The sequence below is a fragment of the Pelotomaculum propionicicum genome (assembly GCF_048984525.1).
Lineage (GTDB): Bacteria > Bacillota > Desulfotomaculia > Desulfotomaculales > Pelotomaculaceae > Syntrophopropionicum > Syntrophopropionicum propionicicum_A.
Window position 1 is genome coordinate 1 of record NZ_JBMGJC010000004.1, and the last position, 115343, is coordinate 115343.

The 115343-nt window shown below is 49.8% G+C and carries 116 protein-coding genes, 5 tRNA genes, 1 other RNA gene and 1 riboswitch (1 of these 123 running past the window's edge); of the genes, 96 read left to right on the forward strand and 26 right to left on the reverse strand.

Annotated elements, in window-relative coordinates:
• Positions 1 to 197 precede the first annotated feature (197 nt).
• Entirely contained in the window at positions 198 to 473 is a 276-nt protein-coding gene (locus ACOBQJ_RS05160; protein WP_421070669.1) for a hypothetical protein, read from the forward strand.
• Between the two features lie 81 nt (positions 474 to 554).
• On the opposite strand, the gene ACOBQJ_RS05165 is transcribed toward ACOBQJ_RS05160, so the two are convergent.
• The gene (locus tag ACOBQJ_RS05165; RefSeq protein ID WP_421070670.1) at positions 555 to 1019 is read right to left on the reverse strand and encodes a CBO0543 family protein; all 465 of its coding nucleotides are present in this window, start codon (positions 1017 to 1019) and stop codon (positions 555 to 557) included.
• Positions 1020 to 1199: 180 nt separating this feature from the next.
• Positions 1200 to 2024, reverse strand: coding sequence for an amidohydrolase family protein (locus ACOBQJ_RS05170; RefSeq protein ID WP_421070925.1), 825 nt, complete (start codon positions 2022 to 2024; stop codon positions 1200 to 1202).
• A gap of 175 nt (positions 2025 to 2199) precedes the next feature.
• Here ACOBQJ_RS05170 and ACOBQJ_RS05175 point away from each other — a divergent pair, with 175 nt between their 5' ends.
• Both ACOBQJ_RS05175 and ACOBQJ_RS05180 read left to right on the forward strand, forming a co-directional pair.
• A complete protein-coding gene (locus tag ACOBQJ_RS05175; protein ID WP_421070671.1) occupies positions 2200 to 2502 on the forward strand; it encodes a hypothetical protein in 303 nt (100 codons plus the stop codon).
• Between the two features lie 42 nt (positions 2503 to 2544).
• On the forward strand, positions 2545 to 3765 hold the full coding sequence (locus ACOBQJ_RS05180; RefSeq protein ID WP_421070672.1) for a radical SAM protein: 1221 nt from the start codon (positions 2545 to 2547) through the stop codon (positions 3763 to 3765).
• 140 nt (positions 3766 to 3905) lie between these two features.
• Here the strand turns inward: ACOBQJ_RS05180 and ACOBQJ_RS05185 are convergent, their stop codons facing one another.
• A complete protein-coding gene (locus tag ACOBQJ_RS05185) occupies positions 3906 to 4031 on the reverse strand; it encodes a hypothetical protein (protein WP_421070673.1) in 126 nt (41 codons plus the stop codon).
• A gap of 284 nt (positions 4032 to 4315) precedes the next feature.
• Here ACOBQJ_RS05185 and ACOBQJ_RS05190 point away from each other — a divergent pair, with 284 nt between their 5' ends.
• The 7 genes from ACOBQJ_RS05190 (at position 4316) to ACOBQJ_RS05220 (ending at position 8761) form a co-directional block, all read left to right on the forward strand.
• Positions 4316 to 4990, forward strand: coding sequence for an SOS response-associated peptidase (locus ACOBQJ_RS05190; protein WP_421070674.1), 675 nt, complete (start codon positions 4316 to 4318; stop codon positions 4988 to 4990).
• Between the two features lie 114 nt (positions 4991 to 5104).
• Positions 5105 to 5281: a hypothetical protein gene (locus ACOBQJ_RS05195; RefSeq protein WP_421070675.1), complete on the forward strand. Its 177-nt coding sequence runs from the start codon at positions 5105 to 5107 to the stop codon at positions 5279 to 5281.
• A 278-nt stretch (positions 5282 to 5559) separates the two neighbouring features.
• Complete coding sequence (locus ACOBQJ_RS05200) at positions 5560 to 6462, forward strand: DNA adenine methylase (protein WP_421070676.1); 903 nt, start codon at positions 5560 to 5562, stop codon at positions 6460 to 6462.
• A gap of 45 nt (positions 6463 to 6507) precedes the next feature.
• On the forward strand, positions 6508 to 7890 hold the full coding sequence (locus tag ACOBQJ_RS05205; protein ID WP_421070677.1) for an HD domain-containing phosphohydrolase: 1383 nt from the start codon (positions 6508 to 6510) through the stop codon (positions 7888 to 7890).
• A gap of 8 nt (positions 7891 to 7898) precedes the next feature.
• Complete coding sequence (locus ACOBQJ_RS05210; RefSeq protein WP_421070678.1) at positions 7899 to 8180, forward strand: hypothetical protein; 282 nt, start codon at positions 7899 to 7901, stop codon at positions 8178 to 8180.
• 234 nt (positions 8181 to 8414) lie between these two features.
• Entirely contained in the window at positions 8415 to 8624 is a 210-nt protein-coding gene (locus ACOBQJ_RS05215) for a hypothetical protein (RefSeq protein WP_421070679.1), read from the forward strand.
• A 5-nt stretch (positions 8625 to 8629) separates the two neighbouring features.
• Entirely contained in the window at positions 8630 to 8761 is a 132-nt protein-coding gene (locus ACOBQJ_RS05220) for a hypothetical protein (RefSeq protein ID WP_421070680.1), read from the forward strand.
• Between the two features lie 72 nt (positions 8762 to 8833).
• On the opposite strand, the gene ACOBQJ_RS05225 is transcribed toward ACOBQJ_RS05220, so the two are convergent.
• Genes ACOBQJ_RS05225 through ACOBQJ_RS05240 form a run of 4 tightly spaced genes read right to left on the reverse strand, consistent with a single transcriptional unit; the run spans position 8834 to position 13154 of the window.
• The gene (locus tag ACOBQJ_RS05225) at positions 8834 to 9007 is read right to left on the reverse strand and encodes a hypothetical protein (RefSeq protein WP_421070681.1); all 174 of its coding nucleotides are present in this window, start codon (positions 9005 to 9007) and stop codon (positions 8834 to 8836) included.
• Positions 9008 to 9012: 5 nt separating this feature from the next.
• Entirely contained in the window at positions 9013 to 10278 is a 1266-nt protein-coding gene (locus tag ACOBQJ_RS05230) for a Ger(x)C family spore germination protein (RefSeq protein WP_421070682.1), read from the reverse strand.
• The gene (locus ACOBQJ_RS05235) at positions 10265 to 11383 is read right to left on the reverse strand and encodes a GerAB/ArcD/ProY family transporter (RefSeq protein ID WP_421070683.1); all 1119 of its coding nucleotides are present in this window, start codon (positions 11381 to 11383) and stop codon (positions 10265 to 10267) included. The genes ACOBQJ_RS05230 and ACOBQJ_RS05235 overlap by 14 nt, the downstream gene beginning before the upstream one ends.
• Positions 11355 to 13154 carry a spore germination protein gene (locus ACOBQJ_RS05240; protein WP_421070684.1) on the reverse strand — a complete coding sequence of 600 codons (1800 nt, stop codon included), beginning with the start codon at positions 13152 to 13154 and terminating at the stop codon, positions 11355 to 11357. Before ACOBQJ_RS05240 ends, ACOBQJ_RS05235 begins: the two co-directional genes overlap by 29 nt.
• A gap of 208 nt (positions 13155 to 13362) precedes the next feature.
• Between ACOBQJ_RS05240 and ACOBQJ_RS05245 the strand changes: the two genes are divergently transcribed.
• Together ACOBQJ_RS05245 and ACOBQJ_RS05250 are read left to right on the forward strand one after the other, a co-directional pair.
• Entirely contained in the window at positions 13363 to 13857 is a 495-nt protein-coding gene (locus ACOBQJ_RS05245) for an HIT family protein (protein WP_421070685.1), read from the forward strand.
• Between the two features lie 209 nt (positions 13858 to 14066).
• Complete coding sequence (locus tag ACOBQJ_RS05250; RefSeq protein WP_421070686.1) at positions 14067 to 14264, forward strand: hypothetical protein; 198 nt, start codon at positions 14067 to 14069, stop codon at positions 14262 to 14264.
• 141 nt (positions 14265 to 14405) lie between these two features.
• On the opposite strand, the gene ACOBQJ_RS05255 is transcribed toward ACOBQJ_RS05250, so the two are convergent.
• From ACOBQJ_RS05255 to ACOBQJ_RS05275, 5 genes are all read right to left on the reverse strand, one after another.
• On the reverse strand, positions 14406 to 15410 hold the full coding sequence (locus ACOBQJ_RS05255) for a DUF3231 family protein (RefSeq protein ID WP_421070687.1): 1005 nt from the start codon (positions 15408 to 15410) through the stop codon (positions 14406 to 14408).
• 182 nt (positions 15411 to 15592) lie between these two features.
• Positions 15593 to 15678 (reverse strand) — tRNA-Leu (locus ACOBQJ_RS05260).
• Between the two features lie 43 nt (positions 15679 to 15721).
• Positions 15722 to 15797: transfer RNA gene (locus tag ACOBQJ_RS05265), tRNA-Lys, on the reverse strand.
• A gap of 106 nt (positions 15798 to 15903) precedes the next feature.
• Positions 15904 to 15979: transfer RNA gene (locus tag ACOBQJ_RS05270), tRNA-Gln, on the reverse strand.
• 123 nt (positions 15980 to 16102) lie between these two features.
• A tRNA-His gene (locus tag ACOBQJ_RS05275) sits at positions 16103 to 16179 on the reverse strand.
• Between the two features lie 505 nt (positions 16180 to 16684).
• Here ACOBQJ_RS05275 and tig point away from each other — a divergent pair.
• The 3 genes from tig to clpX are packed head-to-tail and all read left to right on the forward strand — an operon-like array spanning position 16685 to position 19972.
• Positions 16685 to 18073, forward strand: coding sequence for a trigger factor (gene tig, locus ACOBQJ_RS05280; RefSeq protein ID WP_421070688.1), 1389 nt, complete (start codon positions 16685 to 16687; stop codon positions 18071 to 18073).
• A 44-nt stretch (positions 18074 to 18117) separates the two neighbouring features.
• Entirely contained in the window at positions 18118 to 18708 is a 591-nt protein-coding gene (clpP, locus tag ACOBQJ_RS05285) for an ATP-dependent Clp endopeptidase proteolytic subunit ClpP (RefSeq protein ID WP_421070689.1), read from the forward strand.
• A gap of 13 nt (positions 18709 to 18721) precedes the next feature.
• Positions 18722 to 19972: an ATP-dependent Clp protease ATP-binding subunit ClpX gene (gene clpX, locus ACOBQJ_RS05290; RefSeq protein WP_421070690.1), complete on the forward strand. Its 1251-nt coding sequence runs from the start codon at positions 18722 to 18724 to the stop codon at positions 19970 to 19972.
• 111 nt (positions 19973 to 20083) lie between these two features.
• On the opposite strand, the gene ACOBQJ_RS05295 is transcribed toward clpX, so the two are convergent.
• On the reverse strand, positions 20084 to 20656 hold the full coding sequence (locus tag ACOBQJ_RS05295; RefSeq protein ID WP_421070691.1) for an acetate uptake transporter: 573 nt from the start codon (positions 20654 to 20656) through the stop codon (positions 20084 to 20086).
• A 353-nt stretch (positions 20657 to 21009) separates the two neighbouring features.
• Between ACOBQJ_RS05295 and lonB the strand changes: the two genes are divergently transcribed.
• The 3 genes from lonB to yihA all read left to right on the forward strand — a co-directional run bounded on the left by lonB (position 21010) and on the right by yihA (position 26010).
• On the forward strand, positions 21010 to 22731 hold the full coding sequence (gene lonB, locus ACOBQJ_RS05300; protein WP_421070692.1) for an ATP-dependent protease LonB: 1722 nt from the start codon (positions 21010 to 21012) through the stop codon (positions 22729 to 22731).
• 229 nt (positions 22732 to 22960) lie between these two features.
• On the forward strand, positions 22961 to 25378 hold the full coding sequence (lon, locus tag ACOBQJ_RS05305; protein ID WP_421070693.1) for an endopeptidase La: 2418 nt from the start codon (positions 22961 to 22963) through the stop codon (positions 25376 to 25378).
• Positions 25375 to 26010 carry a ribosome biogenesis GTP-binding protein YihA/YsxC gene (gene yihA, locus ACOBQJ_RS05310; RefSeq protein ID WP_421070694.1) on the forward strand — a complete coding sequence of 212 codons (636 nt, stop codon included), beginning with the start codon at positions 25375 to 25377 and terminating at the stop codon, positions 26008 to 26010. Before lon ends, yihA begins: the two co-directional genes overlap by 4 nt.
• Before the next feature lie 172 nt (positions 26011 to 26182).
• On the opposite strand, the gene ACOBQJ_RS05315 is transcribed toward yihA, so the two are convergent.
• Positions 26183 to 26815, reverse strand: coding sequence for a hypothetical protein (locus ACOBQJ_RS05315; RefSeq protein ID WP_421070695.1), 633 nt, complete (start codon positions 26813 to 26815; stop codon positions 26183 to 26185).
• 92 nt (positions 26816 to 26907) lie between these two features.
• On the reverse strand, positions 26908 to 27981 hold the full coding sequence (locus ACOBQJ_RS05320; protein ID WP_421070696.1) for an ABC transporter substrate-binding protein: 1074 nt from the start codon (positions 27979 to 27981) through the stop codon (positions 26908 to 26910).
• A gap of 152 nt (positions 27982 to 28133) precedes the next feature.
• Here ACOBQJ_RS05320 and ACOBQJ_RS05325 point away from each other — a divergent pair, with 152 nt between their 5' ends.
• The 30 genes from ACOBQJ_RS05325 (at position 28134) to leuS (ending at position 58745) form a co-directional block, all read left to right on the forward strand.
• Positions 28134 to 28589: a TIGR04086 family membrane protein gene (locus ACOBQJ_RS05325; RefSeq protein WP_421070697.1), complete on the forward strand. Its 456-nt coding sequence runs from the start codon at positions 28134 to 28136 to the stop codon at positions 28587 to 28589.
• Between the two features lie 588 nt (positions 28590 to 29177).
• A complete protein-coding gene (locus ACOBQJ_RS05330; protein ID WP_421070926.1) occupies positions 29178 to 31808 on the forward strand; it encodes a valine--tRNA ligase in 2631 nt (876 codons plus the stop codon).
• A gap of 89 nt (positions 31809 to 31897) precedes the next feature.
• Positions 31898 to 33193, forward strand: coding sequence for a bifunctional folylpolyglutamate synthase/dihydrofolate synthase (locus ACOBQJ_RS05335; RefSeq protein WP_421070698.1), 1296 nt, complete (start codon positions 31898 to 31900; stop codon positions 33191 to 33193).
• Between the two features lie 152 nt (positions 33194 to 33345).
• Positions 33346 to 33603: a DUF4321 domain-containing protein gene (locus ACOBQJ_RS05340; RefSeq protein ID WP_421070699.1), complete on the forward strand. Its 258-nt coding sequence runs from the start codon at positions 33346 to 33348 to the stop codon at positions 33601 to 33603.
• Between the two features lie 4 nt (positions 33604 to 33607).
• A complete protein-coding gene (locus ACOBQJ_RS05345; protein ID WP_421070700.1) occupies positions 33608 to 34183 on the forward strand; it encodes a Maf family protein in 576 nt (191 codons plus the stop codon).
• 73 nt (positions 34184 to 34256) lie between these two features.
• Positions 34257 to 34952, forward strand: a complete 696-nt coding sequence (gene radC, locus ACOBQJ_RS05350; protein WP_421070701.1) for a RadC family protein — start codon at positions 34257 to 34259, stop codon at positions 34950 to 34952.
• Positions 34953 to 34997: 45 nt separating this feature from the next.
• A complete protein-coding gene (locus ACOBQJ_RS05355) occupies positions 34998 to 36029 on the forward strand; it encodes a rod shape-determining protein (protein ID WP_421070927.1) in 1032 nt (343 codons plus the stop codon).
• A gap of 156 nt (positions 36030 to 36185) precedes the next feature.
• Positions 36186 to 37040, forward strand: a complete 855-nt coding sequence (gene mreC / locus ACOBQJ_RS05360) for a rod shape-determining protein MreC (protein ID WP_421070702.1) — start codon at positions 36186 to 36188, stop codon at positions 37038 to 37040.
• 3 nt (positions 37041 to 37043) lie between these two features.
• Positions 37044 to 37535 carry a rod shape-determining protein MreD gene (mreD, locus tag ACOBQJ_RS05365; RefSeq protein WP_421070703.1) on the forward strand — a complete coding sequence of 164 codons (492 nt, stop codon included), beginning with the start codon at positions 37044 to 37046 and terminating at the stop codon, positions 37533 to 37535.
• A 125-nt stretch (positions 37536 to 37660) separates the two neighbouring features.
• The gene (gene mrdA / locus ACOBQJ_RS05370; RefSeq protein ID WP_421070704.1) at positions 37661 to 39616 is read left to right on the forward strand and encodes a penicillin-binding protein 2; all 1956 of its coding nucleotides are present in this window, start codon (positions 37661 to 37663) and stop codon (positions 39614 to 39616) included.
• 133 nt (positions 39617 to 39749) lie between these two features.
• A complete protein-coding gene (gene minC, locus ACOBQJ_RS05375; protein WP_421070705.1) occupies positions 39750 to 40178 on the forward strand; it encodes a septum site-determining protein MinC in 429 nt (142 codons plus the stop codon).
• A 102-nt stretch (positions 40179 to 40280) separates the two neighbouring features.
• Positions 40281 to 41072 (forward strand): septum site-determining protein MinD, encoded by a 792-nt coding sequence (gene minD, locus ACOBQJ_RS05380; RefSeq protein WP_421070706.1) that lies wholly within the window; start codon positions 40281 to 40283, stop codon positions 41070 to 41072.
• 21 nt (positions 41073 to 41093) lie between these two features.
• Positions 41094 to 41363 carry a cell division topological specificity factor MinE gene (minE, locus tag ACOBQJ_RS05385; protein WP_421070707.1) on the forward strand — a complete coding sequence of 90 codons (270 nt, stop codon included), beginning with the start codon at positions 41094 to 41096 and terminating at the stop codon, positions 41361 to 41363.
• A 263-nt stretch (positions 41364 to 41626) separates the two neighbouring features.
• Positions 41627 to 42772, forward strand: a complete 1146-nt coding sequence (gene rodA / locus ACOBQJ_RS05390) for a rod shape-determining protein RodA (protein ID WP_421070708.1) — start codon at positions 41627 to 41629, stop codon at positions 42770 to 42772.
• Between the two features lie 100 nt (positions 42773 to 42872).
• Positions 42873 to 43628: a M23 family metallopeptidase gene (locus ACOBQJ_RS05395; protein WP_421070709.1), complete on the forward strand. Its 756-nt coding sequence runs from the start codon at positions 42873 to 42875 to the stop codon at positions 43626 to 43628.
• Between the two features lie 15 nt (positions 43629 to 43643).
• Positions 43644 to 44522, forward strand: a complete 879-nt coding sequence (locus ACOBQJ_RS05400; RefSeq protein ID WP_421070710.1) for a M50 family metallopeptidase — start codon at positions 43644 to 43646, stop codon at positions 44520 to 44522.
• Positions 44523 to 44788: 266 nt separating this feature from the next.
• Positions 44789 to 46636: a TIGR03960 family B12-binding radical SAM protein gene (locus ACOBQJ_RS05405; protein ID WP_421070711.1), complete on the forward strand. Its 1848-nt coding sequence runs from the start codon at positions 44789 to 44791 to the stop codon at positions 46634 to 46636.
• On the forward strand, positions 46636 to 47325 hold the full coding sequence (locus tag ACOBQJ_RS05410; RefSeq protein ID WP_421070712.1) for a TIGR03936 family radical SAM-associated protein: 690 nt from the start codon (positions 46636 to 46638) through the stop codon (positions 47323 to 47325). The genes ACOBQJ_RS05405 and ACOBQJ_RS05410 overlap by 1 nt, the downstream gene beginning before the upstream one ends.
• Before the next feature lie 57 nt (positions 47326 to 47382).
• A complete protein-coding gene (locus ACOBQJ_RS05415) occupies positions 47383 to 49074 on the forward strand; it encodes an Rne/Rng family ribonuclease (RefSeq protein ID WP_421070713.1) in 1692 nt (563 codons plus the stop codon).
• A 219-nt stretch (positions 49075 to 49293) separates the two neighbouring features.
• Positions 49294 to 49605, forward strand: coding sequence for a 50S ribosomal protein L21 (gene rplU / locus ACOBQJ_RS05420; protein WP_421070714.1), 312 nt, complete (start codon positions 49294 to 49296; stop codon positions 49603 to 49605).
• Between the two features lie 32 nt (positions 49606 to 49637).
• Positions 49638 to 49910, forward strand: coding sequence for a 50S ribosomal protein L27 (rpmA, locus tag ACOBQJ_RS05425; protein ID WP_421070715.1), 273 nt, complete (start codon positions 49638 to 49640; stop codon positions 49908 to 49910).
• A 200-nt stretch (positions 49911 to 50110) separates the two neighbouring features.
• Complete coding sequence (locus ACOBQJ_RS05430; protein WP_421070716.1) at positions 50111 to 50698, forward strand: Spo0B domain-containing protein; 588 nt, start codon at positions 50111 to 50113, stop codon at positions 50696 to 50698.
• A 79-nt stretch (positions 50699 to 50777) separates the two neighbouring features.
• Positions 50778 to 52040: a GTPase ObgE gene (gene obgE, locus ACOBQJ_RS05435; RefSeq protein WP_421070717.1), complete on the forward strand. Its 1263-nt coding sequence runs from the start codon at positions 50778 to 50780 to the stop codon at positions 52038 to 52040.
• A gap of 302 nt (positions 52041 to 52342) precedes the next feature.
• On the forward strand, positions 52343 to 53467 hold the full coding sequence (gene proB / locus ACOBQJ_RS05440) for a glutamate 5-kinase (protein ID WP_421070718.1): 1125 nt from the start codon (positions 52343 to 52345) through the stop codon (positions 53465 to 53467).
• Between the two features lie 64 nt (positions 53468 to 53531).
• Positions 53532 to 54158 carry a nicotinate-nucleotide adenylyltransferase gene (gene nadD / locus ACOBQJ_RS05445; RefSeq protein ID WP_421070719.1) on the forward strand — a complete coding sequence of 209 codons (627 nt, stop codon included), beginning with the start codon at positions 53532 to 53534 and terminating at the stop codon, positions 54156 to 54158.
• Between the two features lie 105 nt (positions 54159 to 54263).
• Positions 54264 to 54533, forward strand: a complete 270-nt coding sequence (locus ACOBQJ_RS05450; protein ID WP_421070720.1) for an RNA recognition motif domain-containing protein — start codon at positions 54264 to 54266, stop codon at positions 54531 to 54533.
• 249 nt (positions 54534 to 54782) lie between these two features.
• Positions 54783 to 55112 (forward strand): PaaI family thioesterase, encoded by a 330-nt coding sequence (locus ACOBQJ_RS05455; protein WP_421070928.1) that lies wholly within the window; start codon positions 54783 to 54785, stop codon positions 55110 to 55112.
• A 126-nt stretch (positions 55113 to 55238) separates the two neighbouring features.
• Positions 55239 to 55595, forward strand: coding sequence for a ribosome silencing factor (rsfS, locus tag ACOBQJ_RS05460; protein WP_421070721.1), 357 nt, complete (start codon positions 55239 to 55241; stop codon positions 55593 to 55595).
• Between the two features lie 278 nt (positions 55596 to 55873).
• Positions 55874 to 55948: transfer RNA gene (locus ACOBQJ_RS05465), tRNA-Ala, on the forward strand.
• A 310-nt stretch (positions 55949 to 56258) separates the two neighbouring features.
• Complete coding sequence (leuS, locus tag ACOBQJ_RS05470) at positions 56259 to 58745, forward strand: leucine--tRNA ligase (protein WP_421070722.1); 2487 nt, start codon at positions 56259 to 56261, stop codon at positions 58743 to 58745.
• Positions 58746 to 59042: 297 nt separating this feature from the next.
• On the opposite strand, the gene ACOBQJ_RS05475 is transcribed toward leuS, so the two are convergent.
• The 5 genes from ACOBQJ_RS05475 to ACOBQJ_RS05495 all read right to left on the reverse strand — a co-directional run bounded on the left by ACOBQJ_RS05475 (position 59043) and on the right by ACOBQJ_RS05495 (position 63775).
• On the reverse strand, positions 59043 to 60833 hold the full coding sequence (locus tag ACOBQJ_RS05475; RefSeq protein WP_421070723.1) for a sigma 54-interacting transcriptional regulator: 1791 nt from the start codon (positions 60831 to 60833) through the stop codon (positions 59043 to 59045).
• A 190-nt stretch (positions 60834 to 61023) separates the two neighbouring features.
• Positions 61024 to 61578, reverse strand: coding sequence for a 2-oxoacid:acceptor oxidoreductase family protein (locus ACOBQJ_RS05480; protein ID WP_421070724.1), 555 nt, complete (start codon positions 61576 to 61578; stop codon positions 61024 to 61026).
• Between the two features lie 6 nt (positions 61579 to 61584).
• Positions 61585 to 62403 (reverse strand): 2-oxoacid:ferredoxin oxidoreductase subunit beta, encoded by an 819-nt coding sequence (locus ACOBQJ_RS05485; RefSeq protein WP_421070725.1) that lies wholly within the window; start codon positions 62401 to 62403, stop codon positions 61585 to 61587.
• Positions 62393 to 63556: a 2-oxoacid:acceptor oxidoreductase subunit alpha gene (locus ACOBQJ_RS05490; RefSeq protein WP_421070726.1), complete on the reverse strand. Its 1164-nt coding sequence runs from the start codon at positions 63554 to 63556 to the stop codon at positions 62393 to 62395. Before ACOBQJ_RS05490 ends, ACOBQJ_RS05485 begins: the two co-directional genes overlap by 11 nt.
• 3 nt (positions 63557 to 63559) lie before the next feature.
• Positions 63560 to 63775, reverse strand: a complete 216-nt coding sequence (locus ACOBQJ_RS05495; protein ID WP_421070929.1) for a 4Fe-4S binding protein — start codon at positions 63773 to 63775, stop codon at positions 63560 to 63562.
• 244 nt (positions 63776 to 64019) lie between these two features.
• On the opposite strand from ACOBQJ_RS05495, the gene ACOBQJ_RS05500 reads away from it, so the two are divergent.
• From ACOBQJ_RS05500 to ACOBQJ_RS05510, 3 genes are all read left to right on the forward strand, one after another.
• Positions 64020 to 64688, forward strand: a complete 669-nt coding sequence (locus ACOBQJ_RS05500) for a DUF421 domain-containing protein (RefSeq protein ID WP_421070727.1) — start codon at positions 64020 to 64022, stop codon at positions 64686 to 64688.
• Positions 64689 to 64807: 119 nt separating this feature from the next.
• On the forward strand, positions 64808 to 65434 hold the full coding sequence (locus ACOBQJ_RS05505; protein WP_421070728.1) for a helix-hairpin-helix domain-containing protein: 627 nt from the start codon (positions 64808 to 64810) through the stop codon (positions 65432 to 65434).
• Positions 65435 to 65510: 76 nt separating this feature from the next.
• A complete protein-coding gene (locus ACOBQJ_RS05510; protein WP_421070729.1) occupies positions 65511 to 65753 on the forward strand; it encodes a YdbC family protein in 243 nt (80 codons plus the stop codon).
• Between the two features lie 67 nt (positions 65754 to 65820).
• On the opposite strand, the gene ACOBQJ_RS05515 is transcribed toward ACOBQJ_RS05510, so the two are convergent.
• A complete protein-coding gene (locus tag ACOBQJ_RS05515; RefSeq protein WP_421070730.1) occupies positions 65821 to 65976 on the reverse strand; it encodes a hypothetical protein in 156 nt (51 codons plus the stop codon).
• Between the two features lie 131 nt (positions 65977 to 66107).
• On the reverse strand, positions 66108 to 66863 hold the full coding sequence (locus ACOBQJ_RS05520; RefSeq protein ID WP_421070930.1) for an alpha/beta hydrolase: 756 nt from the start codon (positions 66861 to 66863) through the stop codon (positions 66108 to 66110).
• A 227-nt stretch (positions 66864 to 67090) separates the two neighbouring features.
• Between ACOBQJ_RS05520 and ACOBQJ_RS05525 the strand changes: the two genes are divergently transcribed.
• From ACOBQJ_RS05525 to ACOBQJ_RS05615, 19 genes are all read left to right on the forward strand, one after another.
• Positions 67091 to 67753, forward strand: a complete 663-nt coding sequence (locus ACOBQJ_RS05525; protein ID WP_421070731.1) for a lytic transglycosylase domain-containing protein — start codon at positions 67091 to 67093, stop codon at positions 67751 to 67753.
• A 39-nt stretch (positions 67754 to 67792) separates the two neighbouring features.
• Positions 67793 to 70234: a DNA internalization-related competence protein ComEC/Rec2 gene (locus ACOBQJ_RS05530; RefSeq protein WP_421070732.1), complete on the forward strand. Its 2442-nt coding sequence runs from the start codon at positions 67793 to 67795 to the stop codon at positions 70232 to 70234.
• A 155-nt stretch (positions 70235 to 70389) separates the two neighbouring features.
• A complete protein-coding gene (locus ACOBQJ_RS05535; protein WP_421070733.1) occupies positions 70390 to 70539 on the forward strand; it encodes a hypothetical protein in 150 nt (49 codons plus the stop codon).
• A 108-nt stretch (positions 70540 to 70647) separates the two neighbouring features.
• Positions 70648 to 71019: a DnaJ family domain-containing protein gene (locus ACOBQJ_RS05540; protein WP_421070734.1), complete on the forward strand. Its 372-nt coding sequence runs from the start codon at positions 70648 to 70650 to the stop codon at positions 71017 to 71019.
• A 245-nt stretch (positions 71020 to 71264) separates the two neighbouring features.
• Positions 71265 to 72035: a prepilin peptidase gene (locus ACOBQJ_RS05545; RefSeq protein WP_421070735.1), complete on the forward strand. Its 771-nt coding sequence runs from the start codon at positions 71265 to 71267 to the stop codon at positions 72033 to 72035.
• A gap of 28 nt (positions 72036 to 72063) precedes the next feature.
• A complete protein-coding gene (locus tag ACOBQJ_RS05550; protein WP_421070736.1) occupies positions 72064 to 73599 on the forward strand; it encodes a GspE/PulE family protein in 1536 nt (511 codons plus the stop codon).
• Positions 73600 to 73618: 19 nt separating this feature from the next.
• A complete protein-coding gene (locus ACOBQJ_RS05555) occupies positions 73619 to 74851 on the forward strand; it encodes a type II secretion system F family protein (RefSeq protein ID WP_421070737.1) in 1233 nt (410 codons plus the stop codon).
• A 27-nt stretch (positions 74852 to 74878) separates the two neighbouring features.
• On the forward strand, positions 74879 to 75370 hold the full coding sequence (locus tag ACOBQJ_RS05560) for a type II secretion system protein GspG (RefSeq protein ID WP_421070738.1): 492 nt from the start codon (positions 74879 to 74881) through the stop codon (positions 75368 to 75370).
• A 350-nt stretch (positions 75371 to 75720) separates the two neighbouring features.
• Positions 75721 to 77139 (forward strand): type I glutamate--ammonia ligase, encoded by a 1419-nt coding sequence (gene glnA / locus ACOBQJ_RS05565; protein ID WP_421070739.1) that lies wholly within the window; start codon positions 75721 to 75723, stop codon positions 77137 to 77139.
• A 101-nt stretch (positions 77140 to 77240) separates the two neighbouring features.
• Positions 77241 to 78071, forward strand: coding sequence for an SMODS domain-containing nucleotidyltransferase (locus ACOBQJ_RS05570; RefSeq protein WP_421070740.1), 831 nt, complete (start codon positions 77241 to 77243; stop codon positions 78069 to 78071).
• Between the two features lie 186 nt (positions 78072 to 78257).
• Positions 78258 to 78947, forward strand: a complete 690-nt coding sequence (locus ACOBQJ_RS05575) for a tRNA (adenine(22)-N(1))-methyltransferase (protein WP_421070741.1) — start codon at positions 78258 to 78260, stop codon at positions 78945 to 78947.
• Complete coding sequence (locus ACOBQJ_RS05580; RefSeq protein WP_421070742.1) at positions 78938 to 80056, forward strand: Nif3-like dinuclear metal center hexameric protein; 1119 nt, start codon at positions 78938 to 78940, stop codon at positions 80054 to 80056. Before ACOBQJ_RS05575 ends, ACOBQJ_RS05580 begins: the two co-directional genes overlap by 10 nt.
• Before the next feature lie 50 nt (positions 80057 to 80106).
• On the forward strand, positions 80107 to 80823 hold the full coding sequence (locus ACOBQJ_RS05585; RefSeq protein WP_421070743.1) for a zinc ribbon domain-containing protein: 717 nt from the start codon (positions 80107 to 80109) through the stop codon (positions 80821 to 80823).
• A gap of 22 nt (positions 80824 to 80845) precedes the next feature.
• Positions 80846 to 81185, forward strand: an RNA gene (gene rnpB, locus ACOBQJ_RS05590) — RNase P RNA component class A.
• A 339-nt stretch (positions 81186 to 81524) separates the two neighbouring features.
• A complete protein-coding gene (locus tag ACOBQJ_RS05595) occupies positions 81525 to 82388 on the forward strand; it encodes an AraC family transcriptional regulator (RefSeq protein WP_421070744.1) in 864 nt (287 codons plus the stop codon).
• Positions 82389 to 82959: 571 nt separating this feature from the next.
• The gene (locus ACOBQJ_RS05600) at positions 82960 to 83220 is read left to right on the forward strand and encodes a small, acid-soluble spore protein, alpha/beta type (RefSeq protein WP_421070745.1); all 261 of its coding nucleotides are present in this window, start codon (positions 82960 to 82962) and stop codon (positions 83218 to 83220) included.
• A 171-nt stretch (positions 83221 to 83391) separates the two neighbouring features.
• Positions 83392 to 83964, forward strand: coding sequence for a hypothetical protein (locus ACOBQJ_RS05605; RefSeq protein WP_421070746.1), 573 nt, complete (start codon positions 83392 to 83394; stop codon positions 83962 to 83964).
• A gap of 17 nt (positions 83965 to 83981) precedes the next feature.
• Entirely contained in the window at positions 83982 to 84428 is a 447-nt protein-coding gene (locus ACOBQJ_RS05610) for an NUDIX domain-containing protein (RefSeq protein WP_421070747.1), read from the forward strand.
• A 249-nt stretch (positions 84429 to 84677) separates the two neighbouring features.
• A complete protein-coding gene (locus ACOBQJ_RS05615) occupies positions 84678 to 85220 on the forward strand; it encodes a hemerythrin domain-containing protein (RefSeq protein ID WP_421070748.1) in 543 nt (180 codons plus the stop codon).
• A gap of 25 nt (positions 85221 to 85245) precedes the next feature.
• On the opposite strand, the gene ACOBQJ_RS05620 is transcribed toward ACOBQJ_RS05615, so the two are convergent.
• Positions 85246 to 85425 carry an asparagine synthase gene (locus tag ACOBQJ_RS05620; RefSeq protein ID WP_421070749.1) on the reverse strand — a complete coding sequence of 60 codons (180 nt, stop codon included), beginning with the start codon at positions 85423 to 85425 and terminating at the stop codon, positions 85246 to 85248.
• 139 nt (positions 85426 to 85564) lie between these two features.
• Here ACOBQJ_RS05620 and rbr point away from each other — a divergent pair, with 139 nt between their 5' ends.
• Positions 85565 to 86098 (forward strand): rubrerythrin, encoded by a 534-nt coding sequence (rbr, locus tag ACOBQJ_RS05625; RefSeq protein WP_421070750.1) that lies wholly within the window; start codon positions 85565 to 85567, stop codon positions 86096 to 86098.
• Positions 86099 to 86129: 31 nt separating this feature from the next.
• Here the strand turns inward: rbr and ACOBQJ_RS05630 are convergent, their stop codons facing one another.
• Positions 86130 to 86672, reverse strand: a complete 543-nt coding sequence (locus ACOBQJ_RS05630) for a hypothetical protein (protein WP_421070751.1) — start codon at positions 86670 to 86672, stop codon at positions 86130 to 86132.
• Between the two features lie 78 nt (positions 86673 to 86750).
• Positions 86751 to 87323, reverse strand: a complete 573-nt coding sequence (locus ACOBQJ_RS05635; RefSeq protein WP_421070752.1) for an aldolase — start codon at positions 87321 to 87323, stop codon at positions 86751 to 86753.
• Between the two features lie 193 nt (positions 87324 to 87516).
• Between ACOBQJ_RS05635 and ACOBQJ_RS05640 the strand changes: the two genes are divergently transcribed.
• The 7 genes from ACOBQJ_RS05640 to cobT all read left to right on the forward strand — a co-directional run bounded on the left by ACOBQJ_RS05640 (position 87517) and on the right by cobT (position 97350).
• Positions 87517 to 88605, forward strand: coding sequence for a Gfo/Idh/MocA family protein (locus ACOBQJ_RS05640; RefSeq protein WP_421070753.1), 1089 nt, complete (start codon positions 87517 to 87519; stop codon positions 88603 to 88605).
• Positions 88606 to 88737: 132 nt separating this feature from the next.
• Complete coding sequence (gene murI / locus ACOBQJ_RS05645) at positions 88738 to 89535, forward strand: glutamate racemase (RefSeq protein ID WP_421070754.1); 798 nt, start codon at positions 88738 to 88740, stop codon at positions 89533 to 89535.
• A 55-nt stretch (positions 89536 to 89590) separates the two neighbouring features.
• A complete protein-coding gene (locus ACOBQJ_RS05650; RefSeq protein WP_421070755.1) occupies positions 89591 to 89761 on the forward strand; it encodes a hypothetical protein in 171 nt (56 codons plus the stop codon).
• A gap of 105 nt (positions 89762 to 89866) precedes the next feature.
• Complete coding sequence (locus ACOBQJ_RS05655) at positions 89867 to 91696, forward strand: hypothetical protein (protein WP_421070756.1); 1830 nt, start codon at positions 89867 to 89869, stop codon at positions 91694 to 91696.
• 48 nt (positions 91697 to 91744) lie between these two features.
• Complete coding sequence (gene ychF, locus ACOBQJ_RS05660) at positions 91745 to 92845, forward strand: redox-regulated ATPase YchF (RefSeq protein ID WP_421070931.1); 1101 nt, start codon at positions 91745 to 91747, stop codon at positions 92843 to 92845.
• Between the two features lie 426 nt (positions 92846 to 93271).
• The gene (locus ACOBQJ_RS05665) at positions 93272 to 95932 is read left to right on the forward strand and encodes an S-layer homology domain-containing protein (RefSeq protein WP_421070757.1); all 2661 of its coding nucleotides are present in this window, start codon (positions 93272 to 93274) and stop codon (positions 95930 to 95932) included.
• A 68-nt stretch (positions 95933 to 96000) separates the two neighbouring features.
• A riboswitch (cobalamin riboswitch) is annotated at positions 96001 to 96182 on the forward strand.
• 100 nt (positions 96183 to 96282) lie between these two features.
• Complete coding sequence (gene cobT, locus ACOBQJ_RS05670) at positions 96283 to 97350, forward strand: nicotinate-nucleotide--dimethylbenzimidazole phosphoribosyltransferase (RefSeq protein WP_421070758.1); 1068 nt, start codon at positions 96283 to 96285, stop codon at positions 97348 to 97350.
• A gap of 314 nt (positions 97351 to 97664) precedes the next feature.
• Here cobT and fbp read toward each other — a convergent pair whose 3' ends face one another.
• Positions 97665 to 98765 carry a fructose-1,6-bisphosphate aldolase/phosphatase gene (gene fbp, locus ACOBQJ_RS05675; RefSeq protein ID WP_421070759.1) on the reverse strand — a complete coding sequence of 367 codons (1101 nt, stop codon included), beginning with the start codon at positions 98763 to 98765 and terminating at the stop codon, positions 97665 to 97667.
• Positions 98766 to 98957: 192 nt separating this feature from the next.
• On the opposite strand from fbp, the gene ACOBQJ_RS05680 reads away from it, so the two are divergent.
• The 18 genes from ACOBQJ_RS05680 to ACOBQJ_RS05765 form a co-directional block, all read left to right on the forward strand.
• On the forward strand, positions 98958 to 99215 hold the full coding sequence (locus tag ACOBQJ_RS05680) for a hypothetical protein (RefSeq protein ID WP_421070760.1): 258 nt from the start codon (positions 98958 to 98960) through the stop codon (positions 99213 to 99215).
• A gap of 29 nt (positions 99216 to 99244) precedes the next feature.
• Positions 99245 to 99859 (forward strand): GyrI-like domain-containing protein, encoded by a 615-nt coding sequence (locus tag ACOBQJ_RS05685; protein WP_421070761.1) that lies wholly within the window; start codon positions 99245 to 99247, stop codon positions 99857 to 99859.
• 425 nt (positions 99860 to 100284) lie between these two features.
• On the forward strand, positions 100285 to 101478 hold the full coding sequence (locus ACOBQJ_RS05690; protein ID WP_421070762.1) for a pyridoxal phosphate-dependent aminotransferase: 1194 nt from the start codon (positions 100285 to 100287) through the stop codon (positions 101476 to 101478).
• Between the two features lie 125 nt (positions 101479 to 101603).
• Positions 101604 to 102482 (forward strand): YicC/YloC family endoribonuclease, encoded by an 879-nt coding sequence (locus tag ACOBQJ_RS05695; protein WP_421070763.1) that lies wholly within the window; start codon positions 101604 to 101606, stop codon positions 102480 to 102482.
• A 23-nt stretch (positions 102483 to 102505) separates the two neighbouring features.
• Positions 102506 to 102781 carry an extracellular matrix/biofilm regulator RemA gene (gene remA / locus ACOBQJ_RS05700; protein WP_421070764.1) on the forward strand — a complete coding sequence of 92 codons (276 nt, stop codon included), beginning with the start codon at positions 102506 to 102508 and terminating at the stop codon, positions 102779 to 102781.
• Between the two features lie 10 nt (positions 102782 to 102791).
• A complete protein-coding gene (gene gmk / locus ACOBQJ_RS05705) occupies positions 102792 to 103400 on the forward strand; it encodes a guanylate kinase (protein ID WP_421070765.1) in 609 nt (202 codons plus the stop codon).
• A 37-nt stretch (positions 103401 to 103437) separates the two neighbouring features.
• Positions 103438 to 103644: a DNA-directed RNA polymerase subunit omega gene (gene rpoZ / locus ACOBQJ_RS05710; RefSeq protein ID WP_421070766.1), complete on the forward strand. Its 207-nt coding sequence runs from the start codon at positions 103438 to 103440 to the stop codon at positions 103642 to 103644.
• Between the two features lie 78 nt (positions 103645 to 103722).
• Entirely contained in the window at positions 103723 to 104922 is a 1200-nt protein-coding gene (coaBC, locus tag ACOBQJ_RS05715; protein WP_421070767.1) for a bifunctional phosphopantothenoylcysteine decarboxylase/phosphopantothenate--cysteine ligase CoaBC, read from the forward strand.
• Between the two features lie 54 nt (positions 104923 to 104976).
• Positions 104977 to 107220, forward strand: a complete 2244-nt coding sequence (gene priA, locus ACOBQJ_RS05720) for a replication restart helicase PriA (RefSeq protein WP_421070768.1) — start codon at positions 104977 to 104979, stop codon at positions 107218 to 107220.
• 15 nt (positions 107221 to 107235) lie between these two features.
• Entirely contained in the window at positions 107236 to 107703 is a 468-nt protein-coding gene (gene def, locus ACOBQJ_RS05725) for a peptide deformylase (RefSeq protein WP_421070769.1), read from the forward strand.
• A gap of 6 nt (positions 107704 to 107709) precedes the next feature.
• The gene (gene fmt, locus ACOBQJ_RS05730; RefSeq protein WP_421070770.1) at positions 107710 to 108648 is read left to right on the forward strand and encodes a methionyl-tRNA formyltransferase; all 939 of its coding nucleotides are present in this window, start codon (positions 107710 to 107712) and stop codon (positions 108646 to 108648) included.
• A gap of 101 nt (positions 108649 to 108749) precedes the next feature.
• On the forward strand, positions 108750 to 109550 hold the full coding sequence (locus ACOBQJ_RS05735) for a DUF116 domain-containing protein (RefSeq protein ID WP_421070771.1): 801 nt from the start codon (positions 108750 to 108752) through the stop codon (positions 109548 to 109550).
• A 36-nt stretch (positions 109551 to 109586) separates the two neighbouring features.
• Entirely contained in the window at positions 109587 to 110963 is a 1377-nt protein-coding gene (rsmB, locus tag ACOBQJ_RS05740) for a 16S rRNA (cytosine(967)-C(5))-methyltransferase RsmB (RefSeq protein WP_421070772.1), read from the forward strand.
• The gene (gene rlmN, locus ACOBQJ_RS05745; RefSeq protein ID WP_421070773.1) at positions 110953 to 112029 is read left to right on the forward strand and encodes a 23S rRNA (adenine(2503)-C(2))-methyltransferase RlmN; all 1077 of its coding nucleotides are present in this window, start codon (positions 110953 to 110955) and stop codon (positions 112027 to 112029) included. The genes rsmB and rlmN overlap by 11 nt, the downstream gene beginning before the upstream one ends.
• A gap of 22 nt (positions 112030 to 112051) precedes the next feature.
• A complete protein-coding gene (locus ACOBQJ_RS05750; RefSeq protein ID WP_421070774.1) occupies positions 112052 to 112813 on the forward strand; it encodes an FhaA domain-containing protein in 762 nt (253 codons plus the stop codon).
• Between the two features lie 2 nt (positions 112814 to 112815).
• The gene (locus ACOBQJ_RS05755; RefSeq protein WP_421070775.1) at positions 112816 to 113307 is read left to right on the forward strand and encodes an FHA domain-containing protein; all 492 of its coding nucleotides are present in this window, start codon (positions 112816 to 112818) and stop codon (positions 113305 to 113307) included.
• Positions 113285 to 113998, forward strand: coding sequence for a Stp1/IreP family PP2C-type Ser/Thr phosphatase (locus tag ACOBQJ_RS05760; protein ID WP_421070776.1), 714 nt, complete (start codon positions 113285 to 113287; stop codon positions 113996 to 113998). Before ACOBQJ_RS05755 ends, ACOBQJ_RS05760 begins: the two co-directional genes overlap by 23 nt.
• Before the next feature lie 67 nt (positions 113999 to 114065).
• A protein-coding gene (locus ACOBQJ_RS05765) for an FtsW/RodA/SpoVE family cell cycle protein (RefSeq protein WP_421070777.1) crosses the window boundary here: on the forward strand, positions 114066 to 115343 show its 5' portion. Its footprint extends 36 nt past the window's final position; 1278 of the gene's 1314 nt are visible here — the first part of the coding sequence; the start codon lies at positions 114066 to 114068; its stop codon lies beyond the right edge, outside the window.

The following is a 115343-nucleotide window of genomic DNA, read 5'->3' on the forward strand; positions in this document are numbered from 1 at the left end:
GGTTCTGCCAAGTAATCAGTGCACATGGCTTGAACGAAGTTTAAGCCAGCGTCTTTTAGGCGCTGGCCTGTAATAAGCCCTTATAGGGCTGGTTCAAACCACCCCATTTTGGGGTGGTGCTGATTTTGCAGCTATTAATTAACTGGCTAAAGTTCATTTTGCAATGTATAATTTAACCAAAAAAGGAGGTCTTAATTATGGAGGGAACTAAATTTTGCCCTGTCATTAAAGCAGATTGCAAAAAAGAACAATGCGCCTGGTGGGATAAATATATAGAGGAATGCTCGGTCCTTTCGATAATGCTCGCATTGTGGGCAGACGTGGATGAAGATGAGGACGAAGAAGACGACGAAGAAGAAAAAGATGAAGAAGAAAAAGATGAGGATGAGGAAGAAATAGACAATGATAAAGATGGCGAATTTGAAGACGGTGAAGTAATAGAGTTCAAAGTCAAAATAAAGAGGTTGGACTAATATAACCCGAAAAATTACGGAATAACAAAGGAGTTTTTCGCAGCCAACCCCCCGCTTAAATGGCGGGTTTTTTTATAGGCGTTAGCCTAAACGGAAGAACCACCGGTAAAAGAGGTTAGACATTATAAAGGTAATGAAAATCGTAACCCATGTCCAGTACCACTTCCATTTTAAATATATAATCAGGTTGGTGTGTTTTTCCAGCAACACTTCAAAAACGGTAATTCCAGTGGTGTAGAAAAAATAATATATTACTTGCGTTGTTACGCTTTCTCCAAAGGGATAATACAGGTTAAAGAAGACGCAAATGACCGGGTAGGCGAAATACTCAAAGGTGAAACTGGTCCTGGTGGCTTTGCTGAATTGGCGCACAGGGTACTGTATCAAATTCAATTCAACAGTTATTAGCCCGAAAAACCATGTTAGAAACTGTTTAAAGAGTAATATTACAATGGCGTCACGTATCTTGTCTGCCGGTACCAGCCAAAAAAGCAGAATAACCAGCATAACATAGGTAATTAATATAATTTTATACTCTCTGGACATTGCCTCATACTCCATGTTAATTGGATATTAAAAGACAAGCTTCATGAAATAGCGTTCCCCGTTGCATGGTAGTTATGCCGCTGAAAAACTGCTTCCATACGGGCAAAAAAATAGAGGCATACCAGAAGTTTATTCGAACTGGGCATCCTCCCGCCTCTCGCTTACTAATCCACAACCTAACTAAATTTTAATTAGTTTTAAAATGTTTTTATAAAAGAGTTTGTCCTTTTGTTCCTGGCTGAAGAGATCGGAGTTACTGAGAAAGTCGACATATTTTTTCTGGTCTCGCCAGGGGCTGTCTGAGCCGAAGATAAAGTAATCTTCATTCTGCCTGTACAGTTCTTTTGCGTTCTCGTCCAGCACCATTTTTTCCAGCACGAATGACGTGTCGTAATAACACTTTTTATCCCCGTATAAATCCAAAATTTTTTCCCACTCGCCGTCTCCGCCCGCGTGGGCCATTATAATTTTCACGCCGTCGCCGGCAAAGTCTCTCAGCACGTTGACAAACCGCTCAATGGAAGCGTAGTCCGTATCAGGCATGCTGAGGTCGAAGCCCGAATGAAAATACAGGATTAAATCATTTTTCAAAGCCTCTTCAAAGACTTTATAAGCTTCTCTTGAATCAGCCGGGAAACCCTGGTAGGCGGGGTGGAATTTGAGACCCTGTATCCCCATTTCTATCATTTCGTGGATAACGCTTTTATTGTTGGGATCATAGGGGTGGACCGAGCCGAAGTAGATCATGCGCGGAGTGCGGTCGACCATCTGCCTCAGCCACCTTAAAATACCGCAGCCCTGTTCCCGCGTGGTGGCCACAGTCAGCACGATGGACAGGTCGACACCGGCTGTCTCCATGGAAGAAAGTAAATTATCAAAAGTACCGTCGGTATGGGCGTCCACCTTACCTTTGGTGTTTCCGAGAATGGTGCTGACCGCTTTTTCCGCCACGCGGTCGGGGTAAATATGGGTGTGGGCGTCAATAATCATGTGCTTTTTCCTCATCACAAAATATTTCTCGCTATTTAATACATATATCACAGCCCCCGGCTCCATGGCAATGGAAGAATCCCGTGCGCATATCGGGCGGGGAGCATTATATGGCATATGCTGGTAACATATCTTCCTGTTCCGGAATATTTTATCACTATACAACTCTTAATTGAAAGGTGAGAAAATCATGTCGCAGAACATGGAAGAACTGAAAAAACAAATCGCGGAAGTCGCAACAGAGGAATTGCAAAAGGTTGTGGAATTTTTAACCCAGAAAATTCACGAATTGGTGACCGGCCCCTCAATGTCAAGGGCACTGGAAGATGAAAAAATATCGGCTAATGTAGCATATCACTGCACCGGCTCAAAATTCGGCTGCGGCGAGTACAAATGTCCGTCTGATTACAATCACAGCTGTAAAGATGTTTTCGATTGCTCAATACGTTTTGGCGTCGGGTTAACGCCCCAGGTCGGCCCTCTCAGGGATTAGCAGCCACCGCTTACGGTATGGTCAGAACAACGGGGTGGGATTATGAATAGCTGTAAGGAAGTTTGCGACAAAGATGTGATCGGAGAAATACATTCAATACTGATGTCGGAAGCGCCTGATCTCACCCTGCTGAAACGCCTGGTTAAGATTAACTTTGGCTTTTCTCCAGATGATACCCGGAGGCTTATCTACCAGGTTACAAAAAATTTAAACGCCGCGTTTTTCCCTCCTGTCACCAAACTTGAGATCGTCCATACGGAAGGATGCAACCTTGCGTGCGCCTACTGTTTTGAAAAAAATATGCGCGGCCGCCATAAGATTAAATTTGACACTGCCAGGAAAGCTGTAGATTTATTATTTGATTATTCTGCAGGTGAGCCTGTGGTCAATATCCTTCATTTCGGCGGCGAACCGACTTTGAATTTTCCGTCTGTGCAAAAAGTAACTGAATACGCGGAGGAAAAGGCCAAGGCTTCCGGCAAATTGGTAGAATTCCACATGACCAGCAATGGTGTTTTAATTAACGAGGAAATGGCCGGTTATTTTTCACGGCATAAAATCATGGTCCTGCTGAGCATTGATGGGTTGGAAGAAGAACACAACAGGTTCCGGGTAGATGCAAAAGGCCGCGGGACGTTTGCAAAAGTTTTGAAGAGTGTGGAAATACTCAAAAAGTCGCAGCAGTGGGTTGGCGTCAAAATGACAGTGATGCCGGAAAACGCCCCCACTTTCTTTGATAGTGTTTTGGGACTTTACGACCTGGGCGTCAACCAGTTCCTGATCAGCCCCGCCACCGGCGTAAGGTGGGCCGAAGATGACATGAATACTTTTGCAAGGCAATACGGCAGGCTGTACCGCTGGTACAGAGAAAAGCCCCGCGGTGACCTGAGGATTGCGGAGTTTGACGAGGTTGATAAATATTCCTGCTTCTATGGATGCCACGCCGGCCGCAATAATATTGCCGTAAACGTAAACGGGGATATAACTTCATGCTCAAAGATTATGGCCATAAACAAGACCCGGCCGCCGGATAAACTGGGCGATGTCAATTACGGCTTAACCCACCTTGAGAACAGGTTTCAATTGGCGGGCTGCTCCCGCCTTCGTAGAGCGTGTGAATCGATGGGTATTTCCGGCGATTACCAGGGAGGCTGTTTTGCTGTTAATTATGAGGAAAACGGGGATCTGTTTTCCCCAAGTTTACAGCATTATGCATTCCATAAACTTATGGTCTCAGCCTGCAGTATGGGACGTGAGACGTGAGTCAAGGTTTCAACACCATGAGACTTTGTTAACAGCAGCCAAAAACGCCACAAGGGATTGTGGCGTTTTTTTCCGTCAATAATAAACCAAATCACCCGTGCGGGTGATTTGGCCAGGAGAGGTTATATCTGGGGGTGAAATTAAACGCCGCAGCCCCCGATCATGAAAAAGCCAAAACCTAAGATAAGCAGGATCAAGATCAGAAACAGGATAAAAGCCCAGTTGTTGCCCCAAGCACCGGCTTGCTCAGCTACATAATCAGCCAAGTAAAACCCTCCTTTCATTTTACAATAAAATATTCCAGAAATACTAAAATGGTTAACATTGAGCTCGAAAAAAGTTGCGGGCAGCCTGTTGACAAAAATTTTGACGGCGGACACAGCTGCCGGTTAAATAAAATGAAGGAAAAACAGATTTCATTAAAGAATGACGTTAAACAGGTTTCTTTAAGGGCAATTATACATTTACCAGGCAAACAAATATTTTTGGTTGATCCGGACGGGCTAATGACACCCGTGGCTGTTTAACCGTAACAGGGAGGGGCAGATAAATGTGCGGGCGCTTCACTTTATATGTTGACAGCAAAAAGCTCAACACGGTTTTTCATCTGACTGATAATATTTTTGATTATGTGCCGCGCTTCAATATCGCCCCGGGACAAAACATCCCGGTAGTTACACAGGGCGCCGGCGGCAGGGTGATCTCATATATGAAATGGGGCCTGGTACCACACTGGTCCAAAGATGTGAAAATTGGGAACCGTTTGATCAACGCGCGTGCGGAGACCATAGATGAAAAGCCTGCTTTTAGAACTTCATTCAGGCACCGCCGCTGCCTGATCCCGGCGGACGGTTTTTATGAATGGAAGAAGAGCAGCGGCAAAAAACAGCCGATGTATATCAGCCGGCCGGACAGGTCTGTTTTTGCGTTTGCCGGGATATGGGCGCAGTGGAGGGCGCCGGAGGGCAATAGTATCAATTCCTGCAGTATTATAACGACTGGCGCGAATGAGTCTGTCCGGGAAATACACGAGAGGATGCCGGTGATATTGGATGATGGCCGGCAGTTCCAGGCATGGCTGGAGCAAGATGACACTCTCGAGTTGAAAAAGCTATTACAGCCTTATAGCGGAGAACTGGCGGCATACCCTGTTTCGCCCGCTGTGAATTCTGTCGGGTACGATCACCCACACTTAATAGAGAGGGTTGATCTGACCGGAATTTAATAAGGTATCAAATAGTATAGCTGCGATTTATACCAAAGTGGTTTTTTGCATTGACATAATTATTGTAAAATAGCATCAGTTATTATTAGGCATGGTTTAAGAGGGTATCCGAATATGAGAAAAAGCCGGGCCATTGATGAATTATTAAGGATAATTCTCTGGTTGGACGTGCAAAAAACAACTGTAAAAGGACAGCATGACGGTTATCTGGATGAAAGGACATTAAAGGATCTGGCCGATAAATTAGTAGGTCTTGTTTCTCTTGTCCAGGCAAACATTCTAAAAAAATAAATCGACCTCATTTGAAAACCCCATACTTTTAGTATGAGGTTTTTTCTTTTTTTTGTTGCAAATATAGTTTTTTGCATAGTATTTATAAGATTATTTTTACTCCCGACAGCAATAATTATAAAAAATGGTAATAATGATCTTAATGCCGATCTAGATCAAGAGCGAAGGAGATGATCACTCTATTTAAGTTAAATTGATCAAAAATGATCGAGTATGATCATTTTTGAAGTTTGTAAACCGAATGCATATGGAATATATTAATATAGGGTGTTTGTATTGTGATTAAATTCCCTGTAAAACCCGTAGTCAAATGGGCTGGCGGGAAAACAAAAATACTTAACCAGCTATCCAAATACTTTCCTCGTGAGTATTTTAATTACCACGAGCCTTTTATGGGTGGCGGCGCGGTATTTTTTTATTTGTTTGAGGAAATCAGGAACAAAAATGCAAAAGCATACTTATCTGATTCGATCGAAGAAATAATTAATTTATATAGAGTGATCAGAGACGATGTGGAAAGGCTTATTACTATATCAAAAAAACATATATATGATCAAAAATATTATTATAATATAAGATCTCAAGACACGGCGGAACTGGACGATATACAAAGGGCGTCCCGTACCCTTTACCTGAATAAAACCTGCTTCAACGGGCTTTACAGGGTAAACAGCAAAGGCCAGTTCAACGTGTCTTTCGGCGATTACACCGACCCGGTCATAGTTAATGAGGAAGCACTGCGAAACGCGAGCCGCACCTTTCAGCAGGCCGAGCTGTACGCCGGTGATTTTGAGATTGTCATGAAAAACGCCAGGGCCGGTGACTTCGTATATTTTGACCCGCCTTATGTCCCCCTGTCGCCGACTTCGAATTTCACAGGCTACACATCCGGCGCCTTCGGCTTTGCCGATCACAGGCGTTTAAGGGAAGTATTCAGCGCCCTTCAGGAAAGGGGTTGTTACGTGATGCTGAGCAACTCGAACACGGAATTTGTAAGGGATCTGTACCGCGGCTGCAATATTAAAACCATCAACGCTATCAGAGCCATAAATTCAGACGCGTCAAAACGCGGTTCTATAAAAGAACTGGTTGTACTGTCGTATCCTGATCATAAGTGTCAGTTCGGTCACCCGCACTTGCAATTTAATCTGAGAAGCGGGGGAATTAAAAGCTGCCTGTAAGGAAAAAACTTAACCCACGAATCAATATGGGGGTTATTGAGTAAAATGGCAAAAATACCAAACGAGGTTGAAGCCGCCCAGAAATACGCCTCAGGAACATTTTTAGAGGATAATAATTTTAGTTTAACCAGGGCTCTGCCGATCGTTATAGGTATTGTTGCCTTTTTTGCACTCTACGAATTTTTAAAAGAAACTTTTTTCCCCAACCTCTCCGGGTGGGTCACCCACACTGCCAGCATTCTGCTGGTAGCATTGTTTTGCTTATCGTTTGTCCTGTGGTTTAACCGTTTATCAAAACAGCGGAACCAGGAATTTAAGTCCATGAACAGCGAGCTGCTGCGTGAGATCATCATCCGCAACCGGACAGAGGAAAGGCTGAAGTATCTAAGTTTCCATGACAACCTTACCGGCCTGTACAACCGGGCCTTTTTTGAAGAGCAGATGCAGCGGCTGTCAGCGCCGCGTTACAGCCCGGTAACCATCATCGTCTGCGACGTGGACGGGCTTAAGTTTATTAACGACACCCTGGGTCACGATATCGGCGATTCACTCCTGGTAGCGGTGGCGGAAGTGATCAAGAACTCTTACCGTGAAGGGGACGTGGTGGCCCGCACCGGGGGTGATGAGTTTGCCCTGCTGATCCCGAACAGCACAGAGGCCATCGTTAAAAAAACCTGTAATAAAATACGTGAATCCGTCGCCTCGTATAACGAGGAGAATTCAAAACTGCCCCTCAGCATATCCCTGGGTTTTGCCACAAGCCACGACGGGCTAAGCCCGGCAGACCTTTTTAAAGAGGCTGACAACAACATGTACAGGGAAAAGCTGCACCGCAGCCAGAGCGCCCGCAGCGCCATAGTCCAGACCCTGAAAAAGGCCCTTGGGGCCAGGGACTTTATTACTGAAGGTCATGCTGACCGGATGCAGGACCTGGTCATAGACCTGGCCAAGTCCATCTCCGTGCCGGAGAGGAAACACGCTGACCTGCGCTTGCTGGCGCAGTTTCACGATATCGGCAAGGTGGGCATCCCGGACAATATCCTCTTCAAGCCAGGTCCCCTTTCCAACGAAGAATACGCTGAAATGAAACGGCACTGCGAAATTGGCTACATTATAGCCATGTCGCCGCCTGACCTGGGCCCGATTGCGGAACTTATACTGAAACACCATGAGTGGTGGAACGGCGAGGGCTATCCGATGGGGCTGAAAGGGGAAGAGATACCGCTGGAGTGCCGGATCCTGGCTGTCGCCGACGCATTTGACGCTATGACCAGCGACCGCCCCTATCGCAAGGCACTGTCCAGTGAAGACGCGCTGAACGAGCTTAAAAAATGTGCGGGCAAACAGTTCGACCCAAAATTGGTCGATGATTTTGTGAAATTAAAAGGCAGAAACAGGATTTCCAACGCGGGCGTGGGACTACATTGACCACGGCTATGGCGGCACTGGTAATTCTTATATTGCTCGGCGTCCTGGTCCTGTGGCTGCTATTTTCTTCTAAGAGCAGCGTTAAGGTTAATAAAACAGTGAGCGGCGCAGATAAAGACAGGGAAGCCCAAAAAGTACAGGAACTGATAAAAAGGCTGGAAAAAGAAAATCCTGAATTGGTCAGTAAAATCAGGAGCCGGTTTATCGCGGACAAAAAACTGGAGTCTGTTAAAGAATCCGGTCAGGATGAAATCAGCAATGTTGTTAAGCACTGGATGTCAGAGAAATAAATAACCCGGCCTGGCCGGGTTATTTCCGCTTTAATAAGCGGCTATGATATGGGTAATTTAATACCCTGATCTATAATATGCGGGGTTCTCTAATTTTTGTTCTTATTTTTATCTATTTTATCAGGCGCCCATCGCACTTAAATTTTTGGGTCTGGTTACCTTTGCCGGTTATGAAACATAACCTATAAAAAAAGGAAAATTAGAGTATTCACCGTAGGAGGGGTGGTAAATAAGATGATACGCCTTCTTTATCCTTTGATTTTCTCAATGGCAATCATACCTGAATCAGATAAGTACCTGGAAAATTTACAGTCGGTGGCCCAGGCAGCTCAGATGACAGTAAAAAATATTAAAGACGGTATGGACGGCTTTCACAGCAACGTCATGAACTTTTACCAGATTATAAATGAAAAAAGCAAGCAGAGCCAGGGGCCCGCATCTTAATACGTTTGAGGTTTATAACCCTCGACGCCACCGGCTGGGTCCTGGCGCTGGCTCTTTTGGCGGTTGGGGAGTGGTTCTTCCACAGGTACCTCGCAGCTTCACCTGTCTGGGTAACGGGCGAACCCGGCGAAAAGTAAAAATTAATACAGGAGTGAAACCAAAAGGCCGTCCCCCTGTTTCATCGGAGGGCGGTCTTTTGGTCTTAATGTTTAGTAAGGCGGCCGGAAAAAGACTGCGTAAACAGATATAACCATGACAAAAGCAGCCAGGATGAAGACCCCGATCCCGCCGCGTTTGTTTCCCTTTTCCAGAGCCCAGCGGCCGTAGGTGTAGGTGTAATAGGTAACGACAAGCGGGGGGAGGAAAATCAGCAATTTCAACAATATGATCACTCCGTCTCCCAAGGTATTATTTTCATAATAAGCCCCGACCTTCTGATATGGCTGTGGACGGTTACGTTTATATCGGCATCCTGGTAACGGTGAAGCCAGTTAAATTCTTCCCATGCCTGGACGGTCCAGAAACGGTGTTTTAAGTGTTGGCCGAAGCCGAAGATATCCGACCTGAACTCCTCCTGGGTGCGCTTAATCAAGGTGTTGCAGCCCTGCTCGATGTATTTTGAGAAGGCTTCTTCATAAATGGGTTTCAGATCAGCTCTTACAAGAGTATTTACGCCGGTATAGGCCGTTACCTCCGGCTCCAGAAAAATATCGACATCGATGCTGACCTTGCCGTCCTCGTCGATATTTACCTTGTACTCGGGGCCGCGTGCCTGCTGCACCCGAAATCCGACAAAAGCCGGTTCTTCTGAAAGGGGGTCCGCCATGCTGATAAGGCCGCTGCCGAAAAGGCCCCTGATCATAAGGTAGTACCTGGTCTCCTGGCCGTTTAGAGTGCCCTGCATCTTGTCATGGAGAAAAACCGCGGTCCCGATGAACTGGGCCTTGTTCCTTCCGGCAACCGGCACTTCGCCTGCCACGTATTTGCCCATGGCGATGTCACCGCCCTTTGCTGCTCCCGGCTTGGCCGATTCAAACTCGCCCAGGTGGACGCCTACCAGGGGGGCTGTTGTTTCTATTGATTCGGACTTCAAATAATCATAAAACTGGGTCAACTGGATGCTTGAATACAGGCCGTGTTCATCGGACAGTTCGTAGATCAGGTCGTATTGTTTGGCCGGGCTTAAGGTAAGAAAAGGATTGTTATTTTCAATAAATTCTCTGGCTTTACCCCTTGAGATAAAGATTTGGGATGTGCCCCGGACTTCACGGTTACGGATCAGGGGAAGGAGCCATTTTCCTATTCCTTCCCTGGCGAGCTCTTCCGAAAATATGAATGCTTTGGCGTGGAGCAGGGACAGCGGTCTGTCGATAGTCGTGTTGAGCAAGTTCGACATGGCCAGCGGGGCATATGTCTCCACGCTGTATACTACAATGTTTTTTTCAGAATCACCTCCGCCGCCACCGCCGCCCCCGGCGAGAGTCCTGGGGTTGGCTATGCCTACGGTCACCACCAGGCTGTCCTTTTCTCCCTTGTCGAGACCCACCGCCAGGACGTAAGCAATTTCGTCGGACTCCCTGCTCCCCCAGCAGCCGGCCAGGGTCAAAGAGGCCAGAATTGTTATAAAGAGTGCGCAAATCCTAACCGTCCGCACGGCCGACCCTCCTTCTCAGCCAGTATGCGGCGATGATCAGCAGAGGCAGCAAATAGTTCGGGACCAGGGATAAAGGCCTCAGGAAGTCTGCATCCAGCTTAACCGCTGTTGACATGTCGGGAGGCAGCAGGCTGAGTATAAATATAACCAGCCCTAAAGGCCAGATTAAGGGGCGGTAGTCAGGGAGCTTTAAGGTCCTGGCCAGGGAAACGGACGCCCCGTAAAGGGTCAGGGCAATTTTCAACCCTCCGATAATGCTCCAGATAATCACGAATACTGCCTCCACCCGCTGAAAAAACCGGCCGAGGAAAATATTTCTGGTCACGGTGTAGAACGGCAGGGTGGACTCTGTGGTGTATTCCCTGCCTAAAGTAAGGACCGTGGCAGCCAGAAGCCCGCTTAATAAAAGGAAGGCGATCAGCATGGAACGGTAGCCGATTTTGCCGATATTATCAGGCCCGCCCATGGCCTGGACCAGGACCGCCGCAAGGATTATTTCGGTAAGAGCGGCTGTGCTGAAGGCGCCCTGGCCGAATACCTGGACAGGCCCGGTGCCGAAAAAGGGAAACAGGTTATCTAGACTCCACTGCGGCGACAAAGAAATTAAGAGGATAACTATTCCGCCGAAAATATAGGGGGCGGTAAGCCTGGCCGCCCGGGCCATCGCTTCTATGCCCAGGTAAGCTCCTAGTATCCCTACACTCAGGTAGGTTGTTGTAATTACGCTGATCGGCGTATAGGGAAGGGTGGAAAGAATCAGCGCTTCGCTGAACTCCCTGGTGAAAAGCATGCTGACAGATAAGAAAAAAGAAATTACTACAAGGTTAACAGCAATTCCCACGACGGGGCCAAAAGCGTCCTCGCTGATCTCGATAATAGTTTTATCCGGGCTTTTTTTCAGCACAGCCGTCATCAAATAAACCCCGGCCAGGGCGACGGCCAGCCCGCCGAGCGGTGTCATCCAGGCGGCCGGACCGCCCAGCTCGGCCAGGAGCCTGGGATAGGGCAGGAATATCCTAGCGATGTTGGATAAGATTAAAAGAATAATTGCTTCCGACAGGCCAAATTTGCCCTCTTTAATCATTTTTGTCACCAGCTTTTTCATCCGCGTTCTTTTTAATCCAGCCCCTGGACACTTTCGGCTGGCGGGTTGTCTCCTGCGGGTTAATGTAGTCCGGCCGCTTCTCGTGGAAAAATACAGGTGCCACGGTCACGACATCGGCCCAGTCCGAGGTCTTTGGCCCGGCCGGCGCCAGGTAGGGCGAACCAAAGGACTTGAGGTTGGCAGTTACAATAACCTGCGCTAAAAGGCCCATGGAGATCCCGAAAAAACCCAGTGTCGTGCCGAGGAAGATATAGAAAAACCGGTAGATCCTCATGGTAAAAGCCAGGGAATAGTAGGGGATGGCAAAGGAAGCCAGGCCGGTGACGGCGACGAGGATTACCAGGATCGGGCTGACTATGTTAGCCTGCACCGCGGCCTGTCCCAAAATCAGGGCTCCCACGATGCCTATGGTCGACCCCATCACGCCAGGTATGCGCAGGCCGGCCTCCCGGATCAGCTCAAAAGAGAACTCCATCAGGAGGACTTCGACAATAGAAGGGAAGGGGACTCTTTCGCGGTTCCCGGCGATGGCCAGCAGCAGCTCGGTCGGGATCATCTCCTGGTGGTACAGTACAACAGCAAGGTAAAAACCGGGCAGCAAAAACGACAGGAGAAAGGCCAGAGCGCGCAGCCACCGGATAAAGCTGCCGTACTGCCAGCGGTTATACAGCTCTTCCCCGGTATGCAGCTGCTCGTACATGGACGTCGGCACCACCAGGACGAAGGGGCTGCCATCAACTATTATGGCTACCCTGCCCTCGGCTACTTTTGAAGCCACCCGGTCAGGGCGCTCGGTGGCCAGGATGGTCGGGTTTAAGCTATAGGGGTTGTCTTCGATGAATTGTTCTATAACGCCGCTGTCCAGTACGTAATCTGTCTTGATGCTCTTGATCCGCCTCTTAACCTCTTTAACAAGGTCTGGGTTGGCCAGGTCGCGCAGGTACATGAAGGCCACGTTTGTCTGGCTCCGCTCGCCGACAACCACGAATTCGGTGGTCAAATTTTCATTTTTAATAATCTTCCTAAGCAGTGCCGTATTGGCCCGGAGGGTTTCAGTGAAGGCTTCCTGCGGCCCCAGGATGATCTGCTCGGCAACAGGCCTTTCCACGCCGCGGTGCTCCCAGCCCTTGGTCTCCACCAGCACTGCCCGGGCGCACCCTTCCAGAAACAGGACCGTGTCCCCCGTGTTAACCGCGGATAAGACGTCCTTGAGGCCGTCAATCACTTTTACCTGGTTGCCGGGAAGGAGCGCTTCCTTTACAAGTTCCGCCAGTTTTCCCCTGTCGTCCGGCGCCGGCCGGTCGGCAAAGAGCATCAGGGCCTGGAAAAGCAGGTCCTGCAAAGTCTTGTCGGTCAAGCCGTCAATAAAGACGGCCATGCCTTTAAGTGACGGGCTTGTTCCCAGGTAAAAATCCCTGAGCACAATGTCCTTGTTTTTGGGCAGGCCGTACAGCCTGTTGATGGCTTCCATGTTTTGATCAAGGGAGGAACTGACGGAATCCTGTTTAAGGGATGGTTCGCTTTTGTGCATCTCCGACGGGCGGCGAGGTTTTTTGAAACATATTCTTTTTGACTGGGGTCTGTCTTTATCCGGGGGTTTGCCGCCATTATCCGGATCACCGGACTTTCCGCTATTATCCGGATTAGCAGGCCTGCCGCTTTTATCCGGGCCGGCTTCTTTATCGTCTTTGGTTTCCTTCAGGATAAAACCTTCACGGTCCAGGTTTTCCTGGTAGGAGATCATTTTATGTAGGTTTTTCAGGATATTCATGGCACACCACCCAGCGATACAGCATTAAAGCATATTGTATCCTGTTGAAATGGAACTATGCACTCGTGAAACAGGTCCATAAAACAATGCCCGGTATAATAAAATTTCTAATAATTTATTTCAAAAGGAGTAATCAGCAATAATGTCGAAAGTCGTAATTAAAATATATTTTTCAAGGGAGAATATCTGCTGTCTGGAGGTTTGAGATATGGAACAGATCTGGGCGCCCTGGCGCATGGTCTATATTGGCGGTGACCACGGCGGTGATAAGTGTGTTTTTTGTGAAAAAGTCCAGTCGGCTGAGGACGAAAAAAACCTGATCCTGCTGAGGGGAGATAAGACATTTGTCATATTGAACCTTTATCCTTATAACAACGGGCACCTCCTGGTCATACCCAAGCGGCATGTGGGTGATATTGAGGAACTGGCCGTTGAGGAAATGACAGAGCTGTTTCAAATGACGCGGAAGATGGTCAGGGTACTCCGCTCTTACAACCCGCAGGGTTTTAACGTGGGGATTAACATGGGCAGGGCTGCCGGAGCCGGCATCCCGGGACATTTTCATATCCATGTGGTCCCCCGGTGGGTCGGGGACACCAATTTTATGCCTGTGTTCGGGGACGTCAGGGTAATATCCGAGTCCCTCGAGGGTACTTATAAGAAGCTGAAAGAAGCCCTGGCAGCCCTTGAAGCCCAAGAATGAGGGACGAATATTTATAAAATAAGAAGCAAGTTATGGCTAACATGCGACCTGAGGCAGCTTTGCTGCCTTAAATTGCATAACCCTTTATAGTCATAATTTTTTCGGTCCGGCGATTTAATTTTTTAAAAAAGCTTAAAAAACTGGTTCGAAAGTGATATATTTGAATTAGAAGCAAGGGTAAAGATATTTACAGGAGAGAGGGATACATTTTGCTGGTTAAAAATAAAAAAGATTTTCGAGCCTGCATGGAAAATAATATACCATGCGTTAAGCTTATTGGCTCAATTGAGGTACTGCCGAGTGATTTTTCGTGCGGGTTGGAACTGAAGTGCGGCAGAAAAGAGTGTACGGAATATGAGCCCGACCGGGAATTCTGGATTGAGGAGATTCAGAGCAGTTTCAAGTAGCCGAAGTTTTGTCGCAGCCATAGCAACTCCCGAATAAATTAGAATAAAGTATTTACTCAGCGATAAATACAATATAATTTAAATTGGAGTGAACCCCGGTACATTTTTACCCTGGTAACATGTCCCGGGGTTTTAACTTGGCTATATCCGAAGCGAACTTACTACCGGCGGGTTTGACAAGACCTGCCTTGCTTTAGCCAGGGCCATTAATTTTTCGAACCCTTTTAGCTCATTGAACAGCAATTTTTCACAGAGTTCTATCAGGTCATCCCGGTAGGCTATTGTTAACGCCCGCGTGTGCAGTGCGATGGCCGCCTGGAAAGCCACAGTCAATATACCCAGTAATTCTTCATCACTTGTCCTGATTTTGTTGACCTGTCCCGGTGAGTATTGATATTGCCTTAAAGGAGGCCGGGGTGGAATGGTAATACCCTCATTCTTAAGAACAGCTTCCAACTGCTCCATTTGCGGTATTACGATCTCATTCAGTCCCCATGTGATCAAATTAATAAGGTCCTTATCTTTTGTACTGGCCAGGTAAATTTCCATGTTTACCTGGCTCAGATACCTTGAGGTCAGTTCCTCCCAAAGAATTCCCACCTCATTCATATTCAAACTGTCTTTTTTGGCAGTAGCCGGTGGAGGCGGAACGAAATGATTTCTTTTTTTCCCAAAGTCGAGTAAAAATTTATAAACTCTTATGTAATCATTCATCAAATCAAGAAAAACATCTCGGACCGATTCCCTGGTGCAGGCCATTATAGCACGGGTATAAAACATAATATAGACTTGTCCAAAACCAACGATGTTTCTGATTACTTCCTTATCTGTCAACTGCACCTCCTGTCCGGTTCCCGGCCCTCCCTGCAAGGTTTTGGAGGAGGGTCTTGGAGGAACGGTAAAGCCCTCATTTTTAAGAATATCCTCCAATTTCTTAATGTGCAGAGCGAATGTTGCGGTGGTCAGTCCCTTTAAATATGTTTGCAATTGAGCATCTTCGGTGTTCATAAGGTTTAGCTCCAGTATTCCGATTAACTTGTAGGCAGATGAAAGCCCTTCCCACAAGTAATATACTTCTCCTGCGTGTATTGGCTTCTCTGCTTCGGTAGTTTGGAAGGGCAACAATTTCTTAAAAATTTTCATCATTATTATTTCCTCCAGTATTAAGATAGTCTCTTATTAATAATGTTCTATGATTTATCCAATTATACAAAAACAAAATCCTCCTTTGCCACTCGCAGACCGAGTAGTACAAAGGAGGAATCCGATATGTCTAATTTAGACTCACTTAATCCGGACATCAATCCGAATCCTTGAGAATATTGACTTGGTGCGGGCGAAAGGACTTGAACCTTCACGGGAATTACCCCACTGGATCCTAAGTCCAGCGCGTCTGCCGTTCCGCCACGCCCGCTTTTTAAAATGGGTTGGAACTTAAACAGCTCCAACCCCAAATTTGGTGAGCCATGCTGGACTCGAACCAGCGACACCCTGATTAAAAGTCAGGTGCTCTACCGACTGAGCTAATGGCCCATAAACTGAGATTGGAAATTAAATATCAGGCGTTGGATACTTGGAATCCGGTTTGCCGGATTGCTATTATCCAACAACTAACCTCCAACTTCCAATCTTATATACATGGCTGGGGCGGCTGGATTCGAACCAACGAAATGCCGGTTCCAAAGACCGGTGCCTTACCACTTGGCGACGCCCCAGTATGAGTAGTGGGTCGTGTGTCATGGGACGTGTGATGTTTTAGTAATCTTCCCGGGTCTTTTGGACCCTTAAGAAAACCCCTGATTTCTAACGTCTCAATTCTCACTTCTCACGTCTTTTTATGGGGTGGATGATGGGACTTGAACCCACGACCCCCAGAGCCACAATCTGGTGCTCTAGCCTACTGAGCTACACCCACCATGTCAGCGGGACACATACGTTGAGAATACCTGATTACCCGCACAAGATATGTTAGCAAATTATCAGAGTGTTGTCAAGGAAAATGCGTGCACTTAAAAGGCCTTGCAAAGGGAGGGACTTTAGTGCAGCCGGGCTGGATACCAGGGTGAATATATCATATAAAGAGGAAATAAATCATCTGATTTTGGTTTTTTTTATTGATAAATGATATCCTTGCAGATATAATTTAATAATACGTTGAACGTAGGGTTAGAAAAAGCATTAGTATAAAAAACATTCAAGCCCACATGTAATAAATCAGGTTTAAAAGAGCCAGGGCTTTTTTAGTCGTGCGATTTTAGTTTTACTTCGGAGGAATTATATCCCTTCCCTACTAGAATAAAAATTTAAAATTGGTTACAATATTAATACTGTGATCTGGTGTTTATTGTTAATATGGAGATTGGTTGTCCTATTTATTAATAAATACCTTATATAATGACACAATTTAAGGGGGAGCATAAATGAAAGCCAACGCCGAAAGAATAGAAAAGAACACTGTTCAATTGGAAATAGAGGTGGAGGCAGAACAGTTTGACCGGGCCATTGACATAGCTTACCGCAGGCTTGTGCAAAGGTATAACGTCCCGGGTTTTCGCAAGGGTAAGACGCCAAGACAGATATTTGAGCGGTATGTCGGTAAAGAAGTCATTCTGGAAGAGGCTATGGAATCGGTAGTGCCTGAAGCTTATTACAAGGCTGTCGCGGAAACCGGCATTGAGCCGGTCGATCAGCCTAAAGTTGATGTTGTGCAGGCCGAGGAAGGCAAACCCGTGGTATTCAAAGCTACGGTCCTGGTTAAGCCGGAAGTCGTACTTGGCCAGTATAAGGAAGTGGAAGCTAAAAAACCGTTAACCGAGGTTCCGGAGGAAGAAGTTGACAAGGCCATGGAACGTCTTCAACAGCGGCACGCCCAACTGCTGACTCTGGAAGAGGGAATAGTCAAAAAAGGTGATATCGCCGTTATAGACTTTCTCGGCAGGGTAGACGGGGAGCCTTTTAAAGGCGGGGAAGGCGCGGACTACTCCCTTGAAATAGGATCCGGTTCTTTTATTGAAGGTTTTGAAGATCAATTAATAGGCGTTTCAATCGATGAGACGAGAGACATCAACGTTACCTTTCCCACCGACTACCAGGCGGCGGAGTTGGCCGGAAAAGACGCTGTTTTCACAGTATCCGTGAGGGGCATTAAACGGAAGGAACTGGCCGAGTTGGACGACGAGTTTGCCAAGGACGTCAGTGAGTTCGATACTCTGGAGGAATTAAGGACTGACATATCGAATAAATTAAAAGAGGCTGCCGAGGAAAGGGCAAAGTTCCAGCTCAGGCAGGAAGTTGTCAGCAAAATTGTAGACGGCACTGATCTTGAAGTGCCCGCGCCCATGGTTGAAAGCCAGCTGAATGACATGATCCGCAACCTGGAAGGCCGCGTCACCAGCCAGGGTATGACCATGGAGAACTACCTTCAGTATGCGAACACCACTATAGAAGAATTGAGAGGGCAGATGCAGCCGGATGCTGTGTGGGCGGCCAAGATGAACTTAATAATGGAAGCCATAGCCAAGGCTGAAAACATTGAAGCCACTGAAGAGGAAATTAAAGAAGAAGCCGCCAAAATAGCCAGGTATTACAATACAGGCGAGGAAGAGCTGCAAAAAATACTGGACAATAAGGGACAGGTAAATTTCCTCACAGACCAGATTGTCAGAGAAAAAACCCTGCAGTTTCTCGCGGATAACGCAAAAATCATCGAGGGCGCCGATGAGCCTGAAACCAAGCAAGCCGGCGAACCTGAAGCCGAGAACACCGGTGAACCCGAAGCAGGGGACACCAACGAACCGGCAGCGGAATAATATTAAGAAGGTCTTTTGAAAAATTTTAATAAGGAGAATTTAAAATGAACCTTGTACCGATTGTAGTTGAACAGACCAACCGCGGCGAACGCTCATACGATATTTATTCCAGGCTTTTAAAAGACCGCATTATTTTTCTTGGCGGGCCGATAGAAGATACAGTGGCAAATTTGATTATTGCCCAGATGCTTTTTCTTGAGGCGGAGGACCCTGAAAAAGATATTCAGTTTTATATTAATTCTCCCGGTGGGGTGGTGACCGCCGGAATGGCTATTTACGATACCATGCAGCATGTCCGCCCCCCTGTTGCCACTATCTGCATCGGTCAGGCCGCCAGCATGGCATCGCTGCTTTTAGCCGCCGGGACAAAAGGAAAACGTTTTTCACTGCCTTATTCCCGGATCTTAATCCACCAGCCTATGGGAGGAGTGCAGGGCCAGGCGACTGATATCGAGATCCACGCCAAGGAAATTCTGCGCATGAGAGGGACTTTAAATGATATTCTGTCCAGGCATTCCGGTCAGCCTCTTGAAAAGATTGCCCTGGACACTGAGCGCGACTATTTCATGTCAGCCCAGGAGGCTAAAGATTACGGCCTCATAGACGAGGTCTATAATGTCAGGAAGCAAAGGTAAAAGAGGTGGAAATATGTTTAGCGACAAAGGGCAGTTGAAGTGTTCCTTCTGTGGCAAGCTTCAGGACCAGGTGAAGAAACTGGTTGCGGGCCCCGGTGTGTACATCTGCGATGAATGCATCGAGCTTTGCAACGAAATTATTGAAGAAGAGCTCAGCGAGGACCTGGGCTTGGATGTTGGTGACATACCAAAGCCCAAGGAAATTAAAGAGATCCTTGACCAGTACGTTATCGGCCAGGAGAGCGCTAAAAAATCCCTGTCCGTTGCCGTATACAACCACTATAAAAGGATAAATCTCGGCGGCAAGATCGACGACGTTGAACTGCAAAAGAGCAACATAGTCATGCTGGGTCCCACCGGCAGCGGTAAAACACTTTTGGCCCAGACTCTGGCCCGCCTTTTGAACGTGCCATTCGCCATTGCGGACGCCACCTCTCTGACCGAGGCTGGTTACGTGGGAGAGGATGTGGAAAACATCCTGCTCAAACTAATCCAGGCGGCTGATTACGATGTGGAGAAAGCTGAAAAAGGCATAGTATACATTGACGAGATCGATAAAATAGCCCGCAAGTCAGAAAACCCATCCATCACCAGGGATGTCTCGGGTGAAGGAGTCCAGCAGGCTCTTTTAAAAATCCTGGAGGGCACAGTAGCCAGTGTGCCGCCGCAGGGCGGGCGCAAACATCCCCACCAGGAATTTATCCAGCTTGATACCACGAACGTGCTTTTTATTTGCGGCGGTGCTTTCGATGGAATTGAAAAGATTATATTAAACCGCATCGGCAAAAAGGCGATGGGTTTCGGGGCGGAAATAAAAGCCAGAAAAGAGCAAAAGATTGGTGAAATACTGAGTAAGATTCTGCCTGAGGACCTTCTCAAATACGGACTCATTCCGGAGTTTGTAGGCAGGCTGCCGATAATTGTAACTCTGGATGCACTGGATGAGGACGCCCTGGTCCGCATTCTCACCGAACCGAGAAACGCGCTGGTCAAACAGTACGAGAAGCTGTTTGAACTGGACGGCGTTACCCTGGAGTTTTCCCAGGACGCCCTGAAAGCGGTCTCGGAAGAGGCCTTGAAGCGGAACACAGGCGCCAGGGGTTTAAGGTCAATTTTGGAAGAAGTCATGCTTGACGTTATGTATGACATCCCGTCCCGCGAGGATATCGCCAAGTGCACGGTAACAGGCGAAACAATAAAGAAAAAAGAACCTCCGCATATAATTGCCATGGACCGCAAGAAGAAAAAAGAAGAAACAGCGTAAATGAGTCGTGAGAAGTGAGACGTGGGCCGTGAGATTCGGGTATTCCTCTCAGTCCATCAAACCAATAAAAAAATCCTGACCGGATCCGGTCAGGATTTTTTACGTGATAATTTACTTTTTGCAGGGGCCTACCGGCAGGACAACCCGCCCGAAAACGGTGTTGTATATTCCGGCGGCGGATGTGTACCAGGCGGCGAGGGCGGTAACGATCCCGCAATAACCGGCCGCTACGTGGTTGCCGAGGTCAAGCAAAATAAATGTAACAAGTAACAAGGTAAATACGACTACCAGTGCCTTATTAGTGCCGAAACTGCCAATCCACATATAAAAAGTGAAAATAGTCCATGCGATCAGGAATAACAAAGCAGCTTGTGGAGGTACCACGAACCACTTTAAAAGGGCTCCTATTTCAAAAAAGCCCCAGGAGACCCAAAACGCGCCGTAGGATGTAAAAGCGGTTGCTCCAAACACGTTGTTTTTCTTGAATTCCCACATGCCGGCCAGGATTTGGGCAGTTCCGCCATAAAACAGGGCGCAAGCGATAATCATGCTTAATGCTTCTCCTGGAACCAGAGCGGCGTTTTTCACGCTCAACACAAACGTGGTCAGGGCAAAACAGGCCAGGCCAAGCGGCCCGGGATCGGCAATGCTGGATTCTTTAATTTCATAAACGTTGTTAGCCATTTTCTCTACTCCCCCCTAAAAATGTAACAAAAAGACCAAAACACACTCTACCAAAAAAATATGTTTTTCGACACCCCCTAATAAGTCTTTTCAATAAGCGCATAAGCATTTTGTAATAATTATATCTATATTTGCCAGGATTGTCTATGCCATAAGTACAATGTAAAGATGCTGACTATGACCAAAGTTATAGTATCAGTCATTATATTAGAACTATAGTACATATTTTGTTTTCATTTAAAGCATGGAATTGTTCTTTTTGTACATATTGGTCTTTTTAAGGCGGGTAAGGTTAGAATGTGAAAAATTTAGCAATACTAAAAGGTAGAACCATCTTTAAGGAGGACTAGTAAATGGAAGGGTTTCCCTCCGGCATAGGAAGTTTTCTGACATTTATCCAGGTTTTTTTCGCGGTAATCATAGGCCTTTATTTTTGGAATTTGCTAAAGGCCCAGAACGGGAATAAGAACGCGGTTGAAAAAGAATCCAGAAAAGAGATTGAGAAGCTTCAGAGGATGCGCTCAATATCGCTGACCGAACCGCTTTCTGAAAAAACACGCCCGGCCAGCTTTGATGAAATTATTGGGCAGATGGAAGGTTTGAAATCCCTGCGGGCAGCCCTCTGCGGTCCCAACCCGCAGCACGTGATCATCTACGGGCCTCCCGGTGTGGGAAAAACCGCCGCGGCCAGGCTGGTGATGGAGGAGGCGAAAAAGAATTCATGCTCGCCTTTTCAAAACGATGCCAGTTTTATAGAAATAGACGCCACTACAGCGCGTTTTGATGAACGCGGCATCGCCGACCCGCTTATCGGCTCCGTGCATGACCCCATCTACCAGGGAGCGGGGCCAATGGGTATGGCAGGAATTCCCCAGCCCAAAGCGGGCGCAGTGACAAAGGCACACGGGGGGATGCTGTTTATCGACGAAATAGGGGAACTTCATCCGATTCAGCTCAATAAGCTGCTCAAAGTGATGGAAGACCGCAAGGTGATCCTGGAAAGCGCTTATTACAGCTCGGAAGACAACAATATCCCGAGCCACATCCACGATATCTTCCAAAACGGGCTGCCGGCAGACTTCCGCATGGTCGGGGCCACAACCAGGGAAGCTGAGCATATATCTCCCGCTATCCGCTCCCGCTGCCTGGAGATATACTTCCGCCAGCTCCTGCCTGACGAGATCGAGAAAATAGCCAGGAACGCGGCTGATAAAATAGACATCCCCCTCCAGGCTGGCGCGCTGGATGTCGTCAAAAAGTATGCCACCAACGGGCGCGAGGCGGTGAATATTATTCAGATTGCCGCCGGTATTGCCATTACGGAAGGCCGGGGAGAAATCCGCGCCGCTGACATTGAGTGGGTTATCCACAGCGGTCAGTACACTCCCAGGCCGGAGAAAAAAATCCCGGCCCGGCCGCAGGTCGGTGTTGTCAACGGCCTTGCCGTATATGGTCCGAACCTGGGAATATTATTAGAAGTGGAAGCTAACGCCATCCCGGCAGAGTGCGGGCAGGGCAGGCTTACGGTAACAGGCATGGTTGACGAGGAAGAAATCGGCGGCGGCGGCCGGACCGTGCGGCGTAAAAGCATGGCCAGAAGTTCGGTGGAAAATGTTTTGACCGTACTCAGGCGGACAATGGAAATTGACCCCCGTGACTTTGACATACATGTGAATTTCCCGGGCGGCGCTCCTGCCGACGGCCCATCCGCGGGTATAACCATAGCGACCGCGATTTATTCGGCGATCACGGGTTTTCCAGTTGACAACAAGGTCGCCATGACCGGAGAAATATCTATCCGCGGCCTGGTCAAGCCGATCGGCGGGGTGGTGGCAAAAGTTGAGGCCGCGCGCCAGGCTGGCGCTTCGAAGGTAGTGGTGCCGGCCGAAAACTACCAGGACCTTTTCAAAAATCTGCCTGGTGTTAAAGTAATTCCGGCTGAAAGGCTGGAGGAGGTATTCCAGGCTGCTTTAATCAGAAAGCCTAAAGGGAGAAAACGGGAATTAAAAGCGCCGGCTGCTCTTGATATACTCAGCGCCACGGGTTTTGGCGCGGGTCAGACACTTTCAAAATAGGGGCGGCTTGGATAAGAACTAAGAAAAAACTATGTATAATAACCAATATCGCGTAAATCTTTGTGCGCCATACGCAACTTCTCCTAATAACCCGGCAGAGGCCGGGTTTGTACTATTCGCGGTAATTATTACTATGGCAGTGTTTTTAACATTTATGATAAAATGAAACTGTAAATTCCTGCCCTAAGAAACACTGATCACAATACAATACAGAAAAGGAGGTGCAGCTTTGAGATCGGAAACTAAAGTCCTTCCCCTGTTGCCTTTAAGGGGTTTACTTGTCTTTCCGTACATGGTTATACACCTGGATGTCGGCCGCACCAAGTCTGTGCAGGCAATTGAAGAGGCTATGATTCAAGACAGGATTATTTATCTTGCTACTCAGAAAGAAGCTCAGACCGATGAACCGGGTGAGGATGATATTTATCAAATAGGGACCGTCGCTGAGGTTAAGCAGCTGTTGAAGCTGCCCGGCGGCACGATAAGGGTCCTGGTTGAAGGGATCGCCAGGGCTAAAATCAACCGTTTTATATCTGAAGACCCGTACTTCCAGGTTGAAGTCGAACAGTATTCAGAGGATTTCAAGAAGAACAGTGAGATTGAGGCTTTGATGCGCAGCCTGGTATACCAGTTTGAACAGTATGTCAAGCTGTCAAAGCGTATTCCTCCTGAAACGGTTGTTTCAGTGGTTAACCTGGAGGAACCGGGGCGGCTGGCTGATATCATAGCTTCCCACCTGGCGCTGCGAATAGAGGATAAGCAGGGTATTCTTGAGGCCGTTGACATCGTCAGAAGGCTTGAAAAGCTTTGTGCTATCGTGGCTAAAGAGCTGGAGATCGTCGAGCTCGAGCGCAAAATAAACATCCGTGTGCGCAAGCAGATGGAAAAAACACAAAAGGAATATTACCTCCGCGAACAGATGAAGGCCATCCAGAAAGAACTGGGCGAAAAAGACGAGCGTATGGCCGAGGGGGAAGAGCTGCGGGAGAAAATTGCCGAGGCTAAATTCCCCAAAGAGGTGGAGGAGAAGGCGCTCAAGGAAGTGGAGCGCCTGGAAAAGATGCCTCCCATGGCCGCTGAGGCCGCAGTTGTGCGCAACTACCTTGACTGGCTGCTCGCGTTACCCTGGAATAAGGGGACGAGAGACCGGCTGGACCTGAAAGCGGCTGAAAATATTCTGGAAGAGGACCATTATGGTTTAAAAACCGTTAAGGAGCGTATCCTGGAGTACCTGGCCATCCGCAAGCTGGCCAAAAAAATGAAGGGGCCGATTATTTGTTTCGTCGGGCCGCCGGGGGTAGGCAAGACTTCCCTGGGCCGCTCGATTGCCCGCGCCCTGGAACGCAAATTTATCCGGATGTCACTCGGCGGTGTCAGGGACGAGGCTGAGATCCGCGGCCACCGGCGCACCTATGTAGGCGCCATGCCGGGCAGGGTCATCCAGGGCATCCGCCAGGCCGGTTCCAGAAACCCGGTATTCCTGCTGGACGAAGTTGATAAAATGAGCATGGACTTTCGCGGGGACCCGTCGGCCGCCCTTCTAGAGGTGCTGGATCCGGAGCAGAACAATACCTTCAGCGACCATTACATTGAGGCTCCTTTTGATCTGTCCAATGTAATGTTCATTACAACCGCCAATGTGCAGCAGAACATACCCCGCCCTCTGCTGGACAGGATGGAAATCATCCAGCTGTCGGGGTACACTGAGGAGGAAAAAGTGCAGATTGCCATCCGGCATCTGCTGCCGAAGCAAATTAAAGAACACGGCCTCAGCAAGGAAATGCTGAGGATATCCGAAAATACCATACGGAAAATAATCCGGGAGTATACCCGTGAATCAGGTGTCCGCAACCTGGAAAGACAGATCGCCACCATCTGCCGCAAGACCGCGAGGCAGGTTGTCACCGACAAGATCAAGAAGCTCCAGGTGACTTCTTCCAACCTGAACCAGTTCCTTGGTACAGCCCGTTTCCGCTATGGAATGGCTGAATTGGACGACCAGGTCGGAGTGGCTACCGGTCTGGCCTGGACGGAAGTAGGCGGCGACACCCTTGCCATCGAAGTGTCAGTTTATAAAGGCACAGGCCGGCTTACTTTAACCGGCAAGCTGGGCGACGTGATGAAAGAATCGGCCCAGGCCGGGTACAGCTATGTCCGCAGCCGCGCCGGCGAATTGAACATTGACGAAGACCTGTATGACAAGCAGGACATCCACATTCATATTCCGGAAGGGGCGATCCCCAAGGACGGTCCCTCTGCCGGAATCACCATGGCGTCAGCCCTGGCTTCGGCTATTACCGGGCGAAAGGTGCGGCATGACGTGGCCATGACTGGAGAGATCACCCTGCGCGGCAGGGTCCTGCCCATCGGGGGGCTCAAGGAAAAAGTGCTGGCCGCACACCGGGCAGGTATAAAAACCGTGATTATGCCCAAGGATAATAAAAAGGATTTGGATGAAATCCCGAAAAAAGTCAAAGATAAAATGAAATTTGTCCTGGTTGACCACATGGACCAGGTGCTTGAAGAGGCACTCGCTGAAAAGGAGTACCTGCCGGTGCCCATGTCAGCTGACGCGCCTGTTATGCCGCAGCCGCCGGCTTACACGCCGGTTGTGGTAAACGAGGGGGGTACCCAGATCCCTTCATGAAAATAAAGTGCGCCGAATTTGTTACCAGTGCGGTGAAGGCCGCTGACTACCCGGCCGGGGAGCTTCCTGAAGTTGCCCTGGCCGGGCGTTCTAATGTGGGGAAGTCTTCGCTTTTAAACAAACTTGTCAACAGGCGTGGACTCGCCCGCACCAGCAACACTCCCGGCCGCACCCGCCTGATAAACTTTTTCAGGGTTAACGGCGATTTCCACCTTGTCGATCTGCCCGGTTACGGTTATGCTAAGGTTCCGCTGCAGGAGAAGGAAGTTTGGCGGAAAATGGTGGAGGGCTACCTGAATAGCAGGAAGAATCTAAAAGGCGTCGTGATGCTGGTAGACAGCCGCCACCCGCCCACCGCCCAGGATATTCAGATGTACGAATGGCTGAAACACCGGGGTGTGGAGGCAGCGGTCGTGGCCACCAAGGCGGATAAAAATTCCCGTTCCAGGCTGCTGCAGTCCTTGAAAACCATCCGCGCCGCCCTGCCGCTGGCGGAGGGGGACCTGCTGCTGCCTTTCTCCAGCGTAACCGGCCAGGGACGAGAAGAACTGCTTGAAATAATCGGCCGCTGGGTGGCAAGTGAGTCGCGGGACGTGAGACATGAGACGTGGGACGTGGGACGTGAGACGTGAGTATATTCTGCATTCCACCAGGGTCTTTTTAAAAGCAATTCCTTAAAATAGTAGGGCGGGTTTTAACCCGCCAACTAAAATATGATGAGGGTGAGAGAGGACTGTTCTCTGTCACCCGGTAAGAATTAATCCCAGGGTTTTTTACCCTGGGATTGTTTTGTCGGCAAGCGGCTTATCTTGAATTTGAGTTTTCCCCGTTGGTTTCGGAGGGCGGTGTTTTCTTAGTCTGCTCAGTAGTCGTCTTGCCCTGCTCGGTTGTTGGCGCCGGTGTGGGCGCTGTTGGTGTTGTTTTTGGCTTCTGGGCGGCCGGGGCCGGAGTTTGCGTCGTTGGAGCCGGTGTTGTCGGCGCAGCCGCCGCTGCCTTGACGATCTCAAATCCGGCTCCGTTTATCGTCCTGTTGGGCGGGTTCAGGCTTATCGCCGTAACCTGGCCGCCTTTTTCGCCCTCCTTGAGATCCACGTATTTGCCCTTGACCTCAATCAATATAAAATCCTGCGCTGGGACCTTTTGAATAACGTCTGTAATCTCAACTTTGTATTTTGTGTTTTCCCCAACACTGGCGAGGATATAGTTGGTACCGTTGACTTGGGCCCAGGTCGCCGCCTCCCTCTTGGAGATGTCTGAGGCGATATTTTTTATCACGTCAGGCGCTTTATTTAAGTCGACCGGGCTAAAACCTAACTTTGATGTCTCGGGGACCACCGAGGGCGTGGGTTCTGGTGCCGGCGCCGGCTGCTGCAAGGCTGAACAGCCGGCGCAGAGGCTGAGACACAGCAGCAGCGTAATAATCAATATTTTTCGCATTTTTGATACCTCCGTTGTTTTTTAATATTGTTTTCTGCCCCGGCTCAATTAATACATAATAAAAAACCCCCGCCTTTTGCGGAGGCTGGCTGTTACCTGCCGAAAATACGTTGGAAAATGTTCTCTTTCTTCTCATCCTCGGGCATGTAAACCACGGTTTGCACAGCGTTCAGGGCAAAATCGTTAATAACGATCGATTCATAGGGGACCGAACCGGCGATTTCCCCGGAATTTTTTGCCGCTCTGTGAAATCTTTCGTATGATTCCTCCGGTATAACCGGGTTGGCGGCCCAAACCCCCAGTGACTGGTAGCGCTGGATCGACTTCAGCAGCACTGTTTGATCAAGGTTTGGGAATGAAACGGCGGCGGCTTCCGCTGCTTCCTCGGCGCTGTGCTTGCTCATCCACAGCTGTGCTTTATAAATTGCGTTGGTGAATTTCTGGAACATTTCGGGGTTTGATTCGATGTTTGAGGGCATGGCGGCGTAGGCCGTGACTGCCATATCCCCGGCGGCGCTGCCGACTGAGGCGACAACCCGGCCATAGCCATTAAATTCGGCAAGAGATGCTTCTGGCTCCAGCATTTGAATGTAGTTGCCTGTACCGGCACGAAAGGCGGCCGTCCGGAGGTTGTCGGGGATATTATAATATATGGTTACTTCCCTGTAGGGAGGCAGGCCGTGATTTTTTAAAACATCTTCAAGGGCTATTTCCGAGCTGTCATCATGTGAACCGCCGATGATGGTTTTGTGCTTCAGGTTCTGCCACTGAAAACCTTCCGTATCCTGCCTGGCCAGGAGCAGGGAGCCGTCCCGGGCTGCCGCCACGGCAAATATCTTCGGTTGGGGGAATTTTGAAGCTGGGTTAAACATTATTTTCTGCAAGCCGCAGATAACTATGTCCGCCCTGCCGTCTGCCAGCGCGTTGCGTATGGCTTCGGGGCTTGTTGCGCTGATTGTCACGTTTAGGTTCTGTTCCTTAAAAAAACCGAGGTTTTGAGCCAGGTACTGGGGCAGGTAATAGGGTGAACGCAGAGATTCCAAAACCCTTACTGTGTGGATTTGTTCTACCACAGCCGGTTTTTTGACGCTGTGAACTACAGCGGCAATAGAAACGGCCCCCAAAAAAATAAGGATTGCAATTATTATTTTAGTCCTGGACTGCAAAGACAACCCCTCCCATTCCCTTATCTTTTTTAAATTACTATTTCAGGCAAAAAGTTTTGATGCTAATGCTTGTATCGAAAAACAAAGGCAATATTTGCATAATATGGCAGACAAAGCATAGTATAAAATATAAGCCAAAAGGAGGTGTCGGTTTGAAGCGGGTTACTTTTGTGCACTGGTCCAAACACCAGGCGCCCGTTTTTAGAAGATTCAGATCCGGGGCGGTGCTGTTTGGCCTGGCCTGGGCCCTGGGGGTGACTTTTGCCGCCTGCGTCTTAATGTTTGCCTGGGTTGTTCTTTCCTCGGGACCGGTGTATAACTTCAGTATTTTTGTCATAGCAGGCTCCATTTTTGGTGCTGTTACCGGCGGCGCCGTCTGCGGCAGGGCGGCGGGGTCAATGGGGCTGGCGCACGGCTTTTTGGTGGGCTTGATATATGGCCTGCTGCTGGCTGTATTATTTTTCACCGGCAGCACTGAAAGCTTCAGCGCAGCCGAACTGATTGCGCGGGCGCTGATGCTGGGAATTGCGGGCTCCATAGGCGGCCTTTTAGGCGTTAATTCGCATATCAGGAAAAGGCTTCCCGCCAGGGAGCGGCCATATCTTTAAATGAGCAAAAAATTAAAACAAATAGACAGGATTAACGGGATTTCAAATTGTTTAAGCATTAACCCCGGGTCTTATTAGAAGGATCTGGGGTTTATTAATTGCCGAGTAACTATAAAGAAGGGTTTAAAAGCAGATATTTATAGTGTTTTCCACGGGTGAAGGGCCCTATTTCGGTTGACACAGCCTCCCAAAATCTTTATTATATTTTGTAAGTTATATTTAACGGCTGTGAAAGGGAGGGGAAGGTTCCCCGGGTATAATTTGGGTTGTTAGAGAGGAAACCCAAGGCTGCAAGGTTTCCTGCCCGCGCCTGTTCCTGTCGCCCCGGAGCTCCAGCGCTGAAAGCACAGTAAGCGCCGGCGGGTTTTGCCCGTTACAGCATGAATAATAGAGCCGCCAGTTAAAATGTTAGAAATGAGACGCGGGACGTAAGGAGCTAAGTAAGCTGCTGAAGATTAGTCCCGGCGGGCATTTTAAAGTTAGCTGGAATCAGGGTGGTACCGCGGACGAATCCCTCGTCCGTCCTTGGAGACGGAGGGGATTTTTTTATTAATTATTGGAGGGGTGGAATCATTGTTTAAATCTGATATGCCTTCTACTTACGACCCCCGGTTGGTCGAGGAGAAAAGGTACAGGCACTGGGAAGAAAGCGGGTTTTTCCATACTGTTGTAAACGCCGGGCAGGAACCGTTTTGTATAGTAATGCCCCCGCCGAATATAACCGGGCAGCTGCACATGGGGCATGCCCTGGACAATACCCTGCAGGATATCCTGACCCGCTGGCGCAGGATGCAGGGATATAACGCGCTGTGGCTGCCGGGTACGGACCACGCCGGTATAGCGACCCAGGCCAAGGTTGAAGAAAACCTGGCCAAAGAAGGCGTTTCCCGTTACGACATCGGCCGCGAGGAGTTTTTGAAAAATGTCTGGTCCTGGAAGGAAAAGTACGGCGACAGGATCACCACCCAGCTGCGCAGGCTGGGCGCCTCCTGCGACTGGCAGCGGGAGCGCTTCACCATGGACGAGGGGTGCTCTGAAGCGGTCCTGGAGGTCTTCATCAAACTTTATGAGCGGGGATTAATATACAGGGACTATTATATTACAAACTGGTGCCCCAAGTGCCATACCACCATTTCCGACATCGAGGTGGAACACCTTGACCAGCCGGGGCATTTTTATCATATCAGGTATCCTTTTAAAGACGGCAGCGGAGATGTGGTCCTGGCAACCACCCGCCCGGAAACAATGCTGGGCGACGTGGCGGTGGCGGTACACCCGGGCGACGAGCGCTACCGGGACCTGGTGGGAAAAATACTGGTCCTGCCCCTGGTGGGACGGGAGATGCCGGTTATAACCGATGAATATGTAGATCCCTCCTTTGGCACCGGGGTTGTGAAGATAACACCCGCCCATGACCCCAACGACTTTGAGGTGGGCAGGAGGCATAACCTGCCCCAGGTTGCTGTAATTGATAAGGAAGGAAAGATGAATAAAGAAGCCGGGCCGCGGTATCAAGGCCTCGACCGCTATGAATGCCGCAAGAAGATCGTGCGGGATTTAAAAGCCGAAGGCTTCCTGGTCAAGACTGAAGATCACTCACACGCGGTCGGCCACTGCTATCGCTGCAGCACTGTCATCGAACCGATGCTTTCCCGCCAGTGGTTTGTCAAGATGAAGCCCCTGGCCAAGCCTGCTATAGACGCCGTAAAAGAGGGACGGATCAGGTTTATTCCTGAGCGTTTCACCAAAATCTACCTGAACTGGATGGAAAACATACGTGACTGGTGCATTTCCCGCCAGCTGTGGTGGGGGCACCGCATTCCGGTTTGGTACTGCCGGGACTGTGAAGAGATGGTCGCCTCCAGGGGACCCGTAGCCAAATGTGCCAGGTGCGGGGGTACAGCCATGGAGCAGGACCCCGATGTGCTGGATACCTGGTTTTCTTCGGCCCTTTGGCCGTTTTCCACGTTGGGCTGGCCGCATAAGACCCTGGACCTGGCCTATTACTACCCGACCACGGTATTGGTGACCGGGAGGGATATTATCTTTTTCTGGGTAGCTCGGATGATTTTTTCCGGACTGGCGTTTATGAACGAGGTCCCGTTCCGCGATGTCTTTATCCACGGGCTGGTTATGGACGCCCTGGGCAGGAAAATGAGCAAATCTCTTGGCAACGGGGTAGACCCCATCGATGTAATCGAGTCTCACGGGGCCGACAGCCTGCGCTTCATGCTGGTCACAGGCAACACTCCCGGCAACGACCTGCGCTTTCATTTTGAAAGGCTTGAAGGGGCCCGCAACTTTGCCAACAAACTGTGGAACGCGTCACGGTTCACCCTGATGAACCTTGAGGATTATAACCCGGAGGAAAAACCAGGCCCTTTAAACCTGGCGGACCGCTGGATCATCAGCCGCTGCCAGTCCGCGATAAAAGAGACGACCCGGTTCCTGGAGGCATACGAGCTGGGCGAAGCGGCCAGGGTGTTGTATGAATTCATCTGGAACGAATTCTGCGACTGGTACATTGAGCTGGCCAAGCCAAGGCTTTATGGAAAAACCACCCCTTCAGACAGGTATACGGCTCAAAGCGTCCTGTCCTCTGTTTTAAAAGGAGTGCTGGAACTGCTGCACCCGTTTATGCCTTTTATTACGGAAGAAATCTGGCAGCACCTGCCCGCCCACGGGATCACCATCATGCGGGCTCCCTGGCCCGCGGCACGTGAGGACCTTGTGGATTTGGAAGCAGAACACGAAATGGAAATACTGATGGAAGTGACCAAGGCTATCCGCCATATCCGCGGAGAGATGAACGTGCCGCCGGGCCGTAAGGCTGACGTATTGTTAACGGCGCCGGATAATACCAGGTCAATAATAGAAAAAAATATGGATTATATAGAAGGCCTGGCCAACGCCAGCGTCAAGGCCTATGCCGGGCTGGACAAAGCGCCGGAGCAGGCGGCTCACGCCGTGACCAAAGGGGTGGAGGTCTTTGTCCCCCTGAAAGGGCTGATCGACGTGGATAAAGAGGTAGCCCGCCAGGAAAAAGAACTGTCGCTAGTGGAGAAGGACCTGGCCCGGGTACGCGGCAAGCTCGGTAACCCCGGGTTTTTGGGGAAAGCCCCGGCTGATGTTATTGAGAAGGAAAGGGCCAAGGAGGAAGAGCTGTCCGGCAAACAGTCGGCCATCAAAGAAAGGCTGGCCATGCTGAAGGGAAAATAAAGCTAAACTGGAATATTCCCATGGAGTGTGCTAGGTTCTGAAGCCTGAAAAATTACTATAGCGGCGTATATTTATAAGGGGCCATAAATATGAACTTCGACGAAGCGATGGATTATCTGAGGGGCTTGACCAAGTTCGGCATTAACCTGGGACTTGGCCGTATCGAAGAGCTTTTGAAAAGGCTGGGCGACCCGCACCGGAGCGGGCTGAATATTGTCCACATAGGCGGGACAAACGGCAAGGGCTCCACCACGGCCATGCTGTCTGAAATCATGAGTGAGGCGGGGTACCGGGTTGGCGCCTTTACCTCGCCCCACCTCCATTCTTACACTGAAAGATACAGGATAAACGGTGCGCGGATAAAACCGGAAAGGGCTGCCGCGCTGCTGACAGAACTCCGTCCTCACCTGGACGCCATGGTGGCGGAAGGACACGAACATCCAACTGAGTTTGAGGTCGGCACAGCCCTGGCTTTTTTGTATTTTTCCAGGGAAAAAGTGGACTGCCTGCTGCTCGAAGTCGGGCTGGGAGGGGCCATCGATTCAACAAACGTGGCCCCTTCAGTACTGTCGGTGATAACAAATGTGGCCATGGACCACATGGACTACCTGGGCCATACGATCAAGGAGATAGCGGCTGTAAAGGCAGGTATTATAAAGCCAGGAACACCGGTAGTGACCGCCGCGGCCGGGGAAGGGCTGCAGGTTATCGAAAAGGTCTGCGGTGAGAAAGGATGCCGGCTGACCAGGGTTGGGCAGGAGCTGACCTGGGAGCCCATATCACATTCACTCAGCGGCCAGAGCTTTTCCGTTACCGGGCAAAAAGGGTTATACGAGAACTTAACAATAAAACTGCTCGGCAGGCACCAGCTGGTAAATGCCGTGACTGCGATTGCGGCGGCGGAAAATCTAAGTGATACAGGCATGCCGGTTAATGCCGGGGCGGTATATAAAGGGTTGGCGTCGGCACTATGGCCAGGCAGGCTTGAGATCTTTAATCGCAAAACTCTTACAATCATCGACGGCGCGCATAACTTTGAAGGAGCCAGGAGCCTTAAGCAGGCGCTGGAGGATTACTTTCCGGACAAAAACATTGTCCTGGTGATGGGTATGCTGGCCGACAAGGAGCGTGCGCGCGTGGTGGGAGAACTTGTTCCCGGCGCCAGGGCTGTAGTTGTGACCAGGCCTGACAGCCCCAGGTCAGGTGACTGGCGGCATCTGGCCGAGTTAGCCGGCCGGTACGCCGCTGATATTTACCTGGAGGAAGACGTAGGTGAGGCTTTAAATAAAGCTGGAACCCTGGCCGGGCCCAAGGACCTGGTATGTGTAACCGGCTCTCTCTATATGGTGGCGGAAGCACGGGAGAGGCTGCTTCAACAGGAATAAGATTATGGCATTATTGGGTTAGTATACGAAATCTGACATAATTTTAAAATTTTCTCCACAGCTTGTCATAAAATGCTTAAGATGATAAACTGTATTAGATATGCGGCGCATTTTTTTTTCAATAGGGAATCCTTTTGATTCAGGTGAAATTTATGGCTAAGGGTTTTAAGAGTTATGGGAGCAGCTGGGTACTGGTTCTGCTGATACTGATAGGGGGACTCACCGGCAGTGCCGTTGGGGACGCGCTGTCGCAGGTGCTGCCCTGGTTGAAGTCAACTTCGTTAATAGGATTAAAGCCCTCTACCCTGGACCTCAGGTTTTTGAACATAACATTTGGCTTTACTTTTGCCCTTGGTCCCCTTACCGCACTAGGCATGATCCTTGGCTATGTCGTTTATCGCAGGATATGATACAGTGAAAAAACTAATTCTTGCCTCCTCGTCGCCCCGCCGGGCGGAACTGCTGAAACAAATAGGTTTAAATTTTGAGATAAGGGTTGGCTGTGTGGACGAGCCCCTGCTGCCTGGCTTGAGCCCGCCGGAACTGGTTGAATGCCTGGCGGAGAGAAAAGCCGCGGCAGTTGCCCGGGATTTGAATGACGGTATAGTTATCGCCGCCGATACTGTGGTGGTATGGCAGGGGCAGGTTTTAGGCAAACCTCTGAACGGGGAAGAAGCGTTTGACATGCTTTCCAGGCTGCAGGGCAGCGCCCACGAGGTGTTAACCGGAGTAGCCCTGATCGACGCCCGCAGCGGGAAAGTCCTGGTGGAGCATGAGAAAACAAGGGTTTTTTTCAGAGCCATGGAGGACGAGGAAATCGGCCGCTACGTGGCTTCCGGAGAACCTTTGGATAAAGCCGGATCATATGGCGTACAAGGTCTGGCGGCAATTTTTATAAAGCGGCTGGAAGGGTGTTACACCAACGTGGTTGGCCTCCCCCTGGCCAGGCTTGCACAAATGCTCAAAGTATTCGGTTATAAGGTTCTTTAGAAATTTTCACAACAAAATATAAGGTCTTTTAACCCTGTAAATCCCGTGAATTTTTTTTTTGGAGCTGGTGATAATGGGTCCCTCGCATTACCGGCCGACCATAAAAGAGCTTCCCGAGGAAACCAGGCCTCGGGAAAGGCTTTTAAAAGAAGGCCCGGAAGCTCTTTCAGATATTGAGCTTCTGGCAATCCTTCTGAGGACAGGCTCCCGGGAGGCAACCGCAATCGACCTCGCCTCACAGATCATGGCTCAATTTAGTAACCTGCGGCTGCTTTTAGGGGCGACTATTGAGGAATTGGGTGAAATCAAGGGTGTGGGCCCGGCAAAGGCATGTCAGGTTAAGGCCGCGCTGGAACTGGCCAGGAGGACTTCAAGTTTTTCCGACCACCGGCGCCCGGTGATTAAGTCGCCTGATGATGCCGCCTCTCTTGTTATGGAAGAGATGAGGCATTTTGACCGGGAGCACTTCAGGGCAATTTTGCTGAACACCAAAAACCAGGTCATAGGTACGGACAAGGTGTCTGTGGGAACCCTGAACTCGTCCGCCGTGCATCCCAGGGAGTTATTCCGCAACGCGATAAAACGGGGCGCGGCCTCAGTTATCCTGGTGCATAACCACCCCAGCGGAGACCCGTCGCCAAGCAGGGAAGACAAGGATATAACCCTCAGGGTTAAAGAAGCCGGAAATATTATAGGTATAGATGTCCTAGATCACATCATTATTGGAGATAATAAATTCACGAGTTTTAAGGCCAATGGTTTAATTTGAATTTTTATAGCAACAAGTATATTTTTTATAGAAAGGGGCCGGATGATGCGCATCGGTCTGTTTTCAAAAGATATGGGGATGGATTTAGGCACTGCCAACTCCCTGGTTTATGTTAAAGGGAAAGGAATTGTAATCCGGGAGCCCTCGGTAGTGGCGATTCAGAAAGACTCGGGCCAGGTCCTGGCCGTTGGAGAAGAGGCTAAAAGGATGATTGGCCGCACCCCCGGAAACATAGTGGCCATAAGGCCTCTTAGAGACGGGGTTATAGCGGACTTTGACGTAACTCAGAGTATGATAAAATATTTTATAAACAAGTCGTTGCGGGGACGTACATTTATGGTCCGCCCCAGGGTAGTGGTTGGTGTGCCCTCAGGCGTTACCGCCGTGGAAGAAAGAGCGGTGCGCGAGGCAGCGCTCCAGGCCGGCGCCAGGGAAGCCTACCTTATTGAAGAACCAATGGCCGCGGCAATCGGTTCCGGGTTGCCGGTCCATGAGCCCACAGGCAATATGATTGTAGATATAGGCGGGGGTACCACCGAGGTGGCGGTTATATCACTGGGCGGTATTGTTACCAGCCGTTCCATTCGTATTGCCAGCGATGAAATGGACGAGTCGATTATTAACCACGTTAAACGCACTTACAACCTGATGATCGGTGAGCGCACGGCTGAACAGATTAAAATACAAATAGGCTCGGCTTATCCTATAGAAACCATCGAAACTGACGAGGTGCGGGGGCGTGACCTGGTCACAGGGCTGCCAAAAACCGTTCAAATAACTTCGGTTGAAATATACAAGGCGCTTTCCGAACCGGTCACCAGCATTATTGACTCGATAAAGAACACGCTTGAACACACACCGCCCGAACTGGCGGCTGATATAATGGACCGCGGCATTGTTATGGCCGGCGGCGGCTCGCTCCTGCGCGGCCTCGACCGCCTGGTCAGCGAAGAGACGGGCATGCCCGTGCACCTCGCGGATGAACCATTGCTGGCAGTTGCATACGGCGCCGGGCGGGTCCTGGAAAATATCGATGTGCTGCGCAAGGTGCTGATACAGCCTAAAAAACTTGCCTAAGGATAAAACAATTTTCACAGGATTAACAAGATACAAAATGATTAACAGGATTTAAAATTTATATTGTTTTTTAAGTAATTTAAAAATCTTGTAAATCCTTAAAATCTGTAAATCATGTGATATATTTATTATTTAAAGTTGGGGAGTGAAGCGGAGTTGCGTTGGGTTACTGCTAAAAGGCTGTTTTTGCTTGCCGTCCTGGTAGCGGTCACCCTGGCGGCCATGCGCTTTACAGTCCCTGAACGGACCAGGCTGACATCCCTGGAGTCCAAATTCCGGGACATGCTTGCGCCGGTGCAGACTGGCCTGACCTGGGTGGGCAGACAGGGGCGGTATATTATTTCCCTGCCGGTCTCCATGGTCGGCGCCGCCGCGCGCAGCCAGGCGCTGGAGCAGGAAGTGGAACGTCTGGAAAGCGAAAAAATTCAATATAATGAATATTTGATTGAAAACCAGCGCCTGTCGGCACTGCTTGACTACAAGAAGGTAGTGGCCAAGGACTATAATTTTGTGATAGCTTCCGTGATAGGCAGGGACCCGGGAAACTGGTTCGGCACTTTGACCCTCAACCGGGGCTCGAGCGAGGGCATAAAAGAGAATATGAGCGTCCTTACGCCGGATGGGCTGGTAGGGCGAGTGATAGCAGTTTCAGATTTTACCTGCGAAGTCCTGTTGATTACTGACCCGCGCAGCGGTGTTGGTTCGCTGGTGCAGGACACGCGCACTCCCGGAATAGTTGAAGGAATCGCAGGCACTTCAGGTATAGCCAGGATGATCCATATTCCCAATAACGCGCCGGTTGAAGCCGGACAGGCGGTGGTTACGTCCGGCCAGGGAAGTGTATTTCCAAAAGGCATACCGGTGGGGAGAATCAACAGTATTCAGAATGAACCCTCGGGGCTATTTTTAAGCGCCGAGATATCTCCGTTCGCAAATTTAAACAGTTTAGAAGAAGTGATGATTGTAACCTTTGTACAGCCCGAAGCCACTACCCCGCGCGTAGGAGGTTAGCATATGCAGTTTACCGTTTACCTGCTCCTGCTCGGGGTAATCCTGATTTTGCAGTCTACAGTCCTGGAAACCGTGGCCATAGCCGGAGTTAAACCAGACCTGGTCATGCTTTTGGTAGTTCTGAACGGCTTCCTCCTTGGCACCAGAGAGGGGGCTTTTTTGGGATTTGCCGGAGGGATTATCGAAGATTTGTTTTCAGGAAGCTACATCGGCTTAAACGCTCTTTCAAAAATGGCCGCGGGTTACCTGGCGGGCGCCGCCGGCGAACGCCTTTACAGGGAAAACATCCCGATTGCGACCATTGTTACCTTTTTCACCTCGCTGGCCGGCCTGGCGGTCAACTACCTGCTCCTGCTTTACCTGGATATCCATGTTTCCCCCTTACACGCCTTATTTAGAGTTGCTCTACCGGGTGCGGCGTATACCGCTCTGCTGGCGCCTTTTGTATTCTGGCGCATCTTTCGTCACATCCAGGTCCGGAGCAGGGACCTGTAGTCTTCATGAAGTCATGGTTGCGTTTTGTGAGTATCCAGGTATTCCTTGCAGGACTTTTACTTATGACCTAAAACTGAAATATATAGCTTTAACTTCTCACGTCTCACACAGGGGAGGGGAGAGACATGGAAAGAAGTTTTATTGAGAAAAAGATGCGGGTTTTCCTGATCATTGTCAGCGCTATATTTGGCATTCTCGTATTGAGGCTGGCCTATATGCAGCTTCTCGAAAACGACAAGTATTCGACCCTGGCTAGCGAGAACCGGATCAGGCTGATTACAATCACCGCGCCTCGCGGCGAGGTTTTTGACCGGAACGGGGTTAAACTGGTCGGCAACCAGCCTGTTTACACAGTGTCTCTGGTAAACCTGGGGCGTAAGGACATGGGTGGAGTGGTGGAAAAGCTCGCCGCAATCCTTGGCATGGATCCCCAGGAAATACAACAAAAAATCGACCAGCAAAAACGCCTCTATGAACCTGTTAAAATAGCGACTATGATCCCGCTGGATGTTGTGACCCGGATCGAGGAGCAGCGTATGGACCTGCCTGGTGTGGCAATTGATATTGAACCGCTGCGGGAATACCCGAACGGAAACCTGCTTGCCCACGTGATGGGCTATGTGCGCCAGATTAACGAGGAACAGCTGGCGGCGAACAAGGATAAAGGCTATAAGATGGGAGACCCTTACGGTCAAACCGGGCTTGAAAATACCTATGAACAATACCTGCGGGGCCAGGACGGCGGGCGGCAGGTGGAAGTGGACTCCATGGCCAGGCCGGTGCGGGACCTGGGGATAAAGGAATCGGTGCCCGGCAATAACCTGGTCCTGACGATAGACCACAAGGTGCAGAAAGTGGCGGAAGAGGCCCTGGTCAGGGCTTCCCAGCAGGCAATTAAAGAAGGATATGGAGAAGCCAGGGCGGGGGCGGCTGTGGCGCTGGACGTGCACAGCGGCCAGGTGCTGGCTCTGGCCAGTTACCCTACTTACGACCCGGTCAAGCTGTCCGGGGTGCTTTCACAAAAGGACTATGACGATATCTTTAACTCACCCCTTAAACCAATGCTGAACCGGGCTTTACTGGCATACGCTCCAGGTTCCACATTTAAGATGATCGTGGCCATGGCGGCCCTGGAGTCAGGCAAGGTAAAAGCTGAAGACGCCATTATGGATCCGGGATATTTTTTCCTCGGCACGACTTTCAACGACTGGAAGGCAGGCGGCCACGGGCGGGTGGACTTACTCAAGGCTATCAAGGTTTCCTGCGACACATATTTTTACCAGCTGGGTTTGAGAATAGGCATAGATGATATCGCCGGCATGGCGCGGCAATTCGGCCTGGGTCAAAAGACAGGCATTGAGCTGCCGGGCGAGGAGGAAGGCGTGATACCCAACCCGGACTCGAAGGTAGAACAAAGATTGTATTACCTGGACGATGAATCCGCGGCAAAAGTAAAAGAAATTGAACGGCGTTACGACGACCTCCTTAGTAAAACCACCGATGAAAACCAGCGCAAGACCTTGTTGAGCAATAAGTCCGATGAACTGAGAGAGATCGAATGGGAATTGGATTGGCATGAGTACGACACAATTATTTCTTCCATCGGGCAGGGGGACAACCGCTATAATATGATTGAACTGGCTAACTATATAGCCACCATTGCCAACGGGGGAACACGCTACAAGCCGTACATCGTGCAGAAGGTAGTTGATTTTAACGGCAAGGTAGTAAAAGAAAACGAGCCGGTTGTTTTGGGGCAAGTTAATGTTTCACCACAGAACATGGCTATAATAAGGCAGGGCATGCTTGAGGTGACCCTGCCGCCTGACGGGACCGCGTACGGATTCTTTAACGGCTTTCCCCGGGTGGCGGCTAAAACGGGCACGGCGGAGGTGTATGGACACAGCCCGCACGCTTTGTTTGTGTGTTTCGCACCCTATGACAGCCCGGATATAGCCATTGCGGCCGTACTGGAGTTTGCCGGCCACGGCGGTACGATAGCGGGGCCGGTGGCGGAGGATATGCTCGCGGCCCACTTAGGCCTGCCCATACCTGGAGAGCCCAAGAAGAGCAATCCTTAATTATGAAATTTATGTCAATTTTTGGTATAAAAATGGGGCGTCTTTTGCCCCTTTTTTTGTTTTGTTTTAGCAGGATTTGGTTGCCGGCCTGTAGAATTTAAAGTAAGCATTTACAGACCAGGAGGGAATAGATTTGGCCAATTTCAAAGGGGTCGGTAACAGCGTTCTCCCGCATGTTACTGCTATAGACCAGGAGGATCTGGTGGATGAAAATACGATTCTGGTTCAGAGGACCCTGCGCTCAGGCCAAACTATCCGTTATAACGGAAACGTTGTGGTCCTGGGCGATGTGAACCCCGGCGCTGAGATATCGGCAGCCGGCAACGTTATAGTGATGGGCGCCCTGAGGGGCGTGGTGCACGCCGGTGCGGGCGGCGACGAAAACGCCGTGGTGCTGGCTTTCAGGCTGCAGCCTACCCAGCTCAGGATATCCGACCACATTACCCGGCCCCCTGATAATGAAGCCGTTGAAGCAGACCACCCTGAAATGGCCCGGATCCGGGACGGGGTTGTGACCATTGAAGCTTTCCAGACTCCCGCTGAACGACAGGCGAAGTCCTAACAGCTGCATCATTCCATATCATTATTTTCATGATGCTGTTATGATTCTATTTTCCCAGTATAACCAGGTGACCAGACTTAATAAGAGGAGGATACATATAGGATGGGTGAAGTAATCGTAGTTACTTCCGGCAAGGGAGGGGTAGGCAAGACCACTACTACTGCCAATCTGGGGGCAGGCCTGGCTTACCTGGGCAAAAAAGTAGTGCTTGTTGATACAGATATAGGACTGAGAAACCTTGACATGGCTCTAGGTCTGGAAAACAGAATTGTGTTCGATATAGTTGATGTAACCAGCGGCAACTGCAGGCTGCGCCAGGCCCTGATTAAGGATAAGCGACTTGACGGGCTGCACCTTTTACCTGCCGCCCAGACCAAGGACAAAACAGCGGTAAGCCCGGAACAAATGCGCTCCCTGTGTGCGGATTTGAAGAAAGAATTTGAACATATCATTATTGATTGTCCGGCTGGTATTGAGCAGGGCTTCCGTAACGCCATCGCAGGGGCGGACAAGGCAATAGTGGTAACAACACCCGAGGTTTCGGCGGTGCGTGACGCCGACCGGATTATCGGCCTGCTGGAAGCCGCCGAACTGCGCGAACCGACATTAATCATTAACCGTATTCGCCCTAAAATGGTCAAGCAGGGAGATATGATGAGCATTGAGGATATTATTGACATCCTTGCCATCGACCTGTTAGGCGTCATCCCTGAAGATGAAATGATTGTCATTACCACCAACCGCGGTGAGCCTGTAGTACTCGACCAGAGTTCGCGATTAGGACAGTCTTACCGCAATATCGTCAGGCGTGTCCTTGGTGAAGACGTGCCGATGATGACTCTGGAGGAAGATGGGTTCTTCAAAAAACTTTTTAAAATGTTCGGCAAAAAATAAAACAGGGAGGGGAGCGCAGCGATGCTGGAATTTATAACAAGGCTTTTTGGTAAGGACAGTGGAAGTAAGAACATCGCCAAGGAGAGACTTCGCCTGGTCCTGGTACATGATCGTACCAGTATATCGCCTCAGCTGCTTGAAACCCTGAAAGCCGAGATGATTCAGGTGATTTCCAACTACATGGAAATCGATGAGTCAGCCCTGGAGGTAAACCTCGATTCAAGCGGCAACACGGTGGCGCTGGTGGCAAATATTCCGGTAAAAGGCATGAGAAGGGTTGCCGGAGCGTAGATTGAGACGTGAGAAATGTGACGTGGGACGTGAGAATATATGCTTAAAAGCCTATGAAGGCATATTTATCATCGAACGCGAAATTAACTGCTCGTTATAAAAATAGCGGGCTTTTTATTTTGCAAATTTTAATTTGTCGTCACTGGCCCTTCATATTTAGTGCCAGCATGTTACATTTTAAGCGGGCTTTTTTTATGTAACCAGTTATAATATAATAGATCACGTGCTTTTAAAATGATTATGGGGAAAGAGTGTATTAAAACGTGTTTAAACAAAGCAGGCTATTAAAAAAACTTGACCATACGCTGCTGGCTGTTGTGGCTTTAATAATTATTTTTAGCCTTGTGACCATATACAGCGCCACCAAAGACGACAGTGTTCTAAAAAATGATTTTGTCAAGCAGATCCTGAATATTGTAATAGGCCTGGTCGGCATGGTAATTGTCCTTAATATTAATTATGAAGATTTGGCCAAGCACATGAAACCGTTATATATAATAAACCTGGTATTATTGGGCGCTGTTATATTTATGGGCGATTCCGCCCTGGGGGCGCAGCGCTGGATCGAAATCGGACCTTTTCGCTTTCAGCCTTCAGAGTTTTCCAAGCTTATTATAATCGTTTGTTTTGCTGTTTTTCTCAATTCGCGCCAGGGCAAGCTTAGAAAATTTAGAGACCTTATACCTTGTTTTGCCTTTATAGGTGTCCCGGTATTATTGATTTTGAAACAGCCTGACCTGGGTACGTCACTGGTGTTCATGGCGATCATGTTTGGCATGCTTTTCGCGGCGGGAGCGCGCCCCTTGCTGCTTGTCTGTCTTATTGCCGGAGGACTGGCCTTTGTTTCGCTGTGGATCTGGGCGCATTTCTGGTTTCAGGCCAATTATGCCTATGACCTCTGGATCCCGTTAAAAGACTACCAGCTGACGCGGCTCACTATTTTTATTAACCCGTGGGTAGACTGGCACGGCGATGGCTACCACGTAATCCAGTCCCAAATTGCCATTGGGCAGGGCGGTCTTTTAGGCAGGGGCCTTTTCCAGGGAAGCCAGACCCATGGTGATTTTCTGCCTATCCAGGATACAGACTTTATATTCTCCGTAGTGGGGGAAGAGCTGGGCTTTATCGGCGCTGTCGGCCTGCTGGTGCTCTTTTTCATTTTAATCTACCGCTGTATTTATATAGCCGTTAACGCCAAGGACAATTTCGGCTTCCTTCTGTCAGCCGGCGTAATTTCCATGATCACTTTCCATGTCCTTGTCAACGTCGGCATGACCACCGGAATTATGCCGGTAACCGGCATACCACTGCCGATGTTCAGCTATGGCGGCAGCAACATGATCACCAACCTGGCGGCGCTTGGCCTGCTGCTCAATATAAACATGAAGAAGCAGAACATACTGTTCTGAACCGGAGCAAACGCTCCGGTTTTTTGTTTGCCCAGTCATATTTCCTAATATAGGAAAATATATTGAAACAAGGTATGTCCACTTAATATGAGAAATTGGGGTGAGCAAGTTGAAAGGTTTTGATAAAACCAACTACAACTTTAAACAGGACGACTGGGGCTCGGCTTATTACCGGCAGCCCAAGTGGAAGAAACCAAAGCAGTACAGCGCCAAAAAGGGTAATTTCTACCGGATTGCCTTTGTCCTGGTGATATTGGCGGCACTTTTCGCCTTAAAGGGGACAAGCAGCCCCTGGGGAGTTCAGGTAAAGGACAATCTAAGGTATGTACTTACCACGGACTGGAACTACCAGCCGGTATTTGAAAGAGTGGTCCAGTACGGACTGCAGCTGGCAGACGCGGACTGGCCTTTTTTCAGCAGCCCCCAGCCAGTTGTTTCAAGGCCTAATAATAATTCCGCCGCCGGTTCGCTGCCGCTACCTGTCTCAGGCAGTGTCGTCCGTAATTTTGGGATGGTTGCTGATCCTATTGACAACCTGGAGCGTTTCCATTCGGGAATAGATATTGCCTCCCCGGTGGGAAGCGAGGTAAGGGCCGTTCAGGACGGAATGGTGAAAAAGCTGGGCGACAGCCCGGAACTGGGTAAATACGTTTTAATCGATCACGGCCAGGGGACCTATACCCTGTATGGAGAGCTAGCCAGGTCGGCTGTTGTTGAAGGCCAGGATATCAAGGCCGGGCAAACACTTGGAGAAGTGGGTAATACGGGTGACGTGACAGGCGGCGGTTTGCATTTTGAGCTAAGGGAAAATGACAAACTGGTTGATCCGCTGAGCAGGCTGCAGTTTAACCAATAGAGAGAGGTCGTTGTTTTGAAAATAGGTACTGTGTCCGGTGTGGAGATCCATCTGAACAATGCGTTCCTGGCCTTGCTGGGGCTGTTTTTCGCAGCCGGAGTGCTGGGAAAAGGGCTGATTGCCTTCTCTGTCGTGCTGCTGCACGAACTGGCCCATGTCGCGGTTGCCCGCCGTTTCGGCGTAAACGTATCGGATGTTGAACTGCTCCCTTTTGGCGGGGTCAGCCGCATCGGCGGCGAAGTAGTTTTGGAGCCTTCCAGGGAAGTATTGGTGGCCGCTGCCGGCCCGGCAGCAAACCTTTTGCTGGCCGGCCTGGGAACAGCCTTAAAAGGTTTCTGGCCGTGGGGCGATGAACTGGTTAATTTCTTTCTTCAGTGCAACCTCCTGGTTGCCGCTTTCAACCTGCTGCCGGCGCTGCCCCTGGACGGCGGGAGGGTTTTTCGCGCTTACCTGGCAAAGAGGGTGGGATTTAGACAGGCTACTTATAAAGCGGCATGGCTGGGTCAGTTCTGGGGCTTGTCGATAATACTCCTGGGGGCCGCGGGCCTGTTACTGGGCTTATCCGGCCTTGATATTCTGATCACAGGGAGTTTTCTTCTTTATGCGGCCACCCGTGAAAAAGGGCTGGCGCCGTTCCACTTTATCAGGCATCTTACCCAAAAAAAGCTTGAGCTCGTCGCGGCTGGGGTGCTGCCGGCCGAGCCCCTGGTTTCTTTTGACTATGTGCGAATAGGAGACATTATCAAGTCTTTTATCCCGCAGAGATTCCATGTGGTAATGCTGCTGGATAAGGACTGGCATTACAAAGGTGTGGTCAGCGAGGCTCAGATAGTTGACGCTCTGCTCAAAGATGGTGTGGACATTAAAATGGGTGATTTGAACAAAATCACATAGGTTTGTTAAATATTTCATCCATCCTGTTTATCTATGCTTCACCCCTTTCCTCATCCTGCTTCTTTACTTCCTGCCGTTTTGCTTCAGGCCGCGCGCTTTCAAAAAGTATACTGTATTTCAGCCGGCACCCCTGTAAAAATAGAAAAATTTAGTATATAATTGCCAGGAACCATGTTAATTGCCATTAATGGTCTGCCTCAGGAATATTTTACCGTTTGTTTTGGGGAATACTACTTTTAATCATTATTTACGGGGAGCATGACACCATGGACAAGCTGGAACAAATTTTACCCCTGGTAAAAAAGCCGGCCCGTTACACGGGCGGAGAATGGAACTCTATACGCAAGGACTGGGACAAAACAGAACTCAAGACTGTCTTCGCCTTTCCTGATGTCTATGAGGTCGGCATGTCCCATTTAGGGATGCAGATTCTGTACAATATTGTCAACAACCGGCCGGATGCTTTAATGGAGAGGGTATTCGCCCCCTGGCCGGATATGGCGGAGAAGATGCGTGATAACGGCCTGGCCCTGTTCGCCCTGGAATCTCAAAGGCCGGTTAAGGATTTTGATATAGCTGCTTTTACCCTGCAGTACGAGATGAGCTATTCAAATATCCTGTATATGCTGGACCTGGCCGGCATCCCAATGCGGGCCGGGCACAGAAATGAAGAAGATCCCCTGGTAATAGCGGGTGGGCCGTGCGCTTTCAATCCTGAGCCGATGGCGGATTTTATTGATATTTTTGTAATTGGCGAAGGCGAAGAAGTTATCAATGAACTGCTTGATGTAGTGCTGGCTGGTAAAAGGAGAAAGCTGGGGAAGAAAGAAATCCTGCTTGAGGCGGCAGGTATTACCGGTATTTATGTGCCATCCCTCTATAACGTTTATTACCGTGAGGACGGGGCTTTTTTAAAGATTTCTCCGGTGCGCGAAGGAGTGCCGGCAAAGATAACCAAAAGGGTGCTTAAGGATTTTGACGCCGCCCCCTTTCCGGTAAAACCTGTTGTGCCTTCCACGGAAGCTGTGCATGACCGCATGATGATAGAAGTCTTAAGGGGATGTACCAGGGGCTGCCGTTTTTGCCAGGCCGGTATCATCTACCGTCCGGTCCGGGAGAAAAAACCTGAAACGGTACTGCGCCAGACTGCCGAACTGGTTAAAAATACCGGCTTCGACGAAATTTCACTGACATCCCTCAGCACCAGCGACTACAGCCCGGTCCTGGGAGTAATCAGGGCGATTGCGGAGGAGCATGCTGGAAAGGGAGTTAATGTATCGCTGCCTTCCCTGCGGGCGGACCATTTTTCGGTGGACTTGGCCAAGGAAGTCCAGCGCGTACGCCGCTCCAGCCTTACATTCGCCCCGGAGGCAGGCACACAGCGGCTCAGGGATGTAATTAACAAAGGCGTAACGGAAGACGACCTGATGGAAGCGGTAGGGGCGGCCTTCAGGGAGGGATGGCAGGCGGTAAAATTATATTTTATGATTGGCCTGCCCACAGAAACTGATGACGATCTGGAGGGAATTGCCCGGCTGGCCAGGGAGGTTCTGGCTCTGGGACGAAAAAGCGGCGTACCCCGCGGGCGTTTGAAAGTGACGGCCAGTGTTTCGTCGTTCGTACCCAAACCGCATACCGTGTTCCAGTGGGAACCACAGGAACCGCTTGGGTCCCTGAAATGGAAACATCATGTCCTTTCATTTAAAGCAAGAGACCGTGGTTTAACGTTTAATTACCATGACGCTGACCTCAGCTTCATTGAAGCTGTATTTGCCAGGGGAGACAGGCGGCTGGGGGATGTGCTGGCCAGGGCTTTTGAATTGGGGTGCCGGTTTGACGGGTGGTCGGAATATTTTAACAAGGAACTGTGGCTGGAGGCCTTCCGCCTGGCCGGGCTTGACCCGGAGACTTATGCTTACCGCCGGTACAGCTATGACGACCCGCTGCCCTGGGACCACATTGACGCCGGAGTATCCAGGCAGTATCTTGTCCTTGAGCATAAACGGGCCATGGAAGGCGCCGTTACCCCGGACTGCCGCGGCGGTCACTGCCCCGGATGCGGATTATGCCCCGCTCTGGAGATTGAACCTTTCTACGCGGGGAGTGATCTGTGATGTACAGGTATAGAATGATGTACGCCAAAGAAGGTCCTGCCAAATATATCTCTCACCTTGACCTGATCAGAGCTTTTGAACGGGCGGCAAGGAGAGCCGGTCTTCCCGTCGCTTTTACGCAGGGATTCAACCCGCACCCAAAACTTTCGTTTGCCGCCCCGCTGGCGGTAGGCACATCCGGAGAAGCGGAATTTGCGGATATTGAACTCACGGAGAATATTCCAGCCGGAGTTGTGGCAAAATCTCTTTCAGAAGTCATGCCGGAAGGGCTGCGGCTGATTGAGGTCAGGATGGTTGCGGAATCCGCGCCGGCCCTGATGGCCATAGTCGACCGGGCTGCCTATACTGCCAGGGCCGTGCTTGAGACTTATCCTGAAAAGGAGGCGCTGGCAGGCGCTGTGGCCGACTTTTGGGCGAAGCCGGAGGTCCTGGTTGAGCGCCGCAGCAAGACGGGTGATAAGAGAAAGTACGACATAAAGCCTGGTATTTTGGCGATGTCGGCCCGGATAAATAATGATATAATAGAAATTGAAGCGGAATTGAAAACTGGCAGCAACGGCAATATCAGATGCGAAGAACTTATTGCCGCTTTTATGGCGGAGAGTGGACTAAAGGCGCGGGGGAATTTTGTATTGCGCCGCAGAGCGCTGTACGCCGCCGGGCAAAGTGAGCGGGAAATGCTGTGGTAGATAAAAAAGAGATATAAATAAAAAATGTTGTTTTATGTATGGAAGGGATAGGGTTGTATGTTGAAGGAAATTGTTGTTAATGTTGGCGAGGAAGAAACCAGGGTAGCTGTTCTTGAAGATAAATTACTTGTGGAAATATATATTGAGCGGTCTATCAACCAGCGCCTCGTCGGCAATATATTTAAAGGCCGGGTTGAGAATGTGCTGCCCGGCATGCAGGCCGCCTTTGTAAATATCGGGTTGGAAAAAAACGCTTTTTTATATGTCGAAGACGCCCTTCCGGCCAATTCACCGGACGGAAGCGGGAATGCCGGGTATACCCTGGGCGCCAATATTTGTGATATTTTAAAGCAGGGACAGGAAATCCTGGTACAGATAGTCAAGGAACCTATCGGCACCAAGGGCCCCAGGGTTACCACCCACATTACCCTGCCCGGCCGTTACCTTGTGTTGATGCCCACGGTGGATTATATAGGCATCTCACGGCGGATCGAGTCAGATAAGGAAAGGGAGCGATTAAAGGACCTTGCCTCAAGGGTCAAACCTGAAGGAATGGGTGTTATTGTCCGCACAGTGGCGGAGGGCGTGGAAGAAGAGGAACTGCGCCAGGACATCTCCCTGTTGACCAAACTGTGGCGTAAAATTTTAAGCAGGGCCGCCCACGGCACTGTCCCAAACGTGGTGCACCGTGACCTGGAGCTGGTCCAGCGGATCCTGCGCGATGTCTTTACTGAGGACGTTGACCGTTTGATCCTGGACTCGCGGTACGAGTATGAAAAAGTACTGGAACTGCAGGATATTTCCAACCCCCGCCTGAAACTCAAAGTATTTTTGGACGAGCGGGAGAATATTTTTGAAGAATACGGTATTGAACAGGAAATAGAAAGGGCTTTAAACCATAAAGTCTGGCTGAAATGCGGCGGCTACCTTGTGATCGACCAGGCCGAAGCCCTCACGGCAATCGATGTGAACACCGGCAAGTACGTGGGGACGACCAACCTGGAAGACACAGTCCTGAAGACCAACCTTGAAGCCGCCTGTGAGATTGCCCACCAGCTTCGCCTGCGAAAAATCGGCGGGATCGTTATTGTCGATTTTATTGATATGACCCAGGAAGCACACCGTAACCAGGTGCTGCAGGCCCTGGAGGAAGAGATCAAGAAGGACAAGACCAAAACAAATATCCTGGGTATTACACAGCTTGGCCTGGTGGAGATGACCCGCAAAAAGGTGCGCCCGAGCCTGGCCGAGGTGCTGCAGAAACCATGTCCATACTGTGAGGGCAGGGGGAAGGTCCTTTCCGAGGAAACGCTGGGTATAAACTTTAAAAACCAGATTTACAACGCCGCCCGCCAGACCACGGCGCAGACCATACTGGTTGAGGCAAACCCGGTGGTGGCGGCGCGCCTGATCGGCAGCGGCGGGGCCAGTCTGCGCGATTTGGAAAACAAGACTGGCAAGAGCCTGTATATCCGTGGCTCTACCGGACACCATATAGAATCTGTCACCATCAGGCCGCTTCACGATAATGATGAAATCAAGGCCAACACGCTGCCTGTCAAACCCGGCGAGGTCCTTGAAGTCAGGGTGGAAGAGCCCCATGTGACAAATTTTCATGACGGCATAGCCAGGGTAAACGGCTTTATCCTGGATATTGAGGGCGCCGCAGCCTTTGTCGGGGAAACTATTCCGGTGGAAGTAAGCAAGGTCTACCGCACATACGCCAAAGCGCGCCCGGTAAGAATATAAACATCCAAAAACGTGTCAAGAGAACCGTCCCCTTGACACGTTCGTGTCAAGGGGACGGTTCTCTTAACACGCTATTGACAAATAAAACTTGTATGTTAAAATGTTGTATTGTAGGTATTTAAAAAGTATTATGGTACCGCGCGGAACTGGTTTTAAAGAGGGTTAGATTTGCGAGCCCCTACCTGTTTCCGGCGTGTCCCGAATGAGGGGGTTAGAGTAATGTATGCGATTATTGAGACTGGCGGCAAACAGTACCGTGTTCAGGAAGGCGACATGCTGAATGTGGAGAAATTGCCCGCCGAAGCCGGCGAAGTAGTGGAAATAGACAAGGTGCTGGCTGTAGTGAACGGTGAAGAAATTAAGATCGGCACTCCCATGGTGCAGGGCGCCAAGGTAATCCTGAAAGTGCTCCGCAGCGGAAGAGACAAAAAGATTATCGTCTTCAAGTTTAAAGCGAAGAAAAACTACCGGCGCAAGCAGGGGCACAGACAGCCGTTTTCCCAGGTGCTAGTTGAAAAAATTGAATCCTGACAGGAATTTTTTAATAGGAGAGGTGATTTACTTTGGCACATAAGAAAGGTGTAGGCAGCTCACGTAACGGCCGCGACTCCAAACCCAAAATGCTTGGGGTAAAGAGAGCGGACGGGCAGTTTGTTTCAGCGGGCTGCATCCTGGTCCGGCAGCGCGGCACCAAAATCCACCCCGGCCGCAATGTGGGTATCGGCTCTGATGATACTCTATTTGCCAAGGTCGACGGCCTGGTAAGCTTTGACCGGCTAGGACGCGATAAGAAAACTGTCAGCGTGATTCCGGAGACAGTGGCAGTATCTTCATAAGAATAATACAGCTTTAGCATGACATAAACACTGTTTTCATGCCGCAAGGTTTGAAGACAGTGTTTTTATTTGGGAAACATGGAAACAAGGAGCAGTTCTTTCTGTTTCCTTTAAAAAGAGATTTTTTTAGATTTTCCATTTTAAAGGAAAAGAAGTGATGTTTGTCGAATCAATCAACGCCTGAAAGGAGTTGGCAATAAATGAATCTAGAAAAACTGTTAGAGATAATCCAGGTGCAGAGGCATGATTTTTTAAATCACCTTCAGGTTATTTCAGGTTTTCTGCAGTTAAATAAACCTGAAAGGATACGGGAGTATATTGAGCTTGTCACAGCAGATATGAGTGTTATGAGCCAAACAGCCCGGTTAAAGATACCCGAGATCACGGCTGCTCTATTAGTGGGGTTTAATGAAGCCGCAAAATACCAGGCTGAAATGGAACTAGCGATAAATTCCAACCTGGATCAATGCACGGTGCCCGGACCTGTTGCTGGCGGTGCGCTGGGGAGTGTAATAGAAGTTTTTCTTCGCAATTTGTCCTCTTCTGAATCGTACGCGAGAAATTTCACGGTCAGGCTAGCAGAAAACGGCACAGGGCATACTATCTGCCTTCGCAGCCCGGCATTTTGTATAGCGGACCCGGTGTTGTTAAAAAAAGACCTTGAGCCTGTAAAAGAGTTGCTTAATAAATATGCCGGGGAGTTAAAAACAGCGTTTTCAAGCGAAATACTTGAAATCTTTTTAGACTTCCCTGGAAAACGGGCCGAAAATGGGCAAACTATTGGTTGACCGGAAGTTGGCAGGCACAGCGCTGTAATTTTTTTCTGCCGCGGTTTATTTTAATTTTGAAATCCAAGCAGGTGATTATATGTTTTTTGATAAGGCGAAGATTTATGTCAAGGGCGGTGACGGCGGCAACGGCTGCGTGGCTATGCGCAGGGAAAAGTATGTCCCGGAAGGGGGGCCCTGGGGCGGTGACGGCGGCAGGGGCGGTGCTGTTATCTTCAGGGCTGATGAAGGACTGCGCACCCTGGTCGATTTTCGGTACAAACGTCACTATAAAGCGGAACGCGGCCGGCACGGGGAAGGCAAAAATATGCAAGGGGCATCCGGCGGGGACCTGATCGTACGTGTGCCGTCCGGTACCTTGATCAGGGATGACGATACAGGAGAACTAATTGCCGACCTGGTCAGAAACGGGCAGGAGGCGGTGGTGGCCCGCGGCGGCCGGGGCGGCAGGGGAAACGCGCACTTTGCCACCCCTAACAACAAGGCGCCCAAAATGGCGGAGAATGGAGAGCCGGGTGAGGAACGCTGGCTGAACCTGGAGCTCAAGCTGCTGGCGGATGTGGGCCTGGTGGGCTTCCCCAACGCGGGTAAATCAACATTGATTTCACAGGTATCGGCGGCTAAACCCAAAATAGCGAATTATCCCTTTACCACCATTACCCCGAATCTGGGCGTGGTCCGGGTGGAGGAAGGCCGGAGTTTTGTGATGGCCGATATACCGGGCCTGATCGAGGGAGCGCATGCCGGAACAGGCCTTGGACATGATTTTTTAAGACATGTTGAGCGGACACGCCTGCTTATACATGTCCTTGACACAGCGGGCAGCGAAGGACGCGACCCGGTGGAAGACTTTCTGGTAACAAAGCGGGAATTGTCCCTTTACAACCCTGTCCTCGGTGAAATGCCCCAGGTTATCGCGGCAAATAAAATGGACCTGGACGAGTCCGGTAAAAACCTGAACAGACTGAGAGAGGCTTACGGCGGTAATTATGAAATATTTCCGGTTTCAGCGGCAACCGGCGAAGGCCTGGATAAGCTGATTTACAGAGTGGCCGAACTTGTTGAAAATATCCCCCTCAAGATGCCTGAGTCCGCGCAGCACCCGGTGGTGCACAGGCCCGAACCTCGTTTCAGCGTTTATCACGAGGAAGGTGCTTATTATGTGAAAGGCAAAGAAATAGAGCGCCACGTGGCCATGACAAACATGGATAACGAGGAAGCGGTGGAACGCCTGCAGTGGATCATCAAGCGGATGGGGATTGAGGATGAACTCAAGTCAGCGGGCATAAAAGAAGGAGATACGGTGAAAATCGGCAAGTTTGAATTTGAGTATTTCGAGTAATCGGCTCTTCAATTGGATATGGTGCTATGGTATACTTTTCCCAACCAAACAAATTGACAGGATTTACAGGATTATTAAGGATTTACAGGATTATAATATTTTCAAAATCAAATAAACCATGAATATAAATTTTAATAATCTTGTTTGTACTCCGGATTTATAACCCAGAAGTATAAAAATTAAATAATACTTAATAAACGTCCTTAATCCTGTTAATCGGTTTTTAAATCCTGTTAATCCTGTCAATTTGTTTTTAATGATTTTTGATAGGATGATATGTTTTAGATAGTTGGGTGAGATATATGACAGAACGTAATTTTAATTCCGTTAAAAGGGTTGTTGTTAAGGTCGGCTCCAGTTCAATAGCGTACTCTACCGGGAAGCTGAACCTTTATCAGATCGAAGGTCTGGTCAGGCAGCTGTCCTGTCTGCATAACCAGGGAAAGGACGTGCTTCTGGTTACTTCCGGCGCTATCGGTACCGGCGCCGGCAAGCTGGGCCTGGCCGGGCGTCCCAAAACGATACCGGGTAAACAGGCTGCCGCCGCGGTAGGACAGGGCATACTGATGCATATTTACGAGAAGTTTTTTTCAGAGTATGGAGTAACCGCCGGGCAGGTACTGCTGACCAGGGAGGACTTCTCTGACCGGCGCCGGTTTTTAAACGCCAGAAACACGCTGCACGCGCTGCTTCAGTACGGCGTTATCCCGGTGATTAATGAAAACGATACTGTGGCTGTCGACGAGATTAAGCTTGGCGAGAACGACACCCTGTCGGCCCTGGTGGCCGGGCTCGTGGATGCCGAACTGCTTATTCTGCTTTCAGATATCCAGGGTTTGTACACAGCCGACCCGCGCAAGGATCCCGAAGCCAGCCTGATCCGGGAGGTCAAGGAAATAACGTCCGATATAGAGTCGCTGGCCGGCGGCGCCGGCAGTAAGCTGGGGACCGGCGGTATGGCTACAAAAATATCGGCGGCCAGGATAGCCGCTCATTCCGGTGTATCCACGGTACTCGCGTGCGCCGGGGAGAAGGATATCGTACTTAAGGTTGTTGCCGGGGAGCAGGTGGGGACTGTGTTTTTGCCTGCCGATAACAAGCTAGAGAATAAGAAACAGTGGATTGCATACAGCGCTGCGGTATGCGGGAAAATACTCGTTGACGAGGGCGCTGCCACGGCCCTGATCAAGCAGGGCAAAAGCCTGCTGCCATCAGGTGTTACGGGTGTGGAAGGGCAGTTTGAAATAGGCAGCACGGTCTGCATAGTGGGACCGGGTAACCAGGAAATTGCCAGGGGGATAACCTCTTATTCTTCGGCTGAAATTGATCAGATTAAAGGAGCCCAGACCAGAGAAATATCCCGCATTCTTGGATATAAGGACTATGAAGAGGTAGTGCACCGGAACAACCTGGTGCTTAATCAGTAATCTTGGGCAAAATCATTTTTTTATTCTTCTTGCTTTTAAATCAAACAGACAGTACAATTTTTTTATGAATACAGTAACTGCAAGAGAACGGCGACTGGGCATCATGGGCGGCACTTTTGACCCTGTCCATTTCGGGCACCTGGTCGCGGCTGAAGGGGCGAGGTACTCGTTCAGCCTGGAAAAGGTAATTTTCATACCGGCCGGCAACCCGCCCCATAAACCTGACCATATCATTACTGAACCGTCCATTCGATATAAAATGACCTGCCTGGCGGTTGCTTCGAACCCATCTTTTTGCGCTTCTGACCTGGAGGTCGAGCGTCCCGGGCCTTCTTTTACAATTGACACGGTGCGGTACATGATGCGTCTCCATCCCAATGAGAGGATTTTTTTCATTACAGGGGCGGACGCCCTTATAGAAATTTCCACCTGGAAAAATTTTGAAGTTCTCTTGTCGATCTGTAATTTTGTGGCTGCCACGCGTCCCGGATATCGTTTATTGGAACTAAAAGAAAAACTTGATCCGCTGCCGGACAGTTTAAAACAAAATATTTCATACATGGAAGTGCCTGCCCTGGCTATTTCCTCAACTGACATCAGGCAGCGCGTACGTGAAGGGAGGCCTATAAAATACCTTCTTCCCGAATCCGTAGAGGACTACATAATTCAAAATAATTTATACCGGCAATGAAATTTGGAAAAATCTTTGCCTGGTTAACATTGCATCAGGACATTTTCTTTTGTAAATAATATCTTTAAGTAAAATAAGTTTCATCGGGAAAGAGGTGATTAGTAGATGGCGCGTACCCTGTACGTAGGAAATCTACCGTGGGCTACCAAAGCGGAGGATTTGGCAGATGCTTTTTCCGCGCATGGAGAAGTTTTGAGTAGCCGCGTTATTACTGATCGAGAGACCGGTCGCTCCCGCGGATTTGGCTTTGTTGAAGTCCGGGATGAAGATGCGGAAACTATGATCGCTGCAATGAACGGCACCGAACTTAACGGAAGGGTAATAACAGTAAACGAAGCGAAAGCCAGAGAAGACAGGGCGGAAGGGATGTCCTAGTAAAAAATTGTTTTACTAAAAATATCTATAAATGATTAAGATATTGAATGCCCGTGTTGCTTACTGCACGGGTTGCTTTTATTTAACGCAGGAAGGACAACCAGCGGCTGTTGGCGAATACTGTCAGGTAGTCATTTATAGAAAATATCCTCATAGGGGGCGGGAAAAATTAGGGATAATATTGAAATTTGCAGGCAGCGACTGGAAAAAGACGCCCTTGCCAAACATCTGGGGATTACTATTGCAGAAATAAAGCCGGGTTATGCCAGGGCAACCTTAAAAGTAACGCCGGAGCTGCTTAATGGAGCCGGATTAACCCACGGCAGCACGGTTTTCGCGCTGGCGGACATTGTTTTTGCGGCTGCCAGCAACTCGCACGGGTCTCTGGCGCTTGCGCTTAACATAAGTATAAATTTCCTGAAGGCAACTACCGAGGGCGCTGTGCTTAGCGCTGTCGCCAGGGAAGAGAAGCTGACCAGGAAGACGGGGCTCTACCGCCTGGAAGTAAGGGATGAAAATGATGACCTGGTGGCGCTGGCCAACGGCACGGTCTTTATAAAGGGACCGCATAATATATAGGTTAATTTTTGTTAAGTTTGGGGCATATTCTTAATAACTGGTTTAGCAACAGGGAAGGAACTTTTAGCCGGGAGAAAGAATAAATAATCTGTAGAGGGAAAATTAATTAATCAAGGGGGAGTGGCATTGCCATTAAGTCCACAAGCAGTTGTAAATATTGCTGTGCAGGCTGCGGAAAACAGGAAGGCATTAGAGGTGACAGTGCTTGACATCAGCAAGGTATCAATTATTGCCGACTATTTCATAATATGCAGCGGTCGTACCGGCACCCAGGTCCAGGCGATAGTGGAGCACATTCAGGAGGAACTGAAGGATAAAGGTATGCTTGCCCTGCGCCGGGAAGGTTTCAGGGAGGCTAACTGGGTGTTGCTGGATTATGGTGATGTTATTATCCATGTATTTCAGGGAACTGAGCGGGAGTTTTACAATCTTGAGCGCCTCTGGGGTGACGCCCGGATTGTGGGTGTCCCGGTGAACATTTAGTTTTCTCCGTGTAGCTACCGGGCGGGCTGGATAATTATCCAACCGGCGGTCAATTTGATCTATGCTGTTGACATATGTGGGTGTATGTCTTATAATAATTCTCAGTTTTAGTTTGCAGGGCGATGACGAGGAGCAGTAAGCAGCGCAGTGCTTTAGAGAGCCGCCGGTTGCTGTAAGGCGGTGAACGAGGCTGCCGAAACTCGCCTCTGAGCTGGCCGGTGGAAGGTTTAGTACTCCGGTCCGGTTGCGACGTTATAGCTTTAAGTGGGTAAAGAGATGGGGCTGTGGCGCAGTGGGAGCGCGCTTCCTTGGCATGGAAGAGGCCGCGGGTTCAATCCCCGCCAGCTCCACCATAATTGATCTTTGCCAAAAAGGGTGGTACCGCGGGTAAAACCTCTCGTCCCTACAGGGACTTAGGGGTTTTTTTATTTTTGGGAGGGGAACATGTGAGTGTAATTGATTTTGGCGGAATTACACTGGGAACGGTTTTTATAGTCTTAAATTTACCAGTCCGGATTTTTCCGGACAAATTTTTTCAAATATAAAATGGAAACAGATACGGTTTATAATTGATTTATTTGCACATTATGCCAAGATGTGAGATATTAAATAAGGTATAGTGTGTGATAACTTTGCGGTTGCAGCAATCAAGGGGGAACTGAATTGAAAGTAAAGTATGATTTTGATGAAGTAGAAAAGAAGTGGCAGGAACGGTGGGCTGAAAGTGACCTCTACGCCGTGCCGGATTTTTCCGACCGGCCGAAATATTACTGCCTGGAAATGTTCCCTTACCCTTCCGGGAAATTACATATGGGCCACGTGCGGAACTATTCTATAGGTGACGTGGTAGCCCGCTTTAAAGCCATGCAGGGGTTGCATGTGCTCCACCCGATGGGGTGGGACGCGTTCGGGCTGCCGGCTGAAAACGCCGCCATCAAGCACGGCGGCATCCATCCCGCGGACTGGACCATCGATAACATAAACAATATGCGGGAGCAGTTAAAACAGCTGGGCATCAGCTATGACTGGAACAGGGAATTCGCCACCTGTGACCAGGAGTACTACCGCTGGACGGAATGGCTCTTTCTGCAGTTATTCCATAAAGGGCTGGCCTATAAAAAGCTGTCGGCCGTGAACTGGTGCCCCGGCTGTGCCACGGTGCTGGCCAACGAGCAGGTCGTGAACGGAGGCTGCGAGCGCTGCAAGACTACGGTGGAAAAGCGGGAGCTGGCCCAGTGGTTTTTCAAGATTACCGACTACGCCGACCGCTTGCTGAAAGATATGGATCTCCTTGAAGGATGGCCTGATAAAGTTAAGATCATGCAGGAAAACTGGATCGGCCGCAGCGAGGGCGCGGAGATCGATTTTCAAATAGATGGCGCTGAAGATATTGTAACAGTATATACGACCCGCCCGGATACGGTTTTTGGGGTAACCTACATGGTCCTGGCGCCGGAGCACCCGCTGGTGGAAAAGCTGATAGCCGGGACAGAAAAAGAAGCGGAAATTAAGGAATTTGTCCAAAAAGTGAAAAACCTGAGCGAAATTGACCGGACGTCAACAGAGGTGGAAAAAGTCGGCCTGCCGCTCGGAGCTTACTGTGTAAACCCCCTGAACGGGGAAAAAGTCCCGGTCCTGATCGCCAATTATGTCCTTTTAGAATACGGGACCGGCTGTGTGATGGGTGTGCCTGCCCATGACCAGCGTGACTTTGAATTTGCCAGGAAATATAACTTCCCGGTCCGGGTGGTGATCCGGCCCGCGGGGGTGGACCTGGACCCGGATAAAATGGAGTCGGCCTATGAGGATGAAGGATATCTCGTTAACTCCGGCTCATTTAACGGGCAGCCCAATAAAGAAGCGATCAAGGCGATCACAACTTATCTCGAAGAGAAGGGCCAGGGCCGGTTCAGGGTTACATACAGGCTCCGGGACTGGCTCATCTCCCGCCAGCGCTACTGGGGCGCGCCTATCCCCATAATTTATTGCGATGTTTGCGGGGTTGTGCCGGTTCCCGAGAGTGACCTGCCGGTACTGCTGCCCATGAACGTGGAATTTAAACCAACCGGCCGGTCGCCCCTGGCGGAATGTCCCGATTTTGTGAACACAACCTGTCCCGTTTGCGGCGGGCCTGGTAAAAGAGAAACCGACACGATGGACACCTTCATGTGCTCATCCTGGTATTACTACCGCTATACCAGCCCGAGGGAAACAGAAGGCCCGTGGGACAAAGCCAAAGTGGATTACTGGCTGGCGGTGGACCAGTATATCGGCGGGGTTGAGCACGCCATACTACACCTTTTGTACTCACGTTTCTTTACAAAAGTGCTCTACGACCTGGACCTGGTGAGCAACCAGGAGCCTTTTACCAACCTGCTCACCCAGGGCATGGTCTTAAAAGACGGGGCGAAGATGTCGAAATCAAAAGGGAACGTGGTCAGCCCGGAAGACATTATCGCCCGTTATGGGGCCGATACGGCCAGGATGTTTATTCTTTTCGCGGCGCCGCCTGAACGCGACCTGGAGTGGAGCGACCAGGGAGTGGAAGGCTGCTTCCGCTTTTTGAACCGCGTCTGGCGGCTGGTGGAACCCCTGGAGGAAACACTTAAGAAAGCCCCTGTCAGGCAGGCCGCGAACCTTGTGGGAATAAACCGGGAAATGCGCCGCGTTACCCATAAGACGATCAAGAAGGTGACTGAAGACATCAGCACCCGCTTTAATTTCAATACGGCGGTCAGCGCCATTATGGAGCTTGTTAACGCGCTGTATCAATTCAAAGAGGTCCCTGAATCAGACCGCGACCCAGCTGTCCTGAAGGAAGCGGTGGACTCACTGCTGCTGCTGCTGGCTCCTTTCGCCCCCCACATCACCGAGGAAATATGGGAGGCCACCGGACACGAGGGCAGCGTCCACCTGCAGGGCTGGCCGTCGTATGACCCGGAAGCGATTGTGGAAGACGAAATAACAATAGTTGTGCAGGTCAACAGCAGGGTGCGCGACCGCATGCTGGTCCCGGCTGGTTTGTCGGCCAAGGAGATGCAGGAAAGAGTGATGAATGACCCTAAAATATTAAAGTTGACTGAAGGCAAAAAAATAGTCAAGATAATACCGGTGCCGGACAAACTGGTCAATATCGTTGTGAAGAACTAAGGAGATAGGGCGGGATAAATCCCGCCCTACATGGCGTTCGATAGCCAAAGAGGAATGCAGGAGTACTGATGTCCGACGTCCGACGACTGAAAGATGCGGCTTTAGACGCACAAAAAAGTCCGGATGAATCCGGACCTGCAATCCTCACCATGGAAACCTTAGTCTGCAACCTCGGGTCAGGCTTTAGAGAAAAGCTTGACCCATTTCTTATATAAAAAGAAAGCCATAATCTTTTTTTGTAGGCTGTTAGGAATGCAGGATATTCCCACGTCCAACGGCCCACGTCTCACGACTCATTTATGCCGGTTTCAAACCATACCTCTGGATTTTGCGGTAGATGGTGGCCCGGCTGATGCCAAGGGCCCGGGCCGCCCTGACCTTTCCTTCGTCGCTCCAGCCAAACCTGTCCAGAGCCGCGGTGATAGCTTCTTTTTCCATCTGCGCCAGCTGCAGCAGCCTGCCGTCGCCCGCTATGCCGTCCCTGGTCTTTTTCCTTGTTTCCTCGCGAATTTCCGGAGTTAGGCTCTCCAGTGATATACGGTGGTTTTCCTCGAGGTTGATGGCGTATTCAACGGCGTAGACCAGTTCCCTGACATTGCCCGGCCAGTAATATTTGACGCAGGCTTTCATGGCCTCGTCGCTGAACCCCTGGATGTCCTTGCCGAGCAGTTTGCCGAACCTTTTCATGTAAAAGTCAAGGAGCAGCGGGATGTCCTCGGGCCTTTCCCGCAGGGGCGGAATTACCAGGGGGATGACGCTGAGCCTGTAGTACAACTCATCCCTGAAAAGATTTTTCCTGACCATCTCCTGCAGGTCGTTGTTTGTCGCGGCGATTACCCGGACATCAACGGGGATCAACCTGTTGCCGCCTACCCGCTCGATCCTGCGGTCCTGCAGGTACCTTAAAAGCTTGGCTTGCAGGTAAAGCGACAGGTTGCCGATTTCATCAAGGAAAATAGTGCCGCCGTCAGCCAGCTCAAACTTGCCCGGTTTGCCGCCGCGCCTGGCGCCGGGAAAAGCTCCCTCATCATAACCAAAAAGCTCCGTTTCCAGCAGGTTTTCCGGGATCGCCCCGCAGTTTATTGATACAAAAGGCCTGTGTCCGTGCGGCCCGTTGGCGTGAATGGCCCGGGCGAAAACCTCTTTCCCGGTGCCGCTTTCTCCCGCGATCAGTATGGTCAGGTTGCCGGAAGATATTTTGACAGCCTTGGATTTTACATCTTTGAATGATTTGCTGACACCGACCAGGTCGTCAAAATCGATCATTTCCTGGGTGCTCATAATTTCATAGGCCAGTCTCTGCGTTTCCTTGAAGTCACGAAAGGAGGCAACCACCCCGGCTATCTGGCTGTTTTCCACTTTTATCGGCCTGGCCGTGCTCAGGAGATGCAGCTTGCGGCCGCCAAAATTGAAGAAAACTTCCCTCGAATTAAATCCTTTCCCTTCCTGCAGCACCTCCGCCAGGGGCAGGGAAGGCAGTATGACTTTGGCGTCCTTGCCGACGATATGTTCCTTTTTAGCGCCAAAAAGACGCTCGGCGGACTGGTTGAAATGTGTGACTACGCCCTCGCTGTTTACCGCCACGACACCTTCGTAAACAGCGTCGACAACCGCTTCCAGACGGTTGGCCATGACCATCCGCTCGGCCACAATTTCCCGCTCCAGGGCCTTGCTGCTGATCAGGTCAGCCATCCGCCCGATAAACTCAATCAGTGAACCGGTATTCTTGGACAGGGTTTCTTTCTGGGCGTCGTCAAAGGCGATCAGGCTGATTGTCCCGATTACTTCGGTTTCGGCGATAATCGGGTATACAATGGAAGCCCGGTAAAAACACCGCCCTGAGAGGGGGCATGACAGGCAAATAGGGTGGAAGCCGGCTTCATTGATAAAGATATGGTTTCCGGTCTGCAGGACGTGTTTATTAACCAGGCCGCGCAGCAGGCGCGACCCGACGTCGTTTCTCACGATCCCGGTTCCCGCCACTCGCACCAGTTCGGTGTCAATAATTTCGACTTCCACTTTCAGGACCGAGGCAATAGCCTCTGCCACCTTCTGGCCGTTTTCACTAACCTGGGCAAGCCTGGACATATAAACAACTCCCTGTTAAAACTGTTAACTTTTATAATGTAATATTTATTCTGGATGAAAACGTTATTTCCTACTTTGTTTAAATAAGGTTAATATGAAGGGATTAAAAAGAAATATCCCTTCATTCGGCAATCAACAATTCACCAAAAGACGGGATATGTATTTTTAGTATTTTACTCAAAATATAATTTTAGGCGGCGGCCTGGCAGGCGGAGTTCCAGCCTATTTCCAGCGCCTTTTGATTTAAGGCTTCAGTTCCGCGGGGAATGCGGGACATCAGTGCCGACATTAAAGATTCTTTTGTAACCACGCCGGTTACCGCGGCTAGCGCGCCCAGCGCCACAACATTGGCGACCATTTCCTTGCCGAGAGTTTCTTTGGCAATTCTGCTGTATGGTATTTTAAATACCCTGGCGTTTGTAGCCGGTACATCATTTATATTAGTGCTGTCAACCATAAGGATGCCGTTTTCATCCAGCTTGCCCGCAAACTTCCTGAGAGCCTCCTGGCTCATAACAAGAAGGACGTCCGGCCTGGTCACCCGCGGGTAATCTATTTCGCCATCGCTTATGATAACTTCTGCCCTGCTGGCCCCGCCGCGGGCTTCCGGCCCGTATGACTGGGTCTGGACAGTGTTTTTGCCGTCCCTGACCACTGCTTCAGCCAGTATTTGGCCCGCCAGGATCAACCCCTGGCCGCCTGTTCCGCTGAGTAATATTTCGCAGTTCTGTGTCACAACAATCATTCCCCCTTAAAATTTCCCCTGGGCTTTCTCTATTAGCTGATCGTAGACCTCGGTATATTCCGGGGCCTCAGTTTTATAAAGCTCGCCGATGATAAATTTCCCCCGCATCTCTTCGGGCGTTAACCTTTTTGCTTTTTCAACTGAAACCGCGTGCTCCTTCTGCCACATCAGCATATCGTAACCGCCGCCCATCTTGTTGCGCCGCCCGTAGGAAACAGGGCAGGCCGTAACTGCTTCGATCATGCTGAAGCCTTTGTGGGAGGCCCCGGCCACGACCAGCCTGGTAAGCATGGCCGCGTGGTAGGTGGTGCTTCTGGCTATATAAGTGGCGCCCGCCGCCCTGGCCAGTTCAGTAAGGTCAAAGTTGCGCTCAATGGTGTTGTAGGGCGCGGTCGTAGCGAGAGAATCCGGCGGTGTCAGAGGTGAGTACTGCCCTCCGGTCATACCGTAAATATTGTTGTTGAATATTATCGCCGTGAGGTCTATATTGCGCCTGGCCGCGTGTATGAGGTGGTTTCCCCCGATTGAACTCGAGTCCCCGTCACCCATGATTACAAACACGTTAATCTCCGGCCTGGCAAGTTTAACCCCGGTGGCGAAAGCCAGCGCCCTGCCGTGGGTGGTGTGAAGCGTGTTAAAATCCATATAGCCGGCTGCCCTGGAAGAGCAGCCTATACCGGATACGATCACGGTATTGTTCTGGTCACAGCCTATCTTATCGAAAGCCCGCACCATGGCGCCGAGGACGATCCCGTTGCCGCAGCCGGGACACCAGATATGCGGCAGTTTTTCAGTCCGCAGGTATTTTTCAGTGCTATTCCGCATTTTTTTTCACCTTGACTTCTGATTTTATAACATCCAGGATCTCATCCGGCGTGATCATTTCTCCGGTAACCCGGTTAATGCCCTTAATTCTTGTATTGCTCCGGGCGACACGTTCCACCTCGCCTATCAACTGGCCAAGGTTCAATTCGGGTACAATTACCGTGCCGGCCTGTTTGCATATGGCAGCTGTTTCTTTAGCGGGGAAGGGCCAGATCGTAATCGGGCGGAAAAGACCGGCTTTAATTCCCATTTCCCGGGCTTTTTTAACCGCGCTCTTGGCGGAACGCGAGGTCGCGCCGTATGCAATGACGATAATTTCAGCATCTTCGGTCATCCATGATTCGGTCATGGTTATTTCGTCAAGGTGATCCATGACTTTGTCGTTTAACCTGTTGATCAAGCGCTCGGCTTTTTCAGGGTCAGTGGTAGGACCGCCGCTTTCATCATGGGTAAGACCTGTTACGTGGTAGCGATACCCCTCGCAAAAGTTGGCCATTGGCGGAACTCCGTCATCGTCCGGTTTATAAGGAAAGTATTTTTCAAGACCGGCAGGCGGCTTCTTGCGGTCGACGATCTTAATTTCGGACGGGTCGGGGAGGATGACCCTTTCCCGGCTGTGTCCGATTACTTCCTCTGACAGCAGGATCACGGGCGTCCGGAAACGTTCCGAAAGGTTGAATGCCTGTATCGTTAAGCTATACGATTCCTGTACCGAAGCCGGGCACAGGGCTATTACAGGGTGGTCGCCGTGGGTTCCCCAGCGGGCCTGCATTATATCTCCCTGGGCGGTGGCGGTGGGAATGCCTGTGCTGGGGCCGCATCTCTGGACATTGACCACGACACATGGGACCTCCGCTATAACCGCGAAGCCCAGGTTCTCTTGTTTTAAAGAAAATCCGGGACCGCTGGTGGCGGTCAGGGATTTTGATCCGGCCAGGGACGCGCCGATAACGGCGGCCATGCTGGATATTTCATCTTCCATCTGGATAAACTTACCGCCAACGACGGGTAGTTTTTTAGAAAGGATCTCGGCAATCTCGGTGGAAGGTGTGATCGGGTAGCCGGCAAAAAAACGCACACCCGCAGCCAGGGCGCCTTCGGCAATAGCCTCGTTGCCCTGCATTAAACGGGCAAGCGGTGTAATTTCAGTCATTTGTCAGTCCACCTCTGTGAAAATTGCAAAGTCGGGGCAATGGTTTTCGCAATTGCGGCAGCCGGTGCAGAGAGACTGGTTCGCTACTACAGCCTTGCCGCCGGCGGCCATGCTTAATACCCCGGGGCAAAGGGCCGCGCATATGCCGCAGCCTTTACACAGGCCGGTATTAATTGATACTGTCCTGTAATGGACAGCGGTAACTGCTTCCAGGGCCATGGCTTTCACCTCAAAAAATCTATATTCTGGGGAAAACATCATTTTTGTCAGTATGAATATATCATATTGAGATATTACTATTCATTTCTTACGGTTTAGCAGTATCTCATAATGAGATTAATCTCAAAATAATACAAGTTTTTTCCCTATTTCATATTTTACTCTATTTACACCCGATGTAAAGTAATATTTTTATTAAAATACGGTAAAACCTAAAATAAATTTTAAAGGCTGGTGTCTGTTTTTGATCTGGGAATATGTTTACCGCACCACTTTTGTATATTTCCTGGTCCTGCTGGTAATAAGGATGATGGGGAAACGGGAGATCGGCCAGCTTTCCCCTTTTGATTTTGTCGTTGCCATTATTATCGCCGAACTGGCGGCGATACCGATGGAGGCCACTAACATTCCCCTCTGGCACAGTATCCTCCCGCTTTGTATTTTAGGTATCCTGGAAGTAATCGTATCCTATGCCACTCTTTTCAGCCGGAAACTGCGCGGCATTATCTGCGGCCACCCCCAGGTTATAATTAAAAACGGGGTCTTGTTGAAGGCGGAAATGAGAAAAGCCCGCTATAACCTGGATGACCTGATAGCCCAGATGCGTGAAAAGGGGATAGTGGACCCGGATGACGTCGAGTTCGCCGTGCTGGAGACTTCAGGGAAGTTAAGCGTAATTTTAAAATCCCAGCACCGCCCGGTCACACCCGCCGATTTGGGGATCCCCACCGCGTATGAAGGACTGCCGACGGTCCTGGTCATGGACGGTGATGTATTGACGAAAAACCTGGATCAAATTGATTTGGACGAGACCTGGCTGCAGAAGGTTTTGAGCGAACGGGGGCTGACTCCCAGGAAAGTCCTCCTGGCCACACTCGGCACTGACGGCAGGCTTTTTATTAACAGAAAGTGAGAGCTGCCGCGTGGGGATAAGATTTAATGACAAATTTTCATAATAATGTTAACTAAAAGGAGGAAATAGTCGTTTATGGTAGAATTAACCTTATAGTCCATTTAGTTAGACGCCGGAAGGTGTTGCGATTGATCCAGCTTGAGAGGAGACAACAAGTAATCCTGCTTGTCCTGGTGGGGGTCATACTTTTTGGCGGGGGATACAGGTTAGCCCAGGTCAAGGAGCGCTCCGCGGTTAAGCCGGTGCTGGAAACAGCGGAACAAAGCAGGGTCAAAAGTTTAAATGTGCATGTGACAGGAGCTGTCACCAACCCTGGCGTTTACGTACTGGAGGCCGATGCCAGGATCATCGACGCGGTTAACAAGGCCGTTCCGATGGGAGATGCCGACCTGGACTCTTTAAAACTTGCGGCTAAAGTTATTGACGGGCAGGACATCTACGTCCCATTTGAAGCTGATCGGGACGGACCGGCGGCAGCCGGAAGCCAGCCGGGGGCGCCTGGTACGTCGAGGAGCGGCGGTATGCCGGCAGGTACAGGTTTCGCCGCAAACAGCCTGGTCAATATAAACACAGCCGACGCCGCTCAGCTGGATACCCTGCCCGGTATAGGCAGCTCGCTGGCGCAGCGGATTATCCAGTACCGGGAAAATAACGGCCCTTTTAAAGCTATAGAAGATTTAAAGGATGTTTCCGGGATAGGCGACAAAAACTTTGAAAACCTGAAGGACAGGATAACTGTTTATTAATATTTTACATAGTGTGGCAAACCCTATGTTTATCTTTTGTTATGAGCTAAATATATAGTTGAGGAGGCTCACAGTTATGGCTGAGATAAAATTTGAAATTACAAAAAGCCTGGGGGTCCTTTCAGAGGGCTCCCGGGGTTGGCAGAAAGAGATCAACCTGGTCTGCTGGAACGAGCGCAAGCCCAAAATCGACATCCGTGACTGGGCTCCGGAACATGAGAAAATGGGTAAAGGCATTACTTTGAACTGCGAGGAAATAAAAAAGTTGAAAGAAATTCTGGACAGTATCGATATTGTTGGCCTGGGGTTGGAGCCGTAAAATAATAAAAACCCGATCCGGCTTAAGATGCCGGGTCGGGCTTAGTATACTTGTACGGTGGCGGTTACTACTTGCGGTTGTCCGTATGCGTTATGTCACCGCACCACTGGCACTTGTAAAAGTCATATACCGAATCTTCGTCTTCGGTTTTGAACATGTGGCTTCTCTGCCCTCCGCAGTCGCAGTTGAAATCGGTTTCCAGACTGTTTTCCTCTTGATCCATCAAGGTCCCCTCCTGGTGTTTTTTAGCTCTTCGCAGAATGGAAACGGTACCTTTTGAATGTTAAATAAGTGTTTCAACAAAATTTCCATAAATCCTTTACCTTTGAAAATTTAATTATTAATGGAATGTCGTTACGCGCCAGGAGATTCTCCAAGTCTGGACTTAATAAAATTATTTATTTCTGACATGACAAGTTCCTGATCATAGTCGATAACAGCCATATGTCCTGAGTTTTTCAGCCAAATAAATTTTTTACCGGCGGTGTTAACCAGGCTGCTGTATATGTAAGGACCGTTGCTGCAGGGGACAACACCGTCGTCCTGTGATTGAATGACCAGGGCGGGAACAGTTATGCGGCAGAGTTCGGACCGCACCGAGCGCATCAGGCTGAACAGCTGTATCAGCGCACCCGGGGGCACTGTGTTGTAAGCAAAATGATTATTACGAGCACACGGGTCCTTGATATTGTGGTCCACAGCTTTTTTGAAATGCAGGAGGTATTCAATAGGGCGGGTGAGATACAGCTTCAGCTCAAGGTACACCGGCGCGCAAACTGTAATCACCCCGTCAGCCTGGTAGTTCGCCGCCAGGTGCAGGGCTATGGTCCCTCCCATGGAAAATCCGATCAGAAAAACGTGAGAGCAGATGCTCTTCAGCTTTTCCAGCCCGGCAGCAGCAGAACCTATCCAGTCTTCACAGCTCCTGCCCCTTAGATCAGAAGGCTTTGTGCCGTGGCCTTCAAGCAGGACACCTGAAACCGTTATGCCTTTACCGCGCAGGTATTCACCCAGCGGCATCATTTCAATGGGTGAACCGCCGAAACCATGTATTAAAAGACAGCCTGTGCTGCCGCCGGGGAAGTAAAACGGTTTTACTCCTATGGTTATCCCCTCCGGGTAAACAAATTAACTGGATTTACAAGATTATTAGATTCAACTAATAATATTTCTTTTAAAATCTTGTTAATCCTATTAAATCCTGTTAATCATGTCAAATTGTTTAATAGAAATACTGCAAAAAGAAGGGGTTTAGGCTTTTTTGGAGAACTATTCCAGAACTCCATATGCACTTGTTAAAACTATCACGCCATATTGCGGAGAGGTGGGCTTTTTTCATGGAAGTCAACCCGCTGATCAGAATGCTGCTGATGGAATACCTTACAGGTTTCCAAAGCGGAGAAGTAAAGGGGACAGGGGCGAAAAGCGGTGAATTCCAACTGCTGCTCACGCTGGCCCTGTCCGGCGGCCTGGAGTATTTGCCGGCAGATTACTGCGGTTCCGGCGGCATTAAGGCTTCCACCGCCGGTTCAATGAAGCAGGGGAAAAGGTTTACATCCGAAAACAGGACCGCGTCCCGCGGCATTAGCAGGTCAACCGGCGGCAGTGCCGGGACCGGCAGCCTGGACAGCCTGATCAAAAATACGGCGTCAAAATACGGGGTGGACCAGTCCCTAATTAAATCGGTAATCCAGGCCGAATCAGACTTTAATCCCGGCGCCACTTCACCGGCGGGGGCAATCGGGCTGATGCAGCTCATGCCGGACACCGCCTCCTACCTGGGGGTCCGGAACCCATATGACCCGGCACAGAATCTAGAGGGCGGCGTGCGTTATTTAAAACAGATGCTCGACCGTTACGGCGGTGACGTAAGCCTGGCCCTGGCCGCTTACAACGCCGGACCGGGAGCGGTGGACCGCGCGGGAGGAATACCAAACTATAAAGAAACAAGAGATTACGTACGGAAGGTGCTGGAGAACAGAATAAATTTTACAGTCTAGCAGTCCCTCACCTGTCCTCATAAAATAGCGGAGATTTTTATGAACAGGCCTGTGGTCGTCCTGGCGGTATTTTTTACCGCCGGCATTCTTATTGGAGAAATAACTGCTCTCAAAGCGTCTGTGGCATTTATCCTAGCCGCTTTTTCTTTTGCTGCCGCCGCAGCTGGATTTTTACTGTCCTGGCAGAAAAACAGCCGCCTGCTCCTGGTCCTCTTTCTCCTGCTGGGACTGGCTTTATCACGCCTCTGGGCAGAAAGCGGCGAGACTGCCCTGCTCAATTATGACGGGCAGAGGGTCGTCCTGACCGGCCTTGTCGTATCAGAGCCCGATGTCCGCGAGGATAAAGTGTTTTACCTGCTGCAGGCGCGGGAGCTGACAAGAGCCGGAGAAACAAGTCCGGTATCGGGTTTGGTCCGCCTGCAGTTAAAGGGATCGAAACGTGTTTTCGCTTACGGCGATATACTGAGAGTATCAGGCCTGCTGGCCCGTCCGGATCCCGCCGGCAATCCCGGTTTGTTCGATTACAGGACTTACCTGGAGCGGCAGGGGATCAGTCTTATCCTGACGGCCAGGGGAGATGAAGCGGCAAGGAAGGTCGGCTCCGGCGGGGCGAACCCGCTGCAGGGCGCGGCTCTGGCGGTAAAACAAAAATTGTCCGGCGCCGCAACCTATTCCCTGGCGCCTGCGCAAGCAGCGGTCCTAAACGGGATAATTTTCGGCGTCCAGGGCCTGATTGACCGGGACACCAGGCAGGCTTTCTCTGAGACCGGTGTGGTACATATACTCAGTGTCTCCGGGCTGCATGTGGGGCTGGTGCTGGCTGCTCTGCTGGGGCTGCTGAGGCTTCTGAAGCTGCCTCCCGCCTGGACTGCGCCGCTGGCGACGCCGCTGTTGTTAGCATATGCGATGATGACCGGGCTGAACCCGGCTGTGACGCGGGCTGCGGCCATGGCGCTGCTTTTTGTCTGGGCTCATCATTTTGGCCGCGACTCTGACTGGCCCACTACCCTGGCCCTGGCCGCCATGGTTATTTTGGTCAGGAACCCGCTGCAATTATACCACCCCGGATTTCAGCTGTCATTCGCCGCTACCTGGGGTATTTTATATCTGGGGCCGTTTTTTACCAGCGTGTGCGCCAAATTTTTGAGAGTACCGCCTGGCGCTACCGGACGGCTGGCCGTCCAGGCGTTTGCTGTTACCCTGGCCGCCCAGGCGGCCACTGTGCCGCTGGTCGCCTGGTACTATAACCTCCTGTCACCTGTGTCCTTAATCGCCAATATACTCGCTGTGCCACTGACAGGCCTGATTATGGCCTTTGGCGTTATGGCCGCCCTGCTCGGCCAGGTGTGGTTGCCGCTGGCCGCCCTGGTAAACGTCAGTACGGGTTACGTCCTGGATATCTTTTTAACAATGGTCGGTTTTTTCCGTTCTCTGCCCGGGGCGGTTATTTACCTGTCCACTCCGCCTGTGCTCCTGGCCGCTGCCTGGTATGCAAGCCTTTTTGCTGCTGAAAAGGTTTATGCGGGCCGCTGGGGCGAGGCCGCCGCGCAGCTCGTCAAAAGGTGGGCTCCGGTGGGAGCGGCCCTGGCTTTGGTCCTGGTTTTGATCTGGTGGCCCTGGCATAACAAGCGCGAGATGACAGTCCACTTCATCGACGTGGGGCAGGGTGACAGCATCCTGGTGCAGGCTCCGGGCGGGCGGAACATGCTGATCGACACAGGCGGCAGGCCGGGTGAATTCAATGCCGGGACTGGAACCGGGGACCAGGTAGTGGAACCTTACCTGAGGAAAACCGGCGTGCGGGCGATTGACGTATTGGTCCTGACCCACCCCCACGAGGACCACAGCGGTGGAGCTGTCTCGCTGGTGAAGCGGTTCCCCGTGCAAATGGTCCTGGTTTCACATGCCGTTGAAGAAGAGCCATCAGCCACGGCGGCTGACGGAGGCCGTGAAGATGGTGTCCCGGCAGCTTACACAACGCTGCTTGATAATATTGAGGGGCGCGGCATTCCCGTGGAAATTGCATTGGCCGGCGACCGGATCGCCCTTGACAGTGATTTAAAAATTGAGGTTCTGTCGCCGGCTGAAAGCCATACTGTCAGGTCAGGCTCCGATATTAATAACAGCTCCCTGGTCATAAAGGTTACCTTTGGCCGCAGGTCATTTATCTTTACCGGTGACGCGGAGCTGGATGAACAGAGGGAACTGCTGAGGGGAGAAGCAGACCTGAAAGCCGATGTGCTGAAAGTGCCTCACCACGGCAGCCGCTCCCTGCTGCCGGCCCTGCTAGAGCTGGTCCGGCCCGAAGCGTCTGTTATATCCGTCGGCGCCCATAATACTTTCGGGCACCCGGATCAGGCCACGCTGAATATTCTCAGCGCAGCCGGGACCAGTGTTTACCGCACCGACCAGGACGGCGCGGTTATAATGCGGACAGACGGGAATAATTTAGAAATCAGCAGGGGCAGGAAAAGCGAATAAAAGGATCGTCCTGGCCGGAGTAAAAATTTCGCCCCTGCGGGCTGTCGCCGGCTTTGGACTAATGGCGGCGGGTGTATGGGTATTAAAGAAGTAATTTTCCGGGCAGGAGTATTATTTGGACTTTGTTGGTTACCATATTTTTTAGAGGTGGTAAAATGGACAGGTGGCCATGCTTTGACTGCATGCACTTCGATACCTTTGACGACCATGAAGATCAAGATCAGAGATGTAAAATAGGCCGTGCAGTCACTCATATGGACTGTGAATTCCGGGAGCCCTTTACTATTCATTCCTGCATGGAGTAGTATATTAATGTTCCTAAAATTATAGTTTAATAATGAGATAATTTTGTTATAATGTTATAAAATAACTGGTTGACAAGCCAGGAACTGAGTTAAAGCGAGGCCTGGACCATGGATATATTTCGGACCATCGCGGAAGGCAAGATCCGGGAGGCAGTGCTGAACGGAGAGTTTGACAACCTTCCCAATAAAGGCAAACCCCTAAACCTGGACGATATGGCGCACATTCCGGAAGAACTCCGGGCCGGGTACACCATACTCAAAAACGCCGGGGTGCTGCCGGAAGAGATGGAATTAAAGAAAGAAATAGTGTCCCTGCAGAAATTGATTGACAGCTGTCATGAAGAAAAAGAAATAGGCTCACTGCAAAGAAAATTGACCTGCAAAATGCTAAAGTTCGATATATTGATGGAAAGAAGGGCGTTGAACCATGCCCTGGGTTCATATAAAAGCAAGATATTCAGCAAACTAGCAGGATACTGATTTACCCAAAAAATGGACCAGCAGTTTCAACACCTTGGGCTTTGAAAAAAGAATTTGCCGATACCCTGAGCTAAAATTATTGTATTTTTACGAATACAATAATTTTTTTTTGCAAATTTATATACATTATTTACATAGAACGACAAATATTTCAATAAATTTGTGATATAATGCAGATCAAATACTATTTTGCAGAATTGTAAAACATAGTAATCTTATACGGTCTGAAAGAGGGACAGGGTAATATGGTTTCTCCAGCTGTTCTCCCTTATATCTTCTTTGCCATAGGTATCGTTATCGGAAGTTTTTTGTGTTTATGCGCGTACCGCATACCCCGGGGCGAGTCAATACTATACCCGCCTTCCCGTTGTTCACACTGCGGCCGGAGAATTAAGGCCATTGACCTGGTCCCGCTATTAAATTATGTCTGGCTGAGGGGCAGGTGCCGTTTTTGCGGGTGCGGCATCAGCGTCTTTCATCCCCTGTCCGAGCTTTCGACAGGTTTGCTATTTATGGCGGCCTGCCTGTGCTACGGGTTATCAGTGCCGCTGATAAAAGCGCTGTTTTTCATATCCTTATTTATCTTAATTTCTGTTATTGACATGGAACACTATATTATCCCGGACAAGGTCATTGTTTTTGCCCTGTGCGTGGGGATTATTTTTATGATCTTTACAGGGGACCCGGCCTTTACTTCCGCCCTGGCGGGGTTTGGAGCGGCCCTGCTGTTTTTGCTGGTCCTGGCGGTTGCGAGCCGTGGAGGCATGGGCGGCGGGGATATTAAGCTGGCTGCCGTTATGGGGCTGTGCCTGGGCTGGCCAAACGGGGCAGTCGCCGTCCTGCTGGGGTGCCTGCTCGCGGGCCTGGCCGGTTTAACGCTGATTTTGCTAAAGGTAAAGTGCAGGAAGGACGTTATCCCCTTTGGCCCCTTTCTGTCCGCGGGGACTTTGATCGCGCTCCACAGCGGGAGTGAAATCATTTCATGGTACTTTAACAGTGTCTTAATCGTTAATTAGTTTCAAAAGTATTCCGGGGGGTGTTTTATTGAAGAGGGGGGCGGCGTCCGCTGAATTACTGGCTAAAAAGCCGGGGCTGCGGGAGCTTGCGCCGGCCGGCAAAATTGATCAGAGCCTCCTCAGGTTGATTCCGGAGCACTTAATGCGAAAGCACCTGCTTTTTCCGGTTAAGAAATCAGGAAACCGTTTGTTTATCGCAATGGCTGAACCTTTTAATATCCTGGCCATTGACGACCTGAGGTTATTTACCGGCTGTGATGTGGAACCGCTGGCGGCGGGCAGGGAAGAAATCAAATTGCTTATTGAGAAGTACTTTGGCGCCCCGGAAGTTGAAATGGCGATGCAGGACCTGGGAATTGAGCCGGGCGACGCGAGGCCGCCTGAGACGTCAGAGGAAGTATTAGTTGACGAGGCGCCGGTGATCAGGCTGGTTAACCTGTTGATTACAAGGGCTATTGATGAGGAGGCCAGCGATATCCACATCGAGCCCTTTGAACACACGGTCCGTATCAGGTACCGGATAGACGGCCTTCTGACTGAAGTAATGAATTTGCCCCTCAAGATGATTTTTTCAATTGTCTCACGCATCAAAGTGATGTCAAACCTGGATATTGCCGAACGTCGCCTGCCCCAGGACGGGAGGGTACCTTTAAAACTGCCCGGCCGTGACATTGACCTGAGGATTTCAACTATGCCTACAATGTACGGTGAAAAAGTAGTGATCCGGGTCCTGAACAAGGGAAACGTTAAAAGATATACCCTGGAACAGCTGGGCTTCTCAGGGTATAACCTCAAGCGTTTCCAGGGCTTTATCAAGTCCTCGCACGGCTTGCTGCTGGTGACGGGGCCGACCGGCAGCGGTAAGACCACGACTTTGTACACAGCTTTAAATGAGATCAACACTATCGAACAAAACATTATCACGGTTGAAGACCCGGTGGAATACACCCTGGCGGGCGTCAACCAGGCGCAGGTGAATGACAAAGCGGGAATAACGTTTGCCAACTACCTGCGTTCCATCCTGAGGCAGGACCCGGACGTTATTATGATCGGTGAGATCAGGGATCACCAGACCGCCGCAATCGCCGTCCAGGCGGCTGTCACCGGTCACCTGGTGCTGTCGACCATCCATACGAATGACGCGCCGGGAGCGGTTACCAGGCTGATTAATATGGGGATAGCCCCCTTTATGGTGGCCTCCTCGGTCACCGGCGTGGTCGCCCAGCGTTTGGTCCGCCGCATATGTGAGAACTGCAAGCAGCTGAGTATTTTGGATCGCACTGAAGCGGCCTTTGCCGGCCTTGACCCGGGGACGCTGCTTTTTACCGGCGCGGGTTGTGAGAATTGTAAATTTACCGGTTACAAAGGCCGCATTGCCATCTATGAGGTTATGACGTTGTCTCCACATCTTCATAATACTATTTTAAAAAATGTCTCCACGGAAGAGATAAGGGAGGCGGCTGTCAGCGCAGGCATGGTTACCCTGAAGGAGGACGGGCTGGCAAAGGCGGCCAGGGGCCTCACCACAGTCAGGGAAATTATGCGGGCCTGCCTGAGAGAATAAAAAGGCCGGGGGAGAACATATGAATCAGGTTTTCAATTACAAAGCCAGGAATTTGTCCGGCAAGCTGGTGTGCGGTAAGGTCGAGAGCAGCAGCCCCGGCGGGGTGGCTTCCTTATTGCGTGAAAAGGGCTGTTTCGCGGTTGAAATAAAACCTGCCCGCGGGGCCGTACAAAGTACTGATAAAATTTTCAGCCGCAAGATTGATTTAAAGAGCATGTCCTTCCTTTGCCGGCAGCTGTCAGCAATGTTGGACGCGGGAATACCGCTCCTGCAATGCCTGAACATACTCGCAGCGCAGACGGAAAACAAACGGCTAACAATTGTCCTGCGCGACGTCACCGCCAGTGTGGAAAAAGGGAACAGCCTCAGCAGCGCTTTTAAAGCCCACCGGGACTGCCTGCCGGAAATTTTCATAAACATGATCGCCGCGGGTGAGGCCAGCGGTACGCTCGGTCAGGCAGCGGCGCGCCTGACAACGCATTTCGAAAAAGAACACCGGTCAAAAGAAAAAATAAAATCAGCGTTAACGTATCCCCTGCTGGTAGCCGTGCTGGTGTTTGCCTCTGTAATCGGCATCATGGTCTTTGTTGTACCTGTTTTTGCGGGGTTGTTTGAGTCAATGGGCGCCGAACTACCCCTGCCTACCCGTATCGTAATCGGCTTAAGCGGCGCGCTGGCGTCTTACTGGTATGTTTTACTCCTGTCATCAGCGGTCCTGTTCTTTATATTGAAGTGGGCCGGCACACAAAAAAGCTCCAACATCGTCCTGCACAGGTTTCTGCTGAGACTGCCCCTGGTTGGGAGGATTGCCCGGCAAACAATAGTCGCCAGGTTTACGCGGACGCTGGCCACTCTCTTAATGAGCGGCATGCCCCTGATGCAGTCCCTGGAGGTAGTGGAAAACGTATCCGGCAGCAACCTGGTGGCACAGGAGATCAACAAGGTCAGGACAAACATCAGGGTAGGAGAAAGGATTGCCCCGGTACTGAAGAAAAGCATGCTGTTTCCACCCATGGCCGCGCACATGATCGCTGTCGGCGAGGAGTCCGGCAGGCTGAACAATATTTTAGAGAGGCTGGCTGTTTTTTACGAAGAGGAGGCGGACAATCTTTTTGCCGGTCTTTCCAGCCTTATTGAGCCGTTATTAATAGCCGCGATGGGTTTGATCGTCGCTTTCGTCGCCCTGTCCATTTACCTGCCGCTGTTCGGCATGTCTGATATCATGCAGGCCGGTCCGGGGGGAGGTATGTGATAACAAAAAAAGAAAGGGGGTGAAAAAATGTTGCGCAGGCTGATTCGCAATGAGAAAGGCTTCACCATGGTTGAGATGATGGTCGTGATGATTATCATCGCCGTGCTTATCGCAGGGGGGGTAAAATTTTATCTGGGCTACATAGAGAATTCAAAAGTAACCAAGGCAAAGGCACAGATCAGCACCATGCAGGCGGCGCTGGACACCTATTATGCCGAGAACGGGGCGTATCCCAGTGATACTACGCTGGACGCCCTGAAGGCCAAAATGTTAAATGCCGGACTTATTGTGACTGCGACACCGGGTTCCGGGACCGCCGGACAGGACGGCACTCTAAACGTGGCTGATCCATGGGGAGCCTCAAGTTTTTACATATATAAATCCACGGACGGCTCGAAATTTTACATCAGGTCAGGCAGGGACACAGTGCAAAACCAGCCCGCCACTACTGCAGTATTCGGCAGCGGCAGCGCGGGGACATCAAATGCGCCGGTAGTGGGGGCGCCATCAGAGCCTTAGAATACCTTACGGGGGAAGGGCTTATAAACCTTTCCCCCAAATTATTCCGATTTTTCTTCTGGCTTAAGTCCGGAGCTGAAATTCGGCTCCCCAAAATGAAAATAAACTTTGATCAGGTATTGATTTTATTACATTATTTTGTGATAATAGTGACATAAAATTGATATGTTGAAACAATGTTGTTTCTGATATTTGAAACTAAGCAGTTTCCGCGAGGTGATGAAGCCTCATGCCGGTTATTAGACAGAGCCGGTGTGAGGCTTTTTTATTTTACAATGCGAAAGGAGGGTTAAAAACTCTTTTTCTATATCATTTTGTACTATTTTGAATATTAACAGGGGGTGTAGTTCATGAAAACCGCAAAAGAAGTCCTGGCTTTCGCTAAGGAAAAAGATGTAAAGATGGTTGACGTGAAATTTATCGACTTGCCCGGCATGTGGCAGCACTTTTCCGTGCCGATCCAGGAGTTTGACGAGAGTACTTTTGCCGAAGGGCTTGGTTTTGACGGTTCCAGCATCCGCGGCTTCAGGGTGATCAATGAGAGCGATATGATCCTCATCCCTGATCCCGGTACTGCCTGCATCGACCCGTTCTGCAAGGCGGCCACGCTGAGTATTATTTGTGATGTGTTTGACCCGGTAACCAGGGAAAGGTATAACCGCGACCCGCGGGGCATTGCCCAGAGGGCTGAGGAATATTTAAAATCTACCGGCATCGCCGACCAGAGCTTCTGGGGACCAGAGGCCGAATTCTTTATTTTTGACGATATCAGGTTTGATCAGAACCAGCATTCCGGCTATTACTTTATCGATTCCGTGGAAGGGATCTGGAATTCCGGGCGTACGGAAGGCCCCAACCTGGGATACAAACCCCGCTATAAAGAAGGTTATTTCCCGGTGGCGCCTACTGACACACAACAGGACCTGCGCACAGAGATGGTCCTGACCATGCTGGATGCAGGCATACCGGCTGAATGCCAGCACCACGAGGTGGCCACCGCTGGCCAGGCGGAGATAGACATTAAATATGGTCCGCTTACCAAAATGGCGGACCACCTGATGATGTATAAATACATTGTAAAAAACACAGCCAGGAAATACAACAAGACTGTCACCTTTATGCCGAAGCCCCTTTTCCAGGACAACGGCACCGGCATGCACGTGCACCAGAGCCTGTGGAAGGACGGCAAGCCCCTGTTTTTTGATCCCGACGGCTATGCCATGCTGAGCGAAACAGCGCTTTATTATATTGGCGGCCTGCTCAAGCACGCCCGGGCCCTAACCGCCCTTACCAGCCCGACTACAAACTCTTTTAAAAGGCTAGTGCCCGGGTACGAGGCCCCGGTAAACCTGGTCTATTCCCAGCGGAACAGGAGCGCCGCGGTGCGCATCCCGATGTACTCCAGCAGCCCGAAGGCAAAAAGGATTGAATTCCGTCCTCCCGACCCGTCCTGCAACCCGTACCTCGCTTTTGCGGCATTGCTGATGGCAGGTCTCGACGGGATTAAGAACAAAATTAACCCGGGAGATCCTTTGGATAAGGATATTTTCGAACTTCCCCCGGAAGAGGCAAAAGAAATCCGTTCCGTTCCAGCGTCATTAGAAGAAGCGTTAAAAAATCTGCAAGACGACCACGAGTTCCTGCTGCAGGGCGGCGTTTTTGACAAGGACATTTTAGAAACCTGGATTGATTACAAATTAACCAGGGAATTTGACGCTATCAGGCTCAGGCCACATCCTTACGAATTTATGCTGTATTACGATATATAAGTTTAATATGCAGTGGTACGTTTATGCTGTGGAATATTTAAGGCCATCCATTCCCTAAAAGGAATGGAGGCCTTAAATTTCAGCCTGCGGGGGGTTTTACCTTGCCCAATAATATTGATCAAATCTTTAAGGAATTCGCGGAAAAACTAGTCCTGCCCGCTGACCGCCTGAAACCCGCGATAGAGAAAAGCCGGCAGGTGAGCGAGTGGGCAAAACGAAAAATTAAATCACACGGCAGTTTTTTCGGCGGATCCTACCGCAGGGGAACCGACATACCCCAGGAAAGCCTTAAGCTTCACCTGCTGCTGAGCCGGAAACATTATTATGATAGTAATGAAAACTCGACAAAACTGCTGTTTTTTTTAAAAAAAAGACTATCTGAAGATTACCACAAACCCGTAATTAACGGAGGAGGCACTGTTGTAAGGCTGTACTCACCACCCGAAGCTGCTCTTGACCTGCTGCCGACAATAAGGATCAGCAGCGGGGGCTACCTCGTCCCAAACGGCCAGGGCGGGTGGTATAAAACTAATCCCGGCAAAGAGGAAGCATTATTTAAGATGAAAGATGATAATTCCAGCGGGAAGTTTTTAAAGCTGGCAAAAATTATGAAGACCTGGAATATCAATGCCGGCCACCCTTTTGACGCCTACTTCCTGGAACTGGTTGTCTATTACAGAGTCAACGACTTTTTGAAAATTTACCCCGATCTGGTCCATTCCCTTTTCGTCAGTATGCGCCTCTTTCTGCCTGAATTTCTGAACTGCCCGGCGGCTGGCGAGGTTATTTCATCCGGGACGGGCTCTGGTGTCAGGCAAACAGTGCTTTGCGAGGCTGAAAGGCTAACGCTGGATGCCGTTAAAGAAACTGAAGTAAAAAATGCGCTGGCAGCCTGGCAGTCGGTTTTAGGCGGCAATTTCGGCGCCGGTTAATATAAGCATTGCTCCTGCCAACACACCCACCCCGTTATTAAATGTTTTTGCCCTCCAAATTTAAACCCAGATCAAAAATCAATAATTTAAGCGCATATGGCTCTGCGGTGTTGAACTGTATGACGTTTGTCTTTTTTGCCAAAATCAACTATACTTGTCTTAACGTACACATAATGGGGGATATCCATGGAGTTGGCCAAACGCCTGGCCGCGGCAGCCGAATACGTGCCGGCTGGTTCTGTTGCCGCCGATATCGGCACTGATCACGCCTACCTTCCCATATACCTGGTTGAAGCGGGCATATGCCGGAGGGTGATTGCCACCGAGCTGAGGCCCGGGCCATTCCGGTCGGCGCTCCGGAAAGTTGATGAGCATAAACTTAATCACAAGGTTGACTTGAGGCTGGGAGACGGGCTGAAGGCTATAAACCCTTCAGAAAGCGATGTTATTGTGCTGGCGGGTATGGGCGGCAATACGATCAGGGAGATACTGTCAGCCTCTCCGGAAGTGTTAAGCACTGTCAAAATGCTCATCCTGCAGCCGATGGCCGACCCCGGTGACCTGAGGTCCTGGCTGGCCGCGAACGGCTGGAGAATATATGATGAGCGGCTGGTCGAGGAAAACGGCAAGATCTATGTTATCATTGCCGCAGTCCCCGGGTGCGAGGAAGTAAAGGACTCCGTCCTGCTGGAGCTGGGACCAAGGCTGGCGGAAAAGAAGGACCCTTTGTTTGGCAGATACCTGGAGATAATCAAAAGCCAGTATGAGCGTGCCCTGGCCGGCATGAGGTCTTCTAACAGCGCCGCGGCCAGGGAAAAAGCTCTGGAAACCGAAAATAAACTTGCCGGGATCAGGAGGATTGCAGGTTGTCAGTAAAATGCGCCAGCATATTCAGGTTGATTGAAGAGTTTGCCCCCGCTCACCTGGCGGAGAGCTGGGACAACTGCGGCCTTCAGGTCGGCGACCCACAGGCCGGAGTTGAAAAAGCGCTGCTTACAATTGATGTTAACCTTGCCGTGGCCCGGGAAGCCGTGGATAAAGGGGCCGGGTTGATTTTAAGCCACCACCCTTTATTATTGAAGCCGCCAAAAGCTATCAATACCAGGCAGCCGCTTGGCGAGCTGATCAGCTTTCTTATACGCAATAATATTACAGTTTACGCGGCCCATACGAACCTGGACGCCGCGGCCGGAGGGGTTAACAGCGCCCTGGCCGAAAGGCTTGGATTAATCGAAACGGCCGTTTTGCAGCAAACCGGTCAGACCGGATTATTTAAGCTGGTAGTCTTTATACCGGTGGGGCATGAGGAAAAAGTACGCGCGGCAATTCTGGAAGCCGGCGCCGGCTGGATCGGAAACTACAGCCACTGTTCGTTTATGACGGGGGGGACGGGGACATTCAAACCCCTGGCCGGTGCCAGCCCATATTATGGCAGGACCGGCGAACTCGAACAGGTGGAAGAAGTCAGGTTTGAAACCATTGTCCCGGCGGGTATACTGGAAAAGGCCGTAAGCGCGATGCTCGATGCCCACCCTTACGAGGAAGTGGCTTATGATATCCTGCCGTTGAAAAACAGGGTTTCTAACTGCGGCCTTGGCAGGGTGGGCAAACTTATTGAACCGGTGTCGCTAAGCAGGTTTGCAGGGAAAGTGAAGGAAAACCTCGCCGTGCCCGCGGTCCGCATTGGAGGCAGGCAGGACAGTATTGTGAAAACAGTTGCCGTATGCGGCGGCTCCGGGGCTGATCTCTGGCCTGAGGCTTTAAAAGCGGGGGCGGACACGATCGTAACCGGAGATGTTAAATACCACACAGCCCAGGAAATTACAGCCGCAGGCATGAACTTTATTGACGCGGGCCACTACGGCACGGAATCTGTTGTCTTGCCTGTGCTGCTAAAATATCTGGGAGATATTTGCGGCAGGGCAGGCATTGATATCGGGCTTATTTTGTCACAAACCAATACAGACCCTTTCGCATACTTTTAAGATAGGAGCCAGCGCTTCCTATCTTTAATTATTTATGAGGAGATGTTCGCATGCCGGATTTAAAGCTGCTCTGGGAAATCCAGGTTTTGGACGGCCAGAAAAGAGCTCTGGAACAAAAACTAAGGGGGGGACAAATTTCAGATGAGCTGAAGTCCCTCAAGGCTGATATTGAGAAAGGCCGCTTGCTTTTCAATAAATTAAAAGAGGAATACAGTAATTTAAAAAAGAGTCAAAAGCTTAAAGAGATGGATGTGAACGAGGCGAACGAGCAGCTCAAAGGTCTGGGGCAAAGGTTATATGACGGTTCGATTACCAATGTTAAAGAGATGAATTCAAACAGCAAGAAGCTTGAGAGCTTAAAAAACAAGGTGAAACAGGCGGAAGACGATATCCTGACCTTAATGGAAAAGCAGGTTGAGCTGCGGGCGAAACTTGAGAGTATGAGCGCTGAGCTGAGCAATAAAGCGGAAGATTACCGCGGAAAGCATGGCTCCCTCCTGGCCAACCAGCAAAAGGTACGTCAGCAGATAGCCCAGATCCCCCTGGCCAGGCAGAAGCTGCTTGATAAGGTAGATGTGGAAATATGGCATAAGTATATGGATCTGAAAAAGAGGTTTAACGACCCCCTGGCGCGTGTGGAAAAATCGACATGCATGGGCTGCCGGGTGGGAATTACATTTAATGAACTGCGGTTGTTAAAGCATGGTGAAGATATGGTCTACTGCGGTAACTGCGGCAGGATGCTTTACTGGGAAAGGCAGGGGTGATATAATTTCTTCAAAATACCGGTGAGTAAATCAGGTGGTCGCGGGCGCCGTTATGGCGCCTGAGGAAAGTCCGAGCTCCGCAGGGCAGGGTGCTGGGTAATACCCAGTGGGGGTGACCCCAAGGAAAGTGCCACAGAAATGCAGACCGCCGTAAAGGCAAGGATGGAACGGTGCGGTAAGAGCGCACCAGCGGCCGGGCGACCGGCCGGCTAGGTAAACCCCACCTGGAGCAAGACCAAATAGGGGAACATTTGCGGCGGCCCGTCGCTGTTCCCGGGTTAGGTCGCTAGAGGCGGCTGGCAACAGACGTCCCAGACAGATGATCACCCACGACAGAACTCGGCTTACGATTTGCTCACTAAGTTAATTTACGCGGTTCTGACTTACCGCGCTTGGTTATGGCTCAATGAGTGTAATTATGTCTCACTCAATGGGCCATGCTTTTATTTTCGCATCCCTCGCTATTAAATTGCAACGGGGGGCATATTATTAGTGGATTTCTAAATTTAAAGTGTCAAACTCGATATTTTATGTGTTAAAAAAGTCGAGTATAGTTAAAGCAGCTTTGTTATTATAATTAATGACTAACTGGAAACAGTGGTCATCCATTAAAAAAGCTGTATTAGCTCAGGTTAAAAAATTAAAGAAAAGGAAAGTGAATAGCTGGTTCATGGCAGTTTCACCGGAAAACCAGGGAGATAATGTTAAACGAATTAAACCATGTGATTGACTATATTGAAGATCATTTAACCGACGATCTATCTCTTGAAATAATTTCTGAATATGCCGGGATTTCTGACTATCACTTTAGAAAGATATTTTTTTATCTTTCAGGGATGACGCTAAGTGAGTATATCAAAAACAGAAAGTTGTCGGAAGCAAATAAGGATTTATTAAAGGGAGAAAAGGTGACGGATGTTGCTTTTAAATATGGTTATCAGTCTATGGACGGCTTTACTCGGGCATTTAAAAAATGGAGCGGGTTTTTACCATCTGATGTAATAAAAACAGGCATAAGCAAGTCATTTCCCAAGCTTTTATTCATAATAACCGTTAAGGGAGGAATTTCTGTGGAATTTAGAATTGAAGAAAAACCAGGGTTTAATTTAGTCGGTGTAAGTAAACGTATACCTATGCAATTTGAAGGTGTTAATAATGAGATAGTAAAGCTAGCAATGAGCATAACGGAAGAACAAAAAGAAGAAATGCATTCTCTACAAAATATAGAGCCTTATGAAATTGTCAATGCTTCTTATGATGCTGACTCTAATTTCTTAAAAGAAGAAGGAGATTTAACTCACTTGATAGGTATTTTAACGACTGAAAATCAAGTAAGTGATCATTTAGATAAAGTGCCAGTAGAAGCCTGTACCTGGGCAATATTTCCTAATGAAGGACCATTTCCTTCTGCGTTACAAGAAACATATGCAAAAATATATTCAGAATGGCTGCCTTCTTCCAATTACGAAGTAATTAATGCCCCTGCTTTTTCTTTTACTAAAATGGATGAACATAAAAAAGATTACGCTTATAGTGAAGTTTGGATTCCTGTTCGGAAGAAATAAAAAACTAAAAACACAACAAGTTAATCCATGCATTTACTGATTCCGCGGTTTCACCGTTTTCAAACAAACTGATTATGGCTCAGATGATACAGTACATGAGTACTGCGGGATTGGTAGCTAAAGGTGCCATTTTCTCCACCCTCTTGAGGCATGACATCATTTCGGCAATAGCCGCTCCAAGAGCTTAAGTGAATACAAATTTACAAAGTGAAATACGCCATTAAACAGGCGTATTTTTACTATCTGGAGAGTTAAATTTCCCGCATTTTTTTGTTGTTAAAAGCAACTTTAATATTAATAATCAGATAATTTAGAAAATGAATAAAGTACTGCGCCATAATATAATATTTTATCAATTTATTTCAAAAACATATTTTTACTAGGAAAGTTATGGTCATACAAATAACAGTTATTAAAAAGGTAATGCTGACAATAATTAATAAATTTATTATGTTATACATCAGCATTATCTGTAACAGTTACGAGTAATTACCTAACATAAATCTTTTTATTAAGGTAATCATAATAACAGTTATCGCATAAAAATAAAAAAAGAAAGGAGGTTGACTAAATGCCTCGTAACTCCAATCAAACTGTTGTACCAGGGGCAAAAAATGCAATCAACCAGATGAAATTTGAAATCGCCAACGAACTCGGCTTTGCCAACTATGCTAACATTGATAAGGGCAGCCTTCCGAGCAGAGCGAACGGTTATGTTGGAGGCAATATAACCAAAAGGTTGGTAGCGCTTGGAGAAGCGGCTCTGGCCAATAACGCCACGGGTGCTGTTGGCGCCACAAGTCAAGTTGGCTTAGAACAACCTCAAGGTTAATTCTATATTGAAAAGGTCCTGAATGTTTGCTTAAAAGGGGATTAGAAATTTTAATCCTCTTTTAAGTTTTTTTGTGCCATTATAGCTGTTATTACGAATTTTTATAAGAGGAATGTTAATCAATTTAAAGAATATTAAAGTAATATGCAGGATAAAGGTAGGTAGATATAAATGAGGTTTATTTATCTTTCAACTACCAAAGAAAAAGGCGATCTTGAAACTATTGAAAAGGCAGTAAAATATTTTGAAGCTTTTATTAAAGAACCGGAAAAGCACTTTAATTTTAAGAGTAAAATCAGCCGGAAAAATTTCAGGCCGGATGAAGATATTTTTTTTCTTAAAACGGCCAGGATTGAGGGTAAGAACACATTTATTGTAGTAGCCTACGCCAGGTCCGCCACTGCTGTTCTGGAGCAACCTGAAAAAGGGTATGGTTACCCATATTGTTTCAAGCTTGCTTCCAACAGCTTAAAAATCTTCCCTGACGGTATAGATATTGAATATTTCAACAGTTTTATATATGAAAAGAAAATAAGAGGAATAACAAAGAGAGATTTCTTTACAAGCAATATTTCAGATGGAAAGTACATAGGTTCACCGGCCTGGAGATACTTTAACGAAGAAGATTCAGATCTTATCATGAACTGGTTCAAAGATTTTTTATTTGACCACACAGTTTATTTTTTAAGTGAAGAAAAAAAATTCTGCAATCAAACAAACAATTTATTTTGTGGAGCCCTGTAGAAGAAAAGGACAGGTGAATGATGAAGGATTTTAAACATAAGCTTATGGCCGTCATGCAGCACGTGGTGATAGTGAACCGGAAAGAAGTGCTGCTGCTGCGTTATTCCGGTTACCAGGGCCAGGGCGTGGAAGGCCTGTGGGGCCTTCCCGGCGGGCATTACATGTCTGGCGATCCCACAGGAGACCTGAAGAGGGAGGTCCAGGAGGAAACAGGCCTCAGCCTGGGTGGGAGCCCGCGGCTGCTGAAGAACTATGTTGTGATGTTTCCCGACGGGATAGAAAGATATGGAGTTTTTTACCTGTACAAACTTGGCAGCGCCGCCCGGCCGGCTGTCACGCTCAGCCATGAACACACGGAATACATGTGGGCGGGGCGGGGAGACCTGGAAATACCCTTTATCGGACCTTACCACAGGCTGGTTGTGGAAGAAACACTTGACTCAATAAATATAATAAATTATTAATTTTTCGGAAAGGAAACCTTAAATAATCGGAATTAATATATATAAAACAATTTGACACAGAATAATTTTAAATTGGGAGGTGTTTTAAATGCTTCGCAAACAATGGATGTTGCGGCAGGTGGCTCACTGTAAAGGCGGGTGCCCCAGCCTGTCCTGGGCATGACGTTAAACTGCCCGGGCTTTGGCTCAAGACAGGGATATTTTTGCCTGGTCCGGTACTATTTCAGTTTATTTATGAGGAGTATTAATATGCGCTGGCTGGACAAGTTTCATGATGAACACGCGGCAGTTGAATTTATATTAACCAAGCTGGAAGGAAACTTAAAAGATATAGAACACGGTGAAGCCGGTGCTAATGTAATCTGGGAATTAAAAGAATTTGTGGAGATAATTAATAATGTGATCATCCCGCATTTTAAAGCAGAGGAAAAAGATGTATACCCCGAAGCTTTGCGGGTGAGTGAGGACAAAAGTTTTATCGCCAGCATGTATGACGAGCATAATTTGCTCTATGACGCTTTTGCCGTGTTCATAGATTCCCTGGGAGAGGAAAACCTGGGGAATGAGGTTAAACAGGGGGATAAGCTGGCACGAATAATTTCCAAATCAAGAAACATCGATATAAGTGAAGCGCCCAAAAACCTGGACCAACCGCCGGAAAGATCTGAGAAATTGAGTATAAACAAAGAAAGCCTTCTCAGCAGCGGCTATCAAATAATAAAGTTATTGGGAAGCCATATCCAAAAAGAAGAAACGCGGCTTTACGAAATATTGGGTAAAAAGAGAAAATAAAAGAGAGGAGCACAATGGCTCCTCCCTAAAACTCTTGGTTATCCTGGGGGTGTTCCAGCAAGTCTATGGCGCCAAGTAAAATATGCGCCATGCCAAATCCTGCGATACCCCAGCCGACAGCGGAGTTTTTATTGCGAAGCGCCAACCCCGCGGCGGTGACAACGGTACCCAGCAGCGTAGGAATCAATCCTTCTCTTGGCATCATGTTATATCCCCCTTTCGAAGAGTTTGTTATATTGTTTGGGGAATAACAGTTTTTTATGTCTCCTTATTTTGTGTGTTGCATGAATATATTTTGGTATTGTTTAATCGAGACCTATTTAATTAACTGAGGAGGGTTAGTTATGGAACTTAAGGGAAGTAAAACCGAGGCAAATTTAAAAGCAGCATTTTCAGGGGAATCTGAGGCCCGCAACAAGTATTCCTATTTTGCCAGCACTGCTAAAAAGGAAGGCTATGAGCAGATATCCGCCATTTTTTTAGAGACAGCCGACAACGAAAAAGAGCACGCCAAGAAAATCTTTAAATTTTTGAATGGGATCGGTTGTACAGAAGATAATTTAAAAGCCGCGGCCGCTGGTGAACACCACGAGTGGTATTCCATGTACAAGGATTTTGAAGCAGTGGCAAGAGAAGAAGGTTTTACCGAGATAGCCGTTTTTTTCAAGTCAGTGGCCACAGTGGAGAAGGAGCACGAAGAGCGTTACCTGGCTCTTCTCGATAACCTGGAAAAAGGGAATGTGTTTAAGAAAGAAAAGGAAATAGAGTGGAAGTGCAGGAACTGCGGGCATATTTACACCGGCAAAGAAGCGCCGGAATTGTGTCCCACCTGCGCTCATCCCCGCGCTTATTTTGAAGTCAGGTGTGAAAACTACTAGTTTCAAAACCCGCCGCGCGGCGGGTTTTTGACTAAAAGAATTTTATAGACGGCTGGATCACGATGTTTTCGTTTTGCAGTTCAAGCTTGGTGATTTCCAGGTTGTTCAGCAGGAATCCCAGCTTGTTCTGCAGCGCCTGGTTGAAGCCGGGCATTTTGTTAAAATCAAGTACAAACCGGTCTTCATTTATTGCCAGGTAACTGAACATATCGATTAATCCTGTCGGCGCCCCTGCGTTTAGCGCCGCAGGCCTGTCGATTTCGGCCGCCAGTTTTGTCTTGATATTGACGCCGAATACTTGAATGGTGACTGGCCTGATCAGTATCAGCTCAATAATACGGTTTGTCCTGTTGAACTCATATTTCCCCAGGGACAGGTCAAGACTCAGGCTGACAGGTGTCTCACCAGCCAGGATCTCCACCGCGGCGTTCAGGAACCCTTCGTTAACAGACAGGACAATACCCCTGAGCACCTTGTTATCAGCAATCGCTTCTTTGATCACCTTGTTTATAAACTCCTGGTGGATAGTTATGTTGCCTCCAAGCAGGCTTTTGATATTGTCAAATATATTCATTTCATTTTTCACTCCTAACCGGTTATATTTTTTTTAACCATGGAGAGCCGGTTTTATAATTTACCGGCCTTTATTTTTTTACCGTCCGCTTACTTTATCATTTCTTGCCAGGGTGCGGGTAATATAGATAATCCGGCACACATTTTCCAGGCAGGACGTCCAGTGGTAAGCCTCCTCCAGTGTCTGGCCCGACGCAAAGCTGCCGTGTCCGCGCACCATGGCTATCTTATGGTCTCTTAGTAAAGCCGGCAGCTTTTCTTCCACCTCCGGCGAACCAATTGTACATTTTACATCCAGGACCGGTATTTTATCCAACAGGTAGGCTCCCTCAGAATCTACCGGAATAATTTCGTCTTCCAACAGAGAGAGGCTGATGGCATGCACCGGATGGGCATGGACAATCGCCAAAGCGCCGGTACCCTTAAAAATAGCCCGGTGCACTCCAATTTCCGTGGATGCCAAAATAGTATTGCCATCATTCCTGGTCAGCCCGGTTTCGATCAGGTCTTTTTCCTCCAGGCAGCCCAACATGGAACCCTTTCTGGTGATTACGATTTGGTCTCCATGGTGTACACTCAGGTTCCCGCTGTGTGAGTTGTTCAAACCAGCCAGGAAGAGGTCCCGCCCTACCAGTTGAAAGTCCTTTAACACGAAAAGCCCTCCAGTTCCAGTCCATTTATTTTGCAGTTCAGGTGGCAAAGTATTCGTCCTGCCTCCATAAATTACTTATGTTAATAGTTCTTTATATTAGGAAGCATCACCTTTTACGGGACAGGCCTTTTAAAGTATATTTTTTCCGCCGGGTCGCATACTAACACGAAATTAGACTTTGGAGGGAAAAGACTTGAACAGGCTGCGCGTGGGCATCATCGGAAGCGGTATGGCCTTTGAGAAACTGCATTACCCGGCTTACCAGGAACTGTCGGATAAATTTGAAATAGCAGCTATCTGCGACGTCGACCGGTTTAAAGCTGAATTCTGGGCACAAAAAATTGGTATCGATCCGCAAAATGTCTATACCGACTTTAGAGAGATGGCAGCTAGAAAAGATATTGACCTTTTTGATATCATGGTCCCGATTGAAAAAAATTACGAGGTCACGGACGCGGTTGCCTCCATAGCGGGGAAGCCAATTATCTGTGAAAAACCACTTGCGCCAAATATGAGACAGGCAAGGGCTCACGCTGAACTGCCAAGAAAATACGGCATTCCGGTAATGATAGCTGAAAACTACCGGTACAACGAAGAAATAGACATGATCAGAGACATGGTCAGGACTAAAAAGGTCGGCGATGTTCTTTATTTTATTCAGAACAGGGTCGTAAATTTCCCTGAAGATATGGTCAAAGATAAGTTTCCCGCCAGGGAGTGGCGCCAGTACCCGGAATTTACCGGCGGAGCTTTGCTAGATACGGGTGTCCACGACCTGGCCGCGCTGAGGCACATTTTCGGAGCTGTAGACAAGGTGCAGGCCTTTGGCCGGGAACAGGACATGGATTTCGCGCCGTATTCGGTCGCCAGCGTTAACATATTATTTAAAAGCGGCATTGTCGGTACTTTTTCATTTTTCTCAGCGGGGAAAGAGATGCAGCGTCCCTTGATCGGGCTGCGCATATTTGGCACCGGGGGGATGATTTACCTGGAAGAGAGAGACTGCGGGGTTATAAATGTGTCTCATAATGACGGGACCCATGAGCTTGTCTCCTATCGGCCGCAGCGCGGCTATTATAACGAACTGCTCAATTTTTACAATGCCGCGGCCGGCAAAGAGCCCATATCCGTGACGCCTGAAATGGAATTTGGCGACGCCAAAATGGTTTTTGATATATTGAAGTCCGTTGAAGAAGAGAAAATTGTTGAGGTTGACCGGGATTATGATTATATCCCGATCTACCGGCCGGTGAGAGGAGACGGTATCTACCACCAACTTTAACCCAAGCCCCCTGGCGGGGCTTTTTTATTTTAATAAAATTTAATGAAGGAAACAGCGCCCTTCCGTATAAACATAATAAGGAGGGTTTAGTAACTTTAGAAAACATGTGGATTTATATATGAGGTGTTTTGTATGTCAAGTCTCAGGCCTATTGGTTTTTTTGATTCAGGAGTCGGCGGCCTTTCAGTAATGAAAGAGGTGCGCCGCCTGCTGCCGGCGGAGAGCCTTGTATATTTTGCCGACTCGGCGCACTGCCCGTATGGAGTGAAGCCGGTTGAACTAATACGGGGCAGGGCTTATGCAATATGTGATTTTATGATCGGACTGGATGTTAAATTAATAGTAATAGCCAGCAATACAACGTCTGCCGCGGCTCTTGACGCCGTGCGTGAAAAGTACAGCGTTCCGGTTATCGGAGTCGAACCGGCGGTTAAGCCGGCGGCGGCGGCAACGGTTAAAGGCAGGATTGGAGTTATCGCAACAGGGGTTACTCTGGCGGGAGAAAGGTTTGAATCACTGGTAAAAAGGTTCGGGGACGGATTGGAGATATTCACACAGGCGTGTCCCGGACTGGTCGAATTAGTTGAGTCAGGCAGGTGGGACGACAAGGAAACTGAAGAACTGGTTAAATTGTACCTGGATAAACTGCTGGCCAGGGATGTGGATACCATTATACTCGGCTGTACCCATTATCCATTCCTGAGAGCGGTGGTGGAAAAGCTGGCAGGCAGCGGGATAAAAGTAATCGACAGCGGTGAGGCGGTAGCCAGGCAGGTAGCGCGGGTACTGAAAAAAAACGGCCTGGCGGCTGATATAAAATCAACCGGCGGCGAGTCGTTTTTTACCACCGGTGATCCTGAGCATGTAAGGCCGGTGGTACGCCTCCTCTGGGGGAAACAGGACCTGGTTGTGAAGAGGGAAGAGGTTTGAACATGGCAGCGGTTTTTAATTTGCCATATTAGATTTTATTTATGAAGGTGGTTGCATGCGCTGTAGGGACTGTGTGTTTTTCAAAACCTGGAAGTCGTTTGAAGCCGCTATGTGCGAGGCGACAAAGTTACCGGCCGATCCAATGGACAAGCCCTGTGAGAAGTTCACTCCCAGAGGTATTACCAACGAGTGGGGTGAAAGAACCATTGGTGTGACATGCCGTTAAATTTAGTATGTAGTCAGTTAAGCCGGTAATAGTTTTACAATTTAGATGGTATCAAGTAAAATATTACTCGACATTATAAGGAACTTTTTACAAGAAGGTTGTTAGATGAGACAAAAAAAAATCACGTATGCCGCCTTGGCCGCCGCTATGTTTTCAATTTTAATAGCGATGACTTTTTTCCTTCATTATTCATGGGCGGAGCCTAACAATTTGGTCCAGGTGGCTCTTTTGGTCGGGGAATTGCGTACGGAACAGGATAAAGAGATCCTGGCTGTTTATGAGCAAATCCTAAAAGAAGAAGGGTTTCCTTACCGGGTTGTTTGGCCGGCTGAACTGACAGGGTATGCGCCGGGGGAACTGAAGGGCCGCTATCAGGCCATTGTGGCGCCTGAAGCTATTAATTCCACGATGACCCGGGACACAGCCGATATTATATCGTCATATGTCAGAGATCAGGGCGGGCCCGTACTCTTTTCCCTGGATCCCGCTACCGTTGCTGCTGGCGGGGACCAGCAGCCCGCGCCGTTACTGGCGGATTTATTGGGTGTAAAATATGATATGCCTGCGGCTGACGGCAAGGTATCCTCCTATTCCGGCAGCTTGTATTTTAAAGATAAGGAGACCGGGCGGGCATGGGGAATCACGCCGGGTAAGCTTGACCAGGACAACGCCTACAGCACCTATGCTTACGGAAAAATAAAGTTTGATCATACCAGGGCGCTGAACGTTGACGCTCAGGTCGCGGCTATGGACAGGATTAACGGCGCCGAGGTGCCCGTTATAACTGTAAAAAATTACGACAGTGGTGGAAGCGCTGTTTATGCCAATGTTCCCCTGGCCAAATGCAAACTGAGGTCGGATGACCTCCTGCCCAGGTCTGTCCTGCGTACTTTTCTGATCGACCACGCAAAAATACCCCGCCTGGTGAACAGCCCGGACGGCATGGGCGGTTTTGTTTTCAACCTGCACATATGCAGCGGCGCCTATTTCAAGGCGCTGACAGTGATGCTGATGCAGGGACTTTTTAACAGCGAGATGCCGTTATCGATCCATATTACGGCAGGGCCTGACACATACAAACTGGGAGACAACATGGGTTACTATGCAGAAAGTGAGTACAGGGGCCGGCCGGTTTTGGAAGTGCTTCAGAACTACGGAGAAATTGGCTCGCACGGAGGATGGGCCCACAACTTCTTTGCTTATAACCTTCAATACCTGCCCCGGGGCAAAGCCTTTCAGCTCCTGGAGTGGAACTCCCGGGCACTGGAGGCGGTAACGGGTAAAAAGGTAATCGAGTACAGCGCGCCCGGCGGCAACCATCCTTTCTGGGTCAATAATAAGCTTGAGGAAATGGGTGTAAACTCTTATTACTATGCCGGAGACTCGGGCTCAAGCCCCTCCCACCCGCGCATATATGAAAGTTACGCCAGCCAGAATTTATGGGCGTTCCCCATCACGCCGTACCGCCAGTACGCTTCACTGGAGGAAATGGAAAGAGGCCATGTGCCGGAGGAAGAAGTTAAGCAGTGGATAGAGGATTTAATCGATTTCTCGGCTGAAGAAAAAGTAATCAGGATGGTCTACACCCACCCCTCAGACACCCGTTTTTGCATGGAAGCGATCAGGACCCTGGAGGAAAAAGCCCTGGCCGAGCAAGGTGCAGGACGGATTAAGGCTTCCCCGATGAGCCGGTTTGCGGAATTTTTGAACCGTTACGCAAAAACGAAGTGTGAGATAAAAAAGGCTGACAACGACTATTCCATTGTGCTGGAAAACCCGGAAGGGCTGAAAGATATTACTGTCGCCGTCTACGTGGGGGAAGAAAATAAGATAGTTATGGACAGCGATGTGAAAACGTCGGAAGAAGACGGCTGGCTCTACATTACTGTAACTTCCAACCCACAGAAAAAGACGATTGACGTCAATACAATCTAGCAATGTTTGTAAAACCACTTTCCAGTGGCAAACTACTGATAACGGGGGATAACTGTGAATCTTAACTGTGGTTTAATCGGTCTGCCAATGGTGGGTAAAACCACTATTTTCAACCTGCTCACCGGCGCCGACGCTGAGACATCCAATTTCCTGACCGGCAAGACGGAGACAAACAGCAGGGCGGCTGTCGTGGCAGACCCCAGGGTTGATTTCCTGAGCGCCATGTACAAGCCGCGCAAGACCATCCATGCCATGATCCAGTTCAGTGACGTGCCTGGTTTGGTTCAAGGCTCGAGCCAGGGGCAGGGTGTGGGCAACCAGTTTTTAAATTCAATCCGAAATGTGGATATGCTCGCTCACATAGTGCGCGCCTTCGCCAATAACGATGTGCCGCATGTCAGCGGTGAAGTTAACCCGCTGCGGGATATTGAAACGATAAATATGGAACTCCTTCTGGCTGACATGGAGATAATTGAGAAGAGGATCGAAAGGATTAAAAACGGTAAAAAGGTTAAAAAAGAAAACGTCACTGAGCTCGAGGTGCTGGAAAAATGTTTGAGCTCACTGGAAAATGAAATATCAATTGGCCAGCTTGATTTAACCGACAGCGAAAAGGCTGTTTTGAAAAATTACAGCTTCCTTACCGAAAAACCTATTTTACTGGTAATAAATACGGATGAACAGCAGTTCAAGTCAAAGTCCTATCCCGGCAAGGAACTGGTAGAAACTTACGCTAGCGAGCGAGGTCTGCCCTTACTGGAGATATGCGGGAAAATTGAAATGGAAATAAGCCAGCTGCCTGCTGAGGACAGGGAATTATTCATGGCCGACCTGGGTATCGTTGAGTCCGGTATTGACCGCCTGGCGCGGGCCGCCTATGATTTCCTGGGGCTGATATCGTTTCTTACAGTGGGCGCGGACGAGGTTAAAGCCTGGACCGTCCAGAGGAACACCGACGCTAAATCGGCGGCGGGTAAGATCCACTCTGACATAGAGAGAGGGTTTATCAGGGCCGAAGTAGTGAAATACCGTGATCTGGAGAGCCTGGGGAGCATGGCCAAAGTTAAAGAAAAAGGCCTGAGCCGCCTGGAAGGCAAGGACTATATTGTTGAAGACGGTGACATAATAAATTTCAGGTTTAATGTATGAGCCAATAAACCCGCACCAGCTGCGGGTTTTAATATCAGTCATCCTTTATTAAAACAAATAGACAGGATTAACGGGATTTAAATTGATTTACAGGATTATAACTGTCAATATGTTTTTGGAATAGAAAAGAGGGTGCTTCTGGCCAGGCAGACCGGCCTGACCAGAATTTATAAATAAAATGAACTTAGCGGAATTTTTGAAAGTCTAAGTTATATGACGCTAAAGTATATAATTAGCAGTCATATAACTTTTTTGGTTATTATGTCGCCTTATGTCTCATTGAGTGTTTATTTCAATTGGTTTATAATTAAGGGCGTGAATGAAATATTTCTCTTTAAATTAAAATTTTGCTTGCGTATTTAATAATTGGGGGTGATTTTTATTCTTAATGATACTTTGGACAAACCCTTGAAGGAGGAAATAATTTTGCGCAAAAAGTGCTCCGCTGTTTTCCTGTGGCTGAACGTTATACTGACCGTTGCAGTGATTTATCTTTTTACGCCTTCATGGGCGGGCGCGTACCAGGTCATTTCAAAAACCAGCGCGGAGGAGATAATCACCCAGGGCGCGTCTCTGCAGACAATCCGGATGAAAACGGACGGGGGACCGCTTAACGTATACATCCTTAAAGCCGATCTGAGCGACCCTTTATTAAAAATAGACACAATCGTGGGCAGTGACGGCACCATGAACAAAAACCAGACTGTTACCGATATGGCCAAACGCACCGGGGCGGTGGCCGCCATAAACGGTGATTTTTTTCAAATGATGGAGAGCGGGCGCACCATAGGCCTTGCTTACCAGGGCGGTAAGCTGGTGGAAAGCCCCGCCCTTAGGAATGACATGTACGGCTTTGGCCTGACAACTGATAAAACGCCGCTGATTGAGTTATTTAATTTCAGAGGTACGGTCACGGCCGCTAACGGTAAGAGCTTTTCCCTGGCAGGGATAAATAAACCCGGGTACTTGCTGATGTCTGACAAGTCTTCCGATATCGACACCTTAAACCTGTATAACACACTCTGGGGCACTACCAGCAGGGGCAAGCTGTCCAACCTGACCGGGGTGATGGAAGCTGTCGTCCAGAACGGTGTGGTGCAAAAGGTTTTAACAGATCAGCCGGGTGTGGCTATACCGGCGAACGGCTATATACTGAAAGGGCACGGGCAGGCGGCAAAATTTATAAAAGACAACCTGAAGCCGGGTTCAAAAGTCAGCTACAATTACACAGTGGAGCCCGGCGGCAGCAGTCTCTTCGCGGCAGTCGGCGGCCAGGCTTTACTGGTGCAGGACGGACACCTGCCGCCTTACTTCAGCCAAAACATAACCGGAAAGCACGCCAGGACCGCCGCTGGGATTTCAAAAGACGGGAACACTCTTTACCTGGTGGCTGTTGAAAAGCAGGCCTCCTCTGACGGTACGGCTGTCAGCGTGGGTATGACCCAGGAAGAGCTGGCCGGCTTCTTAATCTCTATTGGTGTGTGGAGAGCCGTAAACCTTGACGGCGGCGGTTCTACAACCATGGCGGCGCGCCACCTGGGAGATTTCAACGCCAGCCTGGTTAACCAGCCGCAGGGTACAACCCAGCGTCGGGTGCCGGACGCCATAGGTGTTTTCTCGCTGGCTCCGCAGGGAAAGCTTTCCGGTTTGAGCGTCAGCGGTCCCAGCTTGCTGCTGGCCGGCACCAGCGGTGTGTTTGAGGTCAAAGGGGGATACGACCAGTATTACAACCCTGCGCGGGTATCTTCCAGCGGCGTGACGTTTTCCGCGCCGGCCGGCGCCGGTAGTTTCCAGGGCAGTGTTTTTACACCCGCCAAAAGCGGCAGCGTTACAGTTACCGCGTCCCTGGGCAATGTGAGCGGGACGGCAACGGTGAAGGTAATCGGCCTGGAAATGATTTCACAGCTGGTTATCAGCCCCAACCCGGTACAAGTTGAACCAGGGAAGTCTGCCCAAATGTCTTTAAAAGTTAAAACGTACAGCGGGGAAACATTTGATATAAAACCGTCTGATGTTAAATGGAGTGTCGACGGCTCCGCGGGACAAATTGTCGATGGAGTATTCACAGCGGTTCAAAACGCGGCTAAGGGTCAGATCACAGCGACTTTCCAGGGGCTGACCGCTTCAGTGCCGGTCACGGTTAAACCGCCCTGGGAAGACCTTCAGGTCAATCCCGAAAAGGATTCCGCAGTGACACTGGACGATTGGGTTGAAGTACAGTTTCCCGCCGGGACTACATCCGAAACGGTAGACGTCAGGCTGGCGTATGAGTCTTATTTTTCTGATGTACCTTCAGGAATTTATGTGCTTGGCGCGGTAAACTTAAACCCGGTTGATGGGCAGGAAGCGGATCTTAATGCCCCCCTGCGGGTTAACTGGTTGTACAGCAAGGATGTGCTCAGCCACCGGCCGGTGATAATGCTGTATGACGACAATGCGAAACAATGGCAGGAACAGCCGGCCAGAATTGAAGGAGACGGGACCACCAGGACTATTTCCGCCAGGGTATGGGGATTTGGCCGGTTGGTGCTGGTTGATGACAAGCGTCCTGCGCCGGTATTTAAAGACACGGTTGGTCATTGGGCCAATCCGTCTATCGTAAGGCTTGCTGCAAGCGGGGTACTCGGCGGTTTTCCGGACGGCACATTTGCGCCCGAACGGCCGGTAACCAGGGCGCAATTCGCCTATGCGCTGGCGACCGCATTAAAATGGCCGGCCCCCGAAAGCAGAGTTTCTTTTAAAGATTATGTCCCCGATTGGGCCAGGGGGGCAGTGGAAAAAGCAGTTTCCCGGGGAGTAATTACCGGATACCCGGACGGAACATTCATGCCGGACGCCGGGATTACCAGGAGTGAAATGGCCGTCATGATTGACAGGGCTTTAAGGCTTGATAAATCAGATAGTACATTAAATTGCAAGGACCTTAGCAAGATTCCGGATTATGCTCTGGGTTCGGTAAACAGGGTGACTGCCGCCGGTATCCTTCAGACCAGCGAAGGATATTTCAATCCTCTCAAGGGAGTATCCCGTGCGGAAATGGCGGCTGCACTGGCCAGGGTGTTGTACTGGTGGTCGGAACACCCTTAAAATCTATATATCAAGATTTATTTTCAATCCGGCAGGAAAGTAATACATCTTAAAGAATTATATATAAAATAATATTTGAACCAACAGGTGCCCGTAAGGGAGAATAGGGAATCAGGTGAAAGTCCTGAGCGGTCCCGCCACTGTTACCGGGAGTCCGCCGCGGTAATGCCACTGTGAGTAAGCTGTCACGGGAAGGCCGCGGCGAACGATGAACGAAGCCAGGAGACCTGCCTGTTGGATAAATGCCCGCGAGGTAAGGGTGACCCGGAGGATGATGGAAAAGTCCACGGCCTGTTTAAAGGCTGTGGTTTTTTTTATATCTCAATTAGAAATATGGAAGGGGAATGAAGATGCTGCTTGAAAAGACGTTAAGTGAAATTGGTGATCTTGACCGGGATGCGATGAAAAAGGCGCAAATAAGGCTGGACAGCCTGATCAAGCCTCCGGGGAGCCTCGGCATACTTGAGGAGATAGCGGTACAGCTGGCCGGAATAACGCGCAATCCCCGCCCCCAAATCGGAGAAAAAGCTGTAATAATAATGGCCGGCGACCACGGTGTGGTGGAAGAAGGTGTGAGCGTCGCGCCGCAGGAGGTTACCGCGCAGATGCTGCCTGCTTTTATTGAGGGAGTGGCCGGGATCGGAGTGCTCGCCAAACATGCCGGCGCCAGGATCATCGTAGTTGATGTGGGTGTAGCGTCGACCGTTGATTTTCCCGGTGTGCTGCAGAAAAAGGTGAAAGCCGGCGCCGGTAACATAGCGAAAGGCCCGGCCATGTCAAGGGAAGAAGCGGTTAAAGCGCTGGAAGTGGGTATCCAGGTGGCGCAGGAGGAGATCGGCCGGGGAGCAAGCCTGCTGGCCACGGGTGATATGGGGATCGGCAACACAACACCCAGCAGCGCAATCTTAGCAGCTCTGGGCGGTTATACCGCGGAGGAAGTCGCCGGTCGGGGGACCCTGGTAAACGACCGGGTGATGGAAGTAAAGATCTGGGCGATTAACCACGCCCTGAAAATCAACAAACCTAATCGCGAGGACGGCATAGACGTCCTGGCAAAGGTAGGAGGTCTTGAAATTGCCGGCCTGGCGGGAGTTATACTGGGAGCCGCGGCGAGGCGTGTGCCGGTATTGATTGACGGTTTTATCACCACCGCGGCTGCCCTGGCAGCGTGTAAAATACAGCCCAAAGCACGCAACTATATCATTGCCTCCCACCTGTCCGGTGAACAGGGCCACCGACTGATGCTGGAAGAGTTGGGCCTGGCGCCGGTGATTAACTTGAATATGCGCCTGGGCGAAGGTACGGGAGCGGCCCTGACCATGCACCTGGTCGAGGCTGCCGCCAAGATCATCCGTGAAATGGCTTCCTTTGACGAGGCCGGCGTCTCCGACCTGGACGAGGACAAAATATTGAGCTAAAATTCTTGTTTTGCTCCATGTAAAACAAATAGACAGGATTAACAGGATTAAAGAATTTAAAAATATATATCACAAGATTTACAGGATTATTAAGATTAACAAGATTTTAAACAAATATTTTTAAATAATTAGATGTATTACAGTGATAAAAATCATTTTACTCAAAAATTCTTTTTACCTTGGGAGTTTGTAAAAAGCCGTTAATATTAAAATTATAAAAATCTTGTTAATCAGTTTTGAAATCATGTTAATCCTGTTAAATTGTTTTCGATCTGTAAACAAGCCAGAGAAAAGCTCTCTGGCTTGTTGAGCAATTAGCTAAGGCGCATTTTTTCAAAGCGGTCTTTCAGGCGGTTGGATACCTCCGGCAGTGTGGTGTATTCCATTTCGTCCAGGTGCAGCCGGTGTGGTTCGAACGGTCCCATGCTGCGGATGAAATTGGCAATCTCATTGGCCTTTTGCCTGGCCAGGTCGTATGATGGATCTGCGAAGAAGTCCTGAGGCCCCAGCAGCCTGCCCTCACACAGCTGAAAGCCCAGGGCCACTACTCTAGGCGGCCCGTCAAAACGGGTCGGGTTGGAGTTCACGACTGGAACAGGCATCAGCGGGCCGGTGTGCGAGCCTCTCATCCAGCCTGAAACAAGATGAGGATTGGCAAAGGGCTCCAGTACTTCACCGACAGCCGGAAAGCCGCTCTGGCACCGTACCAGCAGGACCGGGTCATCCTTACCCACATAACGTCCGGCCATAAGGTTCAGCTTTTGGGTGCTGGAAGCTGCGACTATTTCTTTGGTTTCCTTTTGAAATACTGATTTAATCACATAGCGGCCCGGCGCGCCTATAAATACCAGCATGTCATAAAGTTCTTCCGGGCAGGAGAAGGTAACTTTTTTATTCTCTATCAGGTCACATACTTCAAAAAGGAACCCTTTGTGCATCTTGGGGTCAATCACCAGGCCTATTGTATTGAATGGATCCGCAAACATTTTGTATAGAGGAAGGTTCCAGGCGCCTGGTTCTGTTTTGTCCGCCATAAAAACTATAACCGGTTCACTGCCGCGTTCCTCAAATTCCAGTTCTGCCACGCCTGGCCCGAGCCCCTTGATGTTGCCGGAAAAAGCGTCTGACAGCAAATCCTGCCCGGCCCCGTATAATTTAAGCTTCTTAGCAATCCTGGTGCATGATGCGAATGTGTCCCACGCCAGTTGATGGATTTCCCCGTTGTCCTTGCCTGTCTCATGAGTCATAATCAGGTTTATATCGTCTCCAACATGAGTTACACAAAAATCAATCAAAAGCGGGCTTCCGGTCAGTATCCCCCTGGCGGTTTCCAGCAGTTCCGGGTGAACGCTGGAATGGCCAACAAATCCACCCACGTCTGCTTTAATGACTGTTAAGGTGATATTTTTGCCCATGATTTACCTCCTAATAAAATATTTGCTATAATACTCTATAAATATGCGTCCGTTACCCTCTATGCTTTCTAAAAATATTATACAATAATTAGTGAAAATATTATATACTATTTATCATAATAAATGTAAATAGGTTATACTAATAATTCATTATGTTAGATTATATGGCGTCAGACAAAAGGAGGTTGTGCGATGGGGTTCAGCGGAGAGGGCGATTTTTTAAAAAAAACACTTTTGCAGGCTGAAATAAACCGCTTAAAACACGGAAATGAGGAACAGGATAACAGGAGGACGGTTTTGGACTGGGCACTTATTGCAGGCGAGCATATGGGGCATCTTCTGGGCTCGGTCAGGGAAAACGATCTGGCGGCGGTGGAAAAAGAACTGCTTCATGTGTCCGCCCCTTTGCTCGAGCTTCATAACGCTCTCAACAGAAAAACAACTAAATAAATCATAAAAACTTATTCGGGGTGATGACAGTGCCGGCAGTTGACTTTAAAAAAGAACTCAAACAGCTATACAATATTTCGGGAGCGGACGTGGTGATAATTGATGTTCCGCCAATGAATTTTCTAATGGTGGACGGTGCGGGCAATCCTAACACAACCCGGGAATTTCAGGAAGCGGTAGAGGTATTGTACGGTGTTTCATATGCCCTGAAATTTCGAGTAAAAAAAGCGGGGCTGACAAATTATGTGGTGATGCCCCTGGAAGGTTTGTGGTGGACCGAAAGCATGGCTGAATTCGATCCGGAGGATAAAGGCAAATGGAAATGGACCCTGATGATCATGCAGCCGGAATTTGTGACTGAAGAATATTTTAATGAAGCGGTCAGCGAAATAGGGAAAAAGAAAGACATTCACGTGCTTTCAAAAATAAGATATGAAAGGTATTCTGAAGGTTTATCAGCCCAGATTATGCACATTGGCCCCTATAATACCGAGGGTCCAGACGTGGCCAAACTTCATAATTTTATTTTAGAAAACGGTTACGTATTTGCGGGAAAACATCATGAGGTTTACCTGAGCGACCCTCGCAGGGTAAAAACGGAAAAAATAAAGACCCTGATCAGGCAGCCGATTAGGTTGAAATAGATGCTGTGCAAAAAAATGCTTACATAACAAGAAAAATGTTGCAAGATTGCAGTGCAGTGATAAAATGTAAAAGATAGAGATTTCACTAGCATACCAAAGATAATCTACTTATAGAAAGGAAGGTAGTGGAATTATAAGCAGCTGTTGATAATACTGGTAAACGGCTGCTGTTATGCACTCTATTTCCAGTTGGTTTTTGACTGTTGAATCAGAGTCGATTTAAGAGTCTTAAACATAATCAAGGAAAAACGGATAGAGAATTATTAAATTGTCTGTTATAAGCTAAATGCGCCTGGCACGTATGGCAGAAAACAGAGCAGTCGGCTAATGGCTGAAATGGGCTGGTAAACAATGTCATTCAGCCCATGCTGGAAGACCGTCAATGGAGCCGCGTTTTTCCAAATCAAAGGAGGTATTTGTCTCAGATGAAATTAGCCAACCGGGCGCTTAATATCAGTCCTTCTCAAACCCTGGCCATAGACTCGGAAGCAAAAGCATTATTGGCCAGAGGTGTAGATGTGATTAGTTTCGGGGCGGGGGAACCGGACTTTGATACTCCCGACTACATTAAAGAGGCCGCCGTGGCCGCGATCTGGGCGGGCAAAACCAAGTATACGCCGGTGGCCGGGATCCTGCCGCTGAGAGAAGCTATATGCAGAAAGCTTGAATTTGACCAGGGGCTGAAATATAAGCCGGAACAAATTGTGGTTTCAGCGGGAGCCAAACATTCCCTGTATAACGCCATGCAGGTACTTGTGCAGGAGGGAGATGAGGTAATCCTCCCGGCGCCTTACTGGGTGAGCTATTTGGAGCAGATCAAGCTGGCCGGAGCCACACCAAGGATTATTAACACCAGGGAAGAAAACGGATTTAAGCTTACTCCCGCTGAGCTGGAGAAAGCGATAAACCCGCGCACCAGGCTTTTAATCCTGAACAGCCCCAGCAATCCTACAGGTGTTGTTTATACTGGCGATGACCTCAAGTCTTTGCATGACGTTATATTAAAGTATGATTTCTCAATATTATCCGACGAAATATATGAATGTTTTATATACAACGGGTTGAAACATGTCAGTATCGCCTCGCTGTCACCTGAATTAAAAGGTCGCACTGTGGTTATCAACGGTGTTTCCAAGGCTTATTCCATGACTGGATGGCGGATCGGCTACGCTGCCGCCGAAACCCCGGTAGCCAAGGCAATGGCAAACCTGCAGAGCCACTCGACATCCAATCCCACATCAATTGCCCAGGAAGCCTGCGTGGCGGCTTTAAACGGCGACAAATGCGTGCTGAAGCAAATGATGGTGGAATATTCTAGGCGCAGGAACGTTATGCTTGAAAGGCTGGCCGGCATACCGGGGATAACCTGTATCAAACCCGGCGGATCTTTTTATGCCTTTCCAAATGTAAGCGCTTATTTTGGCCGATTTTACCAGGGAAAACAGATCAACTGCGCCACCGACCTGGCCGCGGTACTGTTGGAAGAAGCTCATGTAGCCGTTGTTCCCGGGGTGGCGTTCGGTAATGATGATTATTTCAGGCTTTCTTATGTCTGTTCAATGGAGAAGATTAACGAGGGGCTTGACCGCATCTCGGATCTTTTGGGAAAATTAAAATAAAGACGATAATCAAAAATAAATACCCCAATATCACAAAAAAATAATAATTAGCGCTAAAAAATAAAATATTAGTCATGGCATCAGGAAATCTTATGGATGGTTATATTAACACGGGTGGTGAAGTTTTGGTAAAAAGCATGACCGGTTACGGCTGGGGAGAGGCCGGCATACACGGAAAAAATTTTACTATTGAGCTGAAAGCGGTAAACCACCGCTATAACGAAGTGGTGCTCCGTCTGCCGCGGAACCTCTCGCCCCTTGAGGAGCGAATAAGGCGAATGATCCAGTCCCGTATCGCCCGCGGGCGGGTTGACGGGTTTTTAAACATGAAGGACAGCGACGAAAAGACCTCTGCCGTAAAAGTTGACAAAGGACTTGCCGGAGCGTATTATAAGGCAATAAAAGAACTGCAGGAAAGCCTTGGCATAGACGGTAAAATCAAGATAAAAAACCTGGTGGACCTGCCTGGCGTATTGGCGCTGGAAGACCCGCCTGAGAATGTCGAGGAATGGTGGCCGGCAGTCCTTGAGGCGCTGGAGAGCGCTTTGGATGGACTGGTCCGGATGAGGGCTGAAGAGGGCAGACAGCTGGCTTCAGACCTTGTGAGCAGGGTAGAGCGGATTTCCGCGCTTAATGCAAATATTAGAGACAGGTCTCCCGTTGTCGTGGTGGAATACAGGGAGAGACTGGGCGCCCGTTTAAATGATTTTATGAAAGACAGCGGGCTGGCGCCCGAACGGCTGGCGGCTGAAGCAGCGCTTTTTGCTGAGCGCTCAAACATAACCGAGGAAACAGTGCGGTTGGAAAGCCACCTTAAACAGGCCCGTTCCTGTCTTCAGTCGGATGAGTCCGTAGGAAGGAAGCTTGACTTTATTGTCCAGGAGATGAACAGGGAGATAAACACCATTGCCTCTAAGGCCAACGATCTGGAGATAAGCCGCTGGGCTGTCGAGGTAAAAAGTGAGCTTGAGAAAATCAGGGAACAGGTGCAGAATATTGAATGATACAGACAGAAAGGAGCAGTAAAATGGAGATTAAATTAATCAACATAGGTTTCGGCAATATTGTATCAGCCAACCGTATTATTTCCATAGTAAGCCCGGAATCAGCCCCTATAAAAAGAATAATCACAGAGGCCAGGGACAGGGGCATGCTGATTGACGCCACATACGGGCGGCGCACCAGGGCTGTTATAATTACGGACAGCGATCATGTAATATTGTCCGCGGTACAACCTGAAACCGTGGCCAACCGTCTTGTATCAAAAGAGGCAGCGCCTCAGACAGAAGAACCTGCTGATTAAAAGTGGAGTTATGAAAGTGAAAAAAAAGGGTTTGCTGCTGGTCTTATCAGGACCGTCAGGAGCGGGAAAAGGGACTGTTTGCAGGGCGCTGCTTAAGAACCAGCCTTCTCTGCGCCTGTCCGTATCGGCTACCACCAGACCTCCCCGGCAGGGAGAGGCGGATGGCGTGGATTACTTTTTCTTAGATAAAGAAGTTTTCCAAGATATGCTTAAAGACGGGCAGCTTCTGGAATATGCGGAGGTATACGACAATTACTATGGGACACCTCTGCGTTTTGTAAATGACGGGCTGTCAGAAGGACGCGACATCATATTGGAAATAGATATCCAGGGCGCCCTGCAGGTAAAAGAAAAGTATCCTGAGGCAGTGCTGATTTTTATTGCTCCGCCATCCAGGTTTGAACTTGAAAAGCGATTGTACTCCCGCGGCGCAGACAGCAGGGAGGTAATTGAAAAACGCCTGCGGTGTACGGCCGGCGAGATGGATCTGGCAAACCGTTATGACTACATATTAATAAACGATGAGGTTGCACGGGTTGCGGAAAAGATAAAGTCGATCATTACCGCTGAAAAATCCAGACCCCGTTATTTTGAATCATTTTTAAAAAGTTTTATTTAAACTTAAACAGCAAAAAGTATAGAGCCGGAGGGTGGTTATGATCCAACTGTCTCTAGATGAACTTATGGAAAAAGTTGACAGCAGGTATACCCTGGTAGTGGTTGCGGCCAAGCGGGCCAGGGTGCTGACGGAGAAGGGCGCCAGCAGGGCTGACGGGAATATGAGAAAGCCTGTTATTTCTGCCTTAATGGAAATTGCCCGGGACAAAATCAGCTATAAGAGAACCAGGATAGGTATAAAGTAGGATTTTCTTCGTCGGGCTGTTTGCCGGTTTCAAAGATTATTATTCACAGCCGACAATAGATTCACCAGGGGGAAGACCATGCTGGCTGGAAAAATTATTACCGTCGGTATTACCGGCGGCATAGCAGTTTTTAAGGCTGCCCAATTGGTCAGCAGCCTGAAGGCCGGCGGGGCCGAGGTCAATGTTATTATGACCAGGTCCGCCCAGGAGTTTGTTAAGCCGCTTACTTTCCAGGTGTTGTCGGGTAATTCCGTGCGCACAGACCTTTTTGATGAGATGCGCGGCGCCGTACAGCATATCGAACTGGCTACCCGCCCGGAACTGCTTGTTGTTGCCCCGGCCACCGCCAATATATTAGGCAAGGTGGCTAACGGCATCGCGGACGACCTCCTCTCCACTGTGATTATGGCGGCATCATGCCCGGTACTTTTCTGCCCGGCTATGAACGTCAACATGTATAATAACGCGGTGGTCCAGCGCAATATATCAAGCCTGCGTGAACTTGGCTATGAATTTGTCGACCCTGGCACGGGACGCCTGGCCTGCGGCGTAGAGGGCCGGGGCAGGCTGGCTGATTTAGATCAAATTATGGAAAAGATAGAGAGCCTGCTTTGCTACAGCAAAGATATGGAAGGCTTAACTGTTATGGTGACAGCGGGCCCTACGGTTGAGCCGATTGACCCCGTCCGTTATATCACCAACCGCAGCACCGGTAAAATGGGTTACGCGGTGGCCAAAGCGGCAGCCGGGAGGGGAGCAAAAACGCTGCTGGTCAGCGGCCCCACTGCTCTCAAGCCGCCGGGCGGCGTGAATTTTATCAGCGTGGAAAGCGCTTTGCAGATGTATGAAGCAGTAATGGAACATTACCCCGCTGCCGATGTTGTGGTTAAAACGGCCGCTGTGGCTGACTACAGGCCAAAAGAAGTCTCCAGCCAGAAAATTAAAAAGCGCGGCGGGCCGCTGACTCTTGAGTTGGTCAGGAATTACGACATCCTGGCGGAAATGGGCAAAATTAAGAATAAACAGGTCCTGGTGGGGTTTGCCGCCGAAACCACGGACCTGGAGAAAAACTCGCTGCTGAAGGTGGAGTCAAAGAACCTGGACTTTCTGGTGGCGAATGACATTACCCAGGCCGGGGCGGGGTTCGGATCAGATACTAACATAGTGAAATTCGTATACCCGGGCGGTGATGTGAAACCAATGCCGCTGATGGATAAAACGGTCCTGGCCAACCGGATCCTGGACGAGGCGCTGGCTGTCAGCCAGAAACGTAAATAAGAGCGCAGCTAAAAATCCCGGAAACCGGGATTTTAGTTTCACCGGGAGGGTATTATGAGTGATACCGGCCAGTTTGCCGAGATAATTGTAGATATAAGCGCGCGCGGCGTAGACCGGGTGTTCCATTACGCTGTCCCGGCAGAATTAAAAGATAAGGTTAAACCGGGCTCAAGAGTGCTGGTTCCATTTGGAGGCAGGAGGTTAGCCGGCTATGTGGTAGGGTTCGGGTATCCCGAAAGAGACGTAAAAGTCAGGGAGATAGCAGGCATCCTCGATGAGGAGCCGGTGCTGACAGAGGATTTGCTTGAGATTGCTCGCTGGATGGCGGACAGTTACCTCTGCAGCACCGCGGAGGCATTCAGCCGGATTATCGCGCCACGGTTGGGTGTAAAAGCAATACGTGAGGTAAAACTGCTTAGGCCGGCCTTCCCGGCAGATAAAACGGATGAGGTTTTAAGCGGGCTGAAACACGCGCCGAAACAGGCCTCCGTGCTCAGGGAGGCCCTGCTCAACCCGCGCCTTACCAGGAAGGAACTGGCCGCGGCCGCTCAGACCTCGCCTGCGACTGTTGACACCCTGGTTAAAGCCGGGCTGCTTGAAGCCGAGAAAGTAGCGTCGTCATATTATAAGGATGAAATAACGGCAGGGTTTACCGGTGATTGTCTAACGCGGTTAAACCCCGATCAGGAAAAAGCTGTTGAAGAGATATCTAAGGCCCTGACCGGGGGCAAATTTGGCGCTTTCCTCCTGTACGGAGTTACCGGCAGCGGCAAGACCGAGGTTTACCTGGGCGCCATTGCCTCAGCCCTGGCGGCAGGCCGTCAGGCGGTAACCATGGTCCCTGAAATATCACTCACTCCACAGATGATCGGGCTGTTCCGGGAGCGGTTCGGCTCCCTGGTGGCGGTACTACATAGCGGTCTCGCGGGAAGGGAAAGATATGACGAGTGGCGCAGGGTAAAGGAAGGCAAAGCCCCTGTGGTCCTGGGCACGCGCTCCGCTGTTTTTGCCCCTCTGCCCAGGCCGGGGCTTTTTATCCTGGACGAAGAACACGAGCCGTCATACAAGCAGGACGACCACCTCCGTTATCACGCCAGGGAGATCGCCATTAAAAGGGCTCAGCTGTCCGGCGCGGCGGTGGTGCTGGGAAGCGCCACCCCTTCCCTGGAGTCATGGTACAGGTCGGGCCGCGGCGGCCCGTATAGACTAATAAAGCTTCCGCACAGAATAGATAAAAAACCGCTTCCCCATGTAACAGTAGTTGACCTGAGACAGGAAATAAAGGACGGGAACCGCGGCATTTTCAGCCGCCCGCTTGTCGCAGCCGTCTTCGACAGGCTGCGGAAGGGAGAGCAGACCATCCTCTTTTTAAACAGGCGGGGGTACGCCACTTTTGTTGTCTGCAGGGAATGCGGCCATGTTTTAAAATGCGGCCGCTGCGACATCTCTCTTACATATCACCTGGACGGGGTGCTCAGGTGCCATTACTGCAACTACAACACCGGGCTGCCTGCCGTCTGCCCCGGCTGCGGCAGCGGGTATATCCGCCATTTTGGCGCCGGCACACAAAAGGTTGAGGATGAGGCGGCAAAAATCTTTACGGGAGCGCGCATACTGCGCATGGACAGCGACTCAACGGCCCAAAGGGGTTCGCACGAAAAGATACTGGGTGCTTTCAGGCAGGGTCAGGCAGATATTCTGATCGGCACCCAGATGATTGCCAAAGGCCTGGACCTGCCAAAAGTAACTCTGGTTGGCGTGGTTAACGCCGACACCACCTTGTTTATGCCGGATTTCAGGGCGGCGGAGCGTACTTTTCAGCTTTTAACCCAGGTAGCCGGCAGGAGTGGCCGTGGTAAGCTGCCAGGCGAAGTGCTGGTGCAGACTTACTGCCCGGACCATTACAGCATTGCGGCGGCGGCCAGGCATGACGTGGAGGGATTTTACCGTGATGAGCTTCCTTTAAGAAAATCACTGGGGTACCCGCCGTTCAGCTACCTGGCCAGGATCCTTTTCACCCATGGAGATGAGGGGGAGATCAGCAAAGGCGCGCTATTGGTCAAAGAAATCCTTGACAAAAAACTGTCCGGGCACGACAATTTTATTGAAGTCCTGGGTCCGGCGCCCGCACCGCTGAGCAGGATCAAGGGGCGGTTTCGCTGGCAGCTGGTTATTAAAGGGCCGCGCCGCGCTGAATTAAAGGATATAATCAGGGAGTGCCTGGACGATCTGGAAAATCTCAGGCCATCCTTTAAACCCGCGATAAACATAGATATTAACCCCCAGGGGATGCAATAGAAGGAGGGAATTCTTTTGGCGGTATATAAAATAGTGGAAATTGGAGACGAAATCCTTAAAGAAAAAGCCAAACCGGTGAAAAGCATCAGTTCAAATATAATCAAACTGCTGGATAATTTGGCAGACACCCTTTACAACGCCAAGGGGGCGGGTCTGGCCGCCCCGCAGATAGGGGTTTCCAAACGGGTAGTGGTGGTGGATATCGGTGAAGGGCTTTATGAGCTGGTCAATCCGCAGATTATCAGTTCATCCGGCCAGGAGACCGACATCGAGGGATGCCTGAGCATTCCCGGTATAGTTGGAGATGTTACCCGGGCGGCAACAGTAAAAGTCAAGTACCTGGACCGGCACGGTAAAGAGAAAAGTGTAACGGCTAAAGGTATGCTGGCCAGAGCCATGCAGCATGAAATAGATCACCTTGACGGTATTTTATATATTGACCGGGCTGCAAATATTAGAAAACTGAAGCAGAAGGAAGTATAGGCGACGATGCGGGTAGTATTTATGGGAACGCCGGACTTCGCCGTACCGTCGCTCAAGGCTTTAGCAGAGGCTAAATATGACGTCGCGGCGGTGGTTACACAGCCGGACCGGCCCAGGGGCAGAGGAAAAAAAGAAACGCCGCCGCCGGTGAAGGAAACTGCAAGGACCTTAAACATACCGGTTTTTCAACCTTTGAAGATAAAAGACCCTGACTTTATAAGCCTGTTAAAGGGTTTGAATCCTGAGGTTATCGTGGTGGTGGCTTTCGGGCGCATCCTGCCGCGGGATATCCTGGTACTGCCGCAGTACGGCTGTATCAACGTCCACGCGTCGCTGCTGCCGAAATACCGCGGCGCCGCTCCCATCCACCGGGCGGTTATCAACGGGGAAAAGGTTACAGGGATTACCACCATGTATATGGACGAAGGGCTTGATACAGGCGATATGATCCTGCGCGAGGCAGTCCCGATTCATGAGGAAGATAACGTTGGAGATCTCCATGACCGGATAGCCTCTCTGGGAGCAAGCCTGCTGATTAAAACTTTAAGCCTGATCAAAAGCGGCCAGGCTCCCAGGACGGCCCAGGCCGGCGAGTCTTCCTACGCTCCCATGTTGACTGCGGAAGACGAGCGGATATTGTGGGACAGGCCGGCACGTGATATTTACAACCAGGTCAGGGGAATGAACCCGTGGCCTGGAGCGCGCACGACTATGCACGGCAAGGTGCTTAAGATCTGGCGCGCAGCCGCCCTGGAGGAAGACGGGAGTGCCTCATGGCCCGGCCAGGTTATATCGTCCGGCACTGACGGGATTTTGGTCAGGGCCGGGACAGGCCGGCTTAAGATCACGGAGCTCCAGCTGCAGGGGTCAAAGCGCCTGGGTGCGGCTGACTTTTTAAGGGGGACTCCGGTACCTGCGGGCACGGCCCTGGGTGGACCTATGTAACCTGATTTATATACTACGGCGGCGGCAAGTTGTTTAACCAGGGAATAATGGTCTGACATTTTAGTGAATAATATACATGACGTTTTTTGGAGGAGATCCCGGTGAGCGTTAAAAATTTTATTCCCGTGCGCAAGAGGCTGTTTGTAGGGCTTTTAGGTTTAAGCGTGCTTGGGGCGGGAGCTCTGCTTGCGGGAATTTGGTTTTTAGCGGTCAACCCTTCAAGGACATTATTTGACCAGATACTGCTTATAAGCCTGGCCGGCCTGCTGGTTGGCGGCACGGTCATAGCCGCTTTCGGTATAGGCGGCATTGTGCTGACCATTCTGTACTCGAAGGATATTACCGCGTTTCACGGGCCGATGCGTATCGCGGTGAACCTGTTTTTTCCCCTGGTCCTTGTTATGGGCAGGATTTTTCACATAGACAGTGGGAAAATAAAGAGTTCGTTTGTCGAGGTAAACAACGACCTTGTCAGGTCAAGGACCCTCAAGCTGAAGCCGGCTCAAATACTGCTGCTTGTGCCGCACTGCCTGCAGAACAGCGACTGCCCCCATAAAATCACGGTAAACATCGATAACTGCCACCGCTGCGGAAAGTGTCCGGTCAACGACCTGCTGGAATTAAGGGATTCCTGCGGAATCAAGATCGGCATGGCCACAGGGGGCACCCTGGCCCGAAAATACGTCCAGGAATACAAGCCCCGCGCGATAGTTGCCATAGCCTGTGAGCGCGACCTTACCAGCGGCATCCAGGATACAAACCCGATCCCTGTGCTCGGGGTCACAAATGAACGTCCTTTTGGGCCTTGCTTCAATACCAGCATCAAAATACCGGATGTGGAAGAGGCAGTCCGTTTCTTTATCAATGAAGAAGAATATGAAACATTAGCCTGCAGCCATTAATGTTTACTTGTGAAACAAGCGGGAAAGGGTGGGTTTGTGTCTAAAATATCGGCAAGGGAAATTGCCCTGGAAGTATTAAAGGCGGTTGAAGGTGAAGGCTCGTACGCCAACCTGGCCTTAAACAGGATTATGGAGAAATACCGGCCCGGTAAGCTTGACCGGGCTTTTGCCACTGAACTTGCTTACGGCGCCCTGCGTTACCTGAAGACAATCGACTGGGTTTTGGGGCAATTTGTAAAACAGCCTTTAAGCGCTCAGACAGCCCCTGTGCGCAATATACTCAGGCTGGGTGTATACCAGCTGATGTACATGGACAAGGTGCCCGCATCCGCGGCCTGCAACGAAGGGGCTGAGATGGCGAGAAAACACGGGCATCCGGGCTCGGTGAAATTTGTCAACGGAGTCCTGCGGGGCATCTCCCGCCGGTTATCTGAAATAAAGTTCCCCGGTCTGGCTGACGACCCTGTCGCGCACATATCAATTAAATATTCACACCCAACCTGGATGGTGGAACGCTGGCTTAGTGAATTCGGCCAGGAAGACACTATACTTCTCTGCTCTTCAAATAACATGCCGCCGCCGAATACGGTCCGCGCCAACACTTTAAAGATTACCAGGGACGAACTTATTGAGAGGCTCGTTAAAGAAGGGCTGGCTGCGAAAGAGACGGACTTCGCTCCCGAAGGAATTGTCATCGAAGGGTTTTTGTCCATAGGTTCGATAACGGCATTTCAGGAAGGCCTGTTCCAGGTGCAGGACGAGAGCTCAATGCTGGCCGGCAGGGCTCTGACCCCGGAACCTGGCTCAAAGGTTATTGATTCCTGCAGCGCACCGGGGGGCAAAACCACACACCTGGCCCAGCTAATGGAAAACCGCGGTGAAATTATCGCAGTTGACGTCCACCCGCACAAGCTGGACCTGATTAAAGAAAACAGCGGCCGCCTGGGTATAAACATTATCCGGGAAATTGCCGGCAACGCCGCCAGGATGCCGGAAAAGCTTTATAACAGCGCTGACTATGTCCTGGTAGACGCCCCGTGTTCCGGTCTGGGGGTACTGAGACGCCGGCCTGACGCGCGCTGGCGCAAGGAGCCGGGACAAATTGCCGAACTGGTAAAACTGCAGGCGGAGATCCTGGACAGCACATCACGATGTGTCAGGGAAGACGGAGTACTGGTTTACAGCACCTGTACCATTACTTCTGAAGAGAACCTGGGCCAGGTGGAGGGCTTCCTGGCCGGACATCCTGAATTCGCGCTGGAGGACCTGACGCCCCTGCTTCCCGGGAGCCTGGATGCTGACAGGACCATGGCCCGCGGTTACCTCCAGCTGCTGCCTCACCGCCATGGTACGGACGGCTTTTTTATAGCCCGGATGAGAAAAAAAGGGATTGGAAAAGTCAATGGAGAATAAATCAAAAGAGTTTATAGCCCATGATTCAAAATTAAGGGTAAATTTAAAAGATTTGAGTTGCCCCGAACTGGAGGATTTCATAAAAGGTCTGGGCGTGGAAAAATACCGGACAAAGCAGGTGGCCGAATGGATTTTTAAAAGAGGGGCCGCCTCATTCCAGGAAATGACTAACCTGTCCAGAGAGTTAAGGGAACGGTTGGATACCGTCGCCCGGATCAGCGCGCCTGAGATCAAGGCCAGGCTGCAATCAAAACGGGGAGATACTGTGAAATACCTCTTCGGCCTGTCTGACGGCCAGGTTGTAGAGAGTGTTTATATGAAACATGACTATGGGTCCTCCGCCTGTGTATCAACACAGGTCGGCTGCAGGTACGCCTGCCGTCTCTGCGCTTCGGGCCTGGGCGGCCTGGTGCGCGACCTGAGCGCCGGGGAGATTTACGACCAGGTGCTTGGCATAGAGAAGGACAGAGGTGAGAGAATAAGCCACCTGGTGATAATGGGGTCCGGTGAGCCGCTGGATAATTACAGCGCTACACTTACCTTCATCAAAAATATTGCGGCAACCTATGGTTTAAACATCGGGTACCGCCATATCACGATATCTACCTGCGGGCTGGCGCCGGGTATCAGAAGGCTGGCTTCGGAAAGGCTTCCCCTCACCCTGGCTGTGTCGCTGCACGCGTCAAACGACAGCCTGCGCGACTACCTGGTCCCTGTTAACAGGAAGTACCCTTTGCCTGAGCTGATAGCCGCCTGCCGTGAATATGCCCGGGAGACAGGGCGGCGGGTATCGTTTGAGTACGCGCTGATCGCGGGGGTGAATGATTCCGCGGAGCACGCGCGGGAGTTGTGCGGGCTGTTGACCGGTTTGTTGTGCCATGTAAACCTTATCCCGGCCAACCCGGTTGTTGAAAGAGGCATAAAGCCGCCGTCAAAACAGCAGGTTGAGCTGTTTAAAAACATATTGGAGCGAAATGCGATAACAACAACTGTCCGGCGGGAGTTTGGGGCTGACATAGAAGCGGCCTGCGGGCAGCTGAGGCGGCGCGTATTAAACGAGACTTGACACCAATTTGGAGGTGTATAGCATGGGAATGTTCTCTGGATTGGAAGGAAGCCTGGAAAAATATATTGAAGGTTTCTTTAAGGACAGTTTCAGCGGGCGGGTCCAGCCTGTTGATATTGCAAAGAAACTGGCCAGGGAAATGAGGGACAACAGGCGTGTAAGCATCAGCAACATATATGTACCGAATGAGTATACCGTTTTTCTGCACCAGTCCGACTGGGAAAGCATTTCCGCTTTTTCCGGCGCTCTGGCAAGGGAACTGCAGGATTATGTTAGCCACAAGGCTGAGGAAAAAAAGTATTCCCTGGCGGGCCGGCCCCTGGTAAAGTTCATTACTGACGACAACATATCCACGGGGAGCATAGTAGTGGAGTCCTGCTTCAGCGAGGCTCCGCCTGAGGAAGAAAAGAACACTGTGGTACCAGAACCACTGGAACACACACAGCGATTTACACCGGTTAAAGATAGCCCACCGCCGGATTCAAAGCCGTTGCAATACGCAAAAATCCGGGTTGACGCCGGGCCAGAGCGCGATAAAATATTTAGCTTAAACAAAGTTACCATGGTTATCGGGCGCCGTGAAGACTGTGACATCGTACTCAGCGATGACAGCATTTCACGCAGCCATGCCCGCCTTGACCTGCACCGGGGCGTTTATACAATACACGATCTCGGCAGTACCAACGGCATCCGGGTGAACGGCGAAAAAGTAACATCACGGGCGCTCAAGCCCGGGGACGTGGTTACGCTGGGCACCACAGTATGTACTTTTAAGGTGGAATAAAATTGTCAGCTGTTCTTTTATTAATCCTGCGCTATGCTTTTTTACTGCTGTTAGTAATTTTCATAACCAGGCTGGTTAAATGGATGGTTAGCGACCTGTTGACGGAACAGGCGCCGCATCCGGTCGGCCAATTGGAAAAGCCTGAAAAAAAGGAAATAAATGAGACTGCCGCAAGCCGGCTTGTAGTAATAAACAGTTCTTCACCGGATCTTCAGTGCGGCGATACTTTTTTAATAGACAGGGATATTGTGCTGGGCCGGGGCGGTGGGTGCAATATTTTAATCAAGGATACATTTGCATCCAATCAGCATGCCCGGGTATTTGTGAGAAAAGGGCAGTACTGGTTGGAAGACATGGGAAGTACAAACGGCACTTTCGTAAATGAAGTACAAGTGAAACAGCCCGTTGTTCTGGCAGATGGAGACAGGATCAGAGTGGGCAGTGTCACTTTTCAGTTTGTGAGGTGGGGGCATGAAATGGGCTTATATAACTGATACCGGTCTGGTAAGGGCTTTAAACGAGGACAGCCTTTACATCTCGCCCGAGGGCAGCTTTTTTGCGGTAGCAGACGGTATGGGCGGGCACCAGGCAGGGGAAGTCGCCAGTAAAATGGCCCTTCAGTTGTTAAAGCAAGAACTGGACAGGCGCATTAACAGCGGGGAGAAAGCAGACCAGGCCCTGGTTGAATCTGTGAAGGAAGCTAACCGCTCGATTTTTGAGATGTCAGCCAGGAATTCACAGTGGCAGGGTATGGGGACTACCGTAACGGCCTGTCTGAAACGAGACGGAGAAATTCTAATCGGACAGGTGGGCGACAGCCGCGCTTACCTGCTGCGGGGCAAGCGGATTTTTCAGCTGACCGAAGACCACTCACTGGTGCAGGAACTTGTAAAAAGCGGCAGCATAACAGAGGAAGAGGCTTTCACCCACCCGCAAAAGAATGTCCTGACCAGGGCTGTCGGCACAGGGCCCGTCCTGGAGGTTGACCTGTACCGCTATAGTGTGCTTACAGGTGATCTGCTGCTGCTCTGCACAGACGGCCTGACGAGATACATACGCCAGGATGAACTTCTTAGATCAATCAACTCGTCTCCGGACCTCGATGCGGCGGTAAGGGACCTGCTAAAAAAAGCGACCGCTTCCGGGGGAGCTGACAATATTACGATTATACTTGTTGAATTTTAAGCGGCAGATTGGTTACCCCTCAAAAATGTCGTTTTAAAACGTAAACATTCTAAACGGAGGTTTTTAAATGTCTGCCGGAGTGCATTATGCCGCTCCACATTCCAAAATCAGGGGATCAGCCGGGGACCGCACAGTTGAAAGGAACCTGCTGTTTCTTGTCGGGTTATATTCACTGGCGGGAATGATGACGCTTTACCTCGGTGTACCCGGGTCACGCGGCGTCCTCGCAGTACCGGCGGGGCTGTCAGTAGCGGCGGCCTTTTTGGCGGTCCATTATTACTGGAAGCGCAGCGGGTACAGGGGCGATCGTTTTTTGCTTCCCATCACGGCGGTACTTATCTCGACAGGCCTGGTATTTCTTTTCAGACTGGACCCGGCCTATGGCATGCGTCAATTTATATGGATTTTAATCGGGCTGGGGACACTTGTCTTGACATCACGCCTGCTTTTGGATTTCCGCTTTCTCGGGGACTACAAATATATATACGCGCTGGTTGGATTAATAGCTTTGATACTGCCTATTTTTTTCGGCAAGGTGCAGGGCGGGGCGAAAAGCTGGCTTGATTTTGGTTTTTTCCAGCTGCAGCCATCAGAATTTGTTAAAATTCTTTTAGTACTGTTCCTGGCCAGCTTTCTTGCTGAAAACAGGGCTGTTTTGACCGCGGGCACCAGGATTCTGGGTTGGATTTCCCTGCCGGGGCCGCGGGAGTGGGTCCCCCTGGTCGTCATGTGGGGCATATCGCTGCTGCTTTTAGTTTTTCAGCGCGACCTCGGGACCGCCCTGATTTATTATGGCACTTTTCTGGCCATGGTATATGCGGCCACCGCCAGAATATTTTATGTTCTCTTTGGAATGGGTCTTTTTACGGCCGGTGCTTCGGTAAGTTATTTATTATTTGATCATGTGCGGGACAGGGTGACAATATGGCTGAACCCATGGCCGTTTATTGACAATATCGGCTACCAGATTACCCAGTCTCTTTTTGCCATCGCCTCCGGCGGAGTCCTCGGCGCGGGCTTTGGGCAGGGTTTTCCGGGTTATATACCGCTCGTCCATTCCGATTTTATTTTTTCGGCTATCTGTGAAGAGCTGGGCCTGCTGGGCGGGGCATGTATTATAATGTTGTTTATGATCTTTGTTTTCAGGGGTATGAAAATAGCCTTAAATGCCAGGGATGACTTTGCGGCTCTGGCGGCTGCCGGGCTGACGGCCCTCTTTGGCCTGCAGGCCTTTATCATTATTGCCGGGGTGACCAGGCTGCTGCCTTTAACCGGAGTAACACTGCCTTATATCAGCTATGGCGGCAGCTCTCTGGTCGCAAACTTTATCCTGCTCGGGTTATTG

Excerpts from the sequence above, each read along its gene's own strand:
- ACOBQJ_RS05160 (WP_421070669.1), top strand. The coding sequence starts at position 198 with ATGGAGGGAACTAAATTTTGCCCTGTCATTAAAGCAGATTGCAAAAAA.
- ACOBQJ_RS05165 (WP_421070670.1), bottom strand. The coding sequence starts at position 1,019 with ATGTCCAGAGAGTATAAAATTATATTAATTACCTATGTTATGCTGGTT.
- ACOBQJ_RS05170 (WP_421070925.1), bottom strand. The coding sequence starts at position 2,024 with ATGAGGAAAAAGCACATGATTATTGACGCCCACACCCATATTTACCCC.
- ACOBQJ_RS05175 (WP_421070671.1), top strand. The coding sequence starts at position 2,200 with ATGTCGCAGAACATGGAAGAACTGAAAAAACAAATCGCGGAAGTCGCA.
- ACOBQJ_RS05180 (WP_421070672.1), top strand. The coding sequence starts at position 2,545 with ATGAATAGCTGTAAGGAAGTTTGCGACAAAGATGTGATCGGAGAAATA.
- ACOBQJ_RS05190 (WP_421070674.1), top strand. The coding sequence starts at position 4,316 with ATGTGCGGGCGCTTCACTTTATATGTTGACAGCAAAAAGCTCAACACG.
- ACOBQJ_RS05195 (WP_421070675.1), top strand. The coding sequence starts at position 5,105 with ATGAGAAAAAGCCGGGCCATTGATGAATTATTAAGGATAATTCTCTGG.
- ACOBQJ_RS05205 (WP_421070677.1), top strand. The coding sequence starts at position 6,508 with ATGGCAAAAATACCAAACGAGGTTGAAGCCGCCCAGAAATACGCCTCA.
- ACOBQJ_RS05210 (WP_421070678.1), top strand. The coding sequence starts at position 7,899 with ATGGCGGCACTGGTAATTCTTATATTGCTCGGCGTCCTGGTCCTGTGG.
- ACOBQJ_RS05215 (WP_421070679.1), top strand. The coding sequence starts at position 8,415 with ATGATACGCCTTCTTTATCCTTTGATTTTCTCAATGGCAATCATACCT.
- ACOBQJ_RS05235 (WP_421070683.1), bottom strand. The coding sequence starts at position 11,383 with ATGAAAAAGCTGGTGACAAAAATGATTAAAGAGGGCAAATTTGGCCTG.
- ACOBQJ_RS05240 (WP_421070684.1), bottom strand. The coding sequence starts at position 13,154 with ATGAATATCCTGAAAAACCTACATAAAATGATCTCCTACCAGGAAAAC.
- ACOBQJ_RS05245 (WP_421070685.1), top strand. The coding sequence starts at position 13,363 with ATGGAACAGATCTGGGCGCCCTGGCGCATGGTCTATATTGGCGGTGAC.
- ACOBQJ_RS05255 (WP_421070687.1), bottom strand. The coding sequence starts at position 15,410 with ATGATGAAAATTTTTAAGAAATTGTTGCCCTTCCAAACTACCGAAGCA.
- tig (WP_421070688.1), top strand. The coding sequence starts at position 16,685 with ATGAAAGCCAACGCCGAAAGAATAGAAAAGAACACTGTTCAATTGGAA.
- clpP (WP_421070689.1), top strand. The coding sequence starts at position 18,118 with ATGAACCTTGTACCGATTGTAGTTGAACAGACCAACCGCGGCGAACGC.
- clpX (WP_421070690.1), top strand. The coding sequence starts at position 18,722 with ATGTTTAGCGACAAAGGGCAGTTGAAGTGTTCCTTCTGTGGCAAGCTT.
- ACOBQJ_RS05295 (WP_421070691.1), bottom strand. The coding sequence starts at position 20,656 with ATGGCTAACAACGTTTATGAAATTAAAGAATCCAGCATTGCCGATCCC.
- lonB (WP_421070692.1), top strand. The coding sequence starts at position 21,010 with ATGGAAGGGTTTCCCTCCGGCATAGGAAGTTTTCTGACATTTATCCAG.
- yihA (WP_421070694.1), top strand. The coding sequence starts at position 25,375 with ATGAAAATAAAGTGCGCCGAATTTGTTACCAGTGCGGTGAAGGCCGCT.
- ACOBQJ_RS05315 (WP_421070695.1), bottom strand. The coding sequence starts at position 26,815 with ATGCGAAAAATATTGATTATTACGCTGCTGCTGTGTCTCAGCCTCTGC.
- ACOBQJ_RS05330 (WP_421070926.1), top strand. The coding sequence starts at position 29,178 with ATGCCTTCTACTTACGACCCCCGGTTGGTCGAGGAGAAAAGGTACAGG.
- ACOBQJ_RS05335 (WP_421070698.1), top strand. The coding sequence starts at position 31,898 with ATGAACTTCGACGAAGCGATGGATTATCTGAGGGGCTTGACCAAGTTC.
- ACOBQJ_RS05340 (WP_421070699.1), top strand. The coding sequence starts at position 33,346 with ATGGCTAAGGGTTTTAAGAGTTATGGGAGCAGCTGGGTACTGGTTCTG.
- radC (WP_421070701.1), top strand. The coding sequence starts at position 34,257 with ATGGGTCCCTCGCATTACCGGCCGACCATAAAAGAGCTTCCCGAGGAA.
- ACOBQJ_RS05355 (WP_421070927.1), top strand. The coding sequence starts at position 34,998 with ATGCGCATCGGTCTGTTTTCAAAAGATATGGGGATGGATTTAGGCACT.
- mreD (WP_421070703.1), top strand. The coding sequence starts at position 37,044 with ATGCAGTTTACCGTTTACCTGCTCCTGCTCGGGGTAATCCTGATTTTG.
- mrdA (WP_421070704.1), top strand. The coding sequence starts at position 37,661 with ATGGAAAGAAGTTTTATTGAGAAAAAGATGCGGGTTTTCCTGATCATT.
- minD (WP_421070706.1), top strand. The coding sequence starts at position 40,281 with ATGGGTGAAGTAATCGTAGTTACTTCCGGCAAGGGAGGGGTAGGCAAG.
- minE (WP_421070707.1), top strand. The coding sequence starts at position 41,094 with ATGCTGGAATTTATAACAAGGCTTTTTGGTAAGGACAGTGGAAGTAAG.
- ACOBQJ_RS05405 (WP_421070711.1), top strand. The coding sequence starts at position 44,789 with ATGGACAAGCTGGAACAAATTTTACCCCTGGTAAAAAAGCCGGCCCGT.
- ACOBQJ_RS05410 (WP_421070712.1), top strand. The coding sequence starts at position 46,636 with ATGTACAGGTATAGAATGATGTACGCCAAAGAAGGTCCTGCCAAATAT.
- ACOBQJ_RS05415 (WP_421070713.1), top strand. The coding sequence starts at position 47,383 with ATGTTGAAGGAAATTGTTGTTAATGTTGGCGAGGAAGAAACCAGGGTA.
- rplU (WP_421070714.1), top strand. The coding sequence starts at position 49,294 with ATGTATGCGATTATTGAGACTGGCGGCAAACAGTACCGTGTTCAGGAA.
- ACOBQJ_RS05430 (WP_421070716.1), top strand. The coding sequence starts at position 50,111 with ATGAATCTAGAAAAACTGTTAGAGATAATCCAGGTGCAGAGGCATGAT.
- obgE (WP_421070717.1), top strand. The coding sequence starts at position 50,778 with ATGTTTTTTGATAAGGCGAAGATTTATGTCAAGGGCGGTGACGGCGGC.
- proB (WP_421070718.1), top strand. The coding sequence starts at position 52,343 with ATGACAGAACGTAATTTTAATTCCGTTAAAAGGGTTGTTGTTAAGGTC.
- nadD (WP_421070719.1), top strand. The coding sequence starts at position 53,532 with ATGAATACAGTAACTGCAAGAGAACGGCGACTGGGCATCATGGGCGGC.
- ACOBQJ_RS05450 (WP_421070720.1), top strand. The coding sequence starts at position 54,264 with ATGGCGCGTACCCTGTACGTAGGAAATCTACCGTGGGCTACCAAAGCG.
- ACOBQJ_RS05475 (WP_421070723.1), bottom strand. The coding sequence starts at position 60,833 with ATGTCCAGGCTTGCCCAGGTTAGTGAAAACGGCCAGAAGGTGGCAGAG.
- ACOBQJ_RS05480 (WP_421070724.1), bottom strand. The coding sequence starts at position 61,578 with ATGATTGTTGTGACACAGAACTGCGAAATATTACTCAGCGGAACAGGC.
- ACOBQJ_RS05485 (WP_421070725.1), bottom strand. The coding sequence starts at position 62,403 with ATGCGGAATAGCACTGAAAAATACCTGCGGACTGAAAAACTGCCGCAT.
- ACOBQJ_RS05490 (WP_421070726.1), bottom strand. The coding sequence starts at position 63,556 with ATGACTGAAATTACACCGCTTGCCCGTTTAATGCAGGGCAACGAGGCT.
- ACOBQJ_RS05495 (WP_421070929.1), bottom strand. The coding sequence starts at position 63,775 with ATGGCCCTGGAAGCAGTTACCGCTGTCCATTACAGGACAGTATCAATT.
- ACOBQJ_RS05510 (WP_421070729.1), top strand. The coding sequence starts at position 65,511 with ATGGCTGAGATAAAATTTGAAATTACAAAAAGCCTGGGGGTCCTTTCA.
- ACOBQJ_RS05515 (WP_421070730.1), bottom strand. The coding sequence starts at position 65,976 with ATGGATCAAGAGGAAAACAGTCTGGAAACCGATTTCAACTGCGACTGC.
- ACOBQJ_RS05525 (WP_421070731.1), top strand. The coding sequence starts at position 67,091 with ATGGAAGTCAACCCGCTGATCAGAATGCTGCTGATGGAATACCTTACA.
- ACOBQJ_RS05530 (WP_421070732.1), top strand. The coding sequence starts at position 67,793 with ATGAACAGGCCTGTGGTCGTCCTGGCGGTATTTTTTACCGCCGGCATT.
- ACOBQJ_RS05535 (WP_421070733.1), top strand. The coding sequence starts at position 70,390 with ATGGACAGGTGGCCATGCTTTGACTGCATGCACTTCGATACCTTTGAC.
- ACOBQJ_RS05540 (WP_421070734.1), top strand. The coding sequence starts at position 70,648 with ATGGATATATTTCGGACCATCGCGGAAGGCAAGATCCGGGAGGCAGTG.
- ACOBQJ_RS05545 (WP_421070735.1), top strand. The coding sequence starts at position 71,265 with ATGGTTTCTCCAGCTGTTCTCCCTTATATCTTCTTTGCCATAGGTATC.
- ACOBQJ_RS05555 (WP_421070737.1), top strand. The coding sequence starts at position 73,619 with ATGAATCAGGTTTTCAATTACAAAGCCAGGAATTTGTCCGGCAAGCTG.
- ACOBQJ_RS05560 (WP_421070738.1), top strand. The coding sequence starts at position 74,879 with ATGTTGCGCAGGCTGATTCGCAATGAGAAAGGCTTCACCATGGTTGAG.
- glnA (WP_421070739.1), top strand. The coding sequence starts at position 75,721 with ATGAAAACCGCAAAAGAAGTCCTGGCTTTCGCTAAGGAAAAAGATGTA.
- ACOBQJ_RS05575 (WP_421070741.1), top strand. The coding sequence starts at position 78,258 with ATGGAGTTGGCCAAACGCCTGGCCGCGGCAGCCGAATACGTGCCGGCT.
- ACOBQJ_RS05585 (WP_421070743.1), top strand. The coding sequence starts at position 80,107 with ATGCCGGATTTAAAGCTGCTCTGGGAAATCCAGGTTTTGGACGGCCAG.
- ACOBQJ_RS05595 (WP_421070744.1), top strand. The coding sequence starts at position 81,525 with ATGTTAAACGAATTAAACCATGTGATTGACTATATTGAAGATCATTTA.
- ACOBQJ_RS05600 (WP_421070745.1), top strand. The coding sequence starts at position 82,960 with ATGCCTCGTAACTCCAATCAAACTGTTGTACCAGGGGCAAAAAATGCA.
- ACOBQJ_RS05605 (WP_421070746.1), top strand. The coding sequence starts at position 83,392 with ATGAGGTTTATTTATCTTTCAACTACCAAAGAAAAAGGCGATCTTGAA.
- ACOBQJ_RS05610 (WP_421070747.1), top strand. The coding sequence starts at position 83,982 with ATGATGAAGGATTTTAAACATAAGCTTATGGCCGTCATGCAGCACGTG.
- ACOBQJ_RS05615 (WP_421070748.1), top strand. The coding sequence starts at position 84,678 with ATGCGCTGGCTGGACAAGTTTCATGATGAACACGCGGCAGTTGAATTT.
- ACOBQJ_RS05620 (WP_421070749.1), bottom strand. The coding sequence starts at position 85,425 with ATGATGCCAAGAGAAGGATTGATTCCTACGCTGCTGGGTACCGTTGTC.
- rbr (WP_421070750.1), top strand. The coding sequence starts at position 85,565 with ATGGAACTTAAGGGAAGTAAAACCGAGGCAAATTTAAAAGCAGCATTT.
- ACOBQJ_RS05630 (WP_421070751.1), bottom strand. The coding sequence starts at position 86,672 with ATGAATATATTTGACAATATCAAAAGCCTGCTTGGAGGCAACATAACT.
- murI (WP_421070754.1), top strand. The coding sequence starts at position 88,738 with ATGTCAAGTCTCAGGCCTATTGGTTTTTTTGATTCAGGAGTCGGCGGC.
- ACOBQJ_RS05650 (WP_421070755.1), top strand. The coding sequence starts at position 89,591 with ATGCGCTGTAGGGACTGTGTGTTTTTCAAAACCTGGAAGTCGTTTGAA.
- ACOBQJ_RS05655 (WP_421070756.1), top strand. The coding sequence starts at position 89,867 with ATGAGACAAAAAAAAATCACGTATGCCGCCTTGGCCGCCGCTATGTTT.
- cobT (WP_421070758.1), top strand. The coding sequence starts at position 96,283 with ATGCTGCTTGAAAAGACGTTAAGTGAAATTGGTGATCTTGACCGGGAT.
- fbp (WP_421070759.1), bottom strand. The coding sequence starts at position 98,765 with ATGGGCAAAAATATCACCTTAACAGTCATTAAAGCAGACGTGGGTGGA.
- ACOBQJ_RS05680 (WP_421070760.1), top strand. The coding sequence starts at position 98,958 with ATGGGGTTCAGCGGAGAGGGCGATTTTTTAAAAAAAACACTTTTGCAG.
- ACOBQJ_RS05690 (WP_421070762.1), top strand. The coding sequence starts at position 100,285 with ATGAAATTAGCCAACCGGGCGCTTAATATCAGTCCTTCTCAAACCCTG.
- remA (WP_421070764.1), top strand. The coding sequence starts at position 102,506 with ATGGAGATTAAATTAATCAACATAGGTTTCGGCAATATTGTATCAGCC.
- gmk (WP_421070765.1), top strand. The coding sequence starts at position 102,792 with ATGAAAGTGAAAAAAAAGGGTTTGCTGCTGGTCTTATCAGGACCGTCA.
- rpoZ (WP_421070766.1), top strand. The coding sequence starts at position 103,438 with ATGATCCAACTGTCTCTAGATGAACTTATGGAAAAAGTTGACAGCAGG.
- coaBC (WP_421070767.1), top strand. The coding sequence starts at position 103,723 with ATGCTGGCTGGAAAAATTATTACCGTCGGTATTACCGGCGGCATAGCA.
- priA (WP_421070768.1), top strand. The coding sequence starts at position 104,977 with ATGAGTGATACCGGCCAGTTTGCCGAGATAATTGTAGATATAAGCGCG.
- fmt (WP_421070770.1), top strand. The coding sequence starts at position 107,710 with ATGCGGGTAGTATTTATGGGAACGCCGGACTTCGCCGTACCGTCGCTC.
- rlmN (WP_421070773.1), top strand. The coding sequence starts at position 110,953 with ATGGAGAATAAATCAAAAGAGTTTATAGCCCATGATTCAAAATTAAGG.
- ACOBQJ_RS05750 (WP_421070774.1), top strand. The coding sequence starts at position 112,052 with ATGGGAATGTTCTCTGGATTGGAAGGAAGCCTGGAAAAATATATTGAA.
- ACOBQJ_RS05760 (WP_421070776.1), top strand. The coding sequence starts at position 113,285 with ATGAAATGGGCTTATATAACTGATACCGGTCTGGTAAGGGCTTTAAAC.